At 64.4% G+C, this 112,891-nt stretch carries 111 protein-coding genes and 1 riboswitch (1 of these 112 cut by a window edge); of the genes, 54 read left to right on the top strand and 57 right to left on the bottom strand.

The window, feature by feature from the left end; all coding sequences use genetic code 11:
• From ACZI8Q_RS08060 to recX, 8 genes are all read left to right on the top strand, one after another.
• Positions 1 to 53, top strand: the final stretch of a protein-coding gene (locus tag ACZI8Q_RS08060; protein WP_463372990.1) for a TetR/AcrR family transcriptional regulator. It extends 535 nt beyond the left edge of the window; only the last 53 of its 588 coding nucleotides appear in the window; its start codon lies beyond the left edge, outside the window; it ends in the stop codon at positions 51 to 53.
• Positions 50 to 1,579 (top strand): glycerol-3-phosphate dehydrogenase/oxidase, encoded by a 1,530-nt coding sequence (locus ACZI8Q_RS08055; RefSeq protein WP_463372989.1) that lies wholly within the window; start codon positions 50 to 52, stop codon positions 1,577 to 1,579. Before ACZI8Q_RS08060 ends, ACZI8Q_RS08055 begins: the two co-directional genes overlap by 4 nt.
• A gap of 85 nt (positions 1,580 to 1,664) precedes the next feature.
• Positions 1,665 to 2,813 (top strand): glycosyltransferase, encoded by a 1,149-nt coding sequence (locus ACZI8Q_RS08050; protein ID WP_463372988.1) that lies wholly within the window; start codon positions 1,665 to 1,667, stop codon positions 2,811 to 2,813.
• 258 nt (positions 2,814 to 3,071) lie between these two features.
• Complete coding sequence (locus ACZI8Q_RS08045; RefSeq protein WP_463372987.1) at positions 3,072 to 4,718, top strand: LGFP repeat-containing protein; 1,647 nt, start codon at positions 3,072 to 3,074, stop codon at positions 4,716 to 4,718.
• Positions 4,719 to 4,765: 47 nt separating this feature from the next.
• Entirely contained in the window at positions 4,766 to 5,203 is a 438-nt protein-coding gene (locus ACZI8Q_RS08040) for a hypothetical protein (RefSeq protein WP_463372986.1), read from the top strand.
• A gap of 423 nt (positions 5,204 to 5,626) precedes the next feature.
• Positions 5,627 to 5,821, top strand: a complete 195-nt coding sequence (locus tag ACZI8Q_RS08035) for a DUF3046 domain-containing protein (protein WP_463372985.1) — start codon at positions 5,627 to 5,629, stop codon at positions 5,819 to 5,821.
• 165 nt (positions 5,822 to 5,986) lie between these two features.
• Complete coding sequence (gene recA, locus ACZI8Q_RS08030; RefSeq protein ID WP_463372984.1) at positions 5,987 to 7,030, top strand: recombinase RecA; 1,044 nt, start codon at positions 5,987 to 5,989, stop codon at positions 7,028 to 7,030.
• Positions 7,031 to 7,034: 4 nt separating this feature from the next.
• Positions 7,035 to 7,565, top strand: coding sequence for a recombination regulator RecX (gene recX / locus ACZI8Q_RS08025; RefSeq protein WP_463372983.1), 531 nt, complete (start codon positions 7,035 to 7,037; stop codon positions 7,563 to 7,565).
• A gap of 15 nt (positions 7,566 to 7,580) precedes the next feature.
• Here recX and ACZI8Q_RS08020 read toward each other — a convergent pair whose 3' ends face one another.
• The 4 genes from ACZI8Q_RS08020 to ACZI8Q_RS08005 all read right to left on the bottom strand — a co-directional run bounded on the left by ACZI8Q_RS08020 (position 7,581) and on the right by ACZI8Q_RS08005 (position 10,854).
• On the bottom strand, positions 7,581 to 8,462 hold the full coding sequence (locus ACZI8Q_RS08020; protein ID WP_463372982.1) for an amino acid ABC transporter permease: 882 nt from the start codon (positions 8,460 to 8,462) through the stop codon (positions 7,581 to 7,583).
• Positions 8,459 to 9,139, bottom strand: a complete 681-nt coding sequence (locus ACZI8Q_RS08015) for an amino acid ABC transporter permease (RefSeq protein ID WP_463372981.1) — start codon at positions 9,137 to 9,139, stop codon at positions 8,459 to 8,461. The genes ACZI8Q_RS08020 and ACZI8Q_RS08015 overlap by 4 nt, the downstream gene beginning before the upstream one ends.
• Positions 9,140 to 9,225: 86 nt before the next feature.
• On the bottom strand, positions 9,226 to 10,059 hold the full coding sequence (locus ACZI8Q_RS08010) for a glutamate ABC transporter substrate-binding protein (protein WP_463372980.1): 834 nt from the start codon (positions 10,057 to 10,059) through the stop codon (positions 9,226 to 9,228).
• Positions 10,060 to 10,125: 66 nt separating this feature from the next.
• Positions 10,126 to 10,854 (bottom strand): amino acid ABC transporter ATP-binding protein, encoded by a 729-nt coding sequence (locus tag ACZI8Q_RS08005; RefSeq protein WP_463373163.1) that lies wholly within the window; start codon positions 10,852 to 10,854, stop codon positions 10,126 to 10,128.
• A 194-nt stretch (positions 10,855 to 11,048) separates the two neighbouring features.
• On the opposite strand from ACZI8Q_RS08005, the gene miaB reads away from it, so the two are divergent.
• Positions 11,049 to 12,566 carry a tRNA (N6-isopentenyl adenosine(37)-C2)-methylthiotransferase MiaB gene (gene miaB, locus ACZI8Q_RS08000; protein ID WP_463372979.1) on the top strand — a complete coding sequence of 506 codons (1,518 nt, stop codon included), beginning with the start codon at positions 11,049 to 11,051 and terminating at the stop codon, positions 12,564 to 12,566.
• Complete coding sequence (locus tag ACZI8Q_RS07995) at positions 12,563 to 13,177, top strand: Rv2732c family membrane protein (RefSeq protein WP_463372978.1); 615 nt, start codon at positions 12,563 to 12,565, stop codon at positions 13,175 to 13,177. Before miaB ends, ACZI8Q_RS07995 begins: the two co-directional genes overlap by 4 nt.
• Positions 13,178 to 13,199: 22 nt before the next feature.
• Here ACZI8Q_RS07995 and ACZI8Q_RS07990 read toward each other — a convergent pair whose 3' ends face one another.
• The gene (locus ACZI8Q_RS07990) at positions 13,200 to 14,540 is read right to left on the bottom strand and encodes a DUF349 domain-containing protein (RefSeq protein ID WP_463372977.1); all 1,341 of its coding nucleotides are present in this window, start codon (positions 14,538 to 14,540) and stop codon (positions 13,200 to 13,202) included.
• 159 nt (positions 14,541 to 14,699) lie between these two features.
• On the opposite strand from ACZI8Q_RS07990, the gene ACZI8Q_RS07985 reads away from it, so the two are divergent.
• The 7 genes from ACZI8Q_RS07985 to ACZI8Q_RS07955 all read left to right on the top strand — a co-directional run bounded on the left by ACZI8Q_RS07985 (position 14,700) and on the right by ACZI8Q_RS07955 (position 21,884).
• Positions 14,700 to 15,431: a class III extradiol dioxygenase subunit B-like domain-containing protein gene (locus tag ACZI8Q_RS07985; RefSeq protein WP_463372976.1), complete on the top strand. Its 732-nt coding sequence runs from the start codon at positions 14,700 to 14,702 to the stop codon at positions 15,429 to 15,431.
• A complete protein-coding gene (gene miaA / locus ACZI8Q_RS07980; RefSeq protein WP_463372975.1) occupies positions 15,428 to 16,372 on the top strand; it encodes a tRNA (adenosine(37)-N6)-dimethylallyltransferase MiaA in 945 nt (314 codons plus the stop codon). Before ACZI8Q_RS07985 ends, miaA begins: the two co-directional genes overlap by 4 nt.
• A complete protein-coding gene (locus ACZI8Q_RS07975) occupies positions 16,369 to 17,199 on the top strand; it encodes a TrmH family RNA methyltransferase (protein WP_463372974.1) in 831 nt (276 codons plus the stop codon). The genes miaA and ACZI8Q_RS07975 overlap by 4 nt, the downstream gene beginning before the upstream one ends.
• 27 nt (positions 17,200 to 17,226) lie before the next feature.
• Positions 17,227 to 18,093, top strand: a complete 867-nt coding sequence (gene dapF / locus ACZI8Q_RS07970) for a diaminopimelate epimerase (protein ID WP_463372973.1) — start codon at positions 17,227 to 17,229, stop codon at positions 18,091 to 18,093.
• 82 nt (positions 18,094 to 18,175) lie between these two features.
• Positions 18,176 to 19,588 carry a GTPase HflX gene (hflX, locus tag ACZI8Q_RS07965; RefSeq protein ID WP_463372972.1) on the top strand — a complete coding sequence of 471 codons (1,413 nt, stop codon included), beginning with the start codon at positions 18,176 to 18,178 and terminating at the stop codon, positions 19,586 to 19,588.
• Positions 19,581 to 20,627, top strand: a complete 1,047-nt coding sequence (locus ACZI8Q_RS07960) for a hypothetical protein (protein WP_463372971.1) — start codon at positions 19,581 to 19,583, stop codon at positions 20,625 to 20,627. Before hflX ends, ACZI8Q_RS07960 begins: the two co-directional genes overlap by 8 nt.
• 114 nt (positions 20,628 to 20,741) lie before the next feature.
• Positions 20,742 to 21,884: an acyl-CoA dehydrogenase family protein gene (locus ACZI8Q_RS07955; protein WP_463372970.1), complete on the top strand. Its 1,143-nt coding sequence runs from the start codon at positions 20,742 to 20,744 to the stop codon at positions 21,882 to 21,884.
• 6 nt (positions 21,885 to 21,890) lie between these two features.
• Here ACZI8Q_RS07955 and lexA read toward each other — a convergent pair whose 3' ends face one another.
• Positions 21,891 to 22,685, bottom strand: a complete 795-nt coding sequence (gene lexA / locus ACZI8Q_RS07950) for a transcriptional repressor LexA (protein WP_463373162.1) — start codon at positions 22,683 to 22,685, stop codon at positions 21,891 to 21,893.
• Positions 22,686 to 22,897: 212 nt separating this feature from the next.
• Between lexA and ACZI8Q_RS07945 the strand changes: the two genes are divergently transcribed.
• Both ACZI8Q_RS07945 and nrdR read left to right on the top strand, forming a co-directional pair.
• A complete protein-coding gene (locus ACZI8Q_RS07945) occupies positions 22,898 to 23,401 on the top strand; it encodes a LysM peptidoglycan-binding domain-containing protein (RefSeq protein ID WP_463372969.1) in 504 nt (167 codons plus the stop codon).
• Positions 23,402 to 23,514: 113 nt separating this feature from the next.
• Positions 23,515 to 24,015 (top strand): transcriptional regulator NrdR, encoded by a 501-nt coding sequence (gene nrdR, locus ACZI8Q_RS07940; protein WP_463372968.1) that lies wholly within the window; start codon positions 23,515 to 23,517, stop codon positions 24,013 to 24,015.
• Between the two features lies 1 nt (position 24,016).
• Here nrdR and hrpA read toward each other — a convergent pair whose 3' ends face one another.
• Positions 24,017 to 27,919 (bottom strand): ATP-dependent RNA helicase HrpA, encoded by a 3,903-nt coding sequence (gene hrpA / locus ACZI8Q_RS07935; RefSeq protein ID WP_463372967.1) that lies wholly within the window; start codon positions 27,917 to 27,919, stop codon positions 24,017 to 24,019.
• A 102-nt stretch (positions 27,920 to 28,021) separates the two neighbouring features.
• On the opposite strand from hrpA, the gene ACZI8Q_RS07930 reads away from it, so the two are divergent.
• Entirely contained in the window at positions 28,022 to 29,278 is a 1,257-nt protein-coding gene (locus tag ACZI8Q_RS07930; protein ID WP_463372966.1) for an aminotransferase family protein, read from the top strand.
• 144 nt (positions 29,279 to 29,422) lie between these two features.
• Here the strand turns inward: ACZI8Q_RS07930 and ACZI8Q_RS07925 are convergent, their stop codons facing one another.
• Genes ACZI8Q_RS07925 through panB form a run of 4 tightly spaced genes read right to left on the bottom strand, consistent with a single transcriptional unit; the run spans position 29,423 to position 32,470 of the window.
• Positions 29,423 to 30,103, bottom strand: a complete 681-nt coding sequence (locus tag ACZI8Q_RS07925; RefSeq protein ID WP_463372965.1) for a PhzF family phenazine biosynthesis protein — start codon at positions 30,101 to 30,103, stop codon at positions 29,423 to 29,425.
• Positions 30,104 to 30,136: 33 nt separating this feature from the next.
• Positions 30,137 to 31,123, bottom strand: a complete 987-nt coding sequence (gene pip, locus ACZI8Q_RS07920; protein ID WP_463372964.1) for a prolyl aminopeptidase — start codon at positions 31,121 to 31,123, stop codon at positions 30,137 to 30,139.
• Positions 31,120 to 31,581: a hypothetical protein gene (locus ACZI8Q_RS07915; protein ID WP_463372963.1), complete on the bottom strand. Its 462-nt coding sequence runs from the start codon at positions 31,579 to 31,581 to the stop codon at positions 31,120 to 31,122. Before ACZI8Q_RS07915 ends, pip begins: the two co-directional genes overlap by 4 nt.
• Before the next feature lie 37 nt (positions 31,582 to 31,618).
• A complete protein-coding gene (gene panB, locus ACZI8Q_RS07910) occupies positions 31,619 to 32,470 on the bottom strand; it encodes a 3-methyl-2-oxobutanoate hydroxymethyltransferase (RefSeq protein ID WP_463372962.1) in 852 nt (283 codons plus the stop codon).
• Between the two features lie 179 nt (positions 32,471 to 32,649).
• Here panB and ACZI8Q_RS07905 point away from each other — a divergent pair, with 179 nt between their 5' ends.
• The 4 genes from ACZI8Q_RS07905 to ACZI8Q_RS07890 all read left to right on the top strand — a co-directional run bounded on the left by ACZI8Q_RS07905 (position 32,650) and on the right by ACZI8Q_RS07890 (position 39,690).
• Positions 32,650 to 34,203 (top strand): alpha/beta hydrolase, encoded by a 1,554-nt coding sequence (locus ACZI8Q_RS07905; RefSeq protein WP_463372961.1) that lies wholly within the window; start codon positions 32,650 to 32,652, stop codon positions 34,201 to 34,203.
• 128 nt (positions 34,204 to 34,331) lie between these two features.
• The gene (glnA, locus tag ACZI8Q_RS07900) at positions 34,332 to 35,672 is read left to right on the top strand and encodes a type I glutamate--ammonia ligase (RefSeq protein ID WP_463372960.1); all 1,341 of its coding nucleotides are present in this window, start codon (positions 34,332 to 34,334) and stop codon (positions 35,670 to 35,672) included.
• The gene (locus tag ACZI8Q_RS07895; RefSeq protein WP_463372959.1) at positions 35,669 to 38,695 is read left to right on the top strand and encodes a bifunctional [glutamine synthetase] adenylyltransferase/[glutamine synthetase]-adenylyl-L-tyrosine phosphorylase; all 3,027 of its coding nucleotides are present in this window, start codon (positions 35,669 to 35,671) and stop codon (positions 38,693 to 38,695) included. Before glnA (ACZI8Q_RS07900) ends, ACZI8Q_RS07895 begins: the two co-directional genes overlap by 4 nt.
• Positions 38,692 to 39,690 carry an endonuclease/exonuclease/phosphatase family protein gene (locus tag ACZI8Q_RS07890; RefSeq protein WP_463372958.1) on the top strand — a complete coding sequence of 333 codons (999 nt, stop codon included), beginning with the start codon at positions 38,692 to 38,694 and terminating at the stop codon, positions 39,688 to 39,690. Before ACZI8Q_RS07895 ends, ACZI8Q_RS07890 begins: the two co-directional genes overlap by 4 nt.
• A 13-nt stretch (positions 39,691 to 39,703) precedes the next feature.
• On the opposite strand, the gene ACZI8Q_RS07885 is transcribed toward ACZI8Q_RS07890, so the two are convergent.
• Both ACZI8Q_RS07885 and ACZI8Q_RS07880 read right to left on the bottom strand, forming a co-directional pair.
• Complete coding sequence (locus ACZI8Q_RS07885; RefSeq protein ID WP_463372957.1) at positions 39,704 to 40,495, bottom strand: putative protein N(5)-glutamine methyltransferase; 792 nt, start codon at positions 40,493 to 40,495, stop codon at positions 39,704 to 39,706.
• A gap of 10 nt (positions 40,496 to 40,505) precedes the next feature.
• The gene (locus ACZI8Q_RS07880; RefSeq protein ID WP_463372956.1) at positions 40,506 to 41,102 is read right to left on the bottom strand and encodes a TetR/AcrR family transcriptional regulator; all 597 of its coding nucleotides are present in this window, start codon (positions 41,100 to 41,102) and stop codon (positions 40,506 to 40,508) included.
• Between the two features lie 111 nt (positions 41,103 to 41,213).
• Between ACZI8Q_RS07880 and ACZI8Q_RS07875 the strand changes: the two genes are divergently transcribed.
• A complete protein-coding gene (locus ACZI8Q_RS07875; protein ID WP_463372955.1) occupies positions 41,214 to 42,221 on the top strand; it encodes an ABC transporter permease in 1,008 nt (335 codons plus the stop codon).
• A gap of 349 nt (positions 42,222 to 42,570) precedes the next feature.
• Here ACZI8Q_RS07875 and ACZI8Q_RS07870 read toward each other — a convergent pair whose 3' ends face one another.
• The 13 genes from ACZI8Q_RS07870 to ACZI8Q_RS07810 all read right to left on the bottom strand — a co-directional run bounded on the left by ACZI8Q_RS07870 (position 42,571) and on the right by ACZI8Q_RS07810 (position 50,796).
• Positions 42,571 to 42,936, bottom strand: a complete 366-nt coding sequence (locus ACZI8Q_RS07870) for a hypothetical protein (RefSeq protein WP_463372954.1) — start codon at positions 42,934 to 42,936, stop codon at positions 42,571 to 42,573.
• Positions 42,933 to 43,244 (bottom strand): hypothetical protein, encoded by a 312-nt coding sequence (locus tag ACZI8Q_RS07865; protein WP_463372953.1) that lies wholly within the window; start codon positions 43,242 to 43,244, stop codon positions 42,933 to 42,935. The genes ACZI8Q_RS07870 and ACZI8Q_RS07865 overlap by 4 nt, the downstream gene beginning before the upstream one ends.
• A gap of 2 nt (positions 43,245 to 43,246) precedes the next feature.
• Positions 43,247 to 44,086 carry a phage major capsid protein gene (locus tag ACZI8Q_RS07860; RefSeq protein WP_463372952.1) on the bottom strand — a complete coding sequence of 280 codons (840 nt, stop codon included), beginning with the start codon at positions 44,084 to 44,086 and terminating at the stop codon, positions 43,247 to 43,249.
• A gap of 104 nt (positions 44,087 to 44,190) precedes the next feature.
• Entirely contained in the window at positions 44,191 to 44,316 is a 126-nt protein-coding gene (locus tag ACZI8Q_RS07855; protein WP_463372951.1) for a hypothetical protein, read from the bottom strand.
• Between the two features lie 10 nt (positions 44,317 to 44,326).
• The gene (locus tag ACZI8Q_RS07850) at positions 44,327 to 44,746 is read right to left on the bottom strand and encodes a hypothetical protein (protein ID WP_463372950.1); all 420 of its coding nucleotides are present in this window, start codon (positions 44,744 to 44,746) and stop codon (positions 44,327 to 44,329) included.
• Positions 44,739 to 45,320 carry a hypothetical protein gene (locus tag ACZI8Q_RS07845; RefSeq protein ID WP_463372949.1) on the bottom strand — a complete coding sequence of 194 codons (582 nt, stop codon included), beginning with the start codon at positions 45,318 to 45,320 and terminating at the stop codon, positions 44,739 to 44,741. Before ACZI8Q_RS07845 ends, ACZI8Q_RS07850 begins: the two co-directional genes overlap by 8 nt.
• On the bottom strand, positions 45,317 to 46,609 hold the full coding sequence (locus tag ACZI8Q_RS07840) for a phage portal protein (protein WP_463372948.1): 1,293 nt from the start codon (positions 46,607 to 46,609) through the stop codon (positions 45,317 to 45,319). The genes ACZI8Q_RS07845 and ACZI8Q_RS07840 overlap by 4 nt, the downstream gene beginning before the upstream one ends.
• Positions 46,606 to 48,060 carry a terminase large subunit domain-containing protein gene (locus ACZI8Q_RS07835; protein WP_463372947.1) on the bottom strand — a complete coding sequence of 485 codons (1,455 nt, stop codon included), beginning with the start codon at positions 48,058 to 48,060 and terminating at the stop codon, positions 46,606 to 46,608. The genes ACZI8Q_RS07840 and ACZI8Q_RS07835 overlap by 4 nt, the downstream gene beginning before the upstream one ends.
• Positions 48,060 to 48,389: an HNH endonuclease signature motif containing protein gene (locus tag ACZI8Q_RS07830; protein WP_463373161.1), complete on the bottom strand. Its 330-nt coding sequence runs from the start codon at positions 48,387 to 48,389 to the stop codon at positions 48,060 to 48,062. The genes ACZI8Q_RS07835 and ACZI8Q_RS07830 overlap by 1 nt, the downstream gene beginning before the upstream one ends.
• 149 nt (positions 48,390 to 48,538) lie before the next feature.
• Entirely contained in the window at positions 48,539 to 48,832 is a 294-nt protein-coding gene (locus ACZI8Q_RS07825) for a hypothetical protein (RefSeq protein WP_463372946.1), read from the bottom strand.
• On the bottom strand, positions 48,829 to 48,993 hold the full coding sequence (locus tag ACZI8Q_RS07820; RefSeq protein ID WP_463372945.1) for a hypothetical protein: 165 nt from the start codon (positions 48,991 to 48,993) through the stop codon (positions 48,829 to 48,831). The genes ACZI8Q_RS07825 and ACZI8Q_RS07820 overlap by 4 nt, the downstream gene beginning before the upstream one ends.
• Positions 48,990 to 50,249 (bottom strand): AAA family ATPase, encoded by a 1,260-nt coding sequence (locus tag ACZI8Q_RS07815; protein WP_463372944.1) that lies wholly within the window; start codon positions 50,247 to 50,249, stop codon positions 48,990 to 48,992. Before ACZI8Q_RS07815 ends, ACZI8Q_RS07820 begins: the two co-directional genes overlap by 4 nt.
• Positions 50,250 to 50,607: 358 nt before the next feature.
• Complete coding sequence (locus tag ACZI8Q_RS07810) at positions 50,608 to 50,796, bottom strand: helix-turn-helix transcriptional regulator (protein WP_463372943.1); 189 nt, start codon at positions 50,794 to 50,796, stop codon at positions 50,608 to 50,610.
• A gap of 132 nt (positions 50,797 to 50,928) precedes the next feature.
• Between ACZI8Q_RS07810 and ACZI8Q_RS07805 the strand changes: the two genes are divergently transcribed.
• A complete protein-coding gene (locus ACZI8Q_RS07805; protein WP_463372942.1) occupies positions 50,929 to 51,591 on the top strand; it encodes a helix-turn-helix transcriptional regulator in 663 nt (220 codons plus the stop codon).
• Positions 51,575 to 52,729 carry a tyrosine-type recombinase/integrase gene (locus ACZI8Q_RS07800; protein ID WP_463372941.1) on the top strand — a complete coding sequence of 385 codons (1,155 nt, stop codon included), beginning with the start codon at positions 51,575 to 51,577 and terminating at the stop codon, positions 52,727 to 52,729. Before ACZI8Q_RS07805 ends, ACZI8Q_RS07800 begins: the two co-directional genes overlap by 17 nt.
• Positions 52,730 to 52,764: 35 nt before the next feature.
• Here ACZI8Q_RS07800 and glnA (ACZI8Q_RS07795) read toward each other — a convergent pair whose 3' ends face one another.
• Positions 52,765 to 54,201: a type I glutamate--ammonia ligase gene (gene glnA, locus ACZI8Q_RS07795; protein WP_463372940.1), complete on the bottom strand. Its 1,437-nt coding sequence runs from the start codon at positions 54,199 to 54,201 to the stop codon at positions 52,765 to 52,767.
• A 224-nt stretch (positions 54,202 to 54,425) separates the two neighbouring features.
• Here glnA (ACZI8Q_RS07795) and ACZI8Q_RS07790 point away from each other — a divergent pair, with 224 nt between their 5' ends.
• The gene (locus ACZI8Q_RS07790) at positions 54,426 to 54,905 is read left to right on the top strand and encodes an RDD family protein (RefSeq protein ID WP_463372939.1); all 480 of its coding nucleotides are present in this window, start codon (positions 54,426 to 54,428) and stop codon (positions 54,903 to 54,905) included.
• 113 nt (positions 54,906 to 55,018) lie between these two features.
• Here the strand turns inward: ACZI8Q_RS07790 and ACZI8Q_RS07785 are convergent, their stop codons facing one another.
• The 5 genes from ACZI8Q_RS07785 to sucB form a co-directional block, all read right to left on the bottom strand.
• Complete coding sequence (locus ACZI8Q_RS07785) at positions 55,019 to 55,777, bottom strand: DUF4191 domain-containing protein (RefSeq protein ID WP_463372938.1); 759 nt, start codon at positions 55,775 to 55,777, stop codon at positions 55,019 to 55,021.
• A gap of 60 nt (positions 55,778 to 55,837) precedes the next feature.
• Positions 55,838 to 56,893 (bottom strand): lipoyl synthase, encoded by a 1,056-nt coding sequence (gene lipA / locus ACZI8Q_RS07780; RefSeq protein WP_463373160.1) that lies wholly within the window; start codon positions 56,891 to 56,893, stop codon positions 55,838 to 55,840.
• 43 nt (positions 56,894 to 56,936) lie between these two features.
• The gene (gene lipB / locus ACZI8Q_RS07775) at positions 56,937 to 57,710 is read right to left on the bottom strand and encodes a lipoyl(octanoyl) transferase LipB (protein WP_463372937.1); all 774 of its coding nucleotides are present in this window, start codon (positions 57,708 to 57,710) and stop codon (positions 56,937 to 56,939) included.
• Between the two features lie 24 nt (positions 57,711 to 57,734).
• On the bottom strand, positions 57,735 to 58,625 hold the full coding sequence (locus tag ACZI8Q_RS07770) for a TIGR01777 family oxidoreductase (RefSeq protein ID WP_463373159.1): 891 nt from the start codon (positions 58,623 to 58,625) through the stop codon (positions 57,735 to 57,737).
• 74 nt (positions 58,626 to 58,699) lie between these two features.
• Complete coding sequence (gene sucB, locus ACZI8Q_RS07765; RefSeq protein ID WP_463372936.1) at positions 58,700 to 60,415, bottom strand: 2-oxoglutarate dehydrogenase, E2 component, dihydrolipoamide succinyltransferase; 1,716 nt, start codon at positions 60,413 to 60,415, stop codon at positions 58,700 to 58,702.
• 338 nt (positions 60,416 to 60,753) lie between these two features.
• On the opposite strand from sucB, the gene ACZI8Q_RS07760 reads away from it, so the two are divergent.
• Entirely contained in the window at positions 60,754 to 61,092 is a 339-nt protein-coding gene (locus tag ACZI8Q_RS07760; RefSeq protein ID WP_463372935.1) for an oxidoreductase, read from the top strand.
• Between the two features lie 24 nt (positions 61,093 to 61,116).
• Here the strand turns inward: ACZI8Q_RS07760 and ACZI8Q_RS07755 are convergent, their stop codons facing one another.
• A complete protein-coding gene (locus ACZI8Q_RS07755; RefSeq protein ID WP_463372934.1) occupies positions 61,117 to 62,634 on the bottom strand; it encodes a leucyl aminopeptidase in 1,518 nt (505 codons plus the stop codon).
• A gap of 132 nt (positions 62,635 to 62,766) precedes the next feature.
• Here ACZI8Q_RS07755 and gcvT point away from each other — a divergent pair, with 132 nt between their 5' ends.
• Both gcvT and ACZI8Q_RS07745 read left to right on the top strand, forming a co-directional pair.
• Positions 62,767 to 63,867, top strand: coding sequence for a glycine cleavage system aminomethyltransferase GcvT (gene gcvT / locus ACZI8Q_RS07750; RefSeq protein WP_463372933.1), 1,101 nt, complete (start codon positions 62,767 to 62,769; stop codon positions 63,865 to 63,867).
• Positions 63,868 to 63,899: 32 nt separating this feature from the next.
• Positions 63,900 to 65,003, top strand: a complete 1,104-nt coding sequence (locus tag ACZI8Q_RS07745; protein ID WP_463372932.1) for a branched-chain amino acid aminotransferase — start codon at positions 63,900 to 63,902, stop codon at positions 65,001 to 65,003.
• Between the two features lie 17 nt (positions 65,004 to 65,020).
• On the opposite strand, the gene ACZI8Q_RS07740 is transcribed toward ACZI8Q_RS07745, so the two are convergent.
• The 4 genes from ACZI8Q_RS07740 to ACZI8Q_RS07725 form a co-directional block, all read right to left on the bottom strand.
• Entirely contained in the window at positions 65,021 to 65,779 is a 759-nt protein-coding gene (locus tag ACZI8Q_RS07740; RefSeq protein ID WP_463372931.1) for an adenosylcobinamide-GDP ribazoletransferase, read from the bottom strand.
• Positions 65,780 to 65,781: 2 nt separating this feature from the next.
• Positions 65,782 to 66,843, bottom strand: coding sequence for a nicotinate-nucleotide--dimethylbenzimidazole phosphoribosyltransferase (gene cobT / locus ACZI8Q_RS07735; RefSeq protein WP_463372930.1), 1,062 nt, complete (start codon positions 66,841 to 66,843; stop codon positions 65,782 to 65,784).
• A 31-nt stretch (positions 66,844 to 66,874) separates the two neighbouring features.
• A complete protein-coding gene (locus tag ACZI8Q_RS07730) occupies positions 66,875 to 67,444 on the bottom strand; it encodes a bifunctional adenosylcobinamide kinase/adenosylcobinamide-phosphate guanylyltransferase (RefSeq protein ID WP_463373158.1) in 570 nt (189 codons plus the stop codon).
• A 94-nt stretch (positions 67,445 to 67,538) separates the two neighbouring features.
• Positions 67,539 to 68,195, bottom strand: a complete 657-nt coding sequence (locus tag ACZI8Q_RS07725) for a DUF3043 domain-containing protein (RefSeq protein WP_463372929.1) — start codon at positions 68,193 to 68,195, stop codon at positions 67,539 to 67,541.
• A 56-nt stretch (positions 68,196 to 68,251) separates the two neighbouring features.
• Here ACZI8Q_RS07725 and ACZI8Q_RS07720 point away from each other — a divergent pair, with 56 nt between their 5' ends.
• The 3 genes from ACZI8Q_RS07720 to ACZI8Q_RS07710 all read left to right on the top strand — a co-directional run bounded on the left by ACZI8Q_RS07720 (position 68,252) and on the right by ACZI8Q_RS07710 (position 70,944).
• Positions 68,252 to 69,307: a glycerate kinase family protein gene (locus tag ACZI8Q_RS07720; RefSeq protein ID WP_463372928.1), complete on the top strand. Its 1,056-nt coding sequence runs from the start codon at positions 68,252 to 68,254 to the stop codon at positions 69,305 to 69,307.
• A 180-nt stretch (positions 69,308 to 69,487) separates the two neighbouring features.
• A complete protein-coding gene (locus ACZI8Q_RS07715; protein ID WP_463372927.1) occupies positions 69,488 to 69,838 on the top strand; it encodes a HesB/IscA family protein in 351 nt (116 codons plus the stop codon).
• A 137-nt stretch (positions 69,839 to 69,975) separates the two neighbouring features.
• Complete coding sequence (locus ACZI8Q_RS07710) at positions 69,976 to 70,944, top strand: carbohydrate kinase family protein (protein WP_463372926.1); 969 nt, start codon at positions 69,976 to 69,978, stop codon at positions 70,942 to 70,944.
• A gap of 60 nt (positions 70,945 to 71,004) precedes the next feature.
• Here the strand turns inward: ACZI8Q_RS07710 and asnB are convergent, their stop codons facing one another.
• Positions 71,005 to 72,930: an asparagine synthase (glutamine-hydrolyzing) gene (asnB, locus tag ACZI8Q_RS07705; RefSeq protein ID WP_463372925.1), complete on the bottom strand. Its 1,926-nt coding sequence runs from the start codon at positions 72,928 to 72,930 to the stop codon at positions 71,005 to 71,007.
• A gap of 225 nt (positions 72,931 to 73,155) precedes the next feature.
• Between asnB and ctaC the strand changes: the two genes are divergently transcribed.
• The gene (gene ctaC / locus ACZI8Q_RS07700; RefSeq protein WP_463372924.1) at positions 73,156 to 74,211 is read left to right on the top strand and encodes an aa3-type cytochrome oxidase subunit II; all 1,056 of its coding nucleotides are present in this window, start codon (positions 73,156 to 73,158) and stop codon (positions 74,209 to 74,211) included.
• Positions 74,212 to 74,264: 53 nt separating this feature from the next.
• Positions 74,265 to 74,681: a cytochrome c oxidase subunit 4 gene (locus tag ACZI8Q_RS07695; RefSeq protein WP_463372923.1), complete on the top strand. Its 417-nt coding sequence runs from the start codon at positions 74,265 to 74,267 to the stop codon at positions 74,679 to 74,681.
• A gap of 76 nt (positions 74,682 to 74,757) precedes the next feature.
• Here the strand turns inward: ACZI8Q_RS07695 and ACZI8Q_RS07690 are convergent, their stop codons facing one another.
• The 6 genes from ACZI8Q_RS07690 to ctaE form a co-directional block, all read right to left on the bottom strand.
• A complete protein-coding gene (locus ACZI8Q_RS07690) occupies positions 74,758 to 74,883 on the bottom strand; it encodes a hypothetical protein (protein ID WP_463372922.1) in 126 nt (41 codons plus the stop codon).
• Between the two features lie 68 nt (positions 74,884 to 74,951).
• Positions 74,952 to 75,311, bottom strand: a complete 360-nt coding sequence (locus tag ACZI8Q_RS07685; protein ID WP_463372921.1) for an HAD family hydrolase — start codon at positions 75,309 to 75,311, stop codon at positions 74,952 to 74,954.
• Positions 75,312 to 75,589: 278 nt separating this feature from the next.
• Positions 75,590 to 77,209, bottom strand: coding sequence for a cytochrome bc1 complex cytochrome b subunit (gene qcrB, locus ACZI8Q_RS07680; RefSeq protein ID WP_463373157.1), 1,620 nt, complete (start codon positions 77,207 to 77,209; stop codon positions 75,590 to 75,592).
• 53 nt (positions 77,210 to 77,262) lie between these two features.
• The gene (gene qcrA, locus ACZI8Q_RS07675) at positions 77,263 to 78,405 is read right to left on the bottom strand and encodes a cytochrome bc1 complex Rieske iron-sulfur subunit (RefSeq protein ID WP_463372920.1); all 1,143 of its coding nucleotides are present in this window, start codon (positions 78,403 to 78,405) and stop codon (positions 77,263 to 77,265) included.
• Positions 78,402 to 79,253, bottom strand: a complete 852-nt coding sequence (gene qcrC, locus ACZI8Q_RS07670; protein ID WP_463372919.1) for a cytochrome bc1 complex diheme cytochrome c subunit — start codon at positions 79,251 to 79,253, stop codon at positions 78,402 to 78,404. The genes qcrA and qcrC overlap by 4 nt, the downstream gene beginning before the upstream one ends.
• A gap of 63 nt (positions 79,254 to 79,316) precedes the next feature.
• Positions 79,317 to 79,931, bottom strand: a complete 615-nt coding sequence (gene ctaE, locus ACZI8Q_RS07665) for an aa3-type cytochrome oxidase subunit III (protein ID WP_463372918.1) — start codon at positions 79,929 to 79,931, stop codon at positions 79,317 to 79,319.
• A 126-nt stretch (positions 79,932 to 80,057) separates the two neighbouring features.
• On the opposite strand from ctaE, the gene ACZI8Q_RS07660 reads away from it, so the two are divergent.
• Together ACZI8Q_RS07660 and trpD are read left to right on the top strand one after the other, a co-directional pair.
• The gene (locus ACZI8Q_RS07660) at positions 80,058 to 80,528 is read left to right on the top strand and encodes a hypothetical protein (RefSeq protein WP_463372917.1); all 471 of its coding nucleotides are present in this window, start codon (positions 80,058 to 80,060) and stop codon (positions 80,526 to 80,528) included.
• Between the two features lie 61 nt (positions 80,529 to 80,589).
• Positions 80,590 to 81,720, top strand: coding sequence for an anthranilate phosphoribosyltransferase (gene trpD, locus ACZI8Q_RS07655; RefSeq protein WP_463372916.1), 1,131 nt, complete (start codon positions 80,590 to 80,592; stop codon positions 81,718 to 81,720).
• Positions 81,721 to 81,723: 3 nt separating this feature from the next.
• Here the strand turns inward: trpD and ACZI8Q_RS07650 are convergent, their stop codons facing one another.
• Both ACZI8Q_RS07650 and ACZI8Q_RS07645 read right to left on the bottom strand, forming a co-directional pair.
• The gene (locus ACZI8Q_RS07650; RefSeq protein WP_463372915.1) at positions 81,724 to 81,999 is read right to left on the bottom strand and encodes an Lrp/AsnC family transcriptional regulator; all 276 of its coding nucleotides are present in this window, start codon (positions 81,997 to 81,999) and stop codon (positions 81,724 to 81,726) included.
• Between the two features lie 61 nt (positions 82,000 to 82,060).
• Entirely contained in the window at positions 82,061 to 83,794 is a 1,734-nt protein-coding gene (locus ACZI8Q_RS07645; RefSeq protein WP_463372914.1) for a DEDD exonuclease domain-containing protein, read from the bottom strand.
• Positions 83,795 to 84,237: 443 nt separating this feature from the next.
• Positions 84,238 to 84,403: riboswitch (cyclic di-AMP (ydaO/yuaA leader) on the top strand.
• A 14-nt stretch (positions 84,404 to 84,417) separates the two neighbouring features.
• Here ACZI8Q_RS07645 and ACZI8Q_RS07640 point away from each other — a divergent pair.
• The 4 genes from ACZI8Q_RS07640 to ACZI8Q_RS07625 all read left to right on the top strand — a co-directional run bounded on the left by ACZI8Q_RS07640 (position 84,418) and on the right by ACZI8Q_RS07625 (position 88,892).
• Entirely contained in the window at positions 84,418 to 84,969 is a 552-nt protein-coding gene (locus ACZI8Q_RS07640) for a C40 family peptidase (RefSeq protein ID WP_463372913.1), read from the top strand.
• Positions 84,970 to 85,198: 229 nt separating this feature from the next.
• Positions 85,199 to 86,281, top strand: coding sequence for an NlpC/P60 family protein (locus tag ACZI8Q_RS07635; RefSeq protein WP_463372912.1), 1,083 nt, complete (start codon positions 85,199 to 85,201; stop codon positions 86,279 to 86,281).
• A 76-nt stretch (positions 86,282 to 86,357) separates the two neighbouring features.
• Complete coding sequence (locus tag ACZI8Q_RS07630; RefSeq protein WP_463372911.1) at positions 86,358 to 87,695, top strand: hypothetical protein; 1,338 nt, start codon at positions 86,358 to 86,360, stop codon at positions 87,693 to 87,695.
• A 66-nt stretch (positions 87,696 to 87,761) separates the two neighbouring features.
• The gene (locus ACZI8Q_RS07625; RefSeq protein WP_463372910.1) at positions 87,762 to 88,892 is read left to right on the top strand and encodes a glycosyltransferase family 4 protein; all 1,131 of its coding nucleotides are present in this window, start codon (positions 87,762 to 87,764) and stop codon (positions 88,890 to 88,892) included.
• Between the two features lie 72 nt (positions 88,893 to 88,964).
• Here the strand turns inward: ACZI8Q_RS07625 and ACZI8Q_RS07620 are convergent, their stop codons facing one another.
• On the bottom strand, positions 88,965 to 90,776 hold the full coding sequence (locus tag ACZI8Q_RS07620; RefSeq protein ID WP_463372909.1) for an AMP-dependent synthetase/ligase: 1,812 nt from the start codon (positions 90,774 to 90,776) through the stop codon (positions 88,965 to 88,967).
• A gap of 162 nt (positions 90,777 to 90,938) precedes the next feature.
• Here ACZI8Q_RS07620 and ACZI8Q_RS07615 point away from each other — a divergent pair, with 162 nt between their 5' ends.
• The 8 genes from ACZI8Q_RS07615 to ACZI8Q_RS07580 all read left to right on the top strand — a co-directional run bounded on the left by ACZI8Q_RS07615 (position 90,939) and on the right by ACZI8Q_RS07580 (position 97,321).
• Complete coding sequence (locus ACZI8Q_RS07615; protein ID WP_463372908.1) at positions 90,939 to 91,313, top strand: polyketide cyclase / dehydrase and lipid transport; 375 nt, start codon at positions 90,939 to 90,941, stop codon at positions 91,311 to 91,313.
• An 83-nt stretch (positions 91,314 to 91,396) separates the two neighbouring features.
• Complete coding sequence (locus ACZI8Q_RS07610; RefSeq protein WP_463372907.1) at positions 91,397 to 91,834, top strand: SRPBCC family protein; 438 nt, start codon at positions 91,397 to 91,399, stop codon at positions 91,832 to 91,834.
• Between the two features lie 41 nt (positions 91,835 to 91,875).
• On the top strand, positions 91,876 to 93,048 hold the full coding sequence (locus ACZI8Q_RS07605) for an ArsA family ATPase (protein WP_463372906.1): 1,173 nt from the start codon (positions 91,876 to 91,878) through the stop codon (positions 93,046 to 93,048).
• A complete protein-coding gene (locus tag ACZI8Q_RS07600) occupies positions 93,045 to 93,443 on the top strand; it encodes a hypothetical protein (protein ID WP_463372905.1) in 399 nt (132 codons plus the stop codon). The genes ACZI8Q_RS07605 and ACZI8Q_RS07600 overlap by 4 nt, the downstream gene beginning before the upstream one ends.
• 49 nt (positions 93,444 to 93,492) lie before the next feature.
• Positions 93,493 to 94,464 carry an ROK family protein gene (locus tag ACZI8Q_RS07595; RefSeq protein WP_463372904.1) on the top strand — a complete coding sequence of 324 codons (972 nt, stop codon included), beginning with the start codon at positions 93,493 to 93,495 and terminating at the stop codon, positions 94,462 to 94,464.
• A gap of 110 nt (positions 94,465 to 94,574) precedes the next feature.
• The gene (locus tag ACZI8Q_RS07590) at positions 94,575 to 95,354 is read left to right on the top strand and encodes a lysophospholipid acyltransferase family protein (protein ID WP_463372903.1); all 780 of its coding nucleotides are present in this window, start codon (positions 94,575 to 94,577) and stop codon (positions 95,352 to 95,354) included.
• Positions 95,355 to 95,402: 48 nt separating this feature from the next.
• Positions 95,403 to 95,894, top strand: a complete 492-nt coding sequence (locus tag ACZI8Q_RS07585) for a polyadenylate-specific 3'-exoribonuclease AS (RefSeq protein ID WP_463372902.1) — start codon at positions 95,403 to 95,405, stop codon at positions 95,892 to 95,894.
• A 41-nt stretch (positions 95,895 to 95,935) separates the two neighbouring features.
• Positions 95,936 to 97,321, top strand: a complete 1,386-nt coding sequence (locus ACZI8Q_RS07580) for a class II 3-deoxy-7-phosphoheptulonate synthase (protein ID WP_463372901.1) — start codon at positions 95,936 to 95,938, stop codon at positions 97,319 to 97,321.
• A 45-nt stretch (positions 97,322 to 97,366) separates the two neighbouring features.
• Here ACZI8Q_RS07580 and pknB read toward each other — a convergent pair whose 3' ends face one another.
• Positions 97,367 to 99,412: a Stk1 family PASTA domain-containing Ser/Thr kinase gene (pknB, locus tag ACZI8Q_RS07575; RefSeq protein WP_463372900.1), complete on the bottom strand. Its 2,046-nt coding sequence runs from the start codon at positions 99,410 to 99,412 to the stop codon at positions 97,367 to 97,369.
• Between the two features lie 162 nt (positions 99,413 to 99,574).
• On the opposite strand from pknB, the gene ACZI8Q_RS07570 reads away from it, so the two are divergent.
• Complete coding sequence (locus ACZI8Q_RS07570) at positions 99,575 to 99,943, top strand: Rv2175c family DNA-binding protein (RefSeq protein ID WP_463372899.1); 369 nt, start codon at positions 99,575 to 99,577, stop codon at positions 99,941 to 99,943.
• Here ACZI8Q_RS07570 and ACZI8Q_RS07565 read toward each other — a convergent pair.
• The 4 genes from ACZI8Q_RS07565 to ACZI8Q_RS07550 all read right to left on the bottom strand — a co-directional run bounded on the left by ACZI8Q_RS07565 (position 99,940) and on the right by ACZI8Q_RS07550 (position 105,320).
• Complete coding sequence (locus tag ACZI8Q_RS07565; protein ID WP_463372898.1) at positions 99,940 to 100,896, bottom strand: phytoene/squalene synthase family protein; 957 nt, start codon at positions 100,894 to 100,896, stop codon at positions 99,940 to 99,942. The genes ACZI8Q_RS07570 and ACZI8Q_RS07565 overlap by 4 nt on opposite strands.
• A gap of 9 nt (positions 100,897 to 100,905) precedes the next feature.
• Positions 100,906 to 102,537, bottom strand: coding sequence for an alpha-(1->6)-mannopyranosyltransferase A (locus ACZI8Q_RS07560; protein ID WP_463372897.1), 1,632 nt, complete (start codon positions 102,535 to 102,537; stop codon positions 100,906 to 100,908).
• 119 nt (positions 102,538 to 102,656) lie between these two features.
• Positions 102,657 to 104,204 carry a phytoene desaturase family protein gene (gene crtI, locus ACZI8Q_RS07555; protein WP_463372896.1) on the bottom strand — a complete coding sequence of 516 codons (1,548 nt, stop codon included), beginning with the start codon at positions 104,202 to 104,204 and terminating at the stop codon, positions 102,657 to 102,659.
• Between the two features lie 18 nt (positions 104,205 to 104,222).
• The gene (locus tag ACZI8Q_RS07550; protein ID WP_463372895.1) at positions 104,223 to 105,320 is read right to left on the bottom strand and encodes a polyprenyl synthetase family protein; all 1,098 of its coding nucleotides are present in this window, start codon (positions 105,318 to 105,320) and stop codon (positions 104,223 to 104,225) included.
• Between the two features lie 123 nt (positions 105,321 to 105,443).
• Between ACZI8Q_RS07550 and ACZI8Q_RS07545 the strand changes: the two genes are divergently transcribed.
• The gene (locus tag ACZI8Q_RS07545; protein ID WP_463372894.1) at positions 105,444 to 106,478 is read left to right on the top strand and encodes a methylenetetrahydrofolate reductase; all 1,035 of its coding nucleotides are present in this window, start codon (positions 105,444 to 105,446) and stop codon (positions 106,476 to 106,478) included.
• Here ACZI8Q_RS07545 and ACZI8Q_RS07540 read toward each other — a convergent pair.
• The 5 genes from ACZI8Q_RS07540 to ACZI8Q_RS07520 are packed head-to-tail and all read right to left on the bottom strand — an operon-like array spanning position 106,471 to position 111,476.
• A complete protein-coding gene (locus ACZI8Q_RS07540) occupies positions 106,471 to 107,610 on the bottom strand; it encodes a glycosyltransferase family 2 protein (protein WP_463373156.1) in 1,140 nt (379 codons plus the stop codon). The two genes, ACZI8Q_RS07545 and ACZI8Q_RS07540, sit on opposite strands and share 8 nt — an antisense overlap.
• A gap of 41 nt (positions 107,611 to 107,651) precedes the next feature.
• Complete coding sequence (locus ACZI8Q_RS07535) at positions 107,652 to 108,377, bottom strand: LppM family (lipo)protein (RefSeq protein ID WP_463372893.1); 726 nt, start codon at positions 108,375 to 108,377, stop codon at positions 107,652 to 107,654.
• Positions 108,378 to 108,436: 59 nt separating this feature from the next.
• Positions 108,437 to 109,264 (bottom strand): carotenoid biosynthesis protein, encoded by an 828-nt coding sequence (locus ACZI8Q_RS07530; RefSeq protein WP_463372892.1) that lies wholly within the window; start codon positions 109,262 to 109,264, stop codon positions 108,437 to 108,439.
• Positions 109,261 to 110,859, bottom strand: a complete 1,599-nt coding sequence (locus ACZI8Q_RS07525) for a phytoene desaturase family protein (protein ID WP_463373155.1) — start codon at positions 110,857 to 110,859, stop codon at positions 109,261 to 109,263. The genes ACZI8Q_RS07530 and ACZI8Q_RS07525 overlap by 4 nt, the downstream gene beginning before the upstream one ends.
• 5 nt (positions 110,860 to 110,864) lie before the next feature.
• Complete coding sequence (locus tag ACZI8Q_RS07520) at positions 110,865 to 111,476, bottom strand: GNAT family N-acetyltransferase (RefSeq protein ID WP_463372891.1); 612 nt, start codon at positions 111,474 to 111,476, stop codon at positions 110,865 to 110,867.
• A gap of 186 nt (positions 111,477 to 111,662) precedes the next feature.
• On the opposite strand from ACZI8Q_RS07520, the gene ACZI8Q_RS07515 reads away from it, so the two are divergent.
• Positions 111,663 to 112,091, top strand: coding sequence for an SAV_6107 family HEPN domain-containing protein (locus tag ACZI8Q_RS07515; RefSeq protein ID WP_463372890.1), 429 nt, complete (start codon positions 111,663 to 111,665; stop codon positions 112,089 to 112,091).
• A 211-nt stretch (positions 112,092 to 112,302) separates the two neighbouring features.
• A complete protein-coding gene (locus tag ACZI8Q_RS07510) occupies positions 112,303 to 112,743 on the top strand; it encodes a DUF3040 domain-containing protein (protein WP_463372889.1) in 441 nt (146 codons plus the stop codon).
• Positions 112,744 to 112,891 lie beyond the last annotated feature (148 nt).

The following is a 112,891-nucleotide window of genomic DNA, read 5'->3' as shown; positions in this document are numbered from 1 at the left end:
TGTTGACGGAACTGCGTCACGCGGTCGATTCGTACCTGGCCCCGGTCAGGTGACGGGCACGGAGAAGTCGTCCGCACTCAACCGTGCTCGGCGCGCTCGCGAGCTTGCCGAACTGGCCGCCGGAGCACCGCTCGACGTACTCGTGATCGGCGGCGGCGTCACCGGCGCCGGAATCGCGCTGGATGCAGCCTCACGCGGACTGAGCGTTGCGTTGGTCGAGAAGCGAGACCTCGCGTTCGGTACCAGCCGGTGGAGTTCGAAGCTTGCACACGGTGGGTTGCGCTATCTGGCAACCGGCAACGTGGGGATCGCGCGTGAGAGTGCGGTCGAGCGCGGCATTCTGATGACTCGCACGGCGCCGCACTTGGTTCGTGCGATGCCGCAGCTCGTGCCCTTGCTTCCAGAGACGTCGTTCCTGGGTAAGACCCTCGTCCGGATCGGATTCCTGGCCGGTGACGTTCTGCGCGCCGCCGCGAACACTGCAGCGTCCGTTCTCCCTCGGTCGGGGTATGTCGACGCTGCGCGTGCTGCCGAGCTGTCTCCCGCGGTCAAGCGCGAGGGGCTTCGCGGGGGACTGCTGGCATTCGACGGCCAGTTGATCGACGACGCCCGCCTGGTCGTGTCGATTGCCCGGACCGCTGCGCTGCACGGCGCGAAGATTCTCACGCGGACCGGGGCGTCGAACGTGACCGGTTCCTCCGCCATGCTGCGAGACGAGCTGACGGGCGAGGAGTTCGAGGTCCGTCCTCGCACCGTGATCAATGCGGCGGGGGTGTGGGCAGGGGAGGTCGATCCCGACATCGCACTGCGGCCGAGTAGAGGCACGCACTTGGTGCTTTCGGCCCAGAAGTTGGGGAACCCGACGGCGGCACTGACGGTGCCGATCCCGGGCGAGACCAATCGATTCGTGTTCGCGCTTCCCGCTCAGTTGGGTCGCGTGTATCTGGGTTTGACCGACGAGGCGGCACCGGGGCCGGTGCCTGATGTGCCGACCGCTTCCGACGACGAGATCGATTTTCTCCTCACGACGGTCAACAGGGCGTTGGAGACTCCGCTGACCCGCGACGACGTTCTGGGAACGTACGCTGGGTTGCGGCCGTTACTCGACACCGGTGATGGTTCGACCGCCGACCTGTCGCGCAATCACGCTGTGCTGCGCTCGAAGAACGGCACGATCAGTGTCGTGGGCGGCAAGCTGACCACCTACCGCAAGATGGCCGAGGACGCCGTGGACGCAGCGGTGGAGTCGGGCAGTCTGCAGGCGGGCGAGTGCCGTACCCGGAACCTGCCCCTGGTCGGCGCGGGAACCGAGAAGGCCCTGAAGTCGGTGAACGCGTCTGCGACGCTGCGCGCGCGGTACGGAATGGAAGCGCCGCTCGTGGCGTCCTCGAGATCCGGAAGCACTGCACCCGTTGCCGAGGGGCTGGACGTGAGCCGCGCCGAACTCGAGTTCGCCGTCACGCACGAAGGCGCGCTCGATGTCGATGACATTCTCGATCGACGCACCCGCATCGGATTGGTGCCGGCGGACCGTGAGAAGGCGCTGGCCGCAGCGCAGGAGGCACTGTCTGCGGGATAGCACCCTGTCTGCGGGATAGCACCCTGTCTGCGGGATAGGACCCTGTCTGCGAACTTTCGCAGTCCGCTTGTGACACTCTGTCTGCGTGCGAGTCGCCGTTGTCGCCGGGCCTGATCCCGGACATGCCTTCCCTGCCATCGCGCTGTGCCTACGCTTCCTCGAAGCGGGGGACCAGCCGATTCTGTTCACCGGCGTCCGGTGGTTGGAGTCGGCGCGTGCGGCCGGGATCAGGGCCGAGCGGCTGAAGGGCCTCGCGCCGCGCCCGGTCGACGACGATCATGACGCAGGTGCGCGTATCCATGCGCGAGCGGCGCACATCTCCACCGAGTTGCTCCCGGACCTGCAGGCGCTGAGTCCGGACCTCGTGGTGTCGGACATCCTCACTGCCGGTGGTGGTCTCGCTGCGGAGCGGATGGGGATCCCCTGGGTGGAGTTGTCTCCGCACCCGCTGTACTCGGCTTCGAAGGGACTGCCGCCCATTGGAAGTGGGCTTGCGCCCGGAATCGGAGTGAGGGGCAGACTTCGCGACATGATGATGCGTGCGGCCACCGGTCGCTCCATCAAGCAGGGGCTTCGGCAACGCTCGGACGCACGCGAAACCATTGGATTGCCGCGACGTGATCCGGGCCCGGCGGCTCGTCTGATCGGTACGATCCCCGCGTTGGAGGTCGAGCGCCCGGACTGGCCGGGTGAAGCTCACGTCGTGGGCCCGCTGCTGTGGGAGCCGACCGAGACCGTTCTCGAACCGTCTCCGGGCGACGATCCCGTGGTGATGGTGGCCCCGTCTACAGCGTTTACGGGGGCCGAGGGGATGTTCGAGATGACGGTCAGCGGGTTGGCCGGCGCCGGGGTGCGCATGGTCGCCTCGCTGCTCGACGGTGCGCCCGACGCGAAGTTGCCGTCATGGGTGCGGGCGGGTCTGGGACGTCAGGACGAGATGCTGCGCCATGCTTCGGTGATCGTGTGCGGCGGTGGCCACGGAATGCTCGCGAAAGCGTTGTCGGCCGGGGTGCCGGCAGTGGTGGTTCCAGGCGGCGGCGACCAGTGGGAGTTGGCCAATCGGGCCGCGAGGCAGGGGAGTGCCACCATCGTGCGACCCGTGACTGCCGACGCCCTGCGGGACGCGGTTCTCCGGGTGCTGGCCGACGACAGCTTCGCCCAGGCCGCCCGACATGCGGCACGAATGGCCTCGGACGTCGCGGACCCCGTGCAAGTGTGCCGGGCTGTCCAGTAGTGCGGGTCGGTGTGCGAAGTACCTCCAGGTCTTCGTTGGGCAATCAGCTAGAAGTGACCTATTGGTTCGATTTGTAACGTAAGTGACATTTGTTATCGCTGTGAAGGGCGCGGCCTCGCTGTAGGTCCCTTCCCAGATGTGAACGCTGCTGATCTTCGATTGCTACGGGAGGGGCCCCGAATGGCAGGGCATACGCGATCACGCAATGAGATGCGATCTCAATCGAGACGATGGGTACGGGGCACGACTGTGCTGTCGGTGGCATCGGCGTTGATGTTTACTGTTGGCGGTGTGGTTGCGGCACAACCTGACTCGACCACTACGCCGAGCGTCACAATGACCCAATCGCCTACACCGAGTGCGACGACAGAATCACCTGTAGGGGCCACGACCGTATCGCCGCAGGCCACACCCACTGCAACGACATCATCCGTGCAGCCAACAGACCAGACAACCAGCGAGGAAGCCGTCGACCTGACACAGCCGTCAACTGGGGTCGCGGTTCCGCGACCCCAGTCGCCCAATGAATTGGTACCGACCGCACCTGAACGGGTGCGGCCGGCTGAGTTGCCGCCCGCACCGAAGGGAAATGGTCCGGTAGCGCCGACCGATCCTGCCTTGTCGTCGATGACGGCCGAGCCGGATCCGGATTGGAAGCCGACGAAGAGCCCGAAGGCGACCGTGCTTCCCGGACAAATGCGGTCCGACCGTGAGGAGATACCGGCGGGATTCACGAAAGAGGAGGCCGACAAGGCTGAACAAATGGAAGCCCGGTTGGCGACAATGCGCGTCGCGTCGGGTTGCCAGGTGTACTGGCCGTCGCCACACGCTGTATGTGGGGCGATCCGCGACAAGTACAACTCGCTGGGCGGCCCGGCCAGCTTTCTGTCTTTCCCGAACTCGCCCGAGTTGACGAATCCGGACGGGTACGGAAAGCGCACCCAGTTTCTCAATGGGCCGATCTATTGGTCCGCCGCCACTGGTGCACACCCAGTAGTCAACAGCTTCCTCAACCGTTGGGGCGTCCACGGCTATGAGGCCGGATGGCTGGGTTACCCCAAATCCGATGAAATCGTCCATGCCGACGGTATCGGTCGCCACCAGGAGTTCCAAGGTGGGGCAATCTACGTGGCCTTCCAAAACGCCATTGGCTCGACCATCACCGGTGCGATCCGCGACAAGTGGAACGAGGTAGGTGCCGAAACCCCCGGCAGCCTCCTCGGCTATCCCACCAGCGATGAGATCGTCCTTCCGGACGGCCAAGGACGTATGAACCGTTTCGAAAGAGGCGTCATCTACTGGCACCCCGCACATGGAGCGCACCCAGTGGTGAATCCTGTGCTTGATATCTGGGGAGTTTACGGATTTGAGAAGAGTAGATTTGGTTACCCAACGGGAGATCCACAGCTTTCGTATGGAAATCCGTGGCAGCAGTTTCAGTTTGACCGGATGGGCGTACTTCAGCCAGAGTTCATTAACGAGGAGAATCCACCACTCTACTTCGAGTTGGATCGAACAAATGTGAGCGAAGATAGAATTGATGAGGAGGGATTCATGAGAGTTTCCGCGCAATGGACTCAGAACTCCACGGATCCGAATATGGTACGTCCGATTGCGTGGGGCATAAAGTTTCTGCCACCCATGTACGAGCTCGGAGCGTACGGCGCTGCCACGCCCACTACCTGTCAGGGGTCGATTACCAGAAATGGAGCTCCTGATCCGTGGTCGTACAGCAAACTCGGCACCGACGGGGGATCTCTGGACTACCTCTTTCATGGAACAATGTCCAAGAACTCCTTCGGCGAAGAGATCGCAATGAAAATTCTTTGCGAGTTTAGGGGAGATTTCGAGAGAACCATGGTCGCGGACATACGGCCATATATTATGCTGCGCGATCGATACTGATCCCGCCTGACTTCACGCACTGGCAGTCGCCAACTGAAGGGTATCAAATGGACCGCCCCAGATTTCATTGGGAAGTTACCTGGACAGATTCCGTTGCACCATCTTTTGCAACGAACATCAAGCAAGCAATTGGGAGAATTGCTTCTGATGCCGAGACTTCAAATGCGGTGCGTGGTTACAGGAAAACGATGTGGGTCGTCTGTAGTCGTGAAGACGTCGGGCTTCCTTCTGCGGACGGAGTCGTCGTTAGGATTCTGGTCGAAGAACGGGAATTGGCACGAATTGGAATCGCTAATGGCCTCAATGCAGAAGAAGTGACCTATAATATGGCAGATGGGTTTCAGTCGCATCTGTTTGACAATCATATCCAGTGGCCGTTGATCTCGGATTCGATACTGTTTGCGAGTTTCCTGCCAGAACGAATGGCGCTATGGAAGAAGTCCGGAGTAGCCATCGCGGAGATAGGGAGCTTGAGGAGTTCTTGAAATTTGACTGAAGGGTATCCTTTGTGAGAATCTTGTCGTTCGTTCTGATACTGTTTGGGTTCGTACTCGGATCTTTGTTGTCTGTCTCGTTTGTGCTATTTATGAATAGCCCCTCGACTACCTTGGTCTACTCATTCTTCAGCACTCCTAGAGGTGTGGATCTGACCTCTATTAACAATGACCTAGCGATAGCCATTGTGGTAATGGGTGGTCCCTTTATCGGCGCGCTATTGGGGATTTTATTCGCGCTTGTCACGGTAAAGTTCTTAGGGTTTCAGTTAGTGAGAAGATCCCGTTAGCTGTAGCAAGCTTTGCCTTAGCACTGGGGCGTCACGATGGCGTCCTACGGCACGCTACGAACCCGTCGGTTCGAACACGGGACCGTGAGCGCATATGAGTCGGAAGCCCGGTACCGTGGCGGACGTGCGTTTGACCGAATTTCATGAACTTGTCCGCGAAGAGTTCGGACAGTTGCGCGGGGACTCCCTGCTCATCGACCACGTGCTGCTCTCGCTCGGCGGCAAGACGGCTGCCGAGGCGATCGAGGCTGGTCAGGAACCCCGCGAGGTCTGGCGGGAGCTGTGTAACGAGTTCGATGTTCCGCCCGCTCGGAGATGATTCTCGCGCCCGCTCGGGGATGATTCTCCGCGTGTCGTGAATGTGTTCGATGCGATCGAACACATGTTCGTTTATGCTGTACGTGTCCGGTGATTGTCGAAGTTGTCGGTACCGGCTTCTAACCTGACCACAGATCACCGATGAGACTCGAGAATGGGGACGACGATGGCACCACAGGCACACGATCGGGACAAGGCGCTCGACTTGGCGCTGGCGCAGATCGACAAGAACTTCGGTAAGGGTTCGGTGATGCGTCTCGGTGAAGGCGTGCGCCAGCCGATCGCAGTGATCCCCACGGGCTCCATTTCGTTGGACGTCGCCCTCGGTATCGGCGGCCTGCCCCGTGGTCGCGTCATCGAGATCTACGGTCCGGAATCATCCGGTAAGACCACAGTGGCGCTGCACGCCGTAGCCAACGCTCAGGCCAACGGCGGTATCGCCGCCTTCATCGACGCGGAGCACGCGCTCGATCCCGATTACGCACAGAAGCTCGGTGTCGACACCGACGCGCTGCTCGTCTCCCAGCCCGACACCGGCGAGCAAGCGCTCGAGATCGCTGACATGCTGATCCGCTCAGGCGCACTGGATATCCTCGTCGTCGACTCGGTGGCGGCCCTCGTGCCGCGCGCCGAGATCGAGGGTGAGATGGGTGACAGTCACGTCGGTCTGCAGGCGCGGCTCATGAGCCAGGCGCTGCGAAAGATGACGAGCGCACTCAGCAACTCGGGTACCACGGCGATCTTCATCAACCAGCTTCGCGAGAAGATCGGCGTCATGTTCGGTTCCCCCGAAACCACCACCGGTGGTAAGGCACTGAAGTTCTACTCGTCGGTGCGGCTGGACGTTCGGCGCATCGAGACCCTCAAGGACGGCACCGACGCAGTCGGCAACCGCACCCGCGTGAAGGTCGTCAAGAACAAGGTCGCACCTCCGTTCAAGCAGGCCGAGTTCGACATCCTGTACGGGCAGGGCATCAGCAAGGAAGGTTCGCTCATCGACATGGGTGTCGAGCACGGATTCATCCGCAAGTCCGGTTCCTGGTACACGTACGAGGGCGATCAGCTCGGTCAGGGCAAGGAGAATGCCCGCAAGTTCTTGCTCGAGAACACCGATATCCGAGACGAGATCGAGAAGAAGATCAAAGAGAAGCTCAATATCGGCGCCGATGTGACGGCCGAATCCGAGGATGCGGCGCCCGTCGAATTCTGAGTCGATGAGCAAGCCCACAGAAGAGGGCGGCCGAACAGAGGCGCAGGCGAAAGACGTATGCCTGCGCCTCTTGACCGACCGCGCACGCAGCCGAGCCGAACTCGCCCAGCGTCTCGCCAAGAAGGGGTTCGCCGACGACACAGTTCAGCGCGTCCTGGACAGGCTCACCGAGGTGGGCCTGGTCGACGACGCAGACTTCGCTCAACAGTGGGTGCATTCGCGCCACACTTACTCCGGCCGGGGTAAGCGAGCGCTTGCGCTCGAACTGCGCCGAAAAGGTGTAGATCAAGAGGACGCGGCATACGCACTGGAACAGATCAGCGCCGACGACGAACGCGAGAAGGCGAGCGAACTGGTGGCCCGCAAGATGCGGACCGTCTCGCTCGACGACCGCGACCGTGCGATGCGCCGGCTGGTGGGCATGCTCGCGCGCAGGGGCTTTCCGGCGGGCCTCGCATTCGACGTCGTCAGAGAACACATCGCACGGGCGGGTGCCGAGATGGACGACGTGCCGCCTGTGCCGGACGACTTCTGACCGTTCGGGTTTCGACTATTTCAGGTCCACACCGGGAGTCGAGGCATCCACCGCCAGCGGGGACACCGCGCCCTTGCCCTTGCTCCGGGACCGCAAGCGCTTCTCCAGCCGCGTGGCAACCACCGTCAGAGCCGAGTTCAGAACGATCATGATCACCGCCACCACGATGAGCGCGGGCAGGTAGTTGCTGTAGTACGCACCGAGTTGCTGACCGGAACGAACGACCTCGACATAGTTGACGAGGTACCCGAGGGCGGAGTCTTTGAGCGCGACCACCATCTGTGAAATGAGCGCGGGCAGCATCGCGGTGACGGCCTGCGGCAACAAGATCGTGAGCATGATCTGGCTTTTGCGCATACCGAGCGCCTTTGCCGCCTCGGTCTGCCCCTTCGGTAGCGAATTGATGCCCGAGCGCACGATCTCCGCGATGACCGAGCCGTTGTAGAGGGTCAACGCCACCACAACGGCGGCGAGCGCGAGGTACTGCGACTTGAAGACCTGATACTCGGCGAAGACCTGATACATGAAGATCATCAGGATCAGTACGGGCACTGCCCGGAAGATCTCCACGATGGTGCCCGAGACGATCCGCACCGACCGGTGATCGGACAAGCGCCCGATACCCAGAACGGCGCCGAAGATCAGAGCCAGAACGATCGACATCGCCGCAGCGGTCAACGTGCCCTGGATGCCGGGCAACAGATACGTCGTCCACGAAGTGGATTCGGTGAACGGCTCCCACTTCTCCGCGGTCAGCTGCCCCTGCTGATCGAGGGCCACGTAGACCAGGTAGCCGACACCGACGAGAACAGCGACGACGACGGCAGAAATCAGGTGGTGGAGACGCCGGCCTCTCGGACCAGGGGCGTCGTAGAGAACGGTAGCGCCGGAACTCATCGGGCAACCTCCAAACGCTTGCTCAGGTAGCCGAACGCCAGGCCCATCGGCAGGGTCAGAATCACGAAGCCGAGCGCGAAGATTCCACCGATCACGAAGATCGCCGCCTCGTCCTCGATCATCTCCTTCATCAGGAGGGCAGCCTCGGCGACGCCGATCACGGCGGCGATGGTGGAGTTCTTCGTCAGCGCGATCAGCACACTGCCGAGTGGAGCGATCACGCTTCGAAATGCTTGCGGCAGCACGACCAGAGACAGATTCTGAAAGAACGTCAGACCCAGCGAACGTCCGGCCTCGGCCTGGCCCACATCGACGGTGTTGATTCCCGACCGCAGCGATTCACACACGAACGATGCGGTGTAGACGCTCAAACCGAGAACGGCGAGCCGGAAGTTGTTGTCCACCACGAAGGTCGGCGAGTCCGGATCGGCGAGATTGACGCCCATCGTCTGGTACAGCCCGAACGAGCAGAACACGATGATGAGGGTCAGGGGAGTGTTACGGAAGATCGTGACGTACGAGGCCCCGAACGCCCGTGCCACCGGAATGGGTGACACCCGCATCCCGGCAAGCAGAGTGCCGAGGATCAGCGCTCCGACAGCGGACAGCGCGGTGAGTTGCACCGTCGTCCAGAATGCGGCGAGCATCTGATCGCCGTACTTGTTCAGTAGATCCACGTGCCGTCTCCGTAGTGCCGAATAGTGGTCGCACGGTGATGGCCCGCCGGCAGGGCCGACGAGCCATCACGGTGAGCAGAGAATAATCAGTAGCGGTCCACGGTTGGCGGTTCCGGAAGCGGGTAACCCGAGTCGCCCACGGTCTCGTTGAAGGCCGTCTCCCACGAACCGTCGGCGATCATCGCCTCGATGGCGTCGTTGATCTTCGCGCGGCCTTCGTCATCACCCTTGGCAAGGCCGATGCCGTACCGCTCCACGGTGAACGGCTCACCGACCACCTTGAACTCACCGGGGGACTGAGCGGCGTAACCCGCCAGGATGATGTCGTCCGTGGTCAACGCGTCGACGGCACCGTTGCGCAGAGCGGCGACGCAGGCCGAGTAGGTGTCGTACTCCTGGAGCTGCACGTCCTGGGCGTAGTTGTCCTTGATGTTCTGCGCAGGAGTGGAGCCGGCGACGGAGCACAGCGTCTTGCCGCCGCGCAGCGAATCGGGCCCGGTGATCTCTTGATTGTCGGCGCGCACGAGCAGCGACTGACCGGCGACGAAGTACGGTCCTGCGAAGTCGACCTTTTCCTTGCGCTCGTCCGTGATGGAGTAGGTGCCGACGATGTAGTCGACCTCGCCGTTCTGGATCAGTGTTTCCCGCTGGGGGGACGGCGCTTCCTTGAACTCGATGTTCTCCGGGCTGACACCGAGTTCGCCCGCGACATACTTGGCGACCTCGACGTCGAACCCGCTGAACGTGCCGTCGGGGTTGCGCTGGCCGAGTCCGGGCTGATCGAACTTGATGCCGACGACCAACTGTCCACTTTCGGCGCTTTCCATAACGCTTCTCTGCTCACCTCCGCCGCACGCTGTTGCTACGACGGCCAGCGCCACGGCGCCGATTCCCAGGCGTATCGAACGACTGATGTTCACAAGGTCCTCTCAGGTAGGTGACAATGCGCAGCGACGTGCGCAGAGCGGTTCGCGAATCGAGCGTGATCAGTGGCTGAGGATCTTCCCGAGGAAGTCCTTGGCTCGTGCAGTGTTCGGACTCGAGAAGAAGGTATTGGGATCGGTGTCCTCGAGAATCCGACCATCGGCCATGAACAGGACCCGGTCGCCGGCCTTGCGGGCGAAGCCCATCTCGTGCGTGACGACGAGCATCGTCATGCCGTCCTTCGCCAGTGCCGTCATGACGTCGAGAACCTCGCCCACCATCTCGGGGTCGAGCGCCGAGGTCGGCTCGTCGAACAGCATGACCTTCGGATTCATCGCGAGAGCTCGTGCGATGGCGACTCGTTGCTGCTGACCGCCCGACAGCTGGGCCGGGTACTTGTCCGCCTGATTGGCGATGCCCACGCGCTCGAGCAGTGCGTAGGCGCGGTCCTTCGCTTCGTCGCGCTTCTTCTTGCGGACCTTCATCGGTGCCAGCATCACGTTCTCGAGGATGGTCTTGTGGGCGAACAGATTGAACGACTGGAAGACCATGCCCACGTCGGCGCGCAGTGCAGCGAGGGCGCGGCCTTCGGCCGGCAGCGGTTCACCGTCGACGCGAATCTCGCCGCTGTCGATGGGTTCGAGGCGGTTGATTGTCCGGCACAGCGTGGATTTTCCGGATCCGGACGGCCCGACCACGATGACGACCTGACCGGCAGGTACCTCGAGGTCGATGTCCTGCAGCACGTGCAGCGAACCGAAGTGCTTGTTCACCGAGTGCATCGAGATCATGGACGAACTGCTGCTCGCTGGCGGCGGGGTCACCGCGTCGGCTTGCGTCATAACCGGACACCCTATGCGTTGCGGGCACCCCCGCACACCATTTGAGGCCGGGTTTCGCCGGTATGTCACGGAAACTTTCCGGCTGACCGCAGATGCAGAGGTGGGCCGACAGTGTGAGCTGGGGCGGGCCGTACCCTGAAGGGGTGGACACGATCGACCAGAACACGCACAGAAGCTACGAGGTGCGCACGCACGGCTGCCAGATGAACGTGCACGACTCCGAACGCTTGTCGGGTCTCCTCGAGGACGCCGGATACTCCAAGGTCGCACCTGGTCAGGCACCCGACCTTGTGGTGTTCAACACGTGTGCTGTCCGTGAGAACGCGGACAACAAGCTGTACGGAAACCTGAGCCAGCTCGTTCCGGCGAAGGAGCGCAACCCGGACATGCAGATCGCTGTCGGCGGGTGCCTCGCACAGAAGGATCGCGACGTGGTGGTGAAGAAGGCGCCCTACGTCGACGTCGTGTTCGGTACCCACAACATCGGTTCGCTGCCCACGCTGCTCGAGCGAGCACGCCACAATCAGCAGGCCGAGGTGGAGATCCTCGAGTCGCTGGAGGCGTTCCCGTCCACGCTCCCCGCCAAGCGCGAGTCCGCGTACGCGGGCTGGGTGTCCATCTCGGTCGGTTGCAACAACACGTGCACGTTCTGCATCGTCCCGGCTCTGCGCGGTAAAGAGGTCGACCGCCGTCCCGGTGACGTCCTTGCCGAGGTACAGGCCCTCGTGGACGAAGGTGTTCTCGAAGTCACCCTGCTCGGGCAGAACGTCAATGCCTACGGTGTGTCGTTCGCCGACCCCGAGCAACCACGCGACCGGACCGCGTTCTCTGCGTTGCTGCGAGCCTGCGGGAACATCGAGGGACTCGAGCGGGTGCGTTTCACGTCGCCGCACCCGGCGGAATTCACCGACGACGTCATCGAGGCGATGGCGGACACCCCGAACGTGTGCCCACAACTGCACATGCCGTTGCAGTCGGGTTCGGACCGCGTTCTCAAGGCGATGCGCCGCTCCTACCGAAAGTCCCGGTTCCTCGGAATCATCGAGAAGGTGCGGGCGGCGATGCCGGACGCGGCGATCACGACCGACATCATCGTCGGGTTCCCGGGCGAGACGGAGGAAGACTTTCAGGAAACGCTCGACGTGGTCCGCAAGGCGCGTTTCACCAGCGCTTTCACCTTCCAATACTCGAAGCGTCCCGGCACACCCGCCGCCGAGATGGACGATCAGCTCCCCAAGGCAGTCGTGCAGGATCGATACGAGCGTCTCCTCGCATTGCAGGAGGAGATCACGCTCGACGAGAACCGCAGGATCGTGGGCCGCGAGGTCGAACTCCTCGTGGCAGCCGGCGAGGGCCGCAAGAACGCCGCGACGGCGCGCATGAGTGGCCGTGCCCGCGACGGACGACTCGTGCATTTCCGTCCCGAAGGCAACATCGACGGCGCTGTCCGTCCCGGCGACATCGTCACGGTCACGGTGACCGCGGCCGCGCCACACCACCTCGTCGCAGACGAATCGATCATCACCCACCGCCGCACGCGGGCAGGTGACTCCTTCGAGAAGGGCATCACCCCCAAGACACCGCCGATCGGGGTCGGCCTCGGACTTCCACAGGTCGGCGTTCCCGACCCACTACCCGCGCAGATGGGATGCAATACATGAGTGAGCAAGCCGGCATGAACGACAAGCGAGACGGGAGCCGGCCAACCGGAGGCGCCGAGGAGTCGGACCCGATCGAAAGCTATCGCAAGGACTTCGACGCCGCCGAACGCAAGGTCGCCGGCGAAATCGACCCGGGCGCCCGCGCCGTCGTCGTCGCAGTGATCGTGCTGATACTCCTGCTGTCGCTGACCCTGCCGCACGCGGGGGGTGCGAACGGATGGGAAGTTCTCGTCGACGGCGACGCCGCCCGGGACGAAGTGGTGAAGTTGCCGTCACGCATCTTCGTGGGATTCGTCGTGGTGTTCGGAGTGATCGGGTCGATGCTCGCACTGGTCACTCGCCGATGGGTGCTTGCATGGGCAGCCCTCGCCGGATCGGCGATCTCGGTGGTGCTGGGAATGCTGTCGATCTGGATGCGCCAAACCTTGCCGGCCTCCGCAGACCTGGCCGGCCCGGGCATTGGTTTGGTACTCGGTTGGATAGCGGTCATCGCGCTCACCTTCCATTGGCTGAAGGTGGTGTGGAGCCGCACGGCGCTGCAGTTGGCAGCCGAGGAAGAACGCCGCACCGCTGCCGCCGAAGCGGAGCGACGCGGCGACTGGATCGTCTAGCTGTCGTTGAACGAGGGTGCTGTCAGCTGTCGCTGACGGCACTGTCGGCCGCGTCGGCCCACTCACGCCACTGCGCGGCCTGAGCGAGTGCCTTTTCGGCGTCCTTCGTCTTCCCTGCCGCCGTGGCCTTCTCGGCCTGCTCCTCGAACTGTGCGACTCGCTCACGGAACTGTGCGGCGCGCGCGAGCGTCTCGGGGTCGGTACGACGCCATTCGGCATCGGCGGCTGATCGCACCCGCTTCTCGATCGCGCGAATCTTGCCCTCGAGGTCGTGCATGCGTTCGCGCGGTACCTTGCCGATCGCATCCCACTTCTCTTGCAGATTTCGTAGTGCCGTGCGGGCAGCCTCGACATCCTTCGACCCGTCGAGGTCGGCGTACTCCTTCAGGAGCGCATCTTTTGCGACGGCGTTCTGCTCGTATTCGGCATCACGCTCGGACGCCACGGCATTGCGGGCCGAGAAGAAGACGTCCTGCGCTCCCTTGAACCGTTTCCACAGTGCGTCGTCCGCCTCGCGGGGCGCGCGTCCGGCTGCCTTCCATTCGACGAGGAGTTCGCGGAACGCTGCGGCTGTTGCACCCCAATCGGTGGAGTCGGACATCGCTTCTGCCCGATCCACCAGTTCTTCCTTCCTCACCCTGGCGGCCGCACGGTCTCTGTCCAACTCGGCGAAGTGGGCACCGCGACGGCGATTGAATGCCTCACGGGCTTTCGAGTACCGCTTCCACAGCGCGTCGTCCACCTTGCGATCGACGCCGCGGATGGTCTTCCATTCTTCGAGGATCTCCCGCAAACGATCTCCGGCGGCCTTCCAATGCGTGGATTCGGCACCGATCGTTTCGGCCTCGGCGGCCAGTTCTTCCTTGCGGGCCGTGTGTTCCTGCCTGGACTGTTCCTTCTCCTGCTTGGCGTGCTCGGCCGCCACATCCGATTCTGCGATCACGACGTCGAGCCGTGCGGCCAGTGCGGGAATATCGCCGATCACGGCCGCGGTGGGCAAGGATTCCGAGAGAGCGACGGCCGCCGCTTTCGTCTTCTTCGCATCGCCTGCGCCGGACATGAGCCGCGCCTCGAGCAGACCCACCTCGGTCGCGAGGTCGTCGAACCGTCTACCGAAATGCGCAAGACCCTCCGCTGAGTCGCCGGCCTGCCAAGAGCCGATCTGCCGCTCACCGTCGGGAGTTTTCACCCAGGCCGTGCCGTCGTCGTCCACACGCCCGAACTTGCTCGGGTCGCTCGCGGCGATGGTGTGCACCGGTGTGGGGGCTATGTGCGCTGCAGGTCCGGGGCGTGGACCGCCCGGCTTGGGTGCGCCGGGTTTGGGTGCGCCAGGCTTGGGGGTGACGTTGTTGTTGTCGGTCATCGGTTCCTCATCTCTGCCGCGCGACACGGCCGCCTGATCGCTATCCGGTTTCCATTGAACCCGGTAAGGGTGCTCGAGACCATTGAATCAGGTGACGCGGTACGAATCGGGCGAGACGGCCTCCGTCGACAGAAAACACGTTCGGCTAGCGTTGCGGCTGTGTTCGCTGCCGCAGCCCTCGTACCCTCGCCACCACTCCTGGTGCCGGAACTGGAAGGTCGGGGCGCTCACGAGAACGCCGACCTTCGCCACGCGGTACGCGCGGTCGCCTCCGAACTGGCGACACGGGCGCGCTCATGGATTGCCGTCGGTGCGGGCACCGTATCGGAGGTCGTCGAACGGCCGGCACGCGGGACGTTTCGGGGTTACGGAGTGGACGTCGAGGTGGCGTTCGGTGGTCCGGCGGACGGTGACCCGGACCAGCAGTCAGTAGAGGCGGATCTGCCGCTCGCAGCCCTGGTGGCCGGCTGGATTCGTGGCTCGTACGCGCCTGATGTCGATCTTCAGGTTCGGATTCTTCCGTCCGGAACCTCCCCCCGAGACTGCACCGAATACGGCAGGGAACTTCGGCAGTCGATGAACGCCGCCGACGCCCCGCAGGGCCTCCTCGTGATCGGTGACGGAGCCAGCACCCTGACGAACAAGGCACCCGGCGCCTACGATCCCGCCGCCGGACCGCTGCAGGCCGAACTCGACCGGGCACTCGCAATCGGTGATCTACCAACACTCCGGAATCTCGATCCGGCGGCGGCGAAAAGTCTGGGAGTCGGTGGCAGAGTGCCCTGGCAGGTGCTCGCCGGAGTATTCGACCACGACGCACCGACCTGCACCACCGAGTACTCGGCCGCCCCGTACGGAGTCGGCTATCACGTAGGGATGTGGACGCCGTGACGCGACCGAACGCACCCGTGGCCGTCGTCGGACCGACAGCAACAGGCAAGTCGAACCTGGCCCTCGATCTCGCGCAGCGGTGGGACGGCGAGATCGTCAACATCGACGCGATGCAGCTCTACCGCGGAATGGACATAGGAACCGCGAAGCTGGCAACCGGTGAGCGCCGTGGCATTCCACACCACCAACTCGACGTACTCGACGTGACACAGACCGCGACTGTCGCGAACTATCAGCGCGATGCCGCCCGCGATGTCGAGGCAATCCTCGATCGCGGCGCGGTGCCGATCATCGTCGGCGGGTCGATGATGTACGTGCAAGCGCTCTTGGACGAGTGGGCTTTTCCGGCAACAGATCCGCAGGTACGAGCGAGGTGGGAGGCCGTACTCGCCGAGGGCGGTGTGGAGGCGATCCATCGCGAACTCGTTCGAGCGGACCCGGCGGCGGCCGCCACCATTCTTCCGACCGATGCCCGCCGCATGGTGCGGGCGCTCGAGGTGGTCGAGATCACCGGGGCGCCCTTTGCCGCTTCCGCACCGCAAATCGGTGAGCCTCGATGGGGTACCCGAATCCTCGGAGTCGACCGGCCGACCGAAGGTCTCGACGACCGCATCCGGTCACGAACCCGGCTGATGTTCGAACGAGGACTCGTCGACGAGGTGCGCGGGCTGCTCGAAGTCGGACTGCGTGACGGCGTGACCGCTCAGCGCGCGATCGGTTATGCACAGGTTCTTGCCTGTCTCGATGGAGAGTACGACCTTGTGGAAGCCGAGGAACGCACGTTCATCGGGACGCGTCGCTACGTACGCAGACAGCGGTCGTGGTTTCGCCGAGACCCACGGATCGAGTGGGTGGACGGCGAGGATCCCCGACTTCTGTCGACAGCGTTGGAGGCACTCGCCGCTCTCGCAACACTCGAAGATCGGGACGGAGACGGATGAATCGCAAGAAAATGTTGGTCACCACTCGTAATGCGCGGTTTCAGCAATGGCAGTCGTTCCTGTCCAACCGCACGAAGCGGTCGCGTGCAGGTCTGTTCCTGATCCAGGGAGTGCGCCCGCTGAACGTGGCGCTCGACCGTGATTGGCCGATCGAAGCGCTCCTGCACAAAGTGGGCGGCGGGGCGCTCTCCGAGTGGGCGCATGAGGTGACCGGCCGCGCCGGTATCGAGCACATCGGTGTGAGCACCGAACTGATGACCGAACTGGGAGAGAAGTCCGCAAGCGCGCCCGAGGTGATCGCCGTAGCGAAATCACGGCATCCGCGGCTGCGGGACGTTCGTCTTGCAGCGGCACCTTTGGTGGTGGTGTTCGATCGACCGACCTCGCCCGGGAACCTCGGCACGTTGATTCGCACCGCCGACGCGTTCGGGGCGGACGCCGTGGTGGTGGTCGGCCACGGTGCCGACCCTTACGATCCGCAGGCCGTGCGGGCGTCGACCGGATCGCTGTTCGCCCTTCCCGTCGTCACCGTGTCGTCGGTCGACGAGGTGTTGGCGTTTCGAGATTCGTGGCGCGATCGCGGCGTGGACATGACCGTCGTCGGCACGGACGAGACCGGATCGGTGGTGATCGACGGCCACGACTTCACCACCGGGACGTTGCTGGTCGTCGGAAACGAGACGAAAGGCATGAGCGCCGCATGGCGTCAGGCGTGCGATGTCGTCGTCACCATTCCGATCGGCGGCGCTGCGAGTTCGCTGGGTGCTCCGTCCGCGGGAGCGGTCGGCCTGTACGAGATCGCACGGCAGCGCCGCCAGGAAAATTGACGCCGACACGAGACTAGGCTGACGGTCATGGATTTCAGCAAGGGGCACGGAACCGAGAACGACTTCGTGGTGCTGCCGGATCTCGACGTCCGGATCGATCTGACGGAGGAGCGGGTCGCGGCATTGTGCGATCGGCAGCGCGGGCTCGGCGCAGATGGGGTGCTCAGGGTCGCACGTGTCGGTGCGCTCACGGATGCCGGGGTACTGCCCGATGTACCCGACGGCTTGTCCGCCGACGACTGGTTCATGGACTACCGCAACAGTGACGGCTCGATCGCCGAGATGTGCGGCAATGGCGTTCGTGTGTTCGCGCACTATCTCCGGGCAGGTGGGTTCGAGCACCGCGACGAGTTCGTGGTCGGTTCCCGGGCCGGGGCGCGGCCCGTTGTCGTTCACCGCGCGGACGGCTACCTGGGTGAGGTGACCGTCGACATGGGTGCGGTGGCGGAACTCGGCCCGAGCACCGCAACCATCGAAGGCCGGGTGTTGACCGGGCTGGGCATCGACGTCGGCAATCCGCATCTGGCGTGTGTCGACACGCTCACCGATTCCGCACTCGCCGCGCTGGACCTCACGGCGGCTCCCGGATTCGATCCCGGATTCTTCCCGCACGGCGTAAACATCGAGATCGTGACGCCGTTGAGCGACGGCGCAGTGAGGATGCGGGTGCACGAGCGCGGGGTCGGTGAAACACGCTCCTGCGGGACCGGGACGGTGGCTGCCGCAGTCGCGGCGCTGCGTCACGACGGACAGTCCGCCGGTGACGTTCGGGTACGGGTGCCCGGCGGGGAGGTGACCGTCGCGTACGCGGACGGACGGGCAACGCTGCGTGGACCGTCGATGCTCGTGGCGACCGGCGTGCTGGACGAGCGCTGGTGGGCGCAGCTCGGGTGAGCGCCCCGGAGCGAGCGGTGGTTGTCCCGTCGCAGGTAAAGAAGGTGCATTCGCCGCACGATCCGTGGGATCATGGTGGTGTATGACGAACACACACGAATCCAGGCAGTCACCCTCCGTCGGTGAAATGCAGCTCGACGACCGCAGTGCGTTGCGGCGCGTAGCGGGGCTTTCGACCGAGCTCACCGACGTCACCGAGGTCGAATATCGCCAACTGCGCCTCGAGCGAGTCGTGCTGGTCGGTGTCTGGACCCAGGGGACCGCAGCGCAGGCCGAGTCCAGCATGGCGGAACTCGCAGCACTTGCCGAGACTGCCGGGTCCGAAGTGCTCGAGGGATTGGTGCAGCGCCGCGACAAGCCGGACGCCGCCACCTACATCGGGTCGGGCAAGGCCGAACAGCTGCGCGAAGTGGTGCTGTCGACGGGTGCCGACACCGTGATCTGTGACGGTGAGCTCACGCCCGCGCAGCTGACTGCGCTCGAGAAGATCGTCAAGGTGAAGGTCATCGACCGTACCGCCCTGATCCTGGACATCTTCGCTCAGCATGCAACGTCGCGGGAGGGCAAGGCTCAGGTAGCACTCGCCCAGATGGACTACATGTTGCCGCGATTGCGCGGTTGGGGTGAGTCGATGTCGCGGCAGGCAGGTGGCCGGGCGGGCAGTAACGGCGGTGTGGGTTTGCGTGGTCCCGGTGAGACGAAGATCGAAACCGACCGCCGTCGTATTCGCGAGCGCATGGCCAAGCTGCGTCGCGAGATCAAGGGTATGAAGGCGGCGCGTGACACCAAGCGCACCCGACGAGTCCGGAGCGAGATTCCGTCCGTCGCGATCGTCGGCTATACCAATGCCGGAAAGTCCAGTCTACTCAACTCGTTGACCGGGTCCGGGGTGTTGGTGCAGAACGCGTTGTTCGCGACACTCGATCCGACGTCGCGCCGAGCCGCGCTCGACGACGGCCGTGAGTACATCCTCACGGACACCGTCGGATTCGTCAGGCATTTACCGACCCAGCTCGTCGAGGCGTTCCGCTCCACCCTCGAGGAGGTCACCGGCGCAGACCTGCTGCTGCACGTCGTCGACGGCTCCGATCCACTGCCCACGGACCAGATCAAGGCGGTACGCGAGGTGATCATGGACGTGGTGCGTGAGAGCGCTGCTCCGGCGCCACCGGAGTTGATCGTCGTCAACAAGATCGATGCAGCCGATCCCGTGGTCCTCACCCAACTGCGGGGACTGCTCCCCGGCGCCGCATTCGTGTCGGCACGCACCGGGGAAGGTGTGGCCGAACTTCGGGCGCGATTGGACGAAGTGCTGGTTCGCCCGGAGGTCGAGGTGAGCGTTCTGCTGCCGTATACCCGCGGCGATCTGATGGCACGGATACATTCGGACGGTCAGATTCTCACGTCCACGCACGACGAGGACGGCACGCGAGTTCGAGCCCGCGTTCCGGAATCGTTGGCCTCGGCGCTCGTCGAGTACGCGCACAGTGCGTGACCGTGCGATCGGCGCGCTGGCGGCCGCGGGGTTGTCGATTGCGCTATTGACGGCAAGCCCCGCACTCGCGCAGACCGATCCACCCGCGGCGCCGGCGATCGAGACTCCGGAGTTCGAGACACTGTGCACGCCCACCGATCCCAGGCTTGCCGAGCTGTCAGGTCTCGCGTCGCACGGCAGCGAACTGTACGCCGTCGGCGACAGCGGATCGGATGACGCTGTGGCGGTTCTGGATCACTCGTGTGCGGTGTCGGCATGGCTTCCGGTCCCGGTGGACCCCTATGACGTGGAGGACATGGCAGCGACAGGCACCGACCTGTGGCTGGGGGACACCGGAGACAACGACAGCCGTCGCGACACAGTGGCGTTGACGCGGATGGACCGAGGAACCGGAGCGGGAGAGCTCTACCGATTGACGTATCCGGACGGTCCACACGACGCCGAGTCCATCCTGCTGCAGCCCGACGGGGTTCCGGTCATCGTCACCAAGAACGTGGTCGGCCCGAGTTCCGTGTATCGCCCGGCCGGAAGTGCCGGTGTGGACCAGTTGGCGCAGCCAGGTCCCTCGGAACTGGAAAGGGTCGGTGAGATCGACGTGTCTGCGACCACCGATCCGGGCGCGATCGGTTCGGTGATGTTCACCGGCGGCGCAGTGTCAGCGGATGCATCCGTGGCAGCCGTGCGGAGCTACTCCGACGTATACCTGTTCTCGGTTACCGATGGGAACATTGCGGAGGCCCTGGTTTCGGGCGATGCGGTTCGTATCCCGTTACCGCATCAACCTCAAGGGGAAGCGGTTGCCTTCACACCGGAGGGGGATTTGCTGATCGCTTCCGAAGCGCGTTCGGGTGCTCTTCCGCCGATTCGGATACTGCGTGGTGCAACCGACTTGGTGCAGCCGACGGCTGCACAGCCGGCCATCGCAGCGGCCGAACCCTTCTCCCTCGCTGGGGTTCTGAAATGGCTCGTGGTGGGCGTTATGACTCTCGGTGCGATCGCAGTCGTGATCGTCGTGATGGGGCGCCGGTCCAGGCTCTGATTGCGGGGTCGGTAACGGTCACGAATCACGATCGTCTCGGTCCTCACCTTCTCGATCCGGGCAGAGCTACGGTGACCCTGGTCATACCTGCACGATCTGAAACGAGGAGCCCACGTGGAGCGCACCCTGTTCGAGCCGGAGCACGAACTGTTTCGCGAGTCGTACCGCAAGTTCTTGGCCCAGCACGTCGAGCCTCTTCATGCGCAGTGGGAAGAGCAGAACATCGTGGACCGCAATCTGTGGATCGAAGCGGGGAAGCAGGGGTACCTCGGCACTGCACTTCCGGAGGAATTCGGCGGGGGCGGTGTTCGCGACTTCCGGTACAACGCGATCATCGCCGAGGAAACCACCAAGGGTGGATTCAGCGGTGTGGGATTCACGCTGCACAACGACGTGGTGGCGCCGTACCTGCTCGACCTCGCCAACGACGAACAGAAGCAGCGGTGGTTGCCCGGATTCGCATCCGGCGAGTTGATCAGCGCTATTGCCATGACCGAACCCGGAACTGGTAGCGACCTTCAGGGGATCAAGACTCGCGCCGTTCGCGACGGCGACGACTGGATTCTCAACGGCTCCAAGACGTTCATCACCAACGGCATCAACGCCGACCTCGTGATCGTGGTGGCATGTACCGACCCCGACAAGGGTGCGCAGGGATTCAGCCTGTTCGTCGTCGAGCGCGGAATGGCCGGCTTCGAGCGAGGTCGCAACCTCGACAAAATCGGAATGAAGGCCCAGGACACCGCAGAATTGTCCTTCGACGATGTACGCGTCCCTGGTGCGAACCTCCTCGGAGAGGAGGGCATGGGCTTCCTGTACCTGATGAAAAACCTACCGCAAGAGCGACTGTCGATAGCCGTGGTCGCAGTGGCGGCAATGGAGTCGGTGCTGGAGATGACAATCCAGTACTGCCGCGACCGCAAAGCCTTCGGCAAGTCGATAGGCCAATTCCAGAACACCCGGTTCGTGCTGGCGGAACTTGCCACGGAGACGACGACTGCCCGGGTATTCGTCGACAGGTGCATCGAATCGCTCAACGATGGGAAGCTGACGGTGCAGGAGGCCGCCATGGCCAAGTGGTGGACCACCGAAGCCCAGGTGCGCTTGATCGACCGGTGCCTCCAGCTCCACGGCGGATATGGCTACATGAAGGAATACCCGATCGCGAAGGCTTATATGGATTCCCGAGTGCAGACCATTTACGGCGGCACGACCGAGATCATGAAGGAGATCATCGGTCGTGGCCTCGACCTGTGAGGCGCGTCAGATCTTGCGTACGACGGTGACGACCTTGCCGAGAATCACGGCGTCATTACCCGGGATCGGATCGAACAGGCGATTGTGGGGCATCAGCCACACCTGATCGTCCGTACGTTTGAACGTCTTCACCGTCGCTTCACCGTCGATCATTGCGGCGACGATGTCGCCGTTGTCCGCGACGTTCTGCTGGCGTACCGCTACATAGTCGCCATCGCAGATGGCGGCATCGACCATCGACTCGCCGACAACCCTCAGCAGGAACAGCGAGCCCTGGCCGACGAGTTCGCGGGGGAGTGGGAACACGTCCTCGACGGCTTCCTCGGCCAGGATCGGCCCACCGGCGGCGATCCTGCCCAGTACCGGAACGAATGTCGGTTCCGGCATGACCGTCTCGTCGAGGCACTGCGGTGCTCCCTGGCTGACCGATGTCGGGCGCCCGGGCGTACGAGCGGTCTGGCTTCCGGCTGCCACATCTGCTGCCACCTCGTCCAGCCCGCGGACGTCCACGGCGCGGGGACGGTTCGGGTCACGGCGCAGGAATCCCTTGCGCTCGAGGGTTCGCAACTGGTGCGCCACGGAGGATGTCGATGTGAGGCCGACCGAGTCGCCGATCTCCCGGATGCTCGGGGGGTAGCCGCGTTCGGTGACGGAAGTACGGATGACCTCGAGGACGCGACGCTGCCGATCGGTGAGTTCGGCAGGATTCGGGCTCGCGTCGACTTTGAGTTCGTCGGTGGGCGAACTGCTGGTGTTCGAGCCTCCGATGTTCGAACTGCCGGGCGAGTTCTCGTCCTTCATGCTGTCTGCCTCCGCGTCGGTCGGGCCGGTGCTGCGGTATCTGCACCGCGTGTCGTCTGCCACGAATCTAGCGACATTGCCTGTCGTTATCAAACATTTGTTCGACTCGTGTCCCTGAAAGTGGCGCCGTCGTCGGCCGCTCGTGGTAGAAATCGAACATACGTTCTTTCGAACGTGTGATCGAACAGGGTGATCGGTTACCGGAGGTTTCGATGAGCAGTGCAGTTCTGAACAGTCGTCGTGTCGTTCCGACCAGGCGAGCAGTGGGCTTTGTGGGGGAAGATCTCGGCGAGCAATGCGCGTACTTGCGCGTTGAGACGGACCGTCCGACGCGCAGGCCGGCCAGCAGGCGTCCCGCCCCGGGTGCCGTTCGATACCGCGATTCCCACGTCCGGATGTCCAGGGCGGAGCATCACGGCGCAGTCGAAGATGTCGGCTGGCGGACCGTTCTGGCGACAGTCCTCGTCACCGCAGGCATTCTGCTGGGGTTCGGCATCGTCGCCGACGCCGTCACCGCTACCGAGGCCGGCATACTGTCCGGCACAACCGAGGTTGTTCGAGTAGCTGCCGGTGACACCCTGACGGACGTGGCAGAGCGTGTTGCCCCCGGCTTGCCTGCCCAGCAGGTGATCGAACGCATCATGGATCTCAATGCCATGTCCACGTCGTCGATCGCCCCAGGGCAGAGCCTCGTGGTCCCGGTCTCGGTACCGTGACGGTTCTGTTGGCGGTGCTGCGTGCGAGCGTCGGTGGCACGGACGAGTACTCTCGAATGCTGTCAGTTACACCACCACGCGTGGTTGCGTCGAGGTACGACGAAGGAATCGTCATGCACTGCCCTTTCTGCCGGCACCCGGATTCACGTGTGGTCGATTCGCGTGAGGCGGACGAGGGCCAGGCCATTCGTCGTCGCCGTTCGTGCCCGGAATGCGGGCGCAGGTTCACCACGGTGGAGACCGCGATCCTCTCCGTGGTGAAGCGGAGCGGTGTCACCGAGCCGTTCAGCCGCGAGAAAGTGGTTCGAGGGGTTCGCCGCGCATGCCAAGGACGGCAGGTCGACAACGATGCGCTGAATCTCCTCGCGCAACAGGTGGAAGATGCCGTCCGCGCATCCGGTTCCGCGGAGATTCCCAGTAACGAGGTCGGCCTCGCCATACTCGGTCCGTTGCGAGACCTCGACGAGGTTGCGTACCTACGATTCGCATCCGTGTACCGGTCCTTCAGTTCGGCAGACGATTTCGCACGTGAGATCAAGGAACTGCGCGAACATCAGGAGGCGAAGGCTGCGGCAGATGACGGTATCGGTAGCGAGGACACTCCACGCTCCTGATCTATCGCGGCCCGGATACTGCCTGCATCATCTTGAGGACTCGCTTTTCGGACACCGCTACCGGTGTACCCACGGCCTGTGCGAACAGGCTCACCCGTAGCTCCTCGATCATCCAGTGAACAGCGTCCACTTCGGAACTGTGGTGTCGTTCCGGCGGAAGGCCCGCCAACATGCGCTCGTAGCCGGCGTACACACGGTCGAGAACGTCCATTCCGTTACTGTCCCGGTCCGCACTGCCCGGCAGTGATTCGAGTCGCACGGTGGCGGCCTCGAGATAGCGGGGAAGCTCGCGCAAATGTGCGGGTCCGAGGTCGGCGACAAATCCGGGGAACAGTAGCGATTCCAGTTGTTCGCGTACATCGTCTGCGGCTTCGCCTTGTCTGCGTGCCAGGATCGCCTCGAGTCGGTGGGCCTTCTCCAAGGCAGGGATGGTGAGCCGCAAGAGAATCGAGCTGTCGTGGGGGAGCCGATCACGTGCGATCTTCACGAGTGAATCGAACTGAGTCGGCGTGCGGACCGGCTCTTTCAACGAGTCGATCAACGAATTGGCCGCGGCGATCCGGCAGTCGGTGACCAGGGCCTCGACACTTCCGTCCGGATTCTGCCCCAGGGCGAGACGCTGGGCGTTGTCGATGCCGGCGATCACGGTTCTGGTCTGGGTTGCAACGGCGGCAAGGAGAAGTTCTCGCGTACCCGCCCGCATGGCATCCCGCTGCTCCGCAGCGGTACTCAGTACGCGTACGGCCACGCCGGATTCTTCGGGGACGAGCGCGGGATAGCCGACAATCGTCTGTCCGGCCACCGCCCGCGTGACGGTGGCGCTCAGTGTGCCCAACGTTTCCGGGGTCCACGTGAGCGCGGGCGGCCGTTGCGAACGGGAGGCGGTCTTGGCGACCTCGTCGCGTACCCGTGGTGCGAGTGAACGGCGAAGCTCGGCCAGGTCCTTGCTGCGGCCGAGGACGGCCCCGGATTCGTCGGTTGCCGAGAAGGTCATGCGAAGGTGGTCGGGAAGCGCGTCGCTGCCGAAGTCCTTCGGGTCGATACGGCACGAACCGAGACGAGAGAGCTCCCGTGCCATCGCGTTGATCAGTGGTTCCGACCGCGGCGTGACGGATGCCATTGCCGCTTTGGCGAACTCGGGCGCCGGAACCACCTGCCGGCGCAGATTCTTCGGCAGGGTTTTGATCAGGGCGGTGACGAGTTCCTCGCGCATTCCGGGAACGAGCCAGTCGAAGCCGACGGGACGCACACCCGCAAGGAGGGCCACCGGTATCCGCGCTGTGACACCGTCGTCGTCGGTTCCGGGTTCGAACTGATACGTGAGGGGGAACTGGATCTCGCCTTGACGCCAGGCATCGGGATACTGCCCGCCCGCAACAGCAGTCGAGTCGGCGTTGACAACGGTGTCGGTTGTGAAGTCGAGCAGATCGGGAGACGCACGTCGTGTCTTCTTCCACCACGTGTCGAAGTGTCTGGCAGAGACGGCTTCCGCGCCGACGCGCTCGTCGTAGAAGTCGAACAGGGTGTCGTCGTCGACCAGGATGTCGCGTCGGCGCGCACGATTCTCGAGTTCCTCGACGTCGTCGAGCAATGCGTGATTGGAGTGGAAGAACTTATGGTTTGTCTGCCACTCACCCTGCACCAATGCGTGCCGGATGAACAGATCTCGAGACACTTCGGGATCGATCGGCGAGTAGGTGACCGGACGCTTCGCGACGAGTGGCAGCCCGTACAGGGTCACCCGCTCGTAGGCCATGGCTGCAGCGCGCTTCCTGGACCAGTGTGGTTCGGAATACGTGCGTTTCACCAACTGTGGCGCGAGCTTCTCGGCCCATTCGGGTTCGATGCGGGCCGACATGCGTGCCCACAATCGCGAAGTCTCGACCAACTCGGCTGCCATGACCCAGCGGGGCGGCTTCTTGAACAAGGTGGAGCCTGGGAAAATCGCGAAGTGTGTGCCACGGGCACCGAGAAACTCGCGCTTGTCCCCCTCGCGGAGGCCGATGTGGGAGAGCAGACCGGCAAGTAATGACTGGTGGATGGCCGATTCGGACGCCGCCGTGTTCGAGGTGTCCCAGCCCATGCGACGCGTGATCTGCCGCAGTTGCCCGTGTAGGTCCTGCCATTCGCGGATGCGCAGCCAATGCAGGAATTCGTTGCGGCACATCTTTCGGAACTGGCTGGACGACAGTTCTTTCCGCTGCTCGCCCAGGTAGGACCAGAGTTTGAGGTAAGCGAGGAAGTCGGAGTTCTCCACCGCGAATCGGGCGTGCTGCTCGTCGGCGGCTTGCTGGTGGTCGACTGGTCGTTCGCGAACATCCTGAATCGACAGCGCCGACACGATCACGAGAAGTTCTGCCAGACAACCATTCCGATGGCCTTCAACCAGCATGCGTGCCATGCGTGGGTCGACCGGTAGGGCAGCGAGTTCCCGTCCGGTCGCGGTCAGGACCGGGTTGTGTGCTCGCGAACCACGGTCGATCGCACCGAGTTCTTCGAGCAATCCCACGCCGTCGCGGACCGCTCGTGGATCCGGGGGCTCGACGAAGGGGAACGCGGCGACGTCACCGAGACCGAGGGCCGTCATCTGGAGAATGACGGACCCCAGGTTGGTACGCAGAATCTCGGGTTCGGTGAATGCGGGCCGGGACTCGAAGTCCTCCTCCGAGTAGAGCCGGATGCAGATCCCCTCGGCCACACGACCACAGCGGCCGGAGCGCTGACGAGCCGATGCCTGCGAGATCGGTTCGATGGGTAGGCGCTGAACCTTGGTGCGCACCGAGTACCGCGATATTCGGGCAGTGCCGGGATCGATGACGTAGCGAATCCCCGGAACTGTGAGTGACGTCTCGGCGACGTTGGTCGAGAGCACCACACGTCGGCCTGCGTGAGGTGCGAACACCTTGTGCTGCTCGGCGGCCGACAATCGGGCGTAGAGCGGGACGATCTCCGTGTTGCGCAGGCGCCGGTCGCGGAGGGCGTCGGCGGTGTCACGGATCTCTCGCTCACCGGACAGGAAGACGAGGATATCGCCTTCTCCCTCCGCGCAGAGCTCGTCGACGGCCTCGCAGACCGCGTCTACAGGATCGAGGTCGATGGTGGAATCTCCCACCTCGATGGACAACGGCCGATAACGCATTTCGACGGGGAACGTTCGTCCGGACACCTCGACGACGGGGGCCGGTACGCCGGCGTTCGCGAAGTGACGGGCGAAACGGTCAGGGTCGATCGTCGCCGAGGTGATGATCACCTTCAAGTCGGGTCGGCGGGGTAGTAGTTGTTTCAGGTACCCCAGAATGAAGTCGATGTTGAGGCTGCGCTCGTGGGCCTCGTCGATGATCAGGGTGTCGTAGCGGCGCAGCAACTTGTCTCGCTGGATCTCGGCGAGCAGAATTCCGTCCGTCATCAGCTTCACGTAGGTGCCGTCGGACACCTGATCGGTGAAACGGACGGTGTATCCGACGGTGTCGCCCAGGTCGGTGCCGATCTCTTCGGCGATGCGCTCTGCGACGGTGCGTGCCGCAAGGCGCCGTGGCTGGGTGTGCCCGATCAGTCCACGTACACCTCGACCCAGTTCGAGGCAGATCTTCGGGATCTGCGTGGTCTTCCCGGAACCCGTTTCGCCCGCGACAATGACGACTTGGTTCTCGGAGACAGCTTTCGCGATGTCGTCCTTGCGCGCCGAAACCGGCAGCGCTTCCGGATACGTGATGGGTGGAACACCGGACGCGCGGGTCGACAACCGGGTGCGTGCGGATTCGATCTCGTCGGCGATGGCGGCGAGTGCATCGGGCGTTCGTGCTTTGTCGAGGCGTCGCCGGAATCGGTGTTCGTCGCGGAGAGAGACCTCGGTGAGGCGACTCTTCAGGTCTCGACGATTCGGGGTCGGGGGTATCTTCGACATGCTGTTGACAGCCTAACGAACGGGTTGACGCTCGCCGTCGGTACGGTCCGGGACCGTACGTGGCATAGTCGCTGGGAAGGTGTTCGCGAGAAGGGACAGGCCATGGCAACGGACGGGACAGCATCGGACCGCGCAACATCGGCGCTGTGGCACGGCTTCGCCGACATGGGGACCGTCGTGCAGGGCGGTCCGTTCGTCGTGTCGAAGGGTGAGGGCGTCTACATCTGGGATGACCAGGGGAACCGGTATCTCGACGCGACGGCCGGTTTGTGGTTCACGAACGTCGGTCACGGGCGTCGTGAAATCGCTGACGCGGTCGCGGAGCAGCTGTCCACGCTCGCGCACTTCTCGAACTTCGGCGACTTCGCCCCCGAAACGACGGTGACGTTGGCGCAGCGCCTCGCAGACATCGCTCCCGTGCCCGGGAGCAAGATCTTCTTCACCTCGGGTGGTTCGGACTCGGTGGACACGGCGACCAAGCTGGCCAGGCGGTACTGGCACGAGCTGGGCAGGCCGTCCAAGAACATCGTTGTCGGCAGAAAGAGGGCATACCACGGTATGCACGTTGCGGGCACCGCACTGGCCGGTATCCCCGGCAACCGCGAGGGCTACGGCGAACTGATGCACGACGCCGCGACGGTCGAGTGGGACGAGGCCAAGAGTCTGCTCGCGCTCATCGAAGAGATCGGCGAAGATCGAATTGCTGCCTTCTTCTGCGAACCGATCATCGGCGCCGGTGGGATCTATCTGCCCCCGGACGGGTACCTGGCGGAGGTGCGGGACATCTGTCGCGATCACGACATCCTGTTCGTCGTGGACGAAGTGGTGACCGGCTTCGGCCGCATAGGCGGCGACTGGTTCGCGTCCACCCGCTTCGATCTGCAGCCCGACATGATGACGACCGCCAAGGGACTGACGTCGGGCTACGTCCCGATGGGTGCCGTGTTCATCGCTCCGCGGGTGGCGGAACCGTTCTTCTCGGGTGGTGTGTCGTGGAGGCACGGCTACACCTATGGCGGGCACGCCGGGGCAGCAGCGGCGGCGCTCGCCAACCTCGACATCCTCGAGCGGGAGGATCTGCTCACGGAGGCGAAGCGGCTCGAGGCATCGTTGCACGAGCAACTCGCTCCACTGGTCGACCACCCCAGGGTGCAGGAGGTGCGCAGTGGCCTGGGTGCGGTCGCGGCTGTGCAATTGGTCGATCCCGCCGAGGCGCCGCCGTTCGTCGGGACGTTGCGCGAGCACGGGATTTCCGGGCGCGCGGCTGGTCAGGGCGCGATGCAGATCTCACCATCGTTCGTCATGACCGACGATCAGGTCGCCGAGTTGGTAGCTGGGATTCGCACGGCCCTCGGATAAGCAACCACGCTCGAAAAGGGCGAACGGGTCGACCGTCAGCGGCGGGCGTACCCCTGATTCGTCGGCCGTGCGCCGAAAGTGCGTGGCGGGTCCGAGACCGCCCGTCTCGAGAGTGCCTACTGCGCAGAAGCCGTCGCCCTCGACTCAGATCTGCCGTGAGTCCTCGGACCGAACGAGTCCGCCGACCTCGATCCAGCCGTTCGGGTCGTAGGTGGTTCGCAGCTGCGACCCCTTGCCCTGAGTGATGAGGAGCGACAGCCGGAGATTTTCGGTGAGTCGTACCGCGGCGGCTCCGGTCGCTTCGTCCTCGACGATCCCCAGATCGGGTGCGAACATTCGGGTACGGACCGAGTGCTCGAGCTTGTCGGCCCACGCCCACACGTAGTGGATGCCCTCGCCGAATTCCTCGGGCTCCGATGCCATGACGTCGTCGACGGTGTCGAGGGGATAGAGCGCGAACTCGGGCGCCCATTCGGCTCGGGCCCGCACCCACCACGCCTTACCGGATTTGCGTGTCGCGACTTCGCCTGCCGTCGTCACGAGGGATTTCACCGGCGTCCCGCGCTGTTCGAGCCACCACGCGGTACCGACGGTGGGGTGGCCGGCGAACGGAAGTTCCCGAACCGGTGTGTAGATCTGCAGGCGGGCCCGATCCGCGCCCGGCTCGGGTAGTTCCACGAACACCGTCTCGCTGTATCCGAGTCCTTTCGCCAGTGCCTGGCGATCGTCGACCGGCACGGCGCCAGCGTCGATGACTCCCAGTGGGTTGCCGTGCCTGCCTTCCGCATCGGTGAACACCCGAATCACGTCTACGTTGACAGCCATCGTCGCACCATATCGAAAGTTCGGGCCCAAACGTCAGGATCGGAACCTGTCGGTTGCGCTGATCAAGTGGTGGACGATTCCCGGCTCGAGCGCGGCATGACCGGCATCGTCGACGACGTGCAGTTCGGACTCCGGCCAGGCCTTGTGCAATTCCCAGGCACTGGTGGCCGGGCAGACTATGTCGTAGCGACCCTGGATGATCACGCCCGGAATGTCGGACAGGACGTCGGCGTCGCGCAGCAACTGGCCGTCGTCGATGAATCCGCGGTTGCGGAAGTAGTGGTTCTCGATGCGTGCGAATGCGCGTGCGAACCGGGGCTCGGCGCTCTGCTCCACTCGGTCCGGTTTCGGGAACAGCGAACTGGTCGCCCCTTCCCAGGTGGACCATGCGATCGCTGCACGGGTGGCCACATCGGGATCGTCGTCGTGCAGAAGCCGGTGGTATGCCTCGACCAGATCGCCGGTGCGCTCGGATTCCGGTACGGGAGAGAGGAACTGCTCCCACTGTTCGGGGAAGACATGGCCCGCACCGCCGTTGTAATACCAGTCGATCTCGCTGCGTCGTAGCAGGAAGATGCCTCGCAGCACCAATTCCGTCACACGGGCGGGATGGCGTTGCGCATATGCGAGGGCCAGGGTCGATCCCCACGACCCGCCGAACACCTGCCACCGCTCGATCTCGAGATGCTCACGGAGGGCTTCGACGTCACCGATCAGGTGGTCGGTGGTGTTGACGGAAAGGTCCGCACCGTCGGCGACGTGTGGGGTCGACCGTCCGCAACCGCGTTGGTCGAGCAGAACGATCCGGTAGGCCTGCGGATCGAAGAACCGCCGCTGCGCAGGGTCGGTTCCCCCGCCCGGCCCGCCGTGGAGGAACACGACCGGCCGACCGTCGGGGTTGCCGCTCTGCTCCCAGTACACCGACTGGCCGTCACCCACGTCGAGGTGGCCCGACTCGTACGGCTCGATGGGGGGATACAGCGTCCGAAGCTTGGCGACGGGCTCGGACTGGCGGCTCACAGTCCGATCAGCCCCGTCGCCAGGTCCGGAATCTCCAGTGCCGAGATCGCTCCCTCACGGATGTCGGGGCACGCGGACGCGGTGATCGTGTCGATACGCGACTTGTCCCGTAGAAACGCGATCGGATCGAGGCCGTTCCGGACGATCCACTCGCCGACCAGGGTGTTCAGCCCTGCCTTGCCGATGGTGGGAGTGTACGTTCGCCAGCTCTGCAGCTGCTTGTCCAACTCGCCGCACAGACTTTCTGCCTGCGCCTGCGTGACCCCGCCGGGCACCTCGCCGACCTCGGCGGAGGGCGAAGGTTCCTGGCTCGACGGCGTGGGTGCAGGAGGGTTGTCGGCTGTGCCGTTGCCGCCACTTCCGCACCCCGCGGCGAACAGGGTCATTACGACGCCACCGGCCGCCAAGGCGGCACGGCGGCGACTTCGGCGTGGGTGGATGGGACGGTGTCCGGTCATCGACAGACCTCTCGGCTCGTGAAACGGGTGAGCAGCGTCAGAAGCTGTGTTCCTCCGCGGGGAATGTTCCAGCAGCGACCTCTGTGGCGTATGCCGCGGCCGCACTGCGCAATTCGTCGCCGACACTACCGAAGCTCTTCACGAACTTCGCCGTCTTGCCGGACGTGTAGGACGCCATGTCCTGCCACACAAGGACCTGGGCGTCGCATTCCGCGCCTGCACCGATGCCCACCGTCGGGATCGTGAGCTTGCGCGTGACCTGCCCGGCGACCTCGGCCGGGACCATTTCCATCACGACGGAGAACGCGCCCGCCTCCTGCACGGCGATCGCGTCGGCGATCAGCTGCTCGGCGCCGTCGCCGCGACCCTGGACGCGAAATCCGCCGAGACTGTTGACGCTCTGTGGTGTGAACCCGACGTGAGCCATGACCGGGATACCGGCAGCGGTGAGTGCCGCGATCTGTGGCGCGATACGTTCGCCGCCCTCGAGCTTCACCGCATGCGCGAGTCCCTCCTTCATGAAACGAGTCGCGCTCGCGAGTGCCTGCTCGGGCGAGCCCTCGTAACTCCCGAAGGGGAGGTCGGCGACCACGAGGGCATTCGGTGCGCCGCGTACGACGCCTCGAACGAGGGGAAGGAGTTCGTCCGCCGTCACCGGGACGGTGGTGTCGTAGCCGTAGACGACATTGGCCGCGGAGTCACCCACGAGCAGTACCGGGATCCCGGCTTCCTCGAAGATCCGGGCGGTGGAGTAGTCGTAGGCGGTGAGCATCGACCAGCGGTGCCCCTCGGTCTTCATGGCCTGCAGGTGGTGAATGCGCGTCTTGCGCTTGGGTGCGGCAGCTCCGTACAGAGGGGTTTCGGGCTGCGTGCTTTCAGATGCGGACATCGTTTGATCCCTTTCGTGCCTCGAGGCCCATTGGTCGGCTTCGACGCGGTGGTCGATTCCGGTGGGTCCCCGGGTGTAGGTGATGACGGTTTCAGTCTGCCATTGCGGGCGGAGGGTGCGAAGTCGCACGTGGAGTGCAATAGGTCACAACCGATCGGTTCCTGGCACGATCGATGACCATGAGGATGTCTTCACGACCCGTTGCGATCGCGGCCCTGTCTGCTGTTGCTGCCCTGGTGACTTCGTGTACCGGTGGTACGGCCGGCGATGCCCGGTCGGCAACCGCGACACAGGTCGGCCCAGCAGGAGTCGTCCCAGCGGGGCTGGAGGAGTTCTACGCGCAACCCGTGAAGTGGGGCTCGTGCGAGGGATACAGCACCGACGGTTCCGACTTGAGCGGACTCGCCTGCACCAGGATCACCGTTCCCCTCGACTATGCCGACCCGGCCGGAGCCACTGCCGAGATCGCGTTGTCGCGGGCCACGGCAACCGGCGACAAGATCGGTTCACTGTTGGTCAATCCAGGTGGTCCCGGCGCTTCTGGTCTGGGCACGGCGGTGGTCACCGAGGGAACGCCGGTCGCCGAACGATTCGACACGATCGGATTCGATCCACGCGGCATCGGCGCATCCACCCCGGCGGTGCGCTGCCTCACTGCGGAAGAGACCGATGCCAGGCGCCAGGATCTCGACATCGACATGAGCGCGGAAGGGATCGCACGTTCCGAGGCGGAGAATCGTGAGTACGCGCGCAAATGTGCAGAGCGATCCGGAGTGGAGTTGCTGGCGCACGTCGGGACGTACGAAGTGGTCCGCGACATGGATGTCATTCGTTCCGTTCTGGGCGACGAGAAACTGAACTATCTGGGCTATTCGTATGGAACTCGGCTCGGGTCGACCTACGCGGAGACGTTCCCGGAACGTGTCCGCTCGATGGTGCTGGACGGTGCCCTGGACCCGCAGCAGGATCCGGTCGAGGAAGTGATTCTTCAAGGGGCCGGCTTCCAGAAAGCGTTCGACGCCTTTGTTGCGGACTGTGCCACGTCGGCGGATTGCCCCCTCGGTACTGACCCGGCAGCAGCCGACGAACGGTTCCGGAGCCTCGTCGCCCCGCTTGTCGAGAAACCTGCCGAAACCACCGATCCGCGTGGTCTCAGCTACGCAGACGCGATCACCGGCGTCCAGCAGGCGTTGTATTCTCCGCGTCTGTGGGGGCTTTTGAGGGGTGGGCTGAACAGTCTTGCCGACGGAACGGGTGACGCGCTGCTGAGTCTGGCGGACATGTACGAAGGTCGCACCGAGGACGGCACGTACTCCAACCTCAATGATGCGTTCAATGCGATCCGCTGTGCCGACGATCCGGCGGAAACCGATCGTGATGTGCTCGGTGTGGCAGACACTAGGTTCCGCCAGGCAGCACCCTTTCTCGACGACGGCCGCGGCACCGGAAACGCACCGCTCGACATCTGTGCTTTCTGGGCGACTCCGAATACGAGCCATCCGCACACGATCGACGCCGCGGGTGTGCCGTCGATAGTCGTCGTGTCCACCACAGAAGATCCCGCCACGCCGTACCAGGCGGGCGTTGATCTGGCGGCGCAATTGGGAGGTGCGCTGGTCACTTATAGAGGTACGCAGCACACGGTCGTATTCGACGGGGAACAGTGCGTGGACGACGCGGTGACGAACTACTTCGTCGATCTGACGGTGCCACCTGGAGGATTGACCTGTTGATGTTCGCAGACAATTTCGATATCGGGTCATCGCTACACGCAGGCACTATGGGTTCGGGGCGGTCGTGCCATGCAAAGGGATCGCGCGAAGTTACACAGATTTAACGTACTTTGCTTAGTCTCGCGGACATGGATCGCCAAAAGGAGTTCGTGCTTCGCACCCTCGAAGAGCGCGACATTCGGTTCGTCCGGTTGTGGTTCACCGACGTGCTCGGGTATCTGAAATCCGTGGCGATCGCGCCTGCAGAACTCGAAGGCGCGTTCGAAGAGGGGATCGGTTTCGACGGTTCCGCCATCGAGGGCTTCTCGCGAGTGTCCGAGTCCGACACGGTCGCCAAGCCCGACGCGTCGACCTTCCAGGTGCTGCCGTGGAGTTCGAGCAAGGGGCATCAGCATTCTGCCCGTATGTTCTGCGACATCGCGATGCCCGACGGTTCACCGTCCTGGGCCGATTCACGGCATGTTCTGCGGCGGCAGCTGAACAAGGCCAGCGACCTCGGGTTCAGCTGCTACGTGCACCCCGAGATCGAGTTCTTCCTCCTCGAGAACGGCCCGATGGACGGCAGTCCGCCGGTACCGGCCGACTCGGGTGGATACTTCGACCAGGCTGTTCACGACTCGGCACCCAATTTCCGTCGTCACGCGATCGATGCGCTCGAGTCGATGGGGATCTCGGTGGAGTTCAGCCACCACGAGGCAGCGCCGGGCCAGCAAGAAATCGACCTTCGCTACGCGGATGCCTTGTCGATGGCGGACAACGTGATGACGTTTCGGTACGTCGTCAAGGAGGTGGCGATCTCCGAAGGGGTCCGCGCCACCTTCATGCCCAAGCCGTTCAGCAACGAGGCCGGCTCGGCAATGCACACCCACATGAGTCTCTTCGAAGGCGATACCAACGCGTTCCACAATCCGGACGATCCGATGCAGCTGTCGGCCACCGGCAAGGCGTTCATCGCCGGCATTCTCGAGCACGCGAACGAGATCAGTGCCGTCACCAACCAATGGGTGAACTCTTACAAGCGACTGATCCACGGCGGAGAAGCCCCCACAGCAGCTTCCTGGGGGCCGTCCAACAGGTCGGCGCTGGTTCGCGTGCCCATGTACACGCCGAACAAGGCTTCCTCGCGCCGTGTCGAGATCCGGAGCCCAGACTCTGCTTGCAACCCTTACCTGACCTTCGCAGTGCTGCTCGCCGCCGGTCTGCGTGGTGTGGAACAGGGTTACGAACTGCCGCCCGAGGCAGAAGACGACGTGTGGTCGTTGACGTCCGCCGAGCGCCGGGCAATGGGCTACAAAGAGCTGCCGGGCAACCTGGACTCCGCGTTGCGTGAAATGGAGAAGTCGGAGCTCGTCGCAGAGGCTTTGGGTGAGCACGTGTTCGACTTCTTCCTGCGGAACAAGCGGCGCGAGTGGGAGGACTACCGCAGCAGGGTCACTCCGTTCGAGCTCGAGACGTACCTGGGCTTGTGAGCGGACGCGCGGTGAAACCCCCGGCAGCACGATCAGCCATACCTGGACCGGGCCGTCTCGGTCTCGTCGAACCGACTGCACCAGGCGAACTTCGCGAACTCGGCTGGGTCGACGTCTCGAAGGTCGAGGTATTGTGGGCGCTTTCGCGCGCTGCGAATGCCGACCTGGCATTGCGGACGCTTGTTCGGCTCAAAGACGGCCTCGGCGAGGGCTGGGCGGAGCTCGACGACATGATCGGCACGGACAAGGGCCTGCGTGGCCGCCTCTTCGGATTGTTGGGTGCCTCGAGCGCCTTCGGTGATCATCTCGTCGCGGAACCTTCGTCGTGGCGTCTGCTCGCCGGTGATGTGGAATTGCCGACGAAGCAGGAAGCGACCGAGCGGCTGCTCGCCGCGGTCGATGCGACGCCGGAAGCCGATGCCGGTGAAGACGTGCTGCTGTACCGAGCTGCGATCACCGGTCCGGATGCGGTTGCCGCTCTGCGCAAGTGCTATCGCGACGAGTTGATGCTGCTGGCGGCTGTCGACCTCGCTGCCACCGTCGAGAACGAGCCGGTTCTTCCGTATCAGGCCGTCGGACACCAATTGTCCGACCTCGCCGACGCAGCACTCACCGCCGCGCTCGCGGTTGCCGTGGCGACGGTCTGTCCCGACGAGCCGTGCCCGGTTCGGCTCGCGGTGATCGCGATGGGCAAGTGCGGTGCGCGCGAATTGAACTATGTCAGCGACGTGGATGTGGTCTTCGTCGCCGAACCCGCGGATGCGGTGGCCAGCCGACTGGCCGGCGAAATGATGAGAGTCGGGTCGTCTGCGTTCTTCGACGTGGACGCGGCTCTGCGCCCCGAGGGCAAGCGTGGGGAACTCGTCCGCACACTCGAGTCGCACGTCGCCTACTACAAGCGGTGGGCGAAGACCTGGGAGTTCCAGGCGCTGTTGAAAGCTCGCCCGATGACCGGCGATCTGGCCCTGGGCGGGCAATACATCGAAGCTCTGAGCCCGATGGTGTGGAGTGCATCGGAGCGTGAGAACTTCGTTCCCGAGGTGCAGGCGATGCGTCGCCGCGTGGAGGAATTGGTTCCCGCGGAATTGCGTGAGCGCGAACTCAAGCTGGGGCGCGGCAGCCTTCGCGACGTCGAGTTCGCGGTGCAGCTTCTGCAGCTCGTCCATGGTCGCGCCGACGAATCTCTGCACGTGCAGAGCACCGTCGACGCGTTGACCGCTCTCGCTGCCGCCGGCTATGTCGGTCGCGACGACGCAGCGAATCTCACGGCCTCATACGAGTTTCTCCGATTGCTCGAACATCGGCTGCAGTTGCAGAAGCTCAAGCGAACCCACACGTTGCCACCTGCCGACGACGAAGAGGGCTTGCGCTGGCTCGCCCGCGGAGCGCACATGCGTCCGGACGGGACGAAGGACGCGCTCGGAGTCCTCAAGGCGGAGATTCGCCGGAACTCGCATCGGGTCAGGCGTCTGCACGCGAAGCTGTTCTACCGGCCGTTGCTCGAGTCCGTCGCTCGCACGGACAAGGATGCGTTGCGTTTGTCACCGGACGGTGCGATGCGTCAGCTGGCGGCTCTGGGCTACACGGCGCCGCAGAACGCGCTCGGTCACCTCACTGCGTTGACGAGCGGGGCATCGCGGAAGGGCCGTATCCAGGCGCTGTTGCTGCCCACCCTCCTCGAATGTCTGGCGGACACACCGGATCCCGATGCGGGACTGCTCGCATACCGGCGGCTGTCCGACGCGATGATCGACCAGACCTGGTTCCTTCGTCTGCTCCGCGACGAGGCGTCGGTGGCAGAGCGGCTGATGACGGTTCTGGGTTCTTCGGCGTATGTTCCCGATCTACTGGTCAAGGCGCCTGACGTGGTGCGGCTGTTCGCGGACTCGCCCAGCGGTCCTCGATTGCTGGAACCGAAGCCGAACGACGTTGCCCGTGGAATCCTCACGGCGTCATCTCGGTACGACGACCCGGTCCGCGCCATCGGAGCGGCACGTTCGCTGCGCCGGTACGAATTGGCGCGTATCGCCTCGGCCGACATTCTGGGGATGCTGGACGTACCGCAGGTGTGCAAGGCGCTGTCGTCTGTGTGGGCTGCCGTGCTCAATGCGTCGCTGACCGCCGTGATCAAGGCGAGTGTCGCCAAACGCGGCGGTCCCGCTCCCGCCACCCTCACGGTGATCGGGATGGGGCGCCTCGGTGGTGGCGAACTCGGGTACGGATCGGACGCAGACGTACTCTTCGTGTGCGAGCCGATCGACGACGCCGACGAAACCGAGGCCGTCAAGTGGGCCATCGGGGTTGCCGACCGGGTACGGACCCTGCTCGGCGCCGCGAGCACCGATCCGCCACTCGAAGTCGACACGGGATTGCGGCCCGAAGGACGCAGCGGTCCGGTCGTGCGAACACTTTCCTCGTACGCGGCGTACTACGACCAGTGGGCGCAGGCGTGGGAGGTGCAGGCGCTGTTGCGCGCACACCACATCGCGGGCGACCCGGAACTCGGTCTGCGTTTTCTGCACATGATCGACAAGACTCGCTACCCGGCGGGCGGGGTTTCCGAACAGTCGGTACGGGAGATCCGTCGCATCAAGGCCCGGGTCGATTCGGAAAGACTTCCTCGGGGAGCGGACCCGGCCACGCATACCAAGCTCGGCCGTGGCGGTCTCGCCGACATCGAGTGGACCGTACAGTTGATGCAGTTGCGCCACGCGCACGAGGTCATGACGCTGCACAACACCTCGACGCTCGAAACGCTCGATGCGATCGGTGCCGCGGAACTGTTGCCCGAGCACGACATCGAACTGTTGCGCGATGCGTGGATCACCGCCACCAAGGCGCGTAATGCACTTGTGCTGGTTCGGGGTAAACCGACAGACCAGCTGCCGGGGCCCGGGCGAGTCCTGTCGGCTGTCGCGCAGGTTGCGGGATGGGACAGTGACGACGCCGGCGAGTTCCTGGACAACTACCTGCGTGTGACGCGCCGTGCGAAAGCTGTCGTGGAGCAGGTATTCGGGGAATGACGTCGGTATGGATGCGACGCGTCCTGATCGGTGTCGGCTGGATGGTGGCGTGCGTGGGCGCGTTCGGTGTACTCCTGCGCAGCCTCGATCTGCACGACCAACGTCTTGTGATGATCTGCTCGGCAGCGCCGTACCTGATGGCGGCCGGGCTTGTCGCGGTTGTCGTACTCGGTCTCACCCGGCATTGGATCGGATTAGCGGTGTCGTTGGTGGTCGCGGTGGCCGCCGTGGTGGGTCAGGCGCCGCTCTTCGTTCCCGATGGGACGGCGCGCGAAGGTGGAGCCGAACTCACAGTGATGCAGGCGAACATCTGGCTCGGAAATGCCGACGCGGATGCGTTCGTCGAGCAGATCGTGGCCGAAGAAGTCGATGTCGTCACCGTCAACGAATTGACGCCGGATGCGATCGTGCGGCTGACCACTGCAGGGATCGCAGACGAACTGCCGTACTCGTTCGCACGGCCTTTCAGCGGGGGAGCGGGCACCGGAATCTGGAGCCGGTATCCGTTGTCGGAGAAGGTGCACTACGAGGAGTTTCTGCTCTCCGCGCTGTCTGCCCGGATCGCCCTGCCGGACGGTCGCAGCACTTCAGTCTATGCGTTTCACCCCGTTCCACCCTGGCCGACTCCGGTTTCCGTATGGTCGGAGGAGATGGACCGCATCTCGACGATTCTGGACGAGATTCCGGAGGACTCAGGGCCGGTGATCGTCAGCGGCGATTTCAATGCCACACGTGATCATCGGAAATATCGAAATCTCGTGTCGGGCCGGTTCGTCGACGCTGCGGACCAGGCGGGCGCAGGATTACAGAACACCTACCCGGCCGATCGGGCGCCGCTCCCGCCGATGATTGCCATCGACCACATCGCTTCCAGCGGTGCGCACGCGCGTTCGGTGGACACCGTGACCATCGAGGGCTCGGATCACCGAGGACTGATTGCCCGGTTCGTCCTGGACGACGTAGACGGCCGCACGGTTGTGGAGCGTCGCCGGTAGAGGACGGGTTGGGCTAGTGGTCGATGCTGCTACGTGCGATCACCACCGTGCCGGCGAGTTCTGCAGAGTGTACCGATTGAGTGTCGAATCCGTGTGCGCGGCACGTGCGCACGGTCTCCTCGCGCTGTTGTGCGCTGGTCTCGATAACCAACCGCCCATTGGGGACCAACCATTCCACGGCCTGCGCAATGAGTCGTCGCTGGACATCGAGGCCGTCGTCGCCGCCGTCCAGGGCGGTTATCGGCTCGTGCAGACGGGCTTCGCTGGGCATCAAGTCGATTTCGCCGGTCGGGACGTAGGGTGCGTTCGTCACCACGAGATCCACGCTGCCGCGCAGGTATCGCGGTAAGGCGTCGAACAGGTCCCCCTGGTGGATCGATCCGCCAACGGATTCGACGGCGTAACGAGCGCAGTCGATGGCTAATGAATCGACATCGGCGCAGTGGAGGTGGATACTTTTGCGCAACTCGGCAACGGCGAGGCCGATCGCACCAGACCCGCAGCACATGTCGACGACGACAGCCCCTGGCGAAGCGTGCGCTGCCGCCGTTCGTGCCAGGAACTCGGTTCGGCGTCGCGGCACGAAAACGCTGGTAGTGACAGGGATTCGAATCCCGCAGAATTCCGCCCAGCCCAGTATGTGTTCGAGTGGGGCACCGGCGATCCTGCGTTGCGTCAGGTGTGTGAGTTCGGCAGAGGAAGTGGCTGCCTCAGCGAGCAGGCTTGCCTCGTCCTCGGCGAAAACACACCCCGCGCGGCGCAGCGTGCGCACGAGGTCGTCCGGGGGAGTCGTGGGTTTCGCCATGCCGGTTCGGTCAGTCGGTCAGGGGTCCGGTGAGGTAGTGCTGCAACGTGGGGCCGACGTCGGCGACCAGCTCGTCTCGGGTCATCTCGACCACGGGGTTCAGCTTCATGATGTACCGCATGACGGCAAGGCCGATCAGCTGTGACGCGGCGAGCGATGCGCGGCGGGTGGAATGGTCGGGAAGGTGCATGGCGTATCTGCTCATGATGGCCGTCGAGATGAATTCGGCGAACATTCCTCGTGACGGTTCGTGCGATGCGGCCGACCGGAACAGTGCAACGAAGGCCGGACCTGTTTCCGGGTCGTCCCACAGGCGCAGAAAGGTGTCGACCAGACGGGGGCCGGCTTCGTCCACGCCCGCGTCGAAGGCTCGGTCGATGAGTTCGGACGGTGAGACCGGTAACTCCATGGTCGCAGCGAAAAGTTGATCCTTACTGCCGAAATAGTACGAAACGAGTGCGACGTCCACGCCTGCTGCGCGGGCGACGGCACGCATCGACGTGGTGTCGAACCCCTTTTCCCCGAACGACTCACGCGCCGCTCGCAGAATGTCGCCACGGGTGTCGCCTCCGCGGGGTCCCGTTCGCTGGTGCCGTGTGCTTGCCATCGACTGATGTTAGCAGCGTTTCAACGACCGTTGACAACAATTTCAACAGCTGTTGACAACTGTCGGGCCGGTCTCCTACTTTGAATTCATCGCCTGTTGAAGGAGTAAGTCATGACCACCACATCCACCGACGTCGGCGGCCGTTCGAAGGTCGTTGGCGGTGCACCAGAGAAGGAGCGGCATTCAACGCTGCTTGCCCTCGTCGCAGTTCCGCTGGCGCTCGCCACGGTCATCACTATCGTGTTGCTCGCCTTCGGGCTTCCAATGGTGTCGTCGGAACCACGCGACCTACCGCTCGGTGTCGCCGGACCACCAGCCGCAGCAACACAGGTCTCCGAGGGGATCGAGGCCAAGGGTGCCGACGCGTTCGCTGTGACCACCTACGACAGCGAAGCGGAACTGGTCCAAGCCATCGAGCAGCGTGAAGTCTATGGCGGCATCGTCGCGGCACCGGAAGGTCCACACGTGCTCACGGCCAGTGCGGCCAGCCCCGCCGTTTCCGGTGTGCTGACCGACATGGCACGGTCGATGGCTACGGGTGACGCGTCGCAACCCGCGGTCGAGGACGTCGTACCGATGCCGGCTGAAGATCCGCAAGGCATCGGATTCCGGGCTGCACTGCTTCCGATGGTCTTGGGGGCGATTCTTCCCGCGGTCGTCTTCGGCTTCCTCACCAGCCGTCGGGGGCTGCAGATCGGGGGAGTGCTCGTGTACTCGGTGTTCGGCGGGCTGGCTTTTGCCGCGGTCCTGCACTTCGGATTCGGCAGCCTCGACGGCAACTACTTCGCAGAGGCAGGCGTGCTCACCGCAGTGATCGGGGCCGGTGCCATTGGAATTCTCGGCCTGCGCTGGGCGGCGGGATTCGCCGGGCTCGCTCTGGGTGCGGCTTCGCTCTTGTTGCTGGGTAACCCGCTCTCGGGAGCGGCGACCGCTCCGGAGTTCCTCGCGTCGCCGTGGCAGCAGATCGGACAGGCATTTCCGCCGGGCGCCGGCGCCGCGATGCTGCGCAATGTTGCGTTCTTCGACTCGGTCGCCATTGTCGGCCCGGCCATCGTCCTCGGTTTGTGGCTGATCGTCGGCTTGCTGCTCTATGCGTTCCCGAGGAGAGAGAGCGCCTGACGTTTCAACGAAAAGTCCACCCGCATGGTGACACCATGCGGGTGGACTTTATTCGGACGCTGACTCACACGTCCTGTCGGCGGTGCCGATTCACATGTCCTGTCGGCGGTGCCGATTCACATGTCCTGTCGGCGGTGCCGATTCACATGTCCTGTCGGCGGTGCCGATTCACACGTCCTGTCGGCGGTGCCGATTCACACGTCGTAGTAGAGCTCGAACATCGTTCTCGGTGTTTGCGATTGTTGGCAGGTATTGACGTATGTGCTCTCACCTGCTGTTTCTGCGCTGACACCGTTGGTGACGAACGGGGCCTGCTGGATCTACTGCGGACGAACTGCGGACGAACGTCTCAGACACCGATCGCGGTGGTGATGAGTTCCAGGTGATGCAGTCGGCCGCGCAGTAGGTGCCGTTCGATCGTGCCGTCGACACCGAGCCCTGACGTGGATCTCCCCGCGACGAGCGGGAAGGCTCCCCAGCCGATGCGTAGGGCGCTGCCGATGTCGGGCGGAATGTCCACCTTCGGGGACAGGACCATGCGGTAGCGGGATACGACGCGCTGCAGGGTGCCGTCGACGATGTTGTCGGTGCCCAGTGGTACGACCTCGGCGGGCACGTTCGGCACGTCCACCGATTCTGTGATCGGGTTGCCGTGAGAGTCGGTCTCTCCGGTCTCGACCTCGTAGCGCACGTGGACACGGTCGTGATAGATCACTGCGCCCTCTTCCGGTAGCGGTTGAGCACGAACGATTCCGCCAGTGACCAGCCGGTGAAGCCGCCACGAATACCGACCGTCCCCACCGTGGAGTCGAGCTGTTCGGGATTGGCGACGAGGCGAGCCGTTGCGGTGGTGATGACGGCCGCGATGTCGTCGGCCGGCTCCCCGCTGGTGAATCCTTCGCCCCTGGTGTAGCTCTGTGCCATTGCCGTGATGATGACCACGTGCTGCCCAGCCAGGGCAACGACTGTGGCGTCGTCACCCTGGCCCAGGAACTCAGCTACTTGCTGGCCTGTGACAGCCATGCTCAGACCACATCGGTCAGAACGACGACGCCCTCGGGGTGCAGCAGACCGAGGTCGTAGCGGGTGACCACGCGGATTGCCTGCTGGTCGAACTCGGCGTAGCGCTCCGAGAGCAGGGTCACGCTCGGGGCGATGTCGCGGACCACGGCGATCTGCGACATGTCCGCGAGGATCGCCTTACCGACCGGCAACTTGTTCGAGACGGTCACCGCGACACCGAACAGGCTGTAGGTGGCATCGGCGTGCACGTTCTCTTCGAGCAGGTACTTGGAGCTGCCGGTGGCTTCCTTGAGCTTGCGGAGCGCGATGAAGTCCTGGCCGTTGAGGAACCAACGGTTCGGGGTGACCTCCTGTGCCGCTGCCAGCGCGATTGCGTCGAGCAGGGTATCGGGGTTGGTCACGTCGAGTTCGCCGGTCTGGACGCCAGCCTGGTTGATGATGCCGGTGATGCTGTTCGCGGCACCGTCACCCTTGAGCAGGGCGTCGTCGAGGGCATCGGATACGTCCTTGACCAAGCGGGTCTTGAGAACCTGGTCGAGTCCGACCGTGGTCTGCCGGAGTGCCTCGTTGCTGAACTTGGTCAGCGCCTTGATGCTGGTTCGGTTCGAGGGCATGAGGCCGATCTCGGAGAAGCTGACATCTCCGTCCGGGATCTCGGCGTTCTCAGCCACGAAGCCAGCGGCGATGCCACCGGTCAGGGTCGGGATGCGCAGCGGCTCGGACGAGTCGAAGATCTTCGGGCCGGACGAGAGCACGACGGACGCGGCCTCGAGCGGCTGGACGAGCAAGCTCGAAACCTGCTCGGCGATGAGGGAATTGGTGCTGGTGGTCGATGCGACCATGATTGTGTCCTTACGACGGAGGGATGTTGGTTCTTCCGCCGCCTGGACGAGATGAAGGGGACGCTCACCAGGAACGTCCCCTTCACGATACCCCTAGGGGGTGTCTAGTCGCGGTTGTGCACGATGAGCGCGTAGGCGCGTGCCAGGTGCTCGAGTGACTGCGGGGTGATCTTCTCAGCTTTCGCCCGCTGTTCGATCACTGTCAGCAACGTATCTGCGGTCTGGTCCATGTCCTGCTCCTTAGTTCGCTCGTGACCGGAGGATTCCGGCCAGGTCTACTGATCCGCCTGGTGCGGTTGCGCCTTGCCCGATTTCACCGATTGGGCGGCGTGAGGCCAGGTGCGGCTTGCGGGCGAGCAGCTCGTCGATTGCTTCGACCATCTTGTCGGCGTCAGCAAGGTGGTCCTCGTTGTACTCGAGGTCTGTCGGGTCCGCGAGCTTGCCCGTCTTCTCGACGAGTGCCAGGTGCAGACGCCCTGCGAGGTCGTCGGCCTTGGCTGCCCTGGTGCGGTAGCTGGCGTTCTCGCGGCGCAACTTCTCGACCACCGAGCGCGGGAACGTATCGGGCTCGGTCTCGTCCTGCTCGGGCTCGTCGGGTGCTTCAACCTCGGTGCTCTCGACCGTGGTCTCGTCAGTGATGTTCTGATCCTCGTCATGCATTGTGTAGTCCTCTCGTGTACTCGGTTTCCTTGATGCGGTCTGAGACCACGGGTTTCTGTGAGCAGGTGCAGCCGGTGTGACGCGGCATCGGGTGAGCGGCAGGCCAGACGCGGCCTTCTCTCCACCACCACGTACAGAGCTGGCAGGCGTCAGGTTCGAGGTCTCGGACCCAACCCTTTACCCTCCGATTCTTTTTCAGGGCTTCTCCGTGCGATCTGGCGGCAGTTGTGAGCGGCTCGTTTCTGCCGAGCCTGCCGACTATCGACTCGGGCGCGTCCGACGCCTCAGCGACCACGAGGACAGTCGCGGCGGCTGTCTGTAGTCGAGCGAGGTCGTCGGCGGGTGGCACGATGCCGGCGGTTGCGACCGGCACACCGAGTTCGAGCATGAGCGTCGACGCGAGGCTTATATCCGCCAGGGCGACGGCTCTCGAGTTCGCCTGTGCGATGACCGACGCCATGAACGCAATCGTCTGATCCTTGGTCAGCTCGCCCGCGACGAATCGGTTGTAGAGGGCCACGACTTGCCGCTCGGTGGCCGCTGACAGTGCGGTAAGGGCGTCGCGGTAGCTCACGATGCCGTACCGCTGGCGAGTGCGGCCAGGTCCACTCCTGCGCCGTCGAGAGCCTCGCTACGCCGAGCTTGCCGGATCTCGAGAACCTCGTCATCGCCGTATCCGAGCCGCTGCAGCGCGTACGAGGCAGGGAGCAGTCCGGCAGAGAACAACTTCACCACGGCATCGGCTTCCTGTGCGACCGAACGGGTAGCGGCGTCGGCCCAGCGCACTCGCGGTTGGATGCTGGCGGGATCTGCGCCGTCACGCACGGCCACGACCAGGCGGGCCACGTCCTCCCACGAGCGCCCGAACTGCGCCTGACGTGCTTCGGCGCGGGCGGTCAGTGATGCCTCGGATGCGCGGATGGAATCGGCGCTGGTCGGGTTGTCGCCGCCGATTCCGAGCATGTGCTCGGGAAGCCCTGACACTGCACTGATCTGGCGCATGATGACACCGATCGCGGCCTCGTACCCTCCGAGATCGGCACCGGGGAGCTGCCCGAACTTCGCGGAATCGTTCTCTGAAATCATGGCCCGGTCACCCTCGGGAATCGGGTTCACGGCGTTGCCTTCCTCGTCCTCGCCCAACTCGATGCCGGTAGCCCAGCGGCGCGGGCGGGCACCGTATTCCGAGCCGACGAGCATGTCGCCGGTCAGCTTCACCAAAGCATCGGAGAGGGCGAGCACGTCGGCCATTTCCGAGCGTCCACTGTCGAGCAGGCGGGCGGTGTTGCGGAACGGGACCACCGGGACGACACCGAGCGGGTTCGTGTACTCCTTCACCGTGTGGAATCCGGCCACCGTTGCGCCGGTCTGGTTGGCGCGCAATCGAACGATGCGGTCGGGCAGATACAGCGCGGCCTCGGTGGTGGTCGAGGTCTCCCAGCGCTTGAGCGCGGCTGTGACGACGCGGCTGCCGGGATCGGAGAGCGTGGTCACCTGGTGAGCGCTCTCGGCGGTGACCTTCGGGCGGCCGGTCTCGTCGGCCCACACTGTCACGAAGCTGTTGCCCAGGACCATTGCCTCGCGGTGCACGACACTGGATTGCTGGTCGAGGTCGCAGCGTAGCCAGTCGGCCCACAGGTCGGCGTTGTCGAAGCCGGTCACGCGCAACCGTTCTGCGAGGGAGTCGACGACCAGGCGGGGAATGTTCACGCTGACCGACTGCAGCCGGGAACCGAGTGCGGTCGCTGCCTCGGGTGCAAGGAACGACATCGGCTGTGTGCCCGCGTAGTACTGGTCGAGGGCGTGCCGACGTGCGGCCTTGGAATCGAGATCTTGCAGCAGTGTGGTGAGTAGATCCATCATGCGAATGAAACCGTCCGTTTCTTGGTTGATTGCTTGGCGTGCCAGGCGGCACGGTCGTACGCGACGATCGCGGCTACCGCGGCGTCGATCTTTCGGGGGCTGTTCTTCTTGTCCTTGGACACGAGATCGCCCATCGGGGTCCGCTTGGCAACGGCGTGCGCCAGGTGCGCGGCCAGGCGGGTATCACCGTCGTGAGTGACGGTCTGGGTAGCCACGGCCTGATACAGGCGGTCCGTGGCCGGGGCCATGCGTTGCGCGTGCGCGGTGTTCCACTCGAGAACATGCTTCTCACCGTGACGCTTGGACCACTCTTCGATCTCCGAGCGCCAGCCCCACGGATCGCACGCCAGCTCGGTAACCGCGTACTTGTCGAACGCCAGAGCAACGGCGTTGTCGACATCGGACCGTGGGACACGCCAGCGCGCATCACCGGGGTTCTCCCAGATGCCCTCCACCCACAGGTGCCCGTCGAGGGTGCAGCCGACCAGCGCCGTCGAGTCACCCGACGCTGATCCGTCGAACGCCAGAACGACACGCTCACCCGGCTGCGCGGCACGGTCGACCCTGCAGGCATCCCAGGCACCGAACGGAAGCCAGGAATCCGAGCCGGTCACCCACTGGCCCAGACGAAGCTGACGAAACACCGGTTCACGAATCGTCTTCCGTGCAGCCTCGAGACCGTCCTCGGCAAGAAACGGGTTCTTGCAGGCAAGTGCAGGGTTGGCGATGCGCCATGCCTTGCGGTCGTCCGTCGCGCATCCCTCGGGAGCTGAGTACTCCTTGAGGTAGAACGACGGATCTTCACCCTCACGACCGTGCTCGACCAGACGCCACATGATGCTGTCGGGCGACGACGCCGGCGTCGAGATCGCCAGCGTCAGCGACTCGGGCCGCTTACCCGATACCGACGTGACCGCTTCCCAAACGTCCTCGGTGACGACGTGCAGCTCGTCGACGATGAGCAGGGACGGGTCGTGTCCGTGCAGAGCGCCAGGCTCGGCAGGCAACGGCATGAGAGTCGAGTCGGTCTCGGGAACCTCGATCCGGTCACGGAAGATCTGCGCACGCTCGGCCAGCTCGGGATGCAGTTCGATCATGCGCTTGGCCATGCGCAAGGTGATGTTCGCCTGACGCTGGTCGCTGGCGACGACCAGAACCTCGGCAGACATCGGACCGGCGAACAACTCGGCTACCGCCAGCATGGATGCCAGCGCCGTTTTGCCGTTCGCACGAGGCAGGGAGATGAGCGCGGTACGGATGCCCGGCGCGAACGAACCGCGAATGATGTCCTTCTGGAAGTCGCGCAGCGCCACCGACTTGCCGGCACCGACACCCTTGGGGACGACGAGGTACTCGCGGATGAACCGCTCCCGACGCTTGGCCCGGTCCTTCGGCCAGCCCTTGAATGACAGCGGCTCAGCGGTGATTTGGCCCTTCGGTCCCGCACGCATTACACATCACCGCCGATGTGTAACGCTAAGTTTGCCTTGCCGAGTGGTCGGGGACACACTTCGACCGGGGCATCCCCCCTAGGCGAGGCGTTCGGTGCCAGCGATCGGGCGTGCCGGATACGACGCTGCCGTGATGCTTCGAGCCGGTCCTCGACTGCGCGGCGCTCGGCGTCGGTCGGTGGCGTTGCTCCACGGCGCCCGTTACAACGACGGCACAGCACGCGGCAGTTCTCCACCCGATACGCCAGCTCGGGACGCTCCGAGACGGGAATGATGTGGTCGATCGTGAGGTCATCGGTGGCACCGCACAGCTCGCAGAACGGGGACATCTTGCGGAGTCGACGGCTCAGGTTCTTCCACCTGGTGGCATTGCCGAAGGCGATGTGCGTGCGGTTGGTGCGCGTGTCTTTGCGTCGATGCTCTTTGCACCGAGACTGACCTGATGGTTCACCACACTCGAGGCACGGCTTGAGCGTCATCAGTCCTCACCGACTTCGGTCAGTCGGCACTGGCGCAAGAACTCTTCACGGTTCCACTCGCGGCCGTTGCGATCTGCGCGGTTCTTGAGTTTGCGGAGCCAGTGGTTATGGTCCTGCAGTACCTCGATCCACAGCAGGGACCAGACGTGCAGCTCTTGGCAGACCTCCAGTGACCACCAGGGGTAGCACCTAAGTCCTTCGATCACCGAGGTGCGAGCCATGTGGTCGAGGTCGTCGCGGGTCTGTTGGTTCAGGGATTGCCAAGCGTTGTAGGCGTCGTCGAGGTTGCTCATTGGTTGGCCTCCTTGTCGAGGGTGTCGTGGATACGGTCTGCAAGCTGTCGGCCCTCGCCTGGACGCAGGTAGAGGCGCAACGTGCCGAAGTCGATGAGGATCTGCTTCTGGTTTGAGTGCCAGTGAATGCGCCAGTCGGCGCGCTGGGAACCAAGCCTCATGAGGCGTCTCGCTTCGTTCCATCGAGTAGTTCATCGACTACTTCGTCCCAGATGCGGCGAGGGATGCTCTCACCATCACTCAGTGTTACGAGCGTTTCGTCTGTTACGTTCGCGTCGTTTCTGCTGGTAGATACGCCGTGACGAGATTCTTCGTTCGTAACACTCGGAATATCGAGTGTTACGTTCTCCTCATCCGAACCTGTGGTGGTGACCTGGGGTTTCTGATCGTTCGTAACACTCGTAACGGCCGTAACACTCATGTACTGACCGCGACCGACCTTCGTGATCCGGTCAGCGTCGGCCAGGCGGTTGAGATAGACACGCGCCTTGTCCTGGTCGATGCCGTCGATCTTGGCGGCGACATCGGCGGCACGTACCGGCCCGGTGGACTGGTTGACCACCTGCAGCACGTCGATGCTGAGATCTCCCAGCTTCTCGGATGCGTTGCGCTTCTCGATGGTGGCTGCAGCGTCGACGAGGTCCATGCCGTCGAGTGACCACTTACCGCTGTCCGTGGTGAGCGCGTACTCGTTCTCGGGTACGTCGCGGCCCGTCACTGCGAGCACTGCGCTGTCAGACTGCCTCTTACGTGAGAGCACCAGAACGAAGTCTGCAGATCCCGCGATGCCCTGCGTACCCGACACTGCGTCTACGAAGTCGGTGGACTCCGCTTTCCGCGTGTGGTGCACGACCAAGAGCGTCGAGCCTGGTGCCGAGTCGATGACGTCCTTGAGCTTGGATCCGACCGCGTAGTCGGCGGTATAGGCGTCCTCGCCGGCCTTTTTTGGTGGCTTCACCTTGCCGAGGGTGTCCAGGATGACGAGCGGCTTCTCACCGTCGTGCAGTTCCAGGAACTCCGCGATCATGGCGGGCACCTCGAACGGTTGCGCCTTGGTGAGAACGTGCATCGCTGCCGGGATCGGGCCGTCGTCGAGCAGTGTTCGGAATCGGCCCTGCAGACGACGGTGTCCGTCCTCGAGCGCGAGGTACAGGACGGGTCGCGGCTTGACCGGGATCTTCCCGAGTGCCATGCCGCCTGCTGCGCACTCGAGACCGATGCCCGCGACGAACCAGGACTTCCCCGCCTTGGGTGGCGCCACAATGAGACCGAAACCTTCCGGCAGGACTCCCTCGACGGACCACTCGAGCGGTGGGAACACCTGCGCATCGAGCCAAGTGCCGTTGACCATTCCATTGAGTAGTGAGCCTTCGAGATTTCCGTCTGCGTCGTAGTCGACGCCGTAGGGGATGCTCATGCACACCTCGTGCAGGTTGCGGTGGTCCAGTGACGCCAGCGACCATCCGACTCGGAGAGGCAGCAGGGCTGCGTCCAGGGGCGGTCACGCTTGCGGCATGGCGGGATGAAGCTACGGGGCAGCTCGGGAGCTGGGAGCCGTAGCGTGCAGGGCTGGCGGGCGATGTACGACGCGGCGGGCGCGTCCGTAGGCGGTCCGAGTGGATCTCGCCGACCGTCCTCCAACGGTGGTAATCTCCGAGCTGCATCACGACGGCGTTGGATTGCTGCGCGATGCTGTGAGAAGTCAGAGTTGCCCTCGTTGCCCGTGGTTGCCGCCACGGGGTCGCCGACGAGGGCATTCTCGTTTCCAGTCGGCATCAGGCGATCGCCTCCTGCGCTTCGATCCACGCGAGAACGGCGGACTTGCGCCAGACGCGGCGACGACCGAGCTTGAAGCTCTTCGGGCCTTCTCCGACGTGCGCCCAGTACCGCCAGGTGGCCTCTGGGATTCCTGTGTGTTCCGCGCATTGCTTCGCCTGCCAGAACTCCTCGATCTGTGTTGTCACGTTTGAATGCGGGCTACTGCCTGCCATTACAACCTCCTGTTGATGTTCACCAACAAAACAACTACCAGAGGTTCACGGCTGCCGCAAACAGTACGTGTGGTGTGGATCTACAAAACGTTGTAATCTCCCGTCATGCCTTCCCAACGTGACAATGAACCGAATGAGGCCCGCGAGAGCCTCGTTCCGTGGGAGCGAAACTTCCGCGAGCAGATGATCCGAATCCGAAAAGAGCGGGGGCTCAACCAAACCGAGCTTGCGCGCAAGCTGGCAGCATGGGGTCTGCCTTTCCACCAGCAAACGATCCAGAGGGTCGAATCGGGGCAGCGGCCAGTCCGTCTCAACGAGGCCCTGATGATTGCTCGAGAGCTGAACGTCAGCTTGGACGCGATGATGACAACGGCCGCGCCCAGGGTGCGAGACATGGTGTATGCGGTTGATCGAATACGTCGAGGCGCTGACCGATTTCGGGAAGAGCTTGCCGAGAGCTTGAGTGAGTGGGTGGAGGATGTCGCCCCGCTCACGCTCGAGGTCCAGGAGGCGTTACAGAGCTACGACGGCACGAATCAAGACCCGGTACTCATGTACGGGTTCACGTGGGCAAACAAGGCGTACGACGCATACGCGCACGCAATTGATGCGCTCCAGTTCCTCGCCGACTTGTCTGAAGGCAGGGACTCCGACCTCCGGTATCAGTTCGCGGAGTTCGACGTGATGGAGCCTTGGTGGGACGCTCATGATGAACTGTTCATCCTGGGTGAATACCCGGAGCCACCTCGTAATGACCCGGCGTCGTAACCGTCGCGCCGGCGTCGAGGATCGCTGGAAGAAGGCGGACGGCAGACCATCGGCTACGGCAGGACGCGGCAAGCGTTGGCGTGCAAGGTATGTCGACGATGCCAGTCAGGAACACGTGAAGGGTTTCCATCGCAAGGTGGACGCTCAGCAGTGGCTAGACGCGCAGACCTCGGCGTTGGTCCAGGGCACGCACGTTGCGCCACGTGATGCGCAGATGACGGTCGAGCAGTGGTGTGAGCAGTGGCTCGTCGGCTACGCGGTCCATCGGGAATCAACGGTCAGGCAGGCTCGCACACACGTTGCGCAGATCGTGGGGGAGTTCGGGCCGCTGCAGCTCTCGGCGGTACGCCCGTCTGCAGTGAAGTCCTGGACGGCGAAGCTCAAGGCGTCGGGGTTCGCCGACTCGTACGTCCACGCGCTGCATGGTCGGTTGTCGCAGATCCTCGGCGACGCGGTTCACGATGGTCTGCTCGGGCGTAATCCGTGCTCTCGTCGGACGTCGCCGCCGACCGGGAAGCAGAAGCTCCACTTCATCACGACCGAGCAGGTCTGGGGACTGCATGACGAGATGCCGCCGTGGTTTCGGTCTGCGGTCCTGCTCGGTGCGTTCGCTGGTCTGCGGATTGCGGAGGCGTCGGCGCTGCGGGTCGAGGACGTCGATTTCACCAGGGGAGTGGTCCACCCGAAACGGCAGTGGCCCGATAAGCCGCTCAAGACAGCCGGGAGCGATACGCCCATACCGATACCTCGGGAGTTGACGCTGCTGCTATCGCGGAGCGTCGAGCAGTGGCCGCACGAGAACATGGTGACGGACGGTTTCGGGAAGGCTGCGGGTCCGTGGCAGATCGAACGGGCCTTGCGAGTGGTGAAGGCGTCGGGGGAGGCCGATCTACCCGAGGGGTTCAGCTTCCACGATTTGCGGCACTATCTTGCGTCGCTGCTGATCGCCTCGGGTGCCGACGTGAAGACGGTCCAGCTGCGGATGAGGCACGCGAGCGCGAAGACGACGTTAGATGTGTACAGCCATTTGTGGCCGGATGCAGACGAGTCCACCCGCTCTGCGATCGGTGCTGTGATCGCGGAACGGGTGGACTCTTTGCGTACTGCTGCGGACGAACTGCGGACGAACGGACTCTGACGAGAGCGTTCTAGCAGGTCAGCGCGCTAGCCGACTCACACGTCGTAGTAGAGCTCGAACTCGTAGGGGTGCGGACGCAGGTTGACCGGTGCGATTTCCTGCTCGCGCTTGAGCGAGATCCAAGTCTCGATGAGGTCGGAGGTGAACACGCCGCCCTCGGTGAGGTACTCGTGATCCTGCTCGAGGCGATCGATGACGTCCGAGAGCTGAGTGGGTGCCTGCGGAATGTTGCGGGCTTCCTCCGGCGGGAGCTCGTAGAGGTCCTTGTCGACCGGTGCCTGCGGCTCGATCTTGTTCTTGATGCCGTCCAGGCCGGCCATCATCTGCGCCGCGAAGTTCAGGTAGGGGTTACCCGAGGAGTCGGGGGCGCGGAACTCGAGGCGCTTGGCCTTCGGGTTGTTACCGGTGATCGGGATGCGAACCGCTGCGGAGCGGTTGCGCTGGCTGTACACCAGGTTGATGGGAGCCTCGTAGCCGGGAACCAGACGGTGGTACGAGTTGATCGTCGGGTTGGTGAACGCCAGCAGTGACGGTGCGTGGTGCAGGATGCCGCCGATGTAGTGGCGTGCCATGTCGGACAGGCCTGCATAGCCGGCCTCGTCGTGGAACAGCGGCTTGCCGTCCTTCCACAGCGACTGGTGGACGTGCATGCCCGAGCCGTTGTCACCGAACAGCGGCTTCGGCATGAAGGTGGCCGACTTGCCGTGCTTCCACGCGGTGTTCTTCACGATGTACTTGAACAGCTGCAGGTCGTCTGCGGCCGCGAGCAGCGTATTGAACTTGTAGTTGATCTCCTGCTGACCGCCGGTACCGACCTCGTGGTGGCCGCGCTCGAGCTCGAAGCCGGCGTTCTGCAGGTTGGTCGAGATCTCGTCACGCAGGTCCACGTAGTGGTCGTACGGGGCGACGGGGAAGTATCCGCCCTTGGGGCGAACCTTGTAGCCCAGGTTGGGGGTGCCGTCCGGGTTGCGGTCGGAGCCGGTGTTCCACGCGCCGGAGACGGCGTCGAGCTTGTAGAACGCGCCGTTCATGCTCGAGTCGTACGACACGGAGTCGAAGAGGTAGAACTCGGCCTCGGCACCGAAGAATGCGGTGTCGGCGATGCCCGTCGACTTCAAGTATTCCTCGGCCTTACGCGCGACGTTACGGGGGTCGCGGCTGTAGGACTCGCGGGTGAACGGGTCGTGGACGAAGAAGTTGATGTTCAGCGTCTTGGCGGCGCGGAAGGGGTCGACCTGCGCGGTGGTGACGTCGGGGAGCAACATCATGTCCGACTCGTGGATCGACTGGAAGCCGCGGACGGACGAACCGTCGAACGCGAGGCCGTCCTCGAAGACATCCTGGTTGAACGCGGAGGCCGGGATCGAGAAGTGCTGCTGGACGCCGGGCAGGTCGCTGAACCGGATGTCGACATACTCGACGTTTTCGTCCTTGATGAACTTGATGACCTCTTCGGCCGTGGTGAACGCCACGCTTGTGCTCCTTAAGTCGCTTCAGCCAAGTGGGTATTGGCGAATTCGTCGTGCCAGACGCTATGGACCTGGTGTTGCCCTCTGGTCAACCTTTTGTTTCGCCCGTGTTACGCGTCGCAACATCCTGGCTGTTTCGCACGGTCATCGACCGCGCACACAGTCTAATTGCCGGTCGTGAGGTCCCGTGAGCCGGTTGGCGGACTCGCACGCCTATCCTTGGAGGCATGGCACGGATTACGGGTACTTGGCTCTCCGGGCCGTCTGCGGCACTTCCAGAAGGTGACGACGGGCGGACTCCTCAGGCGTTTCGTGGTGAGCGGCTCGGCTTGGTCTCGGACGGGCCCGGATCGTTGGCCGGCACGGGCCGGCGAGTGGGTGCTCTGATGATCGACTGGTTCACCTCTGCCGGTGTCGCGGCCCTCATCATCGGTGAGGGTGCGTTGCAGGGGGCGATCGGCACGATCACGCTCATGGTGTGGTTCGCGGTCGGCGTCGTGACCGTCAGTATCTTCTCGTTCACACCCGGCCAAATCTGCTTGGGGATGCAGGTTGCCCGCGTGGACGGACCCCACCGAGTCGGTATCCGTCGCGCTCTCGGTAGACAGGCGTTGCTCGTGTTCGTCGTGCCGGGCCTCATCACGGACGTCGACGGTCGCGGGATGCAGGATCGCGCCACCGGTACCGCGCTCGTTCGCACCCGCTGACCCACACCCGCTGAGCATGGGTCTCACTTCCCCGCCCCCGTCGAATGTCACACCGGTTCAGTTCACACGAACCGGTGTGACATTCGTTGGAGGGGAAGAGTGCGGCGCGGGCTTCAGCGGCGACGGATCGTGCGCTGAACGCCCTTCATCTTGGCCCCACCGGGCACCGGACCCTTAGGGAGTGCTGCGCCACCGCCACGGTTACTGAGGGCAGCGAGACGGCCCTCGATCGCGTCCATGCGCTTGGTGTCGATGTTCTTCGGCAGCCTGTTGAGGTGACGCTGCAGCTTCGACAACGGAATCTGCCCATCGTCGTTACCGACGACGAAGTCGTAGATCGGGGTGTCGCCGACCAGTCGGGCCGTCTTCTTCTTTTCTTGCGCAAGAAGTGACTTGACGCGCTGCGGTGAGCCTTCGGCAACCAGGATGATGCCCGGGCGGCCGATCACACGGTGCACTGCGTCGAGTTGTGTTGTGCCGGCAACCGCGCTGTTGACTCGCCAGGAACCTTGCATGTTGTCGAGCGCCCATGCGGCTGCACCGGCCTGCCCCTCGGCCTTGCTGTACACCGTTTTCTGCACGCGGCGACCGAAGATGATGAATGCACCGAGAATGCCGAGCAGGATGCCGACCGGAAGAAGGAACCACTCGATCCCCCAGATCAAGCCAACGAGGAAGAAGAGCAGGGCCAAGCCGACGAGGGTGCCGATCATCAGCGGCAGGAGCAGCTTGTCATCTTTGCGCTGCATCTGAAATGCCTGCCAGAGCTGTGTTCGACGCTCCTTGGATGCCTGCTTGCGCGCAGCCTTGGCGGCCGCCTTCGCTTCCTTGCTGGGTTTGCCCGCTTTACTGCTCTTGCTGCCGTTCGCCATGTCCCCAAGGATACGTCGCCGGCGATGCGCGCTTGCCACCGCTCCGGCGACGGAAACGAATCAGCGTGCGAGGCGTGCGAGAAGCGAACCGGCCTCCTGCGACGCGTCTCCGCCGCCCATCAGATGTTCCTGCCCCGCGGGTAGTTCGCGGCCGTGATGGGCCATCGCCTGCGCGTACAAGCGTCCCGCCCGGTACGACGAGCGAACCAGTGGCCCGGCCATGACGCCGGCGAACCCGATTTCCTCTGCGGCGTTCGAATGCTCGACGAACTCCTCTGGCTTCACCCAGCGCTCGACGGGGTGGTGGCGTGGCGACGGGCGCAGGTACTGCGTGATGGTGAGGATGTCGCAACCTGCCTCGTGCAGATCACGCATCGCTTCGTTGACCTCCTCGGGCGTCTCGCCCATGCCGAGGATCAGATTCGATTTGGTGACGAGACCGTACTCGCGAGCGGCGGTGATCACGTCGAGAGAGCGCTGGTAGCGAAAAGCCGGACGGATGCGCTTGAAGATCCTGGGCACCGTTTCGACGTTGTGCGCAAGCACCTCGGGTCGCGAAGCGAACACCTCGTCGAGCAGGTCGGGCTTGCCGTTGAAGTCGGGGATGAGATTCTCGACCCCCGTGCCGGGATTGAGTTCGTGGATCTTGCGCACCGTCTCGGCGTACAACCAGGCGCCGCCGTCCGGGAGGTCGTCACGAGCCACACCGGTGATGGTGGAGTAGCGCAGTCCCATGGACTGGACGCTCTCCGCCACTCGGCGGGGCTCGTCGCGGTCGAGTTCTGCAGGCTTGCCTGTATCGATTTGGCAGAAGTCGCAGCGCCGTGTGCACTGTTCGCCGCCGATCAAGAAGGTGGCCTCGCGGTCTTCCCAGCACTCGTAGATGTTGGGGCAGCCGGCCTCTTCACAGACGGTGTGCAGGCCCTCGCGCTTCACGAGCCCCTTGAGTTCGGTGTATTCGGGCCCCATCTTTGCGCGGGTCTTGATCCAGTTCGGCTTGCGTTCGATGGGGGTCTCCGCGTTTCGGATCTCGAGGCGGAGAAGTTTGCGCCCGTCCGGAGTGGCGGGGGTGGCACTGGCAGGGGAGTTGTCGGGTGTGACAGTCACGCGTCCGATCGTACGCCGCGCAGGTGGGCGTTCAGGGCCCGGGGAGAGGTCGTCAGTTGTACTGAACAGTAGTGAAAGTCGGCGTACCCGGAGTCTCCGGTGATGTGGGAACCGTGACCCGTTCGATGTCGTGCTCGGTGAGTTCGAGATCGCCGTCCAGTGCGGCCACGACCGCCGACGTCACGGCCCCGGTCACCTCGTCGACGGTCACATCACGACCGAGTTCGGCCGACAGGGACGTCACGCCGGCGTCGGTGATTCCGCACGGAACGATGGTGTCGAAGGCGTCGATGTCGGAATTGCAGTTGAGTGCGAACCCGTGCAGGGCGACGCCTCGCTGCACGCGGACTCCGATTGCGGCGATCTTGCGTTCCGGGAGCCACTGTCCGTCCCGCGGCTCCGCGGGAAGCCACACACCGGAACGTCCGTCGACACGACCGCACGTGAGGCCGAGATCCTCGCAGACGACGATCAGGGCCTGTTCCAGGCGGCGGACGTAGCGCACCACATCGATGGGCTCGGCGAGCTTGACGATCGGGTAGCCGACGAGCTGGCCCGGACCGTGCCAGGTGATCTTTCCACCGCGGTCCACATCGACCACCGGCGTTCCGTCCGTGGGGCGATCTTCGGGGGCAGTCCGGCGCCCAGCTGTGTAGACCTCCGGGTGTTCGAGTAGCAGGAGTGTGTCCACACCGGCACCGTCGGCGCGTGCGGCCGCAACCTCACGCTGCTGGTCCCACGCCTCGAGATAATCCACGAGACCGAGGCGTTGGATGCTCATCGGTACGGCGGACGATCGAGCCGATCGTGTGGGGGTGGCAGCCATGCCGTCGAGATTACGCCGTGGGAATCATATCTCGATGACCGCGTGCAGGGCCTCGCCGATCGTCTTGCGGCGGAACTCGAAACCCGCGCCCTCGAGCACGGTGGGAATGGCACGTTGCCCGGCCAGCAGTCCGACGCGCGCGAACTCGCCGAACACAGCGGACAATGCAAAACCCGGAACCACCCAGGGTGCGGGCCGGTGCAGCGCCCGAGAAAGCGCACTCGTGAATTCTGCGTTGGTGACGGGTGCCGGTCCGGTCAGATTGACCGGACCGTCGATTTCGGTGTGTGCGAGTAGAAACTTGATGGCATCGACTTCGTCCTCGAGGGCGATCCAAGGAAAGTATTGCCGTCCGTCACCGAGCCGTCCGCCCAATCCGATCGAGTACAGGGCGCGCAATCGACCGAGCGCGCCGTGACGGCGTGACAACACGAGACCACTGCGCAACAACACTGTTCGAGTGCCGGCCGCAGACGCGGCCTTCGTTGCGCCCTCCCAGTCGCTGCAGGTGTTGGCCAGAAAGTCGTCACCGTTCGGCGAGCTTTCGTCGACGACTCGTGGCCCGCAGTCGCCGTAATAGCCGACTGCGGATGCATTGGCGAGCACGGGAACCCCGGCAGCCGCGACGGTCTCGGAGAGCAGGTCGGTGGCCAGAATTCGGCTGTCGCGAATCAATTGTTTGTAGGCGCCGGACCACCGGTCGTCACCGATGCCCACACCACACAAGTTCACGACTGCGTCGGCGCCCTCGAACGTGGCAACGGAGAGTTCTCCGCGTTCGGGATTCCACCGTGCCTCGTCGGGGCCGGCCGTGGGGCGTCTGACCAAGCGGACGACATCGTGGCCGTCCGAGCGCAGCGAGGAGACGAGCGCAGTCCCGATGAGACCCGACGACCCCGCCACTACGACTCTCATCATCAACCTCCTGAGCGCGGTAGGGGCGCCATCCCGGTCTGGGATGACGCCCCGGCCAGAACCAATCCTATTGGCTACAGGCCCAGATCCGCTTCGAACGACGCTTCCTCGAGACGCTGTTTCACCGTGGTGAGGAAGCGTCCGGCGTCGGCGCCGTCCACGAGTCGGTGGTCGTAGGTCAGTGGGAGGAAGCACATCGATCGGACGCCGATCGATTCACTGCCGACTTCGTCCGTGACGACCACCGGACGCTTCACGATCGCACCCGTGCCGAGCATGGCGGCCTGCGGCGGAACCAGGATCGGGGTGTCGAACAGGGCGCCCTGGCTCCCGATGTTGGTGATGGTGAAGGTGCCGCCCGACAGTTCGTCCGGCTTGAGGCCACCCGACCGCGCGCGCTTCGCGATGTCCGCGATTGCGCGAGCGAGCCCGGCGAGCGAGAGATCTCCGGCATTGTGGATGACCGGCGACAACAGGCCCTGTTCGGTGTCGACCGCGATGCCCAGGTGCTCGGCATCGTAGTAGGTGATCTGCTTGGCATCTTCGTCATAGCTGGCGTTGATGTTCGGATGCGACTTCAACGCCTCGACGACGGCCTTTGCGAAGAACGGCAGGAAGGTGAGCTTCACGCCCTCACGCTCGAGGAAGGTTTCCTTCGCCTGATCGCGCAACGCCGCGATCTTGGTGACGTCCACTTCGAACGTCTGCGTGAGTTGCGCCGTCGTCTGTAGCGACTCGCGGGTTTTCGCCGCGGTGATCTGGCGAATGCGGTTGGCCTTCTGCGTGGTTCCGCGCAGGTGGGCCAGCTCGGGGCGAACACCGGCGCTGGCCGACGATGGAGCCGTGGACGAAGGAGCAGTCGCGGAAGCGGGGGCTGCCGGAGCCTTCTTGGCCTCGGCTGCAGCGAGGACGTCCTGCTTGCGGATGCGACCACCGACTCCGGTGCCGGTGACGGACGACAGGTCGACGTCGTTCTCGGCGGCGAGCTTGCGAACCAGAGGAGTGACGTACGGAGTGCTGTCGCTCGACGGCTTCGCCTGAGCAGGTGAAGCCTGCGGTGCAGGCTTGGGCGCCGCCTCCTGCTTGGGTGCAGGCGCAGGTGCAGGTTTCGGTGTTGGTGCCGGCTCTGGTTCGGGCTCGGGTGCCGGAGCCGAACTCTGCGCGGGTGAGCCGGACCCGACGACAGCCAGCTGTCCGCCCACCTCGACGGTGTCGTCTTCCTGCGCGCTGATCTCGAGGAGCACGCCGGCAACGGGAGACGGGATTTCCGTGTCGACCTTGTCGGTGGACACTTCGAGGAGTGCCTCGTCGACGGCAACCTCGTCGCCGATGGCCTTGAGCCACCGAGTGACAGTGCCCTCGGTGACCGACTCGCCGAGTTCGGGCATCGTCACCGGCGTGCCTTCCGCAGACCCGGATGCTTGCCCGCCGCCACTCGACTGCGTCGACGTACTTTCGGCTGCGGCGGCCGGTGCGGACTGCTCCGCGGGAGCGGGTTCCTCGGCCGGAGCGGCTTCGGGAGTCGACTCCGCGGCAGGGTCGGGTGATTCACCGGCGTCACCGATCTGGGCAAGTTCGCCACCGATGTCCACGGTGTCGTCTTCCTGCGCGACGATCTTGGTCAGGACACCTGCGGCCGGAGACGGGATCTCGGTGTCCACCTTGTCGGTGGAGACTTCGAGCAAGGGTTCGTCGACTTCGACCGTGTCTCCTTCCTGCTTGAGCCACCGCGTGACAGTTCCCTCGGTGACGCTCTCACCAAGAGCTGGCATCTGGACGGAGAAGGCCATGTCGTTTGACTCCTCGACAGTTGTGTTCGGGTTTCATTGAGTTGTGTCGACTTGTGGTCGTGAACCTGTGCTCGTGAACCATTGTGCTCGAGTTACACACGCAGGGTGGGTTACTGACGGGTAGTGCAGTGAACCGTCACCCAGTCACAGTGTCGGCGCGCTCTCATCCTTCCACTGTTGCCTCGATCGGGTCCGACGAGGGTGACCGTGTCGCAAATTGGATCGATCTCACATTCACGCTACCGGCCGGTAGCATCACGACCGCCGTAACATCTGCCGACATGCTGGCAAACTTGAATGACCGGCATGTTTCGCAATCGATCGTCAGGAGGCGCGGCGTGGGACTGTTCGACCGGATCTCGCGGAAGGTGCGCGCGTCTGCACAGACCGCGACGGGTGACGCCGCATATCTGGCGCAGTGGACGCATACCCACGTCGGTGTCGAGGCGTATGTGGAACCCGAGACCACCGTGACCCGGGTGACGGTGGTGCTGGTCGCGGCGGACGGTGAATGGACGCGTCGTCACGTAGGCGGGGAGCAGGGGGCCCGCAAGCTTGGCAAGGACTTGCACATTCCGGTCTACGACGTCCGGAAAACGGGCTACCCCCAGCGGATGCGGGACTTCGATGCGCGGCGCCGCATAGAACGAAAGCGGCAGCGCGAGAGCGAACTCTGACGACGAAGTCCCGCCCGCAGAGGGTCAGCCGTTGACGGCGATGTCCTCGATGACGCTGATCATGGTGCGTACCGGCACGCCGGTGCCACCCTTACCTGTGTATCCCCACGGTCCGGCCGTGTTGTATGCGGGGCCGGCGACGTCGATATGAGCCCACTGCACACTGTCGGAGACGAACTCCTTCAGATAGATGCCCGCCACGAGCATTCCGCCCCAGCGCTGATTGGTGACGTTCGCAAGGTCTGCGACCTTCGAGTCGAGGTCTGCCCGCAGTTCGCCGGGGAAGGGCATCGCCCAGCCGTTCTCGCCGACGTGCTGTGACACCTGGGCGACGCGATCACGGAACTGGTCGGTGCCCATGACACCCGGGGTGCGGGTACCGAGCGCCACCATCTGCGCGCCGGTGAGGGTTGCCGTGTCGATCAGGTAGTCGGGGTCGTCCTCGCACGCGCGCACGATCGCGTCCGCAAGGATGAGTCGTCCCTCCGCGTCGGTATTGATGACCTCGACGGTGGTGCCGCCGTATTGGGTCAGGACGTCGCCGGGACGCTGCGCCGTGGACGACGGCATGTTCTCCGCCATCGGCACGGTCGCGGTGACATCGACCGGAACCCCGAGCTCTGCTGCGAGGACCACAGTGGCGATCACGGCTGCGGCACCGCCCATGTCGGAGGTCATGTTCTCCATGCTCGCTGCCGGCTTGATGGAGATACCGCCGGTGTCGAAGGTGATGCCTTTGCCGACGAGGGCGACCTTCGGTGCACCCTTCTTCTTCGACGAGTAGGACAGCCGAACGAGGCGAGGGGGCCGAGACGAGCCCTTGCCGACTCCCAGAATCCCGCCGTATCCGTTCTTCTCGAGCGCCTTTTCGTCGAGGACCTCGACCTTCATGTCCGCGGCCGCGCCGAGAGCACGTGCCCGATCGGCGAATTCGGCAGGGAAGAGGTGGCTCGGTGGTGTGTTGACGAACTCGCGTGCCGTCGCGACAGCCTTGGCGATCGCGGTGGAACGCTCCAGAGCCCCCTTGGCGCTGTTGTCCTTCGGTGCGGTCACGAGGAGTTCGACTGCGCCGAGCGGGCCCGCATCCGGACCGGGTGCGGATTTGGCGGACCGGTACTCGTGAAACGCGTAAGCACCGAGCGCGAAGCCCTCCGCCGCGGCAGCAAGGTCGAGGATCGACAGCGTCGTGGCGGCGGTGCCGCCGCCCTTGATGCTGCGGGCTGCCGCGCCCGCTGACTTGCGGATCTGTTCGGCGTCGAGCGCGTCAGCCGCGCCCAATCCGACGGCGAGGACACTGTCCACCGGCAACGATTCGGGGGCGGGGACTCTCGTGATCTCCTCGGCGCCCCCGGTAGCGCCGACGCGAACGAGGTCGTCGAGAAGCCCTGACAGAATCTTGTCGTCGACGACTCCTTCGGCCAGTGCTAGTTCGGGGCCGTCAGCGGACTTGGTCAGGCCGATCACCAACACGTCCGCACGCTTCCCGACGCTGCCCGCCAACGCGAGTGTGGGTCCGAGTGGTCGGGGTGTGTAAGTGCTCACTGTGTCTCCTGAATCGTTGTCGGATACGGGGCCTGCGTCGGGTGTACCCGACGCACCGATGCTAGTCCCGCCCCCACGGTCCGTCGCGGAACCGGATGCAGCGCCGGCGTGAGGTCCGATAGGTTGGCACGCATGACCGACGACCAGTTGTTGCAAGGGCCGCTGCACTCCTCTCACGTCGACCTGGGTGCGACGTTCGCACCTTTCGGAGGGTGGGAGATGCCGGTGTCGTACGCCGGCGTGGTCGCCGAGCACACTGCCGTTCGAGAGACGGTCGGGGTGTTCGACGTCAGTCATCTCGGCAAGGCGCTCGTGTCCGGTCCCGGTGCGGCCGAGTTCGTCAATGGGGCTCTCACCAACGACCTGAAGAAGATCGGTCCGGGTAAGGCTCAGTACACGCTGTGCTGCACCCCTTCGGGCGGAGTGATCGACGACCTGATCGCCTACTACGTGGGTCCTGAGGAGGTCTTCCTCGTGCCGAACGCCGCGAATACCGCCGACGTCGTGGCGGCATTGCAAGCGCAGGCGCCGGAGGGAGTCTCGGTGGTCGATCGGCACCGAGAGTTCGGCGTTCTCGCCGTCCAGGGCCCGAAGTCCGTGGAGGTTCTCACCGCGCTCGGGATACCGACCGACATCGAATACATGGGCTTTGCGGACGCCACCTGGAACGGTCTTCCGGTGCGCGTCTGCCGCAGCGGCTACACCGGCGAGGTGGGGTACGAGCTCCTTCCGCGTTGGGACGACAGCAAGGCCCTGTTCGAGGCGCTGGTCGACGGCGTTCGTGCCGAAGGCGGTCAGGTCGCGGGGCTCGGTGCCCGCGACACCTTGCGGACCGAGATGGGGTACCCGCTCCACGGACACGAACTTTCGCTCGAGATCTCTCCGCTCGAAGCGCGCTGCGGGTGGGCCGTCGGCTGGAAGAAGCCGAAGTTCTGGGGCCGGGAGACCCTCGTGGACGAGAAGGCGGCCGGGCCGACGCGGAAACTGTGGGGAATCAAGGCTCTCGACCGCGGCGTGCTGCGCGCCGGACAATCGGTTCTGCGCGACGGTGCGACCATCGGCGAGAGTACGTCGGGAACCTTCTCGCCTACGTTGAAGGTCGGAATCGCTCTCGCACTGATCGACGCGTCTGCGGAAATCGCCGCCGGTGATCAGGTCGAGGTCGACGTGCGTGGACGTGCGCTGCGATGCGAAGTGGTCTCGCCGCCGTTCGTTGACGTCAACACGAAGTAGGGGCGTCGGAATCGTTCGATAGGATCACCCGCATGACAGGTGCCTCCGAATTCGTCCGTGTCCAGCATCCCTCGCCCGCTTCGGCGCAGGCGCGGAAGGAAATTCTGGACGCCCCGGGTTTCGGTCGGTACTTCACGGACCACATGGTGTCCATCGACTATTCGGCGGGTAAGGGCTGGCATGATGCTCGTGTCGAGCCGTATGGTCAGCTGTCGCTAGATCCTGCGGCGATGGTGTTGCACTACGGGCAGGCGATCTTCGAAGGACTCAAGGCCTACCGGCAGGCAGACGGTGCGATCTCGTCGTTCCGTATCGAGTCGAATGCAGAGCGGTTCGCGACGTCCGCCCGGCGGCTGGCGATGCCCGAACTCCCGAGCGAAACGTTCGTGCAGTCCATCCTCGAGTTGCTCGAGGTCGATCACGAGTGGGTGCCTGCTGCCGGTGGCGAAGACGCCCTGTATCTGCGCCCGTTCATGTTCTCGACCGAGGCGGGTCTGGGTGTGCGCCCGGCAAACGAGTATCGGTTCCAGCTGATCGCGTCGCCCGCCGGCGCGTACTTTCCTCGCGGTGTTCACCCGGTCAGCGTGTGGCTCTCGACCGAATACGTGCGCGCCGCGCCGGGCGGAACGGGCGCGGCCAAGTTTGCCGGCAACTACGCGGCCTCACTTCTTGCGCAGGCCCAGGCAGCGGAACAGGGATGCGATCAGGTGGTGTGGCTCGACGCCGTCGAGCGTTCGTACGTCGAGGAGATGGGTGGCATGAACCTGTTCTTCGTGTTCGGATCCGGCTCGGACGCGCGTCTGGTCACCCCGGCGCTCTCCGGCTCGCTGCTTCCGGGTATCACTCGTGATTCGCTACTGAGTCTCGCCACCGATTCCGGTTTCGCCGTCGAGGAACGCAAGATCAGCACCGAAGAACTACGCACCAAGAGTGCATCCGGAGAGATCACCGAGGTGTTCGCGTGTGGAACGGCAGCGGTCATCACCCCGGTCGGGCGCGTCAAGTCGGAGTCGGGTGAGTTCACCATCGCCGACGGCGAGCCCGGCGAGGTGACCATGGCTTTGCGCGACACACTCACCGGCATCCAGCGTGGCACGTTCGCAGATATTCACGGCTGGATGACCAAGCTGCGCTGATGTAGCTGACTCCGGCGTCAACTGGTGGTGGCCATTGTCACGAGCAGGGCGGTGACGGTCAGCTCGAGGGTGGCGCCCAAGACGTCCCCGTTCAATCCGCCGAAGCGTCGCACGCAGTGGCGAACGAGTGGAATGGCAAGCGCCAGGACCCCGGCCGTGACCAGTGGTCCGCACCAGATCGGAGTCGCGGCTCCAGCTGACACGAGTAGAGCGGCCGCACACCACAGCCCGATGCTCCAGCGATTCTGTGTCCCCGCAACCAAGGCGCCGAATCCGTGATCGGTGGCCGCCGGTACGCCGCGGCGGCAGGCAATCACGACTGCGACACGTCCGACGAAGATCGCAACCGCGACGGCGATCCAGCGATCGTCCGCGGCCAGGATGCCCAGGCTCAATGCCTGCAGTCCCAGACACACGACGAGCGCGACGACACCGAACGGGCCGGCGCCGCCGCTGTGCATGACTTCGCGCGCTCGCTCGGGGGAGCCGTAGCATCCGAGTCCGTCGAAGGTGTCGGACAGTCCGTCGATGTGCATTCCGCGGGTGACGAGCGCGTGCGCCGCCACCGCGAGTAGGCCTGCGATCGTGGGGGGAAGACCGGTGTTGGTGAGTAGCCACAGCAACGCGGCGGCGCCTACGCCGAGCACGGCACCGGTGACCGGAGCCGCCGCTATGGCACGTGCTGCGGCGTTCTTGTCCACCGTGCCGGGTCCACGCACCGGAAGCACGGTGAGCCACGAGAACGCCAGCTGCACACCGGACACAGGGACGGTCATCGTCAATCCGCGTCGGTTTCGGTGGCGACGCCTGCCTCCGTGAAGGTGGCCATGTTCGCGAGCGTGCCGATGGCCGCCTGCAGAATCGGGAGCGCAGTGACTGCGCCGGAGCCCTCGCCGAGCCGCATATCGAACTCGAGGAGCGGATCCAGTTGCAGATGTTTGAGCGCGATCGTGTGTGCCGGTTCGGTGGAGCGGTGTCCGGCGAGCCACCACTCGCGGGCGCCGTGCGCGAGTTCTTCGGCGACCATGGCAGCGGCGGTGACCACGACCCCATCGAGAATGACCGGTGTGCGCCGCGCGGACGCCTGAGCCAAGAACCCGGACATTGCTGCGATATCGGCTCCGGACACGGTGGCGAGCAGTGCGACGGTGTCGCGGGCGTGGGGGCGTGCGCGTCGCATGGCGTCGCGAATGGCGGCGGTCTTGCGGATCCAGCCGGCGTCGTCGATGCCGGTGCCACGACCGACCGCCGCAACCGGTTCGGTGTCGGTGATTGCTGCGATCAGGACAGTGGCGGGCGTGGTGTTACCGATGCCCATGTCGCCCGCGATGAGAAGGTCCGCGCCGGAATCGATCTCGTCGTCGGCGATGGCGCGGCCCGCAGCGATGGCCTGCAATGTCTCCTCGTGCGTCAACGCGTCCTCTACATCGATGGCCCCCGAGGAACGCCGAACCTTGAATGTGGAGACTTCGGGTGCGGTGTCGGCGTCCACGGCGAGGTCGACGACCCGAACGCCGGCACCGGCCGTCGCGGAGAGGGTGTTCACGGCGGCACCACCGGATGCGATGTTCGCCACCATCTGGGCGGTGACCTCTGCTGGGTACGCCGACACACCGCTTTGTGCGACACCGTGATCACCTGCGAAAATCACGACGCGTGGTCGGGTGAGGGGGTGCGGCGGGCACTGCCCTTGGCAGGCGGAAGCCCAGCAGGCCAGGGTCTCGAGTCGTCCCAACGAGTCGGCGGGTTTCGTCAAGATCGACTGACGTGCGCGAGCTTGATCGAGTATCTCACGATCGGGTGGGGAGACGGGTTCGAAACTCGCGGCGTTCGCGCTCAACTTCGGCCTTCCGTTGGATATGACGAGTCCTTCAAGACAAGTCCTTCAAAATAAGGGGCAAGCCTGCCACGATCAGCACGACCCGATCACACTCGTGTGCCAGACGTGCGTTGAGAGCGCCGATCTCGTCACGGAACAGTCTTCCCGATCGTGACTCGGGCACGACGGCCAACCCCACTTCCGGCGTCACCAGAACGAGGTCGTGTGGGTAGGTGCGAACCCGGTCGACGAGTGCGTCGAGGTCGGCGGCGACGGTGCCCCTCGGGCGGTCCCAGGCATCGGCCTGGTCGATCACGTCGGTCAGCCAGGTGCCGAGATCGTCGACGAGAGTCGCGGACCAATCTGTGCGCGTCAGTTCCTCGACGAGCCCGCCGCGATGTGCTGTCTCGACAAGAGTCCAATGGACGGGCCGCCGTCGCCGATGGCCGTCGATGCGGTCTTGCCAGTCGGCGTCGCCCGGGCGGCGTCGTGCAGTGGCGAGGTATCGCACACCCACGGCATCCGGTAGCGCAGCGAAGAGTGATTCGGCGTGAGCCGATTTTCCCGACCGTGCACCCCCCAGCACGAGAGTCCGCACACCGGGGGTGCGGTCGTCGCGCAGGTGCTCGGCAGAGTCGCGAGAATGCGCGGAATTTGCCACAAGGTCAGACGCTATCAATGCGCACAGTCGTCCGGTCGTCACCGATGCATGTCGGTCAGATGGCGTCGCCGGGGCGCACGCGCGGCTTGGGCGCGCGCAACTTCCGGATCTGTGACGCGCGTACGAATGCGTACCAGCCGAGTTTGAATCCGCCGTCCGGCGTGTCCGGGAAGCGGGTGCGAACGCGGCTGTTGACGAGACGGCCGAGGTAAACGCCTTCAACGGCCATGAACACCATCATCACCAGCATGGCCAGCGTGATGATCGCCTGCAGTTCCGGGGTGACGAACATGGTCATGATCAGCACCAGGGCCAACGGCATGAAGAGCCCGACGAGGTTGCGGCGCGCATCGATGATGTCGCGTACGTACGCGCGCACCGGGCCCTTGTCGCGGGGGAGTAAGTACTTGTCGTCACCGGCGAGCATGCGGGCGCGACGTTCCTGGGCGTTCGCGCGACGCTCCGCCGCGGCGACCTTCCGTTCCTCTTTGCTGCCTTTGGTCGCCTTCTTGCGGGCGCGCGCCTCTTTTGCGGTCATCGGTGCCGGCGCGACCGGGCCGCGGCGCTTGCCTTCGGCGTCTCGGCGTTTCGGAGTCGGCCGACCCTTCCCGACACGTGCGGGTGTCGAGGGCTCCTCGGTCGCAGTGGTCTCGGTGACCTCGACGTCTGGTTTGTTCGGCTTGTCCGAATCGCCTCGGCGTAGCAGTTTCACCGTTCCAGGTTATGGGATGACCCGGCGCCGGGGGAAACTGGCCGTACACTTTCGCGATGCGCGTACTGATCGCCCCCGACTCGTACGGAGGCACGCTGACTGCGGCGGTTGCAGCCTCCGTGATCGCGGAGGGATGGCACGCCGCACGACCGACTGACGAATTGGTGAAGGCGCCGTGCTCGGATGGAGGTCCCGGATTCGTCGACGTGCTGTCGCAGGCGATCGGTTCCGTTCGTGAAGTCGACGTGGACGGCCCCGTCGATTCCCGTGTGCGTGCGAAATGGCTCCTCGATGACGGTGAAAGCGGACTCGTGGCATACATCGAGTCTGCGCAGGCCTGCGGGCTGCACCTTCTGGGTGAGAAGCCGTCGCCAGGAACCGCGCTGGCAGCACACAGCAGGGGAGTGGGTCAGCTGGTCGGGGCCGCGGTGGACGCAGGTGCGACCCAGATCGTCGTGGGTCTGGGTGGTAGCGCGTGCACCGACGGCGGTCGCGGATTCGTTGCGGCACTCGGTGGCCTCGATGCTGCACGCGACACGTTGTCGGGGGTGCGTGTCGTAGCCGCGACAGACGTCGAGAATCCGCTGGTCGGCACCGACGGAGCGGCCTACGTTTTCGGACCGCAGAAGGGTGCGGACGGTGCCACCGTGGCACTGCTCGAGGACGAGAACATCGAATGGGCGCGCCAACTCGCACGGGTGGCCGGCAGGCAAATCGATTCCCTCCCGGGAGCTGGGGCAGCAGGCGGTCTCGGGGCTGTCCTGCTTGCTCTCGGTGCAGCGCGCGTCTCCGGTGCGGACGTGGTGGCCGAACGGACCTCGCAGGACGAGGCGATCCGCGCAGCGGACTTGGTGATCACCGGCGAAGGACGACTGGACCGGCAATCTCTGCACGGCAAGGTGGTGGTCGCGCTGGCCCGTCGCGCGCGGTCGTTTACGATACCTGTGGTCGTACTGGCCGGTCAGGTGGACCTCGACACGGTGGTCCTTGCGGCAGCGGGAATCGGCGACGCACGTTCGCTCGCCGGAATCGCCGGGTCCATCGGCGCTGCCATGGCCGACGCTCCGCGGCACCTGAAGTCCCTCGCGGAACTGACCGCGAGGGACTATTGAATGAGCGCGTCGGTTTGCGAGGCGTGACACGAGCGATCCGTCCGATACGATGGGAGGGACCGCTTGGTGGTGTCCTGGCAGGGCTGTCGGGATTGATCACGGGCAGATGACCCGGGAATAAGATCGGCGCGAAGTACCGTTGAAGCGTTCACGCGTTGGTACGAACTAGAGGGAGAGCCCATGACTGTGCAGAACGAGACCGACGTCCACGGCGTGAAGATGACCGAGGCCGCGGCCTCGAAGGCGAAGGCGCTTCTCGACCAGGAAGGCCGAGACGATCTCGCATTGCGTATCGCTGTGCAGCCCGGTGGTTGCGCAGGTCTGCGCTACCAGCTCTTTTTCGACGACCGCAACCTGGACGGCGACCTGGTTGTCGACTTCGGTGGGGTCAGCCTCGCGGTCGACCGTATGAGTGCCCCGTATGTCGAGGGCGCATCCATCGACTTCGTGGACACCATCGAGAAGCAAGGCTTCACGATCGACAACCCCCAGGCCACGGGTTCGTGCGCCTGTGGCGACTCGTTCAACTGAGTCGAAACAGCCACCGAGACGCGAGGCCGAACAGCGGCCTCGCGTTTCGTCTTCTCCGGAGCATCGTATGAGGATGACCGCCTGTCCGCCGGGTACGGTGAGGGGTCTCTGTCCGTCTCGCTGAAAGGCATCCGCCCGTGACCATTGCGGTATCCGGCTCCATCGCCACCGACCATTTGATGCAGTTCTCCGGCCGCTTCTCCGAACAGTTGGTCGCCGATCAACTCAGCCACATCTCGCTGAGCTTCCTGGTGGACGACCTCGTGGTGCGTCGTGGCGGGGTCGGCGGCAACATCGCGTACGCCATGGGCGTGCTCGGTGGTGCTCCGGTTCTGGTCGGCGCGGTCGGCGCCGATTTCGCCGAGTACCGCCAGTGGCTCGAGTCGAACGGTGTCGATTGTGGCGGTGTTCGTACGTCGACCAGTGCACACACGGCTCGTTTCGTGTGCACCACCGACGAGGACATGGCGCAGATCGCCTCCTTCTACCCAGGGGCGATGGGCGAAGCTCGTGAGATCTCGTTGGCGGACGTGTCGAAGGACACCCCGGATCTCGTTCTCATCGGCGCCAATGATCCCGAAGCGATGATCCTCCACACGGAGGAATGCCGCCGGAACAACATTCCGTTCGCCGCCGACCCGTCCCAGCAGTTGGCCCGGTTGAGTGGCGACGACGCTGCCAAACTGATCGGCGGCGCCGAGTACCTCTTCACCAACGAGTACGAGTGGGGGCTGCTCCAGCAGAAGACCGGCCAAACCGAGGAACAGATTCGCGCACAGGTGAAGGTGCGTGTCACCACCCTCGGCGCCAATGGAGTCGAGATCGTGGACGCAGACGGCAACGTCACCCGAGTCGGCGTCGTTCCCGAGAACGGAAAGGTCGACCCCACCGGAGTCGGCGACGGTTTCCGGGCAGGATTCCTGCTCGCACATCGCGCAGGCCTCGGGTTCGAGCGGGCTGCTCAGCTCGGTTCGCTGGTTGCTGTTCTCGTGCTCGAGACAGTCGGAACTCAGGAGTGGACGTTCGACAAGGACGAGGCTCTGAAGCGGCTCAGCGACGCATACGGCGCCGCAGCGGCCGACGAGATTGCGACGATTCTTCCGTAAGGGCTTCGCTCTCTGTGCGTGGTCGACGAGTCTCTGGACTCGCAGACCACGCACAGAGGTTCAGAGGGATACCGGGTAGGCCGGCTCGGAGATCTCCGGCACGATGCGCTTTTCGACGAAGATTCCGTGCCACACCATGAACGTGAGGATCGTCCACAGGCGCCGGCTGTGATCGGACACGCCATCGCGGTGGTCGTTCAGCATCTTCGTCACCACGGCCTTGTCGAATAGGTGGTCCGTGTTCGAATCCGCGATTTGCTGGTGCGCCCAGTCGAACAACTCGGTACCGGCGAGCCAATGACGCAGCGGCACCGGGAACCCGAGCTTCGCGCGGTGCAGCACGTGGGGCGGAACGATGCCTTCCAAAGCCTGACGGAGCGCGTATTTGGTGGTGCTCTTGGTGATCTTCTGCTCGAGCGGCACCTGGGATGCCACGGCGAACACTTCGGGGTCGAGGAAAGGAACACGCAATTCGAGCGAGTTCGCCATCGTCATCTTGTCGGCCTTGACCAGAATGTCGCCACGCAACCACGTGAACAGGTCGAGGTGCTGCATGCGCGCAACCGGATCCCAGCCCTGAGAGCGCGCATAGATCGGTGCGGTGACGTCCTGGTGCGTCCACTCGGGCCGGAAATCCCGCAGAACCGAGCGCAACTGCGCATCGCTGAAACTGCGCGCATTGCCGTAGTAGCGCTCCTCGAGCGGCATCGAACCCCGGTGCAGAAGACTCTTGCCGCGGGTGCCCTCCGGGATTCGTTCGGAGAGTCGACCCGCCGCCTTTCGGAGACCACCGGGAAGGCGCTCGAACGGCTTCAACGACAACGGTTCGCGGTAGATGGTGTAGCCGCCGAACAGTTCGTCCGCACCTTCACCCGACAGCACTACCTTCACGTGCTTGCGGGCTTCCTTCGCCACAAACCAGAGCGGAACCAATGCAGGGTCTGCAACGGGGTCGTCGAGATACCAGACGATCTCCGGGATCGCCGCCGCGAACTCGGCGGGGCTGACCACCTTGACGACGTGTCGAGCGCCGATGGCCTCGGCAGACTCGGCTGCCACATCGACCTCCGAGTAGCCCTCGCGCTCGAAGCCGGTCGTGAACGTGATCAGGTTCGGGTTGTGACGCATCGCCAGCGCAGCGATGGCCGTCGAGTCGATGCCACCGGACAGAAACGAGCCGACGGTGACGTCTGCCCGCATGTGCTTGGCAACGGAATCTTCGAGGGCTTCGGCGATCTTCCCGTATCGGGCGTTCTCGGTACCCGGCGAGAACGGACGAACCGGAAAGGTGGGGTCGAAGTAGCGGGTGATCGTCGGCTGTTCGCCGGGACGAACCCGCGCGTAGCTGCCCGACTCCAACCGGCGAATCTGCTTGTGCAGGCTCTCGGGCTCCGGCACGTACTGCAACACCGTGTAGTGCTCGATCGCCCGTGGGTCGAGTTCGCGGCCGATGCCGATCAGGTCGGACAGCTCGAGCAGGCTCTTCTTCTCGCTGCCGAACGCGGTTCCGCCTGCGCCGGTCGCGAGGAACAGAGGCTTGATACCGAACGGATCCCGTGCGATGAACAGTTCACGGTTCTGGGTATCCCAGATCGCGAAGGCGAACATCCCGCGCAATCGGCGAACCGCGTCCTCACCCCAGAAGTGATAGGCGGCGACGATGGCCTCGCTGTCACCTTCCGTCTCGAAGCGCGCTCCGAACTGTTCGGTCAACTCGGCGCGGATTTCCAGATAGTTGTAGATCTCACCGTTGAAGGTCAGCGCGTACCGCTCCGGCGATTCCTCGGGGCCCCAGCGCAGAGGCTGGTGTGAATGTTCGATGTCGATGATCGACAACCGGTTGAACCCGAAGACGATGTGGTCGTCGTGCCACGTCCCATGCTCGTCCGGTCCGCGATGGCGCAGGCAATGCATTGCCTGATCGACTTGCGAAACGGCATTTTCGCTGGTCTCGCCGGAGGTCAGTAGCCCGAGCAGTCCGCACACAGCGTCCGGTACCTCGATTCAGAATTGGAATAGCGCTCCACCGAGTGGAGATGACAGGAACTCTCCGGGAAAGTATGCCGCAGATATTCTCGAGGGCCTGCCAGGGCATGCGACGACACGAGTGCGACCCTGAGAGTGGACGGCGCCCGGCTTTGGTCTACGCTGCGTAGTAATTGGGCCTTCCTTTCGGGTGTGCCCTGATGGAATCTGTGCGATCAGGAAGGCGTGAACGTGGCGCAAGGTCGGATCCTTCGGCGGGCGACGTTGGCAGTAACTGTGGGCATCACTGCCTTGCTGCTGTCGGGTTGCTCCATCGACAACGAGGTGCTTCGTTTCGGGTGGCCGTCAGGCATCACCCCGGAGGCGACGCGCATGCGCGAGCTCTGGACATGGTCGGTCATCGCGGCGCTTGCAATGGGCGTGCTGGTGTGGGGCCTGATCTTCTGGACGGTGCTCTTCCACCGCAAGAAGAAGAACTCGCCCGAGTTCCCGCGTCAGACGGCATACAACGTGCCGTTGGAATTGGCGTACACCGCCGTTCCATTCCTGATCATCGCGGTGCTGTTCTACTTCACCGTGGTCGTACAGAACGACGTGCTGAAGAAGGACGACAACCCGAACGTCGTGGTCGATGTTACGGCCTTCCAGTGGAACTGGAAGTTCGGATACCAGACCATCGATCTTCGCGAGGGTGAACCCGAGTACGACGGTGTCGACGAGGAAGCCCAGGCTGCCGTGGAGTCGAACGCCGCACCGGAAGGCGAGCACTCGCTGCCCGGCGCCGTTCACGGCAAGGACCCCCAGGACCTGTCGTACCTGAACTACAACAAGATCGAGACCGTCGGCACCAGCCAGGAGATCCCGGTTCTCGTTCTGCCGACCGGCAAGAGCATCCAGTTCGAACTGGCCTCGTCGGACGTCATCCACGCCTTCTGGGTTCCCGAATTCCTGTTCAAGCGGGATGTCAATCCGAACCCGAAGGCAAACCACTCCGACAACGTCTTCCAGATCAGCGAGATCGAGGAAGAAGGTGCATTCGTCGGACGGTGTGCGGAGATGTGCGGCACCTACCACGCGATGATGAACTTCGAGGTTCGCGCCGTGAGCCCCGAGAAGTTCGCCCAGTACATCGAACTCCGCAAGCCGGCGGAGGACGGCGGCCAGGGCATGAGCAATGCGCAGGCGCTGGCGGAGATCGAGGAATCTCCGATTGCCACGTCCACCACGCCGTTCAACACCGACCGTGAGTACCGTCAGGCAACCGTTGCCGAGGGCAACTGAGCCCGCTGGTTATCACGGACGCCGATTATCACTGACCAAGGACAAGTGCTGATATGAAGATCGAAGCAAAGCTCTTCGAGATCCTGACGGTATTCTTCATTCTCGTCGCGATCGTGTACGGCGTGTTCACCGCGCTGTCACGGACCGGCATCGAATGGGCCGGCCTCACCGCCATCTGCTTATCTGCGGGCCTGACGCTGATCATCGGCACCTACTTCCGCTTCGTTGCGCGCCGACTCGACACGCGTCCCGAGGACTACGAAGATGCAGAGGTCGCCGACGGTGCGGGCGACCTGGGCTTCTTCAGCCCCGGAAGCTACTGGCCGATCCTGCTGGCTGCGGCCGCGGCTCTGTCGGCCGTCGGTCTGGCATTCTTCGAGCCGTGGCTGATTGCGGCGGCCGCCGTGGCCGTGATCGCCGCTGCAGCGGGTCTGGTCTTCGAATACCACGTAGGACCCGAGAAGCACTGAGTTCACGCGTTACACACGCACTCAGAGGCGCCGAATCCCACCCAGGGTTCGGCGCCTCCGTCGTATCCGGCGAAATTCACCGTCGAAGGATGTCGCTGATCAGTTCGGGCAAGTTGGCCATGTCGTGAAAGACGCTCCCGCCTGCCGCTGCGAGGCGGTCTTCGAGCGTGGCGTGACCGGCATAGGCGAGTACCGTGTGCACGAACAGGTCAGGAGCCGGTTTGCCATTCGCGACCTCGGTGGTACTGAAGAGTCGCCCGTCGAATCGTTTCAGCAGGCCAGTGTGTGCCCGAGAGTGAATCGAATCTTTTCGGGGGAGCTACTGGAGGCGACGCATGCCGGGACGTCGATCCGGTCAAGGGCGGCCTCGATTCCGGGCACCGGGCGCAGTTCCCGTGCGAAGCACTTGGCGGCGTAGTCGGGCCAGAAGTATTCGGGCAGTGGCCGACCGAGCCGCTCTTCCCCTGCGGAAGTGGCGTCCGCGATCGAGCTGCCCATGTAGTCGCGCATGGCGGAAGCCGTACTCGTCGGCAACCCGAGTCGCGTCAGCATATCTGCAAACACCCGGTTCGACAGGCGCTCACTGTCCACGAGCACACCATCGCAGTCGAAGATCACCCCACCAGCCATGGCCGGAGTTCAGTGTCGACCCTGTTGGTTCTCACCTGTGGCATGCGCTCATCGAGTAGGGAGCGGCAACGTGCAGCGTGATCGGTGCGGCCCGCCGTCCGTGTCGGCCCGAATGCAGCAGGGGAGTGGCCAGGCACCGGTGGTGGTGTTGGGTGTCCGGACAGCTATGAGGCCGTCAGGGGCTTTCATGGGACTGCTGTAACAGCCGTCTGATGCAACGAGCGAGGGCCTCGAACCACATTGGTTCGAGGCCCTCGCTGTTGTGCTTCTCGGGCGAGCTAGTCAGATCGCCCGTCGGTGTCGTCTCCGTTGTCGACGTCGCCGTTTCCGTGGATACGGTCCTGGTACTCGGTCAGCATCTTCAACTGCTCGTGCTCGCCCGCGTGCTCGGCGGCTTCGAGTGCGGCACTTTCCTCGGCCGGGTCGGCCTTGACGAGACTGCCGGAGCCGGGTTTGCCGGCGGAACCGAGCTTGTTCATCTTCTTCGGAACAGCAGCCCCCTGGTAGGCGAGTGGGATCGGGTGCCCGTGGTCGTCGACCTCACCGAGCGGCTGGTGAATCTCGATGTACTGACCGTTCGGCATCCGCTTGATGACACCAGTTTCGATGCCGTGCTCGAGAACCTCCCGGTCACTGCGCTGCAAACCGATGCAGAAGCGGTAGGCCACGAAGTACGCGATCGGAGGCAGAATCACCATTCCGATGCGGCCGATCCACGTCATCGCATTGAGCGAGATCGCGAACTTGTACGCAATGATGTCGTTGATGCACGACACCGTGAGGACCACGTAGAACGTGATGGCCATCGCGCCGATTGCGGTACGCACCGGAACGTCACGCGGACGCTGCAACAGGTTGTGATGCGCATCATCCTTGGTCAGACGCTTCTCGATCCACGGGTAGGCGATCAGGACCGTGAACACGAGACCCATGATCAACGCCACCGCGAACACGGCAGGAATGGTGTACCGGTCGAACAGATAGATCTCCCACGCGGGCCACAGGCGGGCCAGGCCGTCCGTCCACATCATGTAGATGTCGGGCTGGGAGCCGGCAGAGACCTGAGACGGGTTGTACGGTCCGATGTTCCACACCGGGTTGATCTGGAGTACACCGCCCATGATCGCGAGGATGCCGAAGGTGACGGCGAAGAACGCACCGGACTTGACGGCGAACACCGGGAGAATGCGGACGCCGACGACGTTGTTCTCGGTGCGGCCGGGGCCGGGGAACTGCGTGTGCTTCTGATACCAGACGAGCGCGAGGTGGCCTGCGATGAGGGCGAGGATGATGCCCGGCAGGAGCAGCACGTGTGCGACGTACAGACGCGGAATGATCAGCTCGCCGGGGAAGTCGCCGTCGAAGATCAGCCAGTGCAACCAGGTACCGACGATCGGGATGCTCATCGTGATGCCGGAGAATGCGGCGCGCAGGCCCGTGCCCGACAGAAGGTCGTCGGGGATGGTGTAACCGAAGAATCCCTCGAACATCGCCAGGATCAGCAGCAGGCAGCCGATGACCCAGTTCGCTTCACGCGGGCGACGGAAAGCGCCCGTGAAGAAGATGCGAAGCAGGTGCACGATGATCGACGCCGCGAACATCAACGCTGCCCAGTGGTGGATCTGCCTGACGAACAGTCCGCCGCGAACTTCGAACGAAATGTTCAGCGTGGTCTCGTAGGCGCGGGACATGGTGACGCCGCGCAACGGCTCGTACGCACCGTCGTACACGACGTGCGCAATCGACGGGTCGAAGAACAGCGTCAGGTAGACGCCGGAGATGAGCAGAATGACGAAGCTGTAGAGCGCGATCTCACCGAGCAGGAACGACCAGTGCGTCGGGAAGACCTTGTTGATCTGACGGCGCATACCTGCCGCGAGGTGGTAGCGCGAGTCCATAGCTTCGGCCTGGCCGGCGGCAATGGTCGCTGCTTTTGACTGCGTTGTTGTACTCACGGTCGACGCTCCCAAAATGCCGGGCCGAGTGCTTCGATGTAGTCGCCTCTGGCGACCAGGAAGCCCTCTTCATTCACTGTAATGGGCAACTGCGGAAGTGCACGAGCCGCAGGGCCGAATATCGGCTTGCAGTAGGTCAGCGCATCGAACTGCGACTGATGGCACGGGCAGAGGATCCGGTTGGTCTGCTGCTCGTACAGTGACGTCGGGCAGCCGAGGTGGGTGCAGATCTTCGAGTAGGCGAAGTAGTCGCCGTAGTTGAAGCTCTCCTGACCCTTCCGCTTGACGACCTTGGCGGTGTCCTCGGTGCGCAGACGAATGAGCATGGTGGCATTGCGGATGCCGCGAAGCGACTCGAGCAGTGCGTGATCGTTACCGCGATCAGCTTCGCGGAAGGGGAACACCGTCTCCATGGATCCGGCGTCGAGGTCCTCCGGACGAACGAGCACGACATCGTGCGGTCGGCCCGTGTCGCGGCGAAGGTAGATCGTCTCGCCGGGGTAGCGAGGGGTCCAGCCGGACACCCACAGCGGCGAGTCGTCGCCCTTGGCCCACGGGTTCTTGATCAATCCGCCGAGCGGCATCAGCAAGCCGATGCCGAGCGCGCCGCCACCGAAGATGAGGCTGCGCTTGATGACCTTGCGGCGACCGAGAGTCGACGTTTCCAATGAGTCACCGAGCTCGGCGACGATCGTCTTGCGGTCGGTTTCGGAAGAGCCGCCGTCGTGGCGATCCTGGATCGAGACCTCTTCGGGGATGAACTTCTTGGTGAAGAGCACCGCACCGACACCGACGCCGAGAATTGCGAGACCCAACGTCAGACCGATGAGTGGCGTGTACAGGCTGTAGGCGTCGTAGGTGTCTTCGCCCTGACCGGCGTACTCCCATGGCCAGAAGAGGTAGATCGCAATGAATGCGAGTCCGGACACACCGGCGAGGCCGAACCAGAAGGCGACCGCACGCTCGGCACGCTTCTCGGCCTTGGTGCCTTCGACGGCCCAGCGATCGCGCCGGTAGGCGACGTCCACACCGTCGAGATTGGTACCCAGCTCGACCAGTTCGTCACGGCTGAGCTGTTGTAGCTCTTCGTCCGTGTACTTCTTAGGCGTAGCGCCGCCCGAGTGGCCAGCGTCGCTCATGACCTTGCTCCGATCCACAATGCTGCACCGACGACAGCGGTGATTCCGACGACCCACATCACGATTCCCTCAGATGCCGGCCCGAAGCCGCCCAGTCCGAGGCCACCGGGCTGTTTGCTCTCCGAAGCCGTCTTGATGTAGGCGATGATGTCCTTCTTTTCCTCGATGGTCAGCTGACGGTCGGAGAACTTGGGCATGTTCTGCGGTCCCGTGACCATCGCGGTGTAAATCTGCTGCTCGCTTGCCGGATCGAGGATCGGCGCGAACTTTCCGGACGAGAGTGCGCCGCCGCGACCGGTGAAGTTGTGGCAGGACGCACAGTTTAGACGGAACAGCTCGCTGCCTCGTCCGATGTCGCCTCCACGAAGGGAGGACTGCGCGATCTCGCCGTTCTCGTCCCGGATGACGGTCGGGCCGCCGCCGTTGGCCTGCACGTAGGCACCGATGGCGTCCGTCTGCGACGGGGTGAACTTCGGTGGCTTGCGCTCGGCCTGCGCCTCGTTGCGCGCTGCCGGCATACGTCCCGACGAAACCTGGAAGTAGACGGCTGCTTCGCCGACCCCGATCAGGCTCGGTCCGCGATCCTGAACACCCTGAAGGTTCGCGCCGTGGCACGTGATGCAGGACGTGTCGTACAGCTGCTTTCCTTCACGGATCAGGGCTGCCTGATCCTGGTTCGCGGTGGCGACCTGTGGTTCCGGCGTGAATGCCGCCGCAAGGAAACCGGCGCTGACCAGTCCCATCATCAGGACCAAGGCGCCGGTGACGCGCCTGCGCAGCTTCCGCTGCCGACGAGCCTTACGTGCGGACGTCGTGGAATCGGATGTGGGAGGGGGGGATGAACTCATCTGTATCCCTTTGGTATGTCGGGACGGACTGGACGTCAGGGGCTGCCTGCTGCGTTCAGCTGATCAACGGATGAAATAGATAGTGGCGAACAATGCGATCCACACGATGTCGACGAAGTGCCAGTAGTACGAGACGACGATCGCTGCCGTTGCCTGTGCCGGGGTGAACTTGCTGACCTTGGTGCGGAGAATGAGGAATACGAATGCGACGAGACCGCCGATGACGTGCAGACCGTGGAAGCCCGTGGTCATATAGAAGACGGAGCCGTACACGCTGCTGGAGATCGTGGTGCCGTGCTCGACGAGGTGGATGTACTCGTACGCCTGGCCACACACGAAGAAGGTGCCCATTGCCAAGGTGATCGCGTACCAGCGGCGAAGGCCGAAGACATCACCGCGCTCTGCGGCGAAAACACCCAGCTGGCACGTGAAGGACGACGCGATCAGAACGAGGGTCACCGGAACGGCGAGCCACAGATTCAGCTCGGTCGGCTCGGGCGGCCACGCGCCTTCCGGTGCCTGTGCTCGCGCCACGAAGTACATGGCGAAGAGCCCGGCGAAGAACATGAGCTCACTCGACAACCACACGATGGTGCCAACGCTGACCATGTTCGGTCGGTTCAGCGAGTGCACGCGTTGGGTGATTGCTGATCCTGAAGTCCCTACTGCGCTCGTCACAGAAGGAAGTATGACGCCTTGTCGTAACACGCGCCCACTCGGGTCCGACATCGGCGCGTCGGAACGGTGCGGATGCCGGCTTCGGGCTGCGAATCACCAGGTCGCGAGTCGTGAGAGAGTTGTCGCATGGGATCAACCGATGAACGCAAGGGGTGGTTACGTCGGCTGTTCGGCCGCACCCCGGCGCCAGAACTCGACCCTACGCGTCCGGATCTCGTCGTGGTTGCGTCGAGTTCCGACGACGCCGAGGCGTGTTCGGCGGCACTCGACCGGGCAGCGTCCGAGTCGCCCCGGTGGTTGCCGGACGAGAAGGCCGTGCTGCGTCACCATCTGATGCTGACACGGGGTCGAGTCGACGATGCCGTCGCGGTCGCTTCGCAAGACGGTTACTCGGCTGCGCCCGGTGCAGGGGACGGAGGCGCTACCGGCGACGAGATGATTCCGTTGACTCTGCAGAGAGTGCAACTGCTCGATGCGCTTCACTGTTCGCAGGAACGCTCCCGGATGGCCGGTCTGGCTCAGCGACTGGACGGAGTGGTCACGGGTTGGGACGCGTTGCAACCGGTCCGTGACGATGCCGAGTCGGTCGCTGGATAGGCTGCTCCGCATCACGGGATCCGACACACACCCAGATCACCAGAGATGAGGGGCGGTACGCATGCAGAGCCCGACCAGTAGTCCGGTCGACGACACGAAGACTCGGACGTGGCCCTCGGTGTTGGGGACGTTGACCGGGGGACGAGACCTCTCCGTGGACGACGCGCGCTGGGCGATGGACGAGATCATGGCGGACAACGCCACCCCGGCCCAGATCGCGGCATTCGGCGTCGCACTGAAGATGAAGGGCGAGACTCCCACCGAACTCGAGGGTCTCGCCGGTTCCATGCTGGCCCACTCCCGTCCGGTGCGCGTCGACGATGACGTGGTCGACATCGTGGGAACGGGCGGCGACCGCTCCAACACGGTGAACATCTCGACGATGGCGGCCGTGGTCGTCGCGGCCACGGGTGCGCGGGTGGTCAAGCACGGAAACCGGGCGGCATCGTCCAAGAGTGGCGGCGCGGACGTACTGGAGGCACTCGGGGTTCGAATTGCCCTGGGTCCCGACGAGGTGGCGCGCTGCGTGAACGAAGTCGGAATCGGATTCTGCTTTGCCCCTGTATTTCATCCTGCGCTGCGGTTCGCTGCCGCCCCGCGCAAGGAGATCGGGATTCCGACGGTGTTCAACGTGCTCGGGCCGCTCACCAATCCGGCTTCCCCCCGTGCCGGACTCATCGGCTGCGCGTTCGAAGAACTCGGACCGGTTGTCGCGGGCGTTCTCGCTCGGCGGGGAAGCTCCGCGCTCGTGGTCCGGGGTGACGACGGTCTCGACGAACTGACGACGTCCACCACCTCGACGGTGCGCATCGTCTCGGCAGGTGAGGTCACGCAGCGAACCTTCGACCCTCGGGACATCGGGATCGAGCGGGTGTCACTGGACGAACTGCGGGGCGGTGACGCGGAATTGAACGCGTCGGTGGCGCGTCGCGTGTTCGCGGGAGAGAAGGGTCCGGTTCGTGATGCGGTGCTGCTCAACGCAGGCGGCGCACTGGCCGCCTTGCGTGGGCTCGGGACGCCGAGCTCGGCAGACAGTCTCGGGACGCCGAGCTCGGCAGACAGTCTCGGGACGCTGAGCCTGGAAGACGGCGTCGCGGCGGGCGTGGAGACCGCCGCCCACGCGATCGACAGCGGGAAGGCGGCCGAGGTTCTGAAGGCCTGGGCCGCACTCACCACCACGCTCGGTTCGTAGGAGTCACTCCCCGAGAGAGAAGCCTGCCTCGATGTCGGCGCTCGAGTACGACTGGAACGCAATATGTGTGGCCGTGCGAACAACGCCGTCGACCTTGTTGATGCGTTCGGTCACGACCTGGGCGATTTCGCTGTGGTCGCGAACGCGCACGATGGCGATCAGATCGATGTCACCTGCGCACGAGTACACCTCGGCAATGCCCGAGATGTCGGCGACAGCTTGCGCGGTTTCCGGGATTCGCTGGGCCTCGGCGTGAATCAGAACAATCGCGTTGATCATGGGCGTCCTCGTTCTTCGGGGGTTCTCGGTGTCAGACGTGTCGAGACATCTTCTCCCGACCTTATGTGGACGCTTCGTATTCCGCTCGGGCGGTGTCGACCTGCGTTTCGGCGGTGGCGAGCTCGCACCATGGCCCCCACGCTCCCGCCCCGTGTACGGGTTCCGCGTATCCACCGGACGAGCTGACGATACGAACACCGTCGCTCTCGATCCACCGCGTGATCAGGGCAACTTCTTCGGGGAAGGCGCCACGCAACGGAGTCGGCTCGGGCGACACCGTGCCGGCAGACCGGACCAGATCGCGGACGACCGACATCGGATGGACTCCTCGACGCGCGGTGCCTGCAGAAGCGAGTCGACCCGCTCGTACGACCGCGAGATCCCAACCCCCACACGACGAGGGGCGGGCGAGGACCAGTTCGTCGAGAGTGCACACTGCGGAAAGACGTTGCATCTTCCGTAGGGCGAGCGCCAGCGCGACCGTGCGGTCGCGCTGGCGGGCTGCGTTTTCGAAGAGCTCCGCGGCCGCCAGTTCCTCGACCCGGCCTCGCATCAGTTGCAGCGCAAGGTCGGATGTTCCCGCGAACAGATTTCGTACTGTGTCGACTGCGTCCGCGTATTCGGATGCAGAGGTCGGCCCATCCTTCGATGCCGGGCATGGGGCGAGCTCACGTGGTGGGCAGCGTGGGCCGTGCAGTTCGTCGGCACGTAGCCGAGTGGTGCACGTGCGGAGGCTGCTGTACTCCGCAATGGAATCTGCGACGTCTGCCGCGGCGGCGCGCGAGCGGAACGGGCCGAGACAGTGTGGGGTCGCGCTTCGAGCAACGGACAGGCGAGGAAACGACTCCGCCGTCAACGTGATCCACCACGCCCGCTTCGGGTATTTCGAACGGCGGTTGTACGGCGGGGTGTGGGCGGCGATCAGGGTCAGCTCGCGAACGCCTGCTTCCAGGGCGTGCGCGCATTCGACATGGTCGACTCGTGTGGCCAACGCCACCATCTCCTTCATGCGGCCGCGAGTCTCCGAGCCGGTGAAGTAGGTGCGCACACGTCGACGCAGGTCTGTGGCGGTCCCGACGTACAGCACCTCGTCCGACGGTCCACGGAAGAGATAGACACCGGGGCTTCGTGGGAGGTCGGCTGCGAGTACGCGTTTGGCGCGTTGGTGTGGTGTGACGTTCGGCAGATAGTCGGTCAGCTCGGTGAGACTGTGAACGCCGAGATTGCCGACCCGCTCGATCAGGGCATGCAACACGTCGACCGTGGCGCGCGCGTCGTCGAGTGCCCGGTGGGTGGGAGTGGTGCCCACGTCGAAGAGTCGTGCGAGGTTGGACAGTTTCACCGACGGGGCCTCGTCGCGACTGAGTACGCGGCGTGCGAGCTTGACCGTGCACAGTACCCGGAACCGTGGCCAAGGTGTGCCGGTCGCTGCGGCGGCCGCCTGGAGGAAGCCTGTGTCGAACGGGGCGTTGTGAGCAACGAGTACGGCGCCTTCGGCGAACTCGAGAAAGCTGGGAAGCACACGCTCGATCGGGGGAGCGTCGATGACCATCGCCGTGGTGATGCCTGTGATTTCCACGATGTGGGGTGGGATGGACCTGCCCGGGTCCACGAGCGTTGCGAGTTCACCGAGAACCTCACCGCCGCGAACCTTGACGGCGCCGATCTCGGTGATGGCGTCCTGGCCAGGTCTACCGCCCGTGGTTTCGAGGTCCACCACGACAAACGTCGTCTCGCGCAGCGGCGTCTCCAGTTCGTCGAAACTCAGTTGCTCTGCGACAGCGGGAACGCTCACGGATCGTGAGCTTAGAAGGGGGTGCCGACACGCGAGTTTCACGCTTCGAGAGGAGGATCACACCGCCGGAACCGGGGCCTGTTCGACAGGCATGTCCGAGCGCAGGTGCGAACTGCTCGAAGTGGTGCTGTTCGACGCGGCATCGCTGGATCCGATGAGTGGAACGACCGATCCGATCCATCCGGAAATACCCTGCGAGCTGGTTCGATGCAAAACTGAAGCCGGTATCGCGGGAGTGGGATGGGCGCTGGGGTGACTGCGAGGGGGCTCACAAACAGACCGTCCGTTACTCGGTCGTTATCGAATGTGCGCGATTGTGGCGTTGTGCGCCCGATTCGGGCGAACTGGGCAAACTTTGCGCGATCTGTTTGTCACGAACCGATTCCATTTCGTAACCTTCCTGAGACCTAACGGAGTCTTGCCGGTCCACCAAGGATCGGCATCGTTGGTCACCGCCTAATCGGCTCTCTCGCGAGAGGGGCCGTACCGGGGACCCAAGTTCTCTGGGGTGAATCCCGTCGGAGCACGCACAGTGTGCCGATGGGTAGGGCCGAATCTTCCCGGCCCGAACCCGTCAGCTAACTCGGTCGGCGGACGAACGGAAGAATTGGAGTACCCCCTTCGTGGCGTCACAAGTTTCCAAGCGGAATGTGCGGCGTGCCGTCGTCGCCAGCGCTCTTGCAGTCGGAGCACTCACCGCTACCGCCGCCCCCGCGGTGGCCGACCCGATCACCATCCCTGGTGTCGGCACCTTCGAGATCCCCGGTGTGGTCATCCCGCCACTGCCTCAGCTTCCGCAGGCGCCCGGAATCGCCCCTCCCGCTCCGATGCAGACCGTCGGTGACCGCGCAGTTCAGGCCGCGGAATCGAAGATCGGCTCCCCGTACGTTTACGGTGCGGCCGGCCCGAACGCGTTCGACTGCTCGGGTCTGATCCAGTGGGCCTACAAGCAGGCCGGCCTCGAGTTACCCCGTACCAGCTACGCCCAAGCCGCGGCAGGTGCTCCGGTTGCGCAGTCGGACCTGCGGCCCGGTGACGTGATCTCCTTCTACGGTGGATCGCACTCGGGTATCTACGCGGGAGGCGGCAACGTCATCCATGCGTCGACGTCCGGACAGCCCGTGAAGCTGGCGCCCATCTCGTCGATGCCGTTCGACGGCGCACGGCGCTTCTGAATTCTCGGTCCGGGTGAGCCGTGACCGACTGCGTGCGCGCAAAGGGTGATGTACCGGATTTCGTGAAAGTTTCACCGAAGGGTGGGTCCGAACGGTGTATTCGGACCCACCCTTCGGGTCTACTACTCGCGAGTAGACACAGGCGTATGCCATTCCGTAACCTGTTCGAGACCTTGCGCCTTGCTGATTGCCTACCTCTGGCGACAGTGAAGGGTCCGGGAGCAGATCGATGATCGGAGAACCGCGTCACGTGGCCGCACAGAAGACGAACCGTAGTACTGCGTCGTGGCGTGCTGCACTGACCGCCGGCGTGTTGACCCTGGTCCTGGCTGTGATCCCGCTGGCTCCGGCCGGAGCGGACCCGGTGGTGGAGAATCCGACCGAGGCGCTCGACACCCTCAGCGAGTTGTCGCGGGAGTCGGAACAGACCACCGAAGCTCTGCACTCCGCGAAAATTGAACTCGAGGCCAAGCAAGACGAGCGCGCCGCTGCTGACCGTGCCGCCGAGGACGCTCAGCGCGCACTCGACGCGGCCAATGCGCAAGTCGAGCAGTTTCGCCCGACGGTCGATCAACTTGCCATCGCAAACTACCGAGGCGCGCGAACGAACCGTCTGTTCGCGTTGATGGTGAGCGATTCGCCGCAGCAACTGCTGGACCAGATGTCCGCACTCGATGTCATCTCCGGAGACATTGCGAACAAGGTGGCGCAGTTCAAGGAGGCGACCGAAGCCGCTGCCGCCGCGGCCACCGCGTCGAAAAAATCTGCCGAAGCGGCGCGCATCGCCGCAGATCACGCGAAGGTAGTCAGTGACGAGCTTCAGAAGAAGCAGAGTGCCCTGCAGTCTCAGATCGCCGATGTCACCGCGGCGTTCGAAGACCTGACACGAGAAGAGAAGGACCAACTCGTCGGCACACCGTTCCCTCCCGGTTTCGACCCCGAGGAACTCCTTGCGGGTCTGACACCCGGTGCGGGCTCCGGTGCACTCCAGGCGGGACTGACCCGCGTCGGCAGCCCGTACGAGTGGGGTGGGACCGGGCCGAACGCGTTCGATTGTTCAGGTCTGGTCGTCTGGGCGTACAAGCAGATCGGCAAAACGTTGCCCCGATCGAGTCAGGCCCAGGCCCAGGGTGGGGTCCCGGTGTCGCGCGATGAATTGCGACCGGGCGACGTGGTGGTCATCTACGATGATGCTTCGCACGTCGGCCTGTATGCCGGTAACGGAAACATCCTGCACGCCTCCACATTCGGAGTTCCGGTGAAGGTGGAACCGATCGGTTCGATGCCGTTCGCCGGAGCTCGTCGGTACTGAGCCGGACCGCCTCGTTGCGCTGTCCCATAGCTGACTGGTCGGAGCGCCGCCGGAATGTGCTCATACACTCTCCCTCGTGCAGCGAACAGGTAGGTCACCGACCGGCGCCAGGGAGCGACGCCGCGCGCGGCCATGGGAGAAGGTCGCGCTCGTAGGTCTTGTCCTCGCGGCGATGTCGGTACTGGCCTTCGCGGCCGTCGCGTCAAGGTACGGGGACGAGGGTGCAGTGGTCGCGGTGGGACGCGAGGTTGCGGTCCAGCGCGTTCTCGACAGGTGGGCCGAAGCAGTTCGCACCGATGACGGCGACGCATTGACGGATGTCCTCGACTCCGCCGCTGCACCTTCGTTCGTGGCGTCGGAGTTGGCCCGCGCCGCCAACGTCTCGCGAATCGACTTCTCGCACTGGGATTACGAACTTTCCGGTGGTGACCACGACGTCGATTCCGATCTTGCTGCCGCGTTGGGTGTGGACGAGGTCTGGGCTCCCTCGGTTCGGCTGATTTACGCGATCGCTGGCGTGGACGAGGTACCGACACACAAGACGGTCTCGCCGACATTCGTTCGGCGCGGTGACCGTTGGACGTTGCTCGATGATCGTACGAGCGGGGAAGCCGTGACGTGGCGTGGTCCGTGGGATTTCGCGCCGGTTGTGACCCGTCGGGTCGAAACCGGTGACGGCGCAACCTCGATGGTGATCGGGCATCCGGGGAACGAGATCATGATCGACCGGCTCGCCGAGGAACTCGCACCGGCCGTGGCCAGCGTCACTGCGTTGTGGGGGCCCGACTGGTCTCGCAGCGCATTGGTGATGGTGACGTCGTCTGCGCAGGAGTTCACTTCCCTCGTTGGGACCGATCACGACGGTGCGGATATCGCCGCCGTATCGGTGTCCGACGCGCCCACACTTGGCGATCCGGCCGTCGGCGGCCAGCGGATCGTGTTCAGTCCGGCGGCCGCGGTGCGGCTCACCGATGATTCACGGCGCGCTGTCCTCCGGCACGAGCTCACGCATGTCGCCGCGCGCGCACGAACAGTGGACGGTTCGCCGATGTGGCTGCTCGAGGGGTATGCCGAGTACTGCGCGCATCGCTCGACCGAGGACTCGGCCCGCGACATCGCGCCCACCCTGGGTGCACGGATCGATGCGGGCCGGCAGCCTGCCGAGCTGCCCGAGGACTCCGACTTCGCGAGGCAAGGCGAAGAGGGCGCGGTTGCCTACGAGACGGCTTGGTCGATCAATGCGTTCGTGGCGGACGAATTCGGTGAAGATTCGCTGACCGAGGTCTATCTGGCGTTGGCCACCGGAAGCTCGAACGACGACCACGTGGACGAGGTGCTGGCGGCAACCTTGGAGTTGGAGAAAGACGAGTTCGTGGATCGTTGGTCGAGATGGCTGAACGAACAGTTCACATGATCCGGAACGGATGGTTCCTGTGATCCTGAATGCGCAGTTCACATCGTCAGCACATACGGTGAACAGATGCGTCGAACTCTGCTGGTCACAAATGACTTCCCCCCGCGTCCGGGCGGGATCCAGTCATATTTGCAACGCTTCGCTGGGCAGCTACCGGCAGACGAACTGATTGTCTATGCGCCGCGGTGGCGCGGCGATTCGCACGAGAAGTTCGATGCGCGACAGCCTTTCGAAGTGGTGCGACATCCGACGACATTGATGCTGCCGACCCCGGCCGTGGCATCACGTGCCGCAGATCTGGTGCGAACCCGCGAATGTGACAGCGTCTGGTTCGGTGCGGCGGCTCCGTTGGCGGTGTTGACGCCGACCATGCGCAGGGCGGGTGCAGAGAGGGTGGTGGCGAGCACCCATGGTCACGAGGTGGGGTGGTCGATGATGCCGATGGCACGGTCGACACTCCGCCACATCGGTGAGAACACCGATGCGGTCACCTACGTCAGCAAGTACACACGAAGCCGATTCGCGTCGGCGTTCGGTGCGAATGCGGCGCTCGAACACCTGCCCTCGGGAGTCGATACCGAAGTCTTCAAACCGGACCGGGGCGCCCGTGACGAGTTGCGTCGTCGATACGGGTTGGGTGCGCGGCCGACGATCCTGTGCTTGTCACGGCTGGTTCCACGGAAGGGGCAGGACAAGCTCATCGAGGCGTTGCCTCGGATCCGGGAGCACGTCGACGGGGCCGTCCTGGTGATCGTCGGTGGCGGCCCTTACGAGGGGCGCTTGCGCGCGCTGGCTCGTGCCACAGGTGTGGAAGCGCACGTAGTGTTCACCGGCACGGTGCCGTCTGCAGAGTTGGCGGCTCACCACACGATCGCGGACGTGTTCGCGATGCCGTGTCGCACTCGCGGCGCGGGTCTGGATGTCGAAGGGCTGGGCATCGTGTACCTCGAAGCCTCGTCCACCGGCGTACCGGTGATCGCGGGCCTGTCGGGGGGTGCTCCGGAAACGGTGCGTCAGAACGAGACCGGGCTGGTCGTCGACGGAACATCCGTGACCGAGATCGCCGATGCCGTCGTGTCGGTGCTGTCGGCCCCGGAGCGGGCTGCCGCCATGGGCGCGGCCGGTCGCGAGTGGGTCGCTGCCGCGTGGCGGTGGGACGTGTTGGGTTCGAAGCTGCGGTCATTGCTGGTGGGCTGAGCCCGGGAGGTCAGCTCACTCACGACGAATGCGCCCGGCAACATCGCATCGCCGGGCGCATTCGTGGTTCGACTATTTGGTGTAGAGGGCGTCGATCTCGGCCGCGTAGGTGTCGTGGACGACCTTGCGCTTGAGCTTCAGGGTCGGCGTCAGCTCACCGGACTCTTCGCTGAAGTCGACAGGAAGCACACGGTACTTCTTGATCGCTTCCGCGTGCGACACGAGCTTGTTCGCTCCGGCGATGGCTTCGTCGAGGTCCGCCGTGAGGTCGGCGTCGTTCAGCAGATCGGCGACCGGGGTGTCAGCCGGCTTTCCGTTGCGTTCGTTCCACGCAGGGAGTGCTTCCGCATCGATGGTGATCAGCGCGCCGATGAAGGGTTGCTGGTCGCCCACCAGGATTGCCTGACTGATCAGCGCATGTGTGCGGAGGTGATCCTCGAGCTGGCCGGGGGAGACGTTCTTACCGCCGGCGGTGACGATGATTTCCTTCTTGCGCCCAGTGATGGAAAGGAAGCCGTCGTCGTCGAGTGAACCGAGGTCGCCGGTGTGGAACCACCCGTCCCCGATGGCACGCGTCGTTGCTTCTTCGTTGCCCCAGTACTCGTTGAATACGACCGGACCTGCGAGAAGGACCTCGTTGTCGTCGGCGATTCGGACGATATTGCCGGACAGGGGCTTTCCGACCGTTCCGACTTTCTGTTCACCGATCGTGTTCACTGCGACAGCCGCTGTGGTCTCGGTGAGACCGTAGCCCTCGTAGATGGTGACACCGACACCGCGGAAGTAGTGTCCGAGGTGGGCGCCGAGAGGAGCGCCGCCCGAGATCGCCACCTCGCAGCGGCCGCCGAGAGCGGTACGCAGCTTCGAGTAGACGAGCTTGTCGAACACGGCGTGCTTCGCCTTGAGTATCAGGCCGGGACCACCGTTGTCCTGCGCTTCGCTCCAGGCCACTGCCGTGTCGGCGGCCACATCGAAGATCTTGCCCTTGCCCTCGGCGTGGGCCTTCGAACGGGCGGTGTTGAAGACCTTCTCGAAGACTCGGGGCACGGACAGGATGTACGTCGGCTTGAACTCGCCGAACGTCTGGACCAGGTTCGCGATGTCGTTGGTATGCCCGAGTGAGGCACCCGCATCGAACGAGGCGATGGTCAGTGCACGCGCGAAGACGTGGGCCATAGGGAGGAACATGAGGGTGCTGGCGCCGGGCTTGCTCATCAGCGGACCGTAGGTGGACGCAGCGATGGCGCGTGACTCGGCCATCAGATTGGAGTGGGTGAGCTGGCAACCCTTGGGACGCCCGGTGGTGCCGGACGTGTAGATGAGGGTGGCGGGATCCGCCGCCTTCAGGGCTTTCACTCGCGCAGTCACGTCGTCGTCCGAGATGTCGGCGCCGAGCGCGGTGAGCTCTTCGACGATCCCGCGGTTGGCCTCGGCGCCTTCGATCTGGTGCACCTTCTGCAACGCGGGCGCAGCGTCCGCGACCTCGGCGACGAGTGCTCGGTGCCTGGAGTTCTCCACGACCAGGTGGCCGGTCCGGGAATCTTCGAGGATCCACCGGACCTGTTCCGCGGAAGACGTCTCGTAGATCGGAACCGTCACGCCACCGGAGGCCCAGATGGCGAAGTCGATGAGCGTCCACTCGTAACGGGTGGCGGACATCAGTGCGACACGGTCACCCTGCTGCACTCCCAGAGCGATGAACCCTTTGGCCACCGCGGTGACCTGGGCGGCGAATTCTGCCGCTGTCACGTCGGTCCATGAACCACCGACCTTGCGCTTGTAGACCACGAGACTCGGCTTCGACGCCGCGTAGGAGAACACAGAGTCCACCGCAGACTCGTTCTCCTCGATTGTGAACGATTGCGGTGCACCGAACTCTTGCACGAAGGACCTCCGAGAATGGTATTACTGGCGGGTAGCCATTTGCTTCGCAATACTTTAGACCCTTCTGATCGGCCTGTGCGTGCCGCCGTTCACGCACCCTGTCCAAGGCCCCACCGGTGGACTGTCCGATCAGCCCGGGCGCCGATGTGTGAAGCTATCGGAGTGAGCAGCATTCAGGTCGCAGACCAGACGTTCGTCGCCGCAGCACCCGAGCGGGTTGCCGCAGCCGTCGGGTCGCAGTCCCGTTGGCGCACGTGGTGGCCGGACCTGCGTCTGGCTGTCAGCGAGGATCGCGGTGAGAAGGGCGTTCGCTGGACGGTGAGCGGCCCGGTCGTCGGGACGATGGAAGTGTGGTTGGAAGCCGTACTCGACGGTGTGATCGTTCATTACTTCCTGCACGCCGAGCCGACGGACCCCGCGCAGATGCGTGACCTGTCCTCGCAGAACCGCATCCGACGCGTGCAGGGAAAGGTCATGTCTTTCGAGGTGAAGAAGGAACTCGAAACCGGCCGCGCACCCGGCGAACCGCCCCGCTGAGGGGCCTTGTTGTATCAGTGGTGCCGATCGTGTGTGATAGTCAGGCACAACTCGCCAGTCCTAGGAAAGGAAGCGGTCGTCGCATGCCCGAGAAGACCAAGAGGTCGATCAGCATCAATGCTCCTGCAGCGGATGTGATGAACGTGATCGCCGATTTCGACGCCTACCCCGATTGGGTGGCTGCCACGAAGTCCGTGAAGGTGCTCGAACCGGGCGTCGACGGACGTGCCGACCTGGTGAGGTTCGTTCTCGATGCGGGGATGGTCAAGGACACCTTCGAACTCCGTTACGACTGGGCAGCCAACGGCAATTCGGTCGCGTGGGAACTCGTAACGGGTGAGATCCAGAAGGCACAGCATGGGTCCTACACACTGGTGGAGGAATCCGACGGGACGACGACCGTGACGTATGAACTCACCGTCGACCTGAACATTCCGGTGATCGGCCTGTTCAAACGCAAAGCCGAGAAGGCCATCACGGACACTGCGTTGAAGGAACTCAAGAAGCAGGTCGAAGGCTGAGCAGCGGCCACTCTGCCGCACACGCGCGGCTTCAGTTCTTCGTGGGCAAGGGAGGTGCGGGTAAAACCACTCTTGCTGCTGCCACCGCAGTGGCCTTGGCGGGTGATCGGCGGGTAAAGCTGATTTCGCTCGATCAGGCTCATTCTGTCACCGACGTGTTGGGGACGCGTGAGCAGTCACCGGAGGATCGTCTCGACGTCCTCGAGCTCGACACCCTGTCCCTGGCGGCACAGCGATTCGGCGAGCTCGGGTCTCTCCTGACGTTGGGAGGCAACCACGAGCACGGAGATCGGCTGCACTCCCTGGCCCCAGAGGAGCTGCTGGGAGTGCCGGGTGTAGAGGGTTTGCTGGGTCTGCACGAGATCGCACGCCACGCCGACGGTGGCGACTACGACGTGGTGATCGTCGACTGCCCGTGCTCGTCCGAGGCGCTTCGCCTACTCGGTTCGCCCGCCATGGTGGCGGACTACATCGAACGACTGTGGCCGCGGCACGAACGGATGGTCGCCGTCACGGGCACCGACCCGAAGCTGCTCGTTCTCGTGTCGATGGTCGAGCGGGTGGTTGCCGGGCTGAACAGTATTCGCGAGCTTCTCTGTGATCGTGTGCGGACATCGGTTCGGGTGGTGACAACCCCCAGCAACGTGGCAGTTCTCGAAACGAGGCGGACGCTGGCGGCGCTCGCCCTCACACAGCTGAACGTGGACGCACTGTTCGTCAACAACGTGTTCCCGCAGTGCGATTCGGGCTCGGGAGAGATGAACGAATGGATGGCCGTACAGCGGCAGGCGCAAGACGAGGCAGTCGCGGGGCTGCGTCACGCAACCGGGCACCTTCGGACCCGCACCATCACCTGTGCCGCGGGCGAGCCGGTAGGCTTGGCCGGCCTCGGCGAGATTGCAGGGCAGATGTACTCCGGAGACGAAGACGCGGCAGCGGTACTCGATTCGAGTATTCCGCCGATTCGGGTGGCTCTCGAATCGGGGAGCGGACTCGGCTCGGTGTATGCCATGCGGATGTACCTTCCCGTGGTGGACCCGTCGACGTTGACATTGGGGCGAGTGGAGGATGACGTGGTGGTGGGAGCCGATGGGGTGCGGCGTCGAGTACGCCTCGTATCGGTGCTTCGGCGGTGCACGGTGTCGGGTGCCGAACTCGACGGCGACGATCTCGTGATCCGATTCGTTCCGGACCGTCAGGTGTGGCCGACATGAACGAAGACCATGCGCAGTTGGTATCCGAGCTGCGGGTGCTCGTGGACACCGTGTTCGACCGAATCGAACCGGTGCTGCGCAATGCAGCCCAACCACACGATGGCACCGAATCGGACGCGGAACAGGACTCCCGCGAAGTATCGTCGGGTTGCGCCTGGTGTCCGGTGTGCGCAGTCGCAGCCCTCGTGCGGGGAGAACAGCACGATCTCGTCACTCTGGTGGCCGGTCAACTGTCCGCTCTGATCGCGTTGTTGCGGGAACTGCTCGACGAGCACTGGCCGAGCGGCCCGGAGCAGACGGATCCGGAAGGTCCCGGCGGCCCGGGTGCCTCTCCTGCGGAAGCATCCGAGTCCCCGACCGCATACGTTCCGATCTCTGTGACGATCAAGTCCTGATCGTCCGTCCCGGCCACATCGAGTCCCCGGGACGGTGACAATCGACATCATGAACGCGAGGACTGCCACCCAAGCTCTGACAGTGGGGATCGACGTCGGGGGTACGAGCATCCGCGCGTCCGTTGTCGACTCGGGTGGCGAGGTTCTCGATTCGGTCCGTTCGCCGACTCCGCAGTCGGCGACTGCGCTCGAGGACGCGCTCGACCGCACGGTCCGCGAACTAGCCGTCCGTCACGAGGTCGAGGGAGTCGGATTGGCAGTTGCCGGATTCATCACCCCGGATCGGACGACGGTGCGTTTCGCGCCGCACCTGCCGTGGGTCGAGGTTCCGGTGGGCCGCGTCCTCGGTGATCGCCTCGGCTTGCCGGTCGTTCTCGAACACGATGCCAATGCGGCTGCGCTCGCCGAGCACCGTTTCGGTGCGGCGGCCGGTGGACAGAACGTCGTGATGGTGGCGATCGGCACGGGAATCGGTGCGGCACTCCTGCACGACGGCGTCCTGTATCGGGGCAGCCACGGCGTCGCCCCCGAATTGGGGCACGTTCAAGTTGTGCCGGACGGTCGACATTGTGCGTGCGGCAAGCGGGGGTGCTGGGAGAGATACTGCAGTGGAACGGCTCTCGTGGATACCGCGATCGAGTTGCTTGCTTCCGACCCGTCGCACTCCACGGTGCTCGCCCGTGAGGTGACCGCAGACCCGGGGTCGTTGACCGGACGTAGAATTGCGGCGGCCGCGCAGGACGGTGATCCGCTCGCTCTGGACACGATGGAAGAGTTCGCGCGGTGGCTCGGGGTGGGATTGGCTCTCGTCGGGGACGTGTACGACCCGGATCTCGTGGTGATCGCCGGCGGAGTCGCCGGGTCGGCGTCCTTGTACCTCGACGCCGCGCGCGAGCATTACAGTACGCTCGCCACAGGTGCTGGGCACCGGCCGCTGGCACGCATTCGGGGTACGCAACTGGGGGAGTCGGCCGGATTGATCGGGGCGGCCGAGCTCGCGCGCGCTGCGGTTGCCCTCTGACTGTTGCGGAGTGTGATTCTGCTCCCGGTATCTCTCCTGTGTAGCAACGCTCACGCGCCCGAAGTAGAGTCAGACAGTACAAATTTTCGCACGTCATCGGGAGGGACGCCATGTGGTATTGGCTCGTCAAGTATGTGTTTGTGGGCCCACTGCTGGGATTGCTCGGTCGTCCCTCCGTGAAGGGTCTCGAGCACATTCCGGGCGAGGGCGGTGCGATTCTTGCGAGCAACCACCAGGCCGTTCTCGATTCGTTCTACCTCCCACTGGTCGTCAAACGCCGCATCACCTTCCTCGCGAAGAGTGAGTACTTCACCGGAACCGGGCTGAAGGGTGCCTTTCAGCGGTGGTTCTTCACCGTCGTAGGCCAGGTTCCGATCGACCGAACCGGTGCCGATGCCGCACAGGACGCGCTCAACGCAGGCCTACGCGTTCTCGACCAAGGCAAACTGTTGGGGATCTACCCGGAAGGCACCCGCTCGCCGGACGGTCGGCTGTACAAGGGCAAGACCGGGATGGCTCGGCTGGCGCTGGAATCGGGAATCCCGGTCATTCCCGTCGCCATGATCGGGACTGACAAGGTCAACCCGATCGGGTCGCGAGTCTGGCGGCCCGCGAAGGTCACGATCAAGATCGGCGAACCCATCGACTTCACACGCTTCGAGGGTATGGGCGGAAACCGGTTCGTCGAGCGTGCGGTCACCGACGAGGTGATGTACAAGCTGATGAAGCTCTCCGGTCAGGAGTACGTCGACATCTATGCCGCCAGCCTCAAGAACGCACCGTCGGCGGCCACGACCGGTCCGGCCACCGAGATCCCGGCCGTCGACACACACAAGGAAGGCACGAGCGCCGCCGACGTCACGAGAATTCCGGATACGCGCGCCGGCTGAACGGGCCGACGACACCTTCCCACCACCAGTGGGGCATAGTTTGCGGACGTGCGCTACTTCTACGACTGTGAATTCATCGAGGACGGTCACACCATCGACCTGGTCTCGATTGGAGTGGTTGCCGAGGACGGGCGGGAGTTCTATGCCGTGTCGACGGAGTTCGATCCGGATCGAGCAGGCAAGTGGGTGCGAAAGAACGTCCTTCCGAAGTTGCCCCAGCCGTCCTCACCGCTCTGGAAGAGCCGGGCACGCATTCGAGACGACCTCCTCGCGTTCCTGATTCCCCGGCCCGGGATCGTCCCCGAGCTGTGGGCGTGGGTCGCTGCCTACGACCATGTGGCGCTGTGCCAGTTGTGGGGGCCCATGACAGCCCTGCCGCAGTCGCTCCCGCGCTTCACACGGGAGCTGAAGCAGTTCTGGGAAGAGAACGGAAGTCCGGCGTTGCCTGCCGCCCCGGACGACGCGCACGACGCGCTGGCCGATGCGAGACACAACCTGGTCAAGTTCGAGGCAGTGCTCGCCGCACGTTCTCTGGGGTGACCTGAGTCGCCCGCCGGAATCGGAACGAATATCCTGTAGGGGTGAACTGGACTGTGGACGTGCCCATCGACCGACTGCCCGAACTCCCGCCCCTGCCGGCCGAGCTTCGTAACCAGCTCGATGCAGCACTTGCCAAGCCGGCGGCCCAACAGCCGCAGTGGCCCGAGGAGCAGGCTGCCGGTATGCGCACCGTGCTCGAGAGCGTTCCGCCGATCACTGTGGCCAGCGAGGTCGAGGCGCTCCAGGACAAGCTTGCGCAGGTTGCGCGTGGTGAGGCATTCCTGCTGCAGGGCGGTGACTGTGCCGAGACGTTCGCGGACAACACCGAACCCCACATCAAGGGCAACATTCGCACACTCCTTCAGATGGCGGTGGTGCTCACCTACGGCGCCAGCCTGCCGGTGGTGAAGGTTGCGCGCATCGCCGGCCAGTACGCAAAGCCGCGTTCGTCCAACGTCGACGCTCTCGGCTTGCCGTCCTACCGCGGTGACATGGTCAACTCGATCGTCGCGGACGACGCCGTCCGCGCTCACGATCCGTCTCGGCTGGTGCGCGCCTACGCCAACGCCAGCGCGGCGATGAATCTCGTTCGTGCGCTGACCGGGGCCGGAATGGCCGACCTGCACAAGGTTCACGACTGGAACCGTGAGTTCGTCACATCCTCACCGGCCGGGGCCCGTTACGAGGCACTTGCGGAAGAGATCGACCGCGGACTCCAGTTCATGAATGCATGCGGTGTCACGGACCCGAGCCTGCACCAGGCTCAGATCTTTGCCAGCCACGAGGCACTCGTTCTCGATTACGAACGTGCGATGCTGCGCCTCGACGACCAGGGCGACCATCCGAAGCTGTACGACCTGTCCGCACACTTCCTGTGGATCGGCGACCGTACCCGCCAGCTCGACGGCGCACACATTGCACTCGCCGAACTATTGGCCAACCCGATCGGTTTGAAGATCGGACCGAGTACCACGCCGGAGATGGCTGTCGAGTACGTCGAGCGTCTGGACCCGACCAACAAGCCCGGCCGGCTCACCCTGATCTCGCGTATGGGTAACGGCAAGGTGCGTGACCTGCTGCCTCCGATCATCGAAAAGGTGCAGGCGACCGGGCACCAGGTGATCTGGCAGTGCGACCCGATGCACGGCAACACCCACGAGGCATCCACCGGCTACAAGACCCGGCACTTCGACCGGATCGTCGACGAGGTGCAGGGATTCTTCGAGGTCCACAACGGTCTGGGCACGCACCCGGGTGGAATCCACGTCGAGCTCACGGGTGAAGATGTCACCGAGTGCCTGGGCGGCGCGCAGGACATCTCGGATCTCGACCTGTCGGGGCGCTACGAGACCGCATGCGATCCGCGACTGAACACGCAGCAGTCTCTCGAACTGGCCTTCCTGGTCGCGGAGATGTTGCGGGGCTAGTCCGCTGGTACGGGCCGGGGAGACGATCGGCCGCGAGTGGTCGCGTCAGGGAAACGACACGATTCTGATCTTGCTCCCCGGCTTCACCAGATCCCCGCTGCCCGGTGACTGCGTGATCACGAGCGACGCGTCGGTATCGGCCACTTGGGTGACTTTGACGTCGAGACCGAGTCGGTCCAGCTCTTCACGAGCGGAGTCGACGGAGCGGCCGAGCAGGAACGGAACCTCGACAGCATTCGACACGGTGAGGGTGGCGCTGCCGCCGGCACGCGTGGTGGCACCGATCCGGGGATCGGAGTCGATGACATGCCCGCCTGGAACGTCGGGGGAGAACTTTTCCTTCACCGAACTCACCGTGATGCCGATGTCGTCCAAAGCTGCCCTGGCTTCGTCTTCACTCATGCCGGCCACGTCGGGGACGGTGACGGGTGGGCTGCCCTTGCTGGTGATCACCGAGACGCTCGACCCCACAGGAAGGACGGTTCCCGGTGCCGGTTCCAAGGCGGCCACACTTCCCTCGGGCACCGACACGCTGAATGCCTCCCCACCGTCGACGGGGACAAAGGTGTGATCCCTCAAGACCTGTTCGATGCGTTCACGCTCGCCACCCGATACGAGGCTCGGTACGGCCGGGCGGCCCAGTGACACCAGAAGCGCGACCGTTCCGTCTCGTACGATTTCCGAACCAGCGACCGGGTCGGTGCCCAGGACGGTCGATTTCGGGACGGTGTCGGAGTACTGACCACGAATATCTGCGGAGAGCCCTGCGGCTTCGATCGCACTGGTCGCTGCGTTCTGGTCGAGTCCCTCGATCGACGGAACGGCCGTGTAGCGGCCGGACCCCATCCACCACCCACCGAACGCGACGGCGAGAGCCATGGAGACGACGACGAGGAGCCACACCGTCGTGGTGCGGCGCGATCGGCGGCGTTTGGCCTCGTAACCGGTGGTTTCGTACCCCGAACTACCGAGCGGGGTGGCCGCATCGGGGAAGGCCGCTTCATCGCCAGGACCGACATCGGCGCCGGCGTCGAGCACTGCACTGCGAGGCGTGAGTCCCGTCATCATCCGGGTGTGTTGCACTCCGTCAGGTGCCCGATGATCGTCGGGCCGGCCGTTCGAGGGGCCTGCCGCTGCCGGTACGACCGTCGTAGGGGAGTGGTCGGGAACAGCCGGCGGTGGGGGTACTGGGCCCGCCGGCGTCGCGAAACGGGCGGCACTTTCGTGCTGGGCGGATTTACGTGGTGCAGGTACCCGGTATTCGGGCAGGTTCAGTGCCGTGGACGCTCTCCGCAGTGCTGCGGACAACTCGCCTGCGTTGGTGAAACGATGATCGGGTTCACGGTGCGTCGCCTCGGCGACGAGTTCGTCGAACTCTGCGGGAACGCCCGGAATGAACGAACTGGGGCGGGGCACGTCCTGGTTGATTCGTTGGTAGGCCACCGACAGCGAAGTGTCGCCGCTGAACGGCGGGTTTCCGGTCAGGAGTTCGAACAGCAGGATCCCCGTGGAATAGACGTCACTTCGGGTGTCGGAGACGCCCGTGGTCACCTGTTCGGGCGACAGGTAGGCGGCAGTTCCGAGGATGACACTGTTGGATGTGGTGTTGGCGGCGGCGGCCGCACGAACGAGCCCGAAATCCGCGATCTTCACCTCTCCGGAATCGGAAACGAGAATGTTCTCGGGCTTGACATCGCGGTGAACCAAACCCGCGCGGTGCGCCACCGCCAAGGCGTCGAGGACGGGGCCTGCGACCGCCGCGACCGCGTGGGGCGGCATGGGACCGCGTTCACGCAACAGCTCGCGCAGGGTTCCACCTTCCACCAACTCCATGACCAGAAACGCGTGGTCACCGTCGTGGCCCTGGTCGTAGACGGCGACCAGGGACGGGTGTTTCAGTCGTGCAACCGATCGCGCTTCCATCTCGAAACGCGACACGAACGCAGGGTCCGTGGCGAACTGTGGGTCCATGACTTTGATGGCCACCGGTCGGTCGAGGCGTGTATCGAGTCCGCGGTAGACGGTGGACATCCCCCCACGCGCAATCGTCGCATCCACCCGATAGCGCCGTTCGAGCAGTTCGCCGATCAAGCCGTATCCTCCTGCAGTCCAGAATTCCGGATCGTCCGATACCGGTGTCGTCAATCGTAGTCAGCCGCACCGACCGGTACGACGTGGAGTGGAACGACCCTTGGTGCTGGAGTGGAACCACCGGGTACCTCGGTGGGGTTGCGATTCGATACGGTTGTGCACGTGAGTGCCATCCCATATTCTGCCGATGTTCTGGATCGATCCGTCTCTTTGCTGCAGTTGCCGGACGTGGCGAAGAGCATCGGACTGGCGGTGACGAAGGTTCAGCAGATGCTGCGCGATCGCAGCCTCATCGCGATCCGGCGTGACGGGGTCCTGGGGATACCCGAGGCGTTCTTCGGCGACGACGGCGAGATTCTGCATCGCCTTCCCGGACTGCTGTCGGTTCTGCACGACGGCGGGTTCACCGATGAGGAGATTCTGGCGTGGCTGTTCCGCGAGGACGAATCTCTGCCCGGCACACCGATCGAGGCAATGCGCGGTGACCTCGCACGAGAAGTCATCAGGCGCGCGCAAGCCTCAGCATTCTAGGACCGGCCTGCTACTGGAAACCGGACGGGTTGTCGGCAGCAGAGTTGGGGTGCCAGTCGCGCCAGTTGGGGGAGCGCGACGGCCCATCGGTTGTGGGACGAGACGGTCGCTCGCCGATCCAGCACCCGAAACCCGTTTCGTTCGATCTCGTCGAGAATCAGTGAATACAAGGTGAATGCGGTTCTGATCCCGGGCTGGACACGATCGTCCAGCATTGCGATGCCCGGTTCGGCGTCGCGATAGGCGGCTCGTGTGGTTGCGATCAAGTGGGCAAGGGCGCGGTCGATACGAGGCGAATGAGCACCGTGTCGCGCCAGTTCGAGCATGTCTCTGTCGACGCCGAAGACGGCCAGCTCGTCCAGAGGCAGATACACGCGGCCCCGTTCGAGGTCCTCTCCGACGTCGCGCAGAAAGTTGGTGAGCTGGAACGCTTCACCCAGGGCTGCCGCATGGGGGGCTGCCTCGTCGACCGGAACCTTGGTGCCGAGTACGGGGAGTAGTTGGAGTCCGATCACCACGGCAGACCCGTACATGTATTCGGCGAGCTCTGCCATCGACCGGTATTCCGAGCGATACCGGGGTGTTCCCGGAAGATCCATCTTCATCGATTCGAGGAACGCGGAGAAGTAGGAGACAGGGAGATCGAAACGATCGACGGTGTCGTGGAATGCCGGCAGTATCGCGTTCAACGCCGGTAGACGGCGTGGGGCGGTAGCTGTGCGGTCGCGCAGCACGCGTTCGACGTCGCCAATGATGTCTGCTGGGTTCTCGACCGCGATCACGTTCTCGTCCACGAGATCGTCGACGACCCGAGCGTAGGCGTACAGGGCGTGCACGGCGCGGCGCCGTGGTTGGGGGAGCAACCTGGTGGCGAGAAAGTAGGTGCGGCCGTGTCGGGCGGTGATGCGGCCGCAATGCCGATACGACTCGGAGACGGTGAGCGGGTCACGCAAATGCGTGCCTTACTCTGCGACGGCGACCGGATCGGCCGCGGCGCGATCCTGCGCCGCGGTGCGCTCCTGCGCCGCGGTGCGCTCCGGTCGGGGCGTGCGAAGTCGTAGAGGATCAACGGTGCCCAACGACATCGCGGCGACCACCGCGGCGAACGTTGCCAACATGACATGGGGCAGCGTGTAGAGGCCGATGGAACCGTCGGGTTGGAACACCAACATGAGCCACGTCGACAGACCCACCAGGATCATGAGTGTCCGGTACGACAGCGCGAAGCCGGCGGCCACCGCGAGTGGCCACGAGTAATACCACGGCAATGCGGCCGGGGACAGGACCACGATGGCGACGAGTACGATCAAAATTCCGAGAACCGCACTCCGTTCCGACTTGCGGAAGCGCCACCACACCGCGAGGACGATCGCGACGAGAGCGACCGCGCAGATCAAGCGTGTGATCTCGAGTACCCCACCGAGCCGAAGGTCGGCGAACCATGACGTACCGACGGTGACGAGGTGCGCCATGATCGTGGGCAGGGACAGCCAGTTGATGATCTTCGCGGAGCCGGACAACGCTGTCATCCACCCGAGGCCTACACCGGCGATGGCGGAGCAACCTGCGAAAACGGCTACGAAGAGGGCGAATCCGGTACCTGCGGTCTTGACGAACAACGCGATCGGTTTGGCCGGTTCGCGTCCTTCGGCCTCTGCTTGCTGTTTCTCGTGAAGTATCCAGATCCAGACTATGAACGGGAGGGCCGCGCCTGCTGTCGCCTTGATGGCGACCGCAACCGACACGAGTGCAATGCCGGCGAGATGTTTGCGTTCGAGAGCGAGCACGATGCCGGCGGTCATCAACCCGACCATCAGAAGTTCGTTGTGAACTCCGCCGATCAAGTGGATCAGGACGAGCGGATTCAGGACGGCGAGCCACACTGCCATGGTGGGGTTGCCACCCAGGTGGCGGGCGAGCCGCGGAACCGCCCAGACCATCAGGGCGAGACCCGGAAGCATGGTGATGCGCAGGAGCATCGTGCCTGTGACGACGTTGTCGCCGGTCAGTGTGGTGATCAGCTGACCGAGGAACAGGAAGATCGGCCCGTACGGGGCTGTTGTGGTGGTCCACACGTTGCTGACGTTGTCGAGCAGTGTTCCGGGGTTGACCACCGGCCCGACTGCGTAGGGGTCGAATCCGTCGCGTAGCAGAGCGCCCTGTGCGAGATAGGAATAGGCATCGCGACTGAACATCGGTACTGCGAGCAGCAGCGGGGCAATCCAGAGGACGACGATCGTGCGCAGATGCGACAGGCCTACCTGGTGGGCCAGTGCGCTGCGACCGAGTCGGACCCAGGCCACGATCATCGCGAGCACGCCGAGCCAGACGATCACAGTCGACAAGATCTGACCGTGCCCGAACCGAAGCCACGACAGGTACATCGACTCGAGGAGTGGGTCCTGGCGGCGAACGCTGCCGGCGCCGAATCCGCCGAAGGTAATGAACACTGCACCGACGAATCCGAGGAGTGCGGCACGACCCTGCGGGCTACGGAGAAAATCTCCGGTGTTGCGCATCCACTGACGTGTGGATGCACGCGTCGCGACGACCGTGTCGTCGGTGCGGACGTCGGCACGGGTAGAGGACGTCATGTTCGCAGATTCCTCCCCCGATTGGTCGGCTGTGGTCGGAGCACGCCGCGACGCGTGCTCGGATTTGCGTGGTCGGGGGACCAGTTTAGAGGGTGATCGGCCGAGTTCCGAACCGCGGCTCACCGGCGGGGGCCGATGATTCGCTCCGCGGCGAGCTTCCCGGAGATGAGAACCGTAGGTACGCCGACCCCTGGAACGGTGCCCGATCCGGCGAGGACGACGTTGTCGAGACCGCGCACCATGTTGCTCCTCCGGAATGGTCCGGTTTGCCGGAATATATGTGCCGAAGCGAATGGGCTGCCGGCGGACATCCCCTTTTCTGCCCACGTCACAGGCGTGTCGACGTGGTCGATCCCGAAGTTTTCGGTGATGCCCACATATCCGCGTCGTTCGAGACTGCCCAGGAGTTCGGCTGTGTACGGCTCGGTGATCGACGTCCAGTCCAGTGGTGCACTGTGCAGGTTGGGGCACGGAGCCAGTACCGAGAGCGGTTCGAACTCCACACCGCCACGTTCGATCCCAAGTGTGGGATCGGTCACCGCCGGTCGGGTGATGAGAAGTGACGGGTCGGACATCAGGCGTCCGCGGCCTGCTCGCGCGGTGATGTGGCGGAAGGTGCGTTCCCACGCGTGCCCGAAGTCGATCGTGTGGTGCCGCCTCGGCCACTGCTGCGTGACGGCGCGCGGGATCGATCCGTGCAGGACGACTGCGGACGGGGATATCCGTGCGCGGCGTGGAACAACCGCCGCGGTGGGCCGGAGAAGGTCGTCGACGACCGCTATGTCCGGGGTCAGCACCACGGCGTCGCAGGCGATCGGTTCACCGTTGCCCAGTCGGACGGTGTGGACACGTCCGTTCCCGACGTCCAGTCCGGTCACCGTCGAATCCAACAGCAGCGTGCCGCCTGCGCGTACGAAGGCATCGGCCATTGCCTGGCCGATGGTGCGCATCCCGCCTTCCGGGAAATACACCCCCAACGACGTGTCCATGTGTGCGATCGCCCCGTACACGGCGAGTGCGCGCGCGGGTGCCACACCCGCGTAGAGCGCCTGGAATGTGAAGATGCGGCGCAAGCGGGCGTCGGTGAGGTGTCGTCCTACCTGGGGGCCGAGCCGGCCGAACCCGCCGAGTCGGACCAGTCGCGCCAGATCCTTCACCGCTCCGCGGGACGACACGAGATCGAGCGGCGAATCGAAGTTGGAGTCCATGAACCGGTCGAACTCGGCGTCGAAGATGTCGCCGAGCCAGTCTCGGAGCCGCAGGTATCGGCGCGCTTCGTCGGGGCCGCAGAGTTCTGCGACGGCGGCCGCCATCCGGTCGGGATCGGAATGTACGTCCAGCGACGTTCCGTCTGCGAAGCGCGCGTGATATGCGGGGACGAGTTTGTGTGACACCACAGCCGGCCGGGTCGAGGCAGGGTGTGCGCCGACGGCCGCCAAGGCCTGATCGACGAGTTCGGGCATCGTCAAGACCGTGGCTCCGTTGTCGATGTCGTAATCGGCGAACCCGTATGTGCCGACCCGACCACCGGGCGTGCTGTCACGCTCGACCAGCGTCACCCTCCGGCCCGAACCGAGGATGTGCAGAGCCGCGGACAGGCCCGCCAGACCGCAGCCGACCACCACGACGTGTTCGGTGCTGCCGGTGACCGTTCGGTTCCATCCCACCCTGACTCCTACCGGCCCTCAGGACGCACGGCTCGTGGCAGCGATCGCCATGTCCGTGAGTAGGCGCTTGGCTTCCGGGGTGGCAGAACTCGCGTGGAGCACGGCGATCGCTTCGTCCGTCAGAGTGGTGATGCGCTGTTCCATGTCGTCGACCGCACCGAGTTCTGTGATCACTCGTCGGAGTTCGTCGACTTCCGAGTCGGTCAGATCGGTCCCGATTCCGTTTCGGAGGAGCTCGGCCGCGGTGGGATTCGACGAGTCCGCGCGTTGCAGGGCAGAGGCGAACAAGACGGTTCGCTTGCCTGCACGAAGGTCGTCACCGGACGGTTTTCCCGTGACGGCAGGATCGCCGAAGACACCGAGAACGTCGTCGCGAAGCTGGAACGCGATGCCGATATCGCGCCCGAACCGGCGGTAGTCGCGCACGAGCGCCGGGTCGGCGCCGGCGAGTTCGGCGCCCAGATTCAGTGGGCGCTCGATCGTGTATGCAGCAGTTTTGTAGGTGTTGACGCGTAGCGCGGCCTCGATCGACTCGTCTCCGCCGGCCTCGCCGGAGATGTCGAGGAACTGGCCGCCGAGAACCTCGGTCCGCATGGCCGACCAGACGGGGGAGATGCGAGCAGTGGCCGCAGGGGAGATGCCCGAATCGCGGATCATGTCGTCTGCCCAGGCGAGAGCCAGGTCGCCCAGGAGGATGGCCACTGCCTCCCCGAAGCGTTGCGCGTCACCGCTCCAACCCTGGACCTGATGCGATTCGGCGAACTCGACATGGACGGTGGGAAAGCCGCGCCGGGTGGTGGAGGCGTCGATGATGTCGTCGTGCACCAACGCACAGGCCTGTACCAGTTCGAGTGCCGAGCAGGCCCGCAGCACGGCCTCGGCGTCCGGGCCGTCGGGGTCGCCGCCGCTTCCCAGCCATCCGGTCCAAGCGAAGGACGGGCGTACTCGCTTTCCGCCGCGCAGTACGAAACTTTCGAGGGCGTTCACGGCGGCGCGGTAGTCGGCGCCGAGATCGTCGACGACGGTCGCTCGTGAGGCGAAGAACTCGCGAAGGGCGGTCTCGACCCGTGCCGCGAGTGCGGGTGGTCGCGGTCCAGCGGACAGGGTGGCCTCCAAATTCGGGTCTACGTGAAGTACGAACCACCATAGTGAACCCAAAAGTTGGCCGCAGGCTGGGGATATGACCGCACGCCCGGATGCAGTGTCCGGTTCGGCCGCTGTCGAACATATGCTGGACGGGTGACATTCGATTCCGTCAGGGGGCGCGCCAGCGAAGGTTGGGCGACTCGCACTCCGTCCATCGTCGACCGGATAGGTGTGTCCGGTGACGGCAGAGTGCCGTTCTCGGTCGAGTTCTCACCGCCTCGCGACGAGATGGCCGAAGCGAGGTTGTGGCGTGCCGTCCGCGTGTTCGAGCGGCTCGGCCCGGCATTCGTGTCGATGACCTATGGAGCGGGTGGCTCGACTCGGGACCGCACGGTCCGGGTCACCGGTCAGCTGGCCGAGGAAACGACGTTGCTGCCGGTCGCACACCTCACCGCTGTGTCGCACAGTGTCGACGAGTTGCGGTCCATGGTCGGCGCGTACGCAGACCGGGGCATCAGCAACATTCTGGTGTTGCGCGGTGACCCGCCCGGTGACCCCCTCGGCGAGTGGCAGAAGCACCCCGAAGGTGTCGAGTACGCGGAAGAACTTGTGCGTTTGGTACGCGACCTCGGCGACTTTCATGTCGGAGTGGCGTCGTTCCCCGAGGGGCATTATCGCGCTCCCGACCTCGCGCACGACACCCGCTATCTGGTGTCGAAACTGCGCGCGGGCGCAGAGTATTCGATCACTCAGATGTTCTTCGACGTCGAGGACTACCTGCGCTTGCGGGATCGGGTCAGCGCATACGACGCCGAGCAGGGCACCAAACCGATCATCCCCGAGATCATGCCGGTCACCTCGTTGCGATCGGTGCGTCGCATGCTCGAACTGTCCGGTTCGTCGCTGCCCGCACACCTCGAGCGGAAGTTCGACCTCGCGGCCGGTGACGGTCCGGAGGAGAACCGCGCCGCAGTGCGCGAGATCGGTATCGATCTCGCCACCGAGATGAGCGAAAGGCTGATCGCCGAAGGTGCGCCCGCGCTGCACTTCATCACCCTCAACTACGCGCGTGCCACCAGTGAAGTGCTCGAGCGACTCGGCAACAAAGTCGGTTCCGGGGTGCAGGGTATGTCCGCGACGTCGTCGGTCGACGCCGCCGCACCTGCCGGGTCTGCCTCGCTCAGCTGAGAGGGCGGCCCTTCCACTGTGCCCGTCCACGCCGATGGTCGCGGTGCGATGCGGCGGTGAGAGCGATGGCGGCCGAGATCGAGGCAGGGTGTGCGCAGGCATCGACCACATCGGTGGTGCAGGGCGGGGTTCCCTTCTCGAGGTTCCGGGCAAGCAGGCGTGATCCCGTTGCAGCCGCATAGGCCGCGAATGCCCACCGCCTGCTCGATCCACGTCCGGCGATCATCGCCACGGGCGGCATGACGTAGGCGAGCACCAACGCAGTCGAGACCGCGGCGGCTCCGGCCGGTGTGCCGAATGCGGACCACAGCCATCGGCCGTAGCCCTTCCTCAGCGGCCGCGCGCCGTCGTACATTCGGCACTGCGCGTAGCGTCCGGCGGCCACCACAGCTGTCCGAAAGCCGGATCGGCGCATCACCCGAGCGATGTCGAGGTCTTCGGTGACGCTGGTGGCAACGCTGCGGTGACCACCGATCGTGCGGTACGCCACCGCATCGAACACCAGGAACTGCCCGCACGCGACGACGGTGGATACTCGGGAGTCACGGTTTGCGAATGCTGTGGGAAGCGTTGAGGCCCAAGACCATGCGAGAAGTGGTTGAACCATCCGTTCCGGCCACGACCCCGCGCGCTGGTATGGCCATGGGCTGAGGAGTTCGACCCCTCGATGCCGTGCTTCGTGACAGGCTGCCGCGACGGCGTTCGGATGCAGTCGCACGTCGGCGTCGAGGAAGACGATCATTCCGCTGTGGAAGTCGGGGAAGGCGGCACAGGCCCCGACGGACGCCACACACGCGGCGGGTTTTCCGACCCACCCGAGAGGGGGTTCCGTGCTACCACGAACCACCACGAATCGCGTGTCGCCGGCGCAGAGTGCTTCTGCGATGTCGGCGGTGCCGTCGGTGGAGTTGTCGTCGTAGACGAGTACCCGAAGTCGGGCGATCCCGGTCTGGGCACGCAGATCCGCGAGCAGGCCAGGTAACCGCCGCCGCTCGTCACGTGCGGGAACGACAACCGTCACCCGTTCAGCGAAGGTGCGTGGTGCGGCGCTCGGTATCAGACGGGGAGTGCTACAGCAGTTGACGGCTGCGATGACGAGCCCGAGTCCCGAAATCGCGGTAGCCGCCTTCATCGTCACGTCCGCAGCAGTGTCACTCGACAAGATTCAAGAGGTCACAGGTCGGAACCGGACGACGGATTCCGGCGTCCGCTGCCGATCGCCGGTTCCCTGTTGCGGCCCATCCACGCGAGTGCGGCGACGATGACGGCGACGCCGATGGTGACTCCGCCTACGATTCCCGCCCAACCGGCGAAGGATCGAGTGTTCGGGTCTGCGTACCGAACTTCGGCGCGAATCGTGCTCGTTTCGCCTGCTGGTAGTTTCCACGACACGATCGAATCGCCCTCACGGGTGCCGTTCGTCGTGGCAATGCGGGCGGGGAACGCAATGGTGAACTGAATGTCCGACCCTGTTGCAGGTACCGATTCGAGATCGGCTCTGCCGTCGAGTGTCACGAAGTCGCCCGAGCGCTTCAGTGAGAGCTGGAACGACCCGGCCGCCTGCTCACTCATCGAACCGAGCTGTGACACGTCGCCGAACGTCAGATCACTGAAGAAGACCTGGGAGCCGACATAGCCGTCCTGCTTGTACTCCTGGACTCGGATCTTGTCGGCCAACGAATCCGGTGGTACCAGCTGTGGACCTTTGTCGGCCTCGTCGACCGGTACCGTCGCGGCCACGATCTGCCCGGAGACTCTGTCGTTCGCCGAGACCCCCATCGACACCTGTACGCGCAGGCACGCGGTGAGGGCTGGGAGAAGGAACAGTCCGAGGAGGACGATGGACAGAACTCGGCGCCCGGAACGCCGGGGCGCGGCCGTAATCGAGGGCAGTTGCACAAGGCTATCGTGCCAGGGCACGAGTAGCGGAGTGGGAGCGCGGGGGGTGTGTTGCGTTCTCACGTCGTATGCGACCGGCTCCCTCGGCCTTCCTGAGCTCGTCGGGGAACCATATGCCACAGAAGTGGAACACCCAGGATGCCCATCACCGCGAGTCCGTACATCGCGGAGTACCGCAGCTCCGGAGGGTCCAGGAAGACCGCGTGAGCGAGCGCGGACCCGAACCAGGTCCACAGAAACAACACGATCGGAACCGTGTCACTGCGAGTGAGGGCGCTCGCAGGTCGGCCCAGCCTCGAGTCGACAATCGCCATCACTGCGACCATCACGGCCGCGACGACCATCCATCCCACGTAGTTGGTGAGCGGAATGTGGTCGAGTCCGGGCAGTCCGGCGTCGGTGACGCACCACTGCCATTGCCCGTCGGCGACCATCTGTGCGTCCAGATACAGATCCCAGCCGATCAATCCGACTACGGTGAACAGCGCACGTGCCGGTCCGGACCCGGTGATACGGGTCGCCACGCACCACACCGGATAGAAGCCGGCGGTCCAAGCGAAGGGGACGACAATGGGGACACCTGCGAGGGACGGTCCGAGTCGGTCCGAGGCGTACGAATAACAGCCGTACGGGATTCCGGTAGCGGTACCGACGATTTCCGAGGTCAGTCCGATGCCCGCTGTGGCGAGCAGCAGGAAGGCGGTCCAGCGCCATCCGCGTGTGGACGCGGCGTGCGCGAGAGCCGCTGCGGCAAGAAGTGCCACGACGACCACCGTCACTACGTCGCGGGTCGGGCCGTCCGTCAGGGGATAGGCGATCTGGGCTGCAATGGCAGCGGCTGCGAACAGGGCAGCGACGCGAGCGCCGTTGCGCTCGACCAGGCTCATGTGTTCGATCGTCTGCGGAACAGTGTGCGTACGTGGCGCCGTGACGTATCGCCGAGCGCTGTGCGCGCAGCGCTGCGACCGCTCGCACCGGAGACGCCGCCACCCGGATGGGTCGATGCTCCAGTGAGATAGAGCCCGTCTGCGCCGGGCACCCGATGCCCGGACAGTTCCGGGATCGGCCGCCACATCATCATCTGATCCAGCGACATCTCGACGTGCATCACGTTTCCGCCGATCAATCCCATCTCTTCTTCGAGGTTCCGGGGCGATTGAACGTGCCTCGCGTGGACGGAATCGGTGAACCCGGGGGCGAGTGCTTCCATTTCGTTCACGATGCGATCGGCTTCGCGCTCTGCTGCATCATCCCAGGACGAGGCTCTGCTCAGACTGTACGGCTGCCACTGCGACCAGAGCGTGACTTGATGTTCTCCGGGTGGGCTGATCGTGGGGTCCAGACCGCTGAAGCTCATACCGAGAACGGCTGGGCGGGGTGGGAGTTCGCCTGCCAGTGCAGAACCGTGTGCCAGTCGGAGGTGATTGCGATCCGATACGAGCAATTGCAGACCGTTGGTCACATCGGCATCGGATCCGAGAGGGTCGGCCGACGGATAGTGGGGGAGGGCGTCGGTGGCAAGTCTGACAACCATTCCGATGCCCGGCCCCACCCTGATTCTGCGCCGCCATCGGGCAAGGACATCGGTGTCGAAGCCGCCGCGTTCGAGGAGGTCGAGGGTCGTCAGAACATGACATCCGGCGATGACCGACCGTGAACGGATTTCGCGTCCCGATTCCGTGCGGCTGATCCAGTGATCACCACTGCGACGGAGTGAGGTCACGGAATCGCCCAGTGACGTTCTGCCGCCGTCGGATTCGAGGCGAGCGGCGAGCGCGGCGGTCAGCGCGCCGCTACCGCCGACTGCGCGACCCGGTGGCACGGTGTGCATGAGGGCTGCGAATCCGACCATCGGGGCGGTGCCAGGCTCGGACATCGGCGGACCGGACTGGGCCCCGAACCAGGCGAGGGCAGCTTTGAGACGTTCGTCGTCGAAGAACTCGTCCAGCAGGGCGTCGCCCGATGCGAGGAACTGGCGAGACAGGTCGATGCCCCCGCCGTCCGCGTCGAGGCCCCAGAACGAGGACACGAGCGCCGGGGTGGTCGGCGGTCTCGAGAATGCACGCATCACCCTGGCGCTACGTGGTCCCCACACGCCGACGAAGCTGCGGTAGGCATCCGCTTCCGCAGCGCCGCATGTGGCTTCGATCGACCGGCAGGTGGCGTCGAGGCTGCGGTGGAAGGCGATGCCGGGAAAGTCGGAACCGGCCGGCGCCGGAGCGAATGCCCACGGGTCGCAGTCGAGGTAACGCAACCCGTGGGCGGCGAGCTCGAGCTCTTCGATGATGCCGGTGTGTCTGATCATGATGTGGGCGGACGAACCTCGGTCGACTCGGTGCCCGGGAAAGCGTTCCACGGTGGACACCGCCCCACCGATCACCGTGTCGCGCTCAAGGACCTGCACCGAGCGGCCTGCACGCGCGACGTAGCACGCGGCAACGAGAGCGTTGTGGCCCGAACCCACGACGGCAACGTCGGCCATCTCGCTCACTGCGCCGGCTCCGTTCTCTGCACGGGCAGGTCTCTGCCCAGCACCGCAAATGGACGGCGGTCACCCGTGAACTGGTAATTGCGGAGTACGTCCCGGAACCCGAGTCGTCGGTACAGACGCCACGCACGATTGTCTTCGTCTGCGATCTCGGGAGTGGAGAGCAGGACCGCGCGTTCGGGCCGCCCGTGGAGGAGAAGTCTCAGCAGCCGCTCACCTGTGCGATTGCCCTGGGACGAAGGATCGACGTGCAGTTCGGTGAGTTCGAAGTAGCTGCCGAGCGTGGCATCGATGGCGGCGGCGTCCCAGCCCGCCCGTTGCATGCCTGCCCGGACTTGCTGATACCACCACTGGTCGGGGGAGCCGCGGTATCCGTAGGCGACGGCGACGAGAGGTGCCTCCTCGGGCGCGACCCCCGGCTCGTGGGACAGTGCGCCCACACCGTGCCATCCAGGCCGCCGAATGTGCTCGGTCCACATCGGCGCCCGGTGGTACTCGGTTCCACGGGGATAGTTCATGGCTGCGACGTAGATCGACAGTGCTTCGTGCATACGTGTCTGGAAGCTGTCGGCGTCGAGTTCGACGACAAGCGGCATGCGTGCGTCGTTCATATCGACCAGTCTTACCTCTCACTTGGCGATGTGTCGGTGGGTCCGGTTACATTGAATCTGTCGAACGAATGTTCGATATCGGCGATCTGGCGAAGCTCGAGGGAAGCGAGCTTCGCCAGATCCCGAACGGTCGTCCCGAAACATCCCTTCACGGGTTGCGCCGGGGTCGAGATGGAGGTGTTCGAAGTGACGGCACTACCGCGCAGGCATCCGATCTCTCGTCGGGCGTCGACGTTGTTGAACCGGGGTGATGTGCTGTTGTCGGATTCTGCGAGCGCAGACACTCCTTCCGATCGATTTCACGGCGCCTACCTGGCGGCGCTGCGAGGGGCAGGGGCGGTGCTGGCTGCCGCCGAAGGTGTGGGCGGAATGGCCGTCAAGGCCGGTAGATCGCGCAACGCCTGGCTGCTCATGGCGCGGGCGGCTCCCGAGTTCGAGGGGTGGTCCGAATACTTCGCCGACTGGTCGCAGACCCGTGTCGCGATCGAGGCGGGGGTCTCGGTGTCACTGGATGACGAAGGCGCGAACGCGTTCCGTGCGAACGTCGGCGACTTTCTGCATTCGGTCGAGGAATATGCGGGGATGGTCGGGCGCCTCGACCTGAGGGCGTCCTGAGCGCTCCGCGGATGCGATGTCGAGACGTCTTCGGCGAGGTGAGAAACTGTTCTGGCGTGACTGTCTGAAACGTCTGAATCGAACAGGTTCTCGGAGTAGGTGGTACGTGACACGATGTACTCGTATTATTGAAACAAGTAGCCGGAAAGTCGGCTACCAACCTTTCCGCTCTGCGTGAAGGTTGCCACCATCCAGTGCCGGGGGAGGTACCGTGCCACTCTCCGAGCACGAGCAGCGCATGCTCGATCAGATCGAGAGCGCTCTCTATGCCGAGGACCCCAAATTCGCCTCGACAGTGCGAGGCGGCCGTATGCGTGCGGCATCGAGTCGACGTCGACTTCAGGCGATAGCGTTGTTCGTCCTGGGGCTCGTCTTGCTGATTGCCGGTGTCGCATTACCGATCAAGCCGGGCGGATTCCCGGTCATCAGCCTCGTCGGCTTCATCGTCATGTTCGCTGCCGGCGTTCTCATGCTGTGGGGCGGCGGATCGAAGAAGTCGGCGCAGTCCGAGGGCGAAGGATCCGATCAGCCCGCCACCAAGGAGTCCGTGCGCGGAATCGGGCATCCGAGGCAGCGCGGTCCCAAGAAGGGGTCGGGCGGTTTCTCGGCTCGCATGGAAGATCGGTTCAGAAAAAGGTTCGAACAGGAGTAGAGCTGTTCGGACTGGAGTAGAGCCTGGCGACGAATTTCGTCGCAGCCCCGAAACTTGTGTAGGTCTCTGAACTCAGCGGCGGGGGGGGGGGGGGGGGGGGGGGGGGGGCCCCCCCGGGCGAGGTGGTTTGTTTGGGGGGAGGGGGGGG

It is taken from the genome of Rhodococcus quanlei (assembly GCF_055231015.1).
This window is presented reverse-complemented; position numbering and strand designations above follow the sequence as displayed.

Excerpts from the sequence above, each read along its gene's own strand:
- ACZI8Q_RS08040 (WP_463372986.1), top strand. The coding sequence starts at position 4,766 with ATGGACCGCCCCAGATTTCATTGGGAAGTTACCTGGACAGATTCCGTT.
- recA (WP_463372984.1), top strand. The coding sequence starts at position 5,987 with ATGGCACCACAGGCACACGATCGGGACAAGGCGCTCGACTTGGCGCTG.
- recX (WP_463372983.1), top strand. The coding sequence starts at position 7,035 with ATGAGCAAGCCCACAGAAGAGGGCGGCCGAACAGAGGCGCAGGCGAAA.
- ACZI8Q_RS08020 (WP_463372982.1), bottom strand. The coding sequence starts at position 8,462 with ATGAGTTCCGGCGCTACCGTTCTCTACGACGCCCCTGGTCCGAGAGGC.
- ACZI8Q_RS08005 (WP_463373163.1), bottom strand. The coding sequence starts at position 10,854 with ATGATCTCGATGCACTCGGTGAACAAGCACTTCGGTTCGCTGCACGTG.
- ACZI8Q_RS07995 (WP_463372978.1), top strand. The coding sequence starts at position 12,563 with ATGAGTGAGCAAGCCGGCATGAACGACAAGCGAGACGGGAGCCGGCCA.
- ACZI8Q_RS07990 (WP_463372977.1), bottom strand. The coding sequence starts at position 14,540 with ATGACCGACAACAACAACGTCACCCCCAAGCCTGGCGCACCCAAACCC.
- ACZI8Q_RS07975 (WP_463372974.1), top strand. The coding sequence starts at position 16,369 with ATGAATCGCAAGAAAATGTTGGTCACCACTCGTAATGCGCGGTTTCAG.
- dapF (WP_463372973.1), top strand. The coding sequence starts at position 17,227 with ATGGATTTCAGCAAGGGGCACGGAACCGAGAACGACTTCGTGGTGCTG.
- hflX (WP_463372972.1), top strand. The coding sequence starts at position 18,176 with ATGACGAACACACACGAATCCAGGCAGTCACCCTCCGTCGGTGAAATG.
- lexA (WP_463373162.1), bottom strand. The coding sequence starts at position 22,685 with ATGAAGGACGAGAACTCGCCCGGCAGTTCGAACATCGGAGGCTCGAAC.
- ACZI8Q_RS07945 (WP_463372969.1), top strand. The coding sequence starts at position 22,898 with ATGAGCAGTGCAGTTCTGAACAGTCGTCGTGTCGTTCCGACCAGGCGA.
- nrdR (WP_463372968.1), top strand. The coding sequence starts at position 23,515 with ATGCACTGCCCTTTCTGCCGGCACCCGGATTCACGTGTGGTCGATTCG.
- hrpA (WP_463372967.1), bottom strand. The coding sequence starts at position 27,919 with ATGTCGAAGATACCCCCGACCCCGAATCGTCGAGACCTGAAGAGTCGC.
- ACZI8Q_RS07930 (WP_463372966.1), top strand. The coding sequence starts at position 28,022 with ATGGCAACGGACGGGACAGCATCGGACCGCGCAACATCGGCGCTGTGG.
- ACZI8Q_RS07925 (WP_463372965.1), bottom strand. The coding sequence starts at position 30,103 with ATGGCTGTCAACGTAGACGTGATTCGGGTGTTCACCGATGCGGAAGGC.
- ACZI8Q_RS07915 (WP_463372963.1), bottom strand. The coding sequence starts at position 31,581 with ATGACCGGACACCGTCCCATCCACCCACGCCGAAGTCGCCGCCGTGCC.
- panB (WP_463372962.1), bottom strand. The coding sequence starts at position 32,470 with ATGTCCGCATCTGAAAGCACGCAGCCCGAAACCCCTCTGTACGGAGCT.
- ACZI8Q_RS07905 (WP_463372961.1), top strand. The coding sequence starts at position 32,650 with ATGAGGATGTCTTCACGACCCGTTGCGATCGCGGCCCTGTCTGCTGTT.
- glnA (WP_463372960.1), top strand. The coding sequence starts at position 34,332 with ATGGATCGCCAAAAGGAGTTCGTGCTTCGCACCCTCGAAGAGCGCGAC.
- ACZI8Q_RS07890 (WP_463372958.1), top strand. The coding sequence starts at position 38,692 with ATGACGTCGGTATGGATGCGACGCGTCCTGATCGGTGTCGGCTGGATG.
- ACZI8Q_RS07885 (WP_463372957.1), bottom strand. The coding sequence starts at position 40,495 with ATGGCGAAACCCACGACTCCCCCGGACGACCTCGTGCGCACGCTGCGC.
- ACZI8Q_RS07880 (WP_463372956.1), bottom strand. The coding sequence starts at position 41,102 with ATGGCAAGCACACGGCACCAGCGAACGGGACCCCGCGGAGGCGACACC.
- ACZI8Q_RS07875 (WP_463372955.1), top strand. The coding sequence starts at position 41,214 with ATGACCACCACATCCACCGACGTCGGCGGCCGTTCGAAGGTCGTTGGC.
- ACZI8Q_RS07865 (WP_463372953.1), bottom strand. The coding sequence starts at position 43,244 with ATGGCTGTCACAGGCCAGCAAGTAGCTGAGTTCCTGGGCCAGGGTGAC.
- ACZI8Q_RS07860 (WP_463372952.1), bottom strand. The coding sequence starts at position 44,086 with ATGGTCGCATCGACCACCAGCACCAATTCCCTCATCGCCGAGCAGGTT.
- ACZI8Q_RS07855 (WP_463372951.1), bottom strand. The coding sequence starts at position 44,316 with ATGGACCAGACCGCAGATACGTTGCTGACAGTGATCGAACAGCGGGCG.
- ACZI8Q_RS07850 (WP_463372950.1), bottom strand. The coding sequence starts at position 44,746 with ATGCATGACGAGGATCAGAACATCACTGACGAGACCACGGTCGAGAGC.
- ACZI8Q_RS07840 (WP_463372948.1), bottom strand. The coding sequence starts at position 46,609 with ATGATGGATCTACTCACCACACTGCTGCAAGATCTCGATTCCAAGGCC.
- ACZI8Q_RS07835 (WP_463372947.1), bottom strand. The coding sequence starts at position 48,060 with ATGCGTGCGGGACCGAAGGGCCAAATCACCGCTGAGCCGCTGTCATTC.
- ACZI8Q_RS07830 (WP_463373161.1), bottom strand. The coding sequence starts at position 48,389 with ATGTCCCCGTTCTGCGAGCTGTGCGGTGCCACCGATGACCTCACGATC.
- ACZI8Q_RS07825 (WP_463372946.1), bottom strand. The coding sequence starts at position 48,832 with ATGAGCAACCTCGACGACGCCTACAACGCTTGGCAATCCCTGAACCAA.
- ACZI8Q_RS07820 (WP_463372945.1), bottom strand. The coding sequence starts at position 48,993 with ATGAGGCTTGGTTCCCAGCGCGCCGACTGGCGCATTCACTGGCACTCA.
- ACZI8Q_RS07815 (WP_463372944.1), bottom strand. The coding sequence starts at position 50,249 with ATGAGCATCCCCTACGGCGTCGACTACGACGCAGACGGAAATCTCGAA.
- ACZI8Q_RS07805 (WP_463372942.1), top strand. The coding sequence starts at position 50,929 with ATGCCTTCCCAACGTGACAATGAACCGAATGAGGCCCGCGAGAGCCTC.
- ACZI8Q_RS07800 (WP_463372941.1), top strand. The coding sequence starts at position 51,575 with ATGACCCGGCGTCGTAACCGTCGCGCCGGCGTCGAGGATCGCTGGAAG.
- ACZI8Q_RS07790 (WP_463372939.1), top strand. The coding sequence starts at position 54,426 with ATGGCACGGATTACGGGTACTTGGCTCTCCGGGCCGTCTGCGGCACTT.
- ACZI8Q_RS07785 (WP_463372938.1), bottom strand. The coding sequence starts at position 55,777 with ATGGCGAACGGCAGCAAGAGCAGTAAAGCGGGCAAACCCAGCAAGGAA.
- lipB (WP_463372937.1), bottom strand. The coding sequence starts at position 57,710 with ATGGCTGCCACCCCCACACGATCGGCTCGATCGTCCGCCGTACCGATG.
- ACZI8Q_RS07770 (WP_463373159.1), bottom strand. The coding sequence starts at position 58,625 with ATGAGAGTCGTAGTGGCGGGGTCGTCGGGTCTCATCGGGACTGCGCTC.
- sucB (WP_463372936.1), bottom strand. The coding sequence starts at position 60,415 with ATGGCCTTCTCCGTCCAGATGCCAGCTCTTGGTGAGAGCGTCACCGAG.
- gcvT (WP_463372933.1), top strand. The coding sequence starts at position 62,767 with ATGACCGACGACCAGTTGTTGCAAGGGCCGCTGCACTCCTCTCACGTC.
- ACZI8Q_RS07745 (WP_463372932.1), top strand. The coding sequence starts at position 63,900 with ATGACAGGTGCCTCCGAATTCGTCCGTGTCCAGCATCCCTCGCCCGCT.
- ACZI8Q_RS07740 (WP_463372931.1), bottom strand. The coding sequence starts at position 65,779 with ATGACCGTCCCTGTGTCCGGTGTGCAGCTGGCGTTCTCGTGGCTCACC.
- ACZI8Q_RS07720 (WP_463372928.1), top strand. The coding sequence starts at position 68,252 with ATGCGCGTACTGATCGCCCCCGACTCGTACGGAGGCACGCTGACTGCG.
- ACZI8Q_RS07715 (WP_463372927.1), top strand. The coding sequence starts at position 69,488 with ATGACTGTGCAGAACGAGACCGACGTCCACGGCGTGAAGATGACCGAG.
- ACZI8Q_RS07695 (WP_463372923.1), top strand. The coding sequence starts at position 74,265 with ATGAAGATCGAAGCAAAGCTCTTCGAGATCCTGACGGTATTCTTCATT.
- ACZI8Q_RS07685 (WP_463372921.1), bottom strand. The coding sequence starts at position 75,311 with ATGGCTGGTGGGGTGATCTTCGACTGCGATGGTGTGCTCGTGGACAGT.
- qcrB (WP_463373157.1), bottom strand. The coding sequence starts at position 77,209 with ATGGACTCGCGCTACCACCTCGCGGCAGGTATGCGCCGTCAGATCAAC.
- qcrA (WP_463372920.1), bottom strand. The coding sequence starts at position 78,405 with ATGAGCGACGCTGGCCACTCGGGCGGCGCTACGCCTAAGAAGTACACG.
- qcrC (WP_463372919.1), bottom strand. The coding sequence starts at position 79,253 with ATGAGTTCATCCCCCCCTCCCACATCCGATTCCACGACGTCCGCACGT.
- ACZI8Q_RS07660 (WP_463372917.1), top strand. The coding sequence starts at position 80,058 with ATGGGATCAACCGATGAACGCAAGGGGTGGTTACGTCGGCTGTTCGGC.
- trpD (WP_463372916.1), top strand. The coding sequence starts at position 80,590 with ATGCAGAGCCCGACCAGTAGTCCGGTCGACGACACGAAGACTCGGACG.
- ACZI8Q_RS07650 (WP_463372915.1), bottom strand. The coding sequence starts at position 81,999 with ATGATCAACGCGATTGTTCTGATTCACGCCGAGGCCCAGCGAATCCCG.
- ACZI8Q_RS07635 (WP_463372912.1), top strand. The coding sequence starts at position 85,199 with ATGATCGGAGAACCGCGTCACGTGGCCGCACAGAAGACGAACCGTAGT.
- ACZI8Q_RS07625 (WP_463372910.1), top strand. The coding sequence starts at position 87,762 with ATGCGTCGAACTCTGCTGGTCACAAATGACTTCCCCCCGCGTCCGGGC.
- ACZI8Q_RS07610 (WP_463372907.1), top strand. The coding sequence starts at position 91,397 with ATGCCCGAGAAGACCAAGAGGTCGATCAGCATCAATGCTCCTGCAGCG.
- ACZI8Q_RS07600 (WP_463372905.1), top strand. The coding sequence starts at position 93,045 with ATGAACGAAGACCATGCGCAGTTGGTATCCGAGCTGCGGGTGCTCGTG.
- ACZI8Q_RS07595 (WP_463372904.1), top strand. The coding sequence starts at position 93,493 with ATGAACGCGAGGACTGCCACCCAAGCTCTGACAGTGGGGATCGACGTC.
- ACZI8Q_RS07590 (WP_463372903.1), top strand. The coding sequence starts at position 94,575 with ATGTGGTATTGGCTCGTCAAGTATGTGTTTGTGGGCCCACTGCTGGGA.
- ACZI8Q_RS07560 (WP_463372897.1), bottom strand. The coding sequence starts at position 102,537 with ATGACGTCCTCTACCCGTGCCGACGTCCGCACCGACGACACGGTCGTC.
- ACZI8Q_RS07540 (WP_463373156.1), bottom strand. The coding sequence starts at position 107,610 with ATGAAGGCGGCTACCGCGATTTCGGGACTCGGGCTCGTCATCGCAGCC.
- ACZI8Q_RS07530 (WP_463372892.1), bottom strand. The coding sequence starts at position 109,264 with ATGAGCCTGGTCGAGCGCAACGGCGCTCGCGTCGCTGCCCTGTTCGCA.
- ACZI8Q_RS07525 (WP_463373155.1), bottom strand. The coding sequence starts at position 110,859 with ATGGCCGACGTTGCCGTCGTGGGTTCGGGCCACAACGCTCTCGTTGCC.
- ACZI8Q_RS07520 (WP_463372891.1), bottom strand. The coding sequence starts at position 111,476 with ATGAACGACGCACGCATGCCGCTTGTCGTCGAACTCGACGCCGACAGC.